Source organism: Altererythrobacter sp. Z27, from assembly GCF_052683155.1.
Genome location: NZ_JBQYMC010000001.1, coordinates 1,386,564 through 1,498,904 on the forward strand (window position 1 = coordinate 1,386,564; position 112,341 = coordinate 1,498,904).

Below are 112,341 nucleotides of genomic sequence, written 5' to 3' on the forward strand. Positions count from 1 at the left end.
GCCGACGCCGCCCTCAACCCCGTCCGCATCCTCGTACTTGTAACCCGAGATCGAGCCGTACTGGGTGTTGTAGAAGTCGACCTGCTCGTCGAACCCGGAGACATTCCCTTCACCATCGACCGTAGCGACATTGCCGTCGAGATCGACCGTGATGTCGGTCAGGTTGTAGCTACCGTTTGGCAGCGTCTCGCGCACAGAGTAATCGCCAGGAAGGAGCCCTTCGAAGCTGTAATAGCCGGTCTCGTCAGTATAGTCGGTCTCAATGACGATGCCGTCGCCATCGAGGAGCTCGATCTTGACGCCTTCCCATGCAGTCCGGCCCTCGGTAGTACCCAGCAGGCCGTCGGGATCCTCGTATTTGTAGCCGTCGATCCGACCGAACTTGACGTTACCGAAATTCATCTGGTCGGCTTCGCCAAAGGTGCCACTCACAAGATCGGGGCTTAGCGTGTCGACGCCTTTTATCTTTACGATGTGCGGCAGATCATCGGCGGTAAAGCTGTATTCCAGCAGTTCGGCGTCGAGCACGCCGTCACCATCGTAAGTGTTGAACCATTCGCTCGCATCGTACACTTCGGTGATCGTCAGCGTGTAGCTGTCCGCCCCGGGCAGGAAGATCGTATATTTCCCGGTTGAATCGGTTGTTGTCGTGCCAATGATCGTGTCAGTGACATCGGGATCATTGCCTTTCCCTTCGATCGTGTAGGTCAGTTCATAGTCGAACCGGAAACCGCCGAGCGCCACTTCGTTCTCGTCCCAAACGCCGTCAGCATCGAGGTCGGCCCATTTGTAGCCATAGATGGGAGCGCCGGTTGCAGCCTTCGACACCGACCATTCCTCAAATCCGTCGTTCGAAGTGTAATTGCCCCAGAGGTACGCCGCGTCACCACCAACAATGAAATCGCCCCCGTCGCTCGCATCAAGCGTGCCAGTGGTGCCAAATTCGGAATAGAGCACGACATAGGTTGTGGCCGGATTTGCTCCATTGAATTCGGCGACTGCTACATAGAAGAACATATCCGAACGGCCGCTGCCGGCTTCGTTCGAATAATCGAGCAGGATCGTGTTGTCGGTATCGTCAGCGCCGTCCAGGTCCGCGTCATCGAGATCGTAAACGAGCGTTGCCGGGCTGGAGAACGAGCCGATTTCGCCTGTAATGTTGGGATCGCTGGTGGAGTAGAGCTTGAGTTCGTTGAGTGAAAGCAGCGGATTGCTGTTGGTCTGGTTGATGTCGAGCCGGAATTCATAATACTCCACACCATCGATAATGACGATCGGCACTTCGTTCAGCAGGAGCGAGTGGGTGAAGGAGTCAGAACTGTTCTCGTCGTAAACGAGGACACCGTCGGTGTTGTATCCCTCTTCGTCGCCAGTCGCCTGGACGCGGACGAATGCCTGGATCACGCCGGTGCCAGACGTACTATCCGGCTGAGAAGCGAAGAACAGCGCGCCGTTGATTTCGGCTTCGTCACCCAACTTTTTGGTCAGGTCATAATAGTCGCCAGTGCCATCAGTATAGACTGCTTCCGTCATCTTCAGACTCCCCGGCGCATCCAAGATCTACGCCCAAACAACTGCCAATCGCCCGCAATGCAGAGCATTCGAGCTAATTCGTAAGCACTAGTTTTTCCGAGCAGGCGTACGGACAGGATGCGGAGTCAAACCAAGCGCGAAAGCTGTATCTGGACATGGTCAGGCGTTCGCCCGATCACCGTCTAAGGACTGCTCGCAACCCTGTTTTCTTCAGCTCCGAACGCCGGAAATGAGGAATCCTAGGATTCCTTTTAATTCCAGCGACTCGGGCTGTGGATAAGTATGGTTACCCGTTGAACCTGAAGAGTCAACGCTACCAAAGAGCTACATAATTTCAGTGATTTATATGGAATCACTCGGGACAGGTCAGCCGAGTCCCGCATAGAGTTAGCGCGCTGCAGCTAACGCAGTTCCATCGCCCCGACAGTTCAGCGGCAGATCGTCGGCGTGGTCGGGCTACCCGATATCGAATAGCAGCGGGCCCGCCTGGCCGGAATAGATCGCATCCACGTCCGCAGCCCTACTCGTCAACACGGCGCGTTGGTTGATATAGCCCTTGTCGGTGATCTCACCCGCGTCGAGCGATGGCGGTGTCGTCAGCACGACCAAGCGCCCTACCCTGCGCGAGCTGCCGCCTGCTGATCGGTTGAAGGCAGCCAGTCGTTCGGCCACCGCCTCTCCAAGTTTGACGATACCTTCGGGGCCGAAATCGCCCATGAATTTCTGCGCGGCTTGCGGGCTCGGCCAAGCCATCACACCGATGAAGGGCTTGTCCTGCCCGGTGATCACGCAATCGTGAAGCAGCGGGCTGCAGGCGGCGACGATCTCCGGTCGCAGCGTCCCGACCGAAACCCAGGTTCCGCTCGACAGCTTGAAATCCTCGGTTACGCGCCCGTCGAACACCAGTCCCTTGTCCGGATCCTGCGGATCGACGAAGCGCGCCGCATCGCCGAGGCTGTAGAAACCTTCCTCATCGAAGGCTTCTGCGTTCTTCTGCGGCTCGTCGACATATCCCGGCGTGACCGAGGGGCCTTTCACCCGAACTTCCAGCTTCTCGCCATTGGGCACGAGCTTGAGCGTGGTTCCGGGCAGCGGCAGCCCGATCAGGCCGACGCGCTCGGCCTCCCAATGGACCACTGTGATCCCCTGCGTCTCGGTTGCACCATACATGGTCGTGATCGGGATTCGCTTGCCCGTTTCGGCGATGGCGAGCGCCTGCAGCCGGTCGTAGAGATCGTCAGACAAGGTTGCGCCGCCATATCCCAGTGAAACGACCTTCTTGAAGAAGGATGCACGGAGCCGTTCGTCGGCCTCCATCGCATCGGCCAGCATGGCAAAGGCGATCGGTGCCGACCCGAAAACCGTCGGCGAGACTTCGTAGAGGTTCTTGATCGTCGTCTCGAACATGCCGGGCACCGGCTTGCCTTCATCGAGATAGCCCGTTCCGCCGGCCCACAGCATCCCGTTGAAGAAGATGTTGCCGCCGCTGATGTGGCTCCACGGCATCCATTCGAGCGTGACCGGCGGCTCGCGCGCATCGCGCGGTTCGAGCGCCAACCCCTCGGTCCCGGCGATCACCGTGGTCATCATCCGGTGAGTCTGCGGCACACATTTGGGAAGGCCGGTGGAGCCCGAAGTGAAGAGGTATTTGCCCACCGTGTCGGGTGTGATCGCGGCGAAGCGCGCCTCCAGCGATTCCCCCGGCCCGGTTTCGAGCAAGCTCGAAAAGCTCATCGCACCCTCGGGCATGCCGTCGCAGGTGATGACCCTCAGTTCCGGGTCTGCCGCGCGCAGCTTGGCGATTGCTGGCGCATGAGACTGGCCTTCCTTCGCGAAGACGACCTTCGCGCCGATCTTGCCAAAACAGTGCAGCAGCTTCTCATGGTCTTGCGACATCAGGGAATAGGCCGCGCTCACCGGCGCAATGGGAACGCCCGCCGTATAGCAGCCGAGCATCAGCAAGGCATGGTCGAGCGAATTGCTCGAAATCACCATCACCGCATCGTCGCTGCCCAGGCCCTGGTCGACCAGCCACTGGCCGATCGAATCCGCTGCGCGCCGCGCATCGCCATAAGTAACGCCGGTCCACGGGCCGTGGCCCGGTTCGCGCTGGAGCAGCCACAGGCGATCGGGATGTCGCTCGCTGCGATCGCGCAGTATCGCCGCCATGTTCGAAGGGACATCGGCCGGCGGGTGCTTCGAACGGACGAGGACGCAGCCATCGTCCCGCCATTCTACCTCGGTCGCGGGGCCCTTTTGCGGAAGCGGGCTGAAAGGTGGCTGCGCTGTATCGGTCATGATTCTCTCCCGGCACCGAGAGTGCCGTCACGGTGCCGGGAAATGCAAGTCATTGTCAGAAGCGGAAGCGCACGCTCGCGCCGAAGCTTGAACTGCGGCCCGGGAAGCGAACGGCAGTGTTGGCGTTGGTGGCCGCCGACGCCCAGTAATAGGTATCGGTGATGTTGCGCCCCCACAGCGATGCTTCCCAGCCTCCGTCGAGATCGTAAACCGCGAGGCTGGCGTTGAGAATGCCGTAATCCTTGATCGCGAGCGGAGCGAACTGTTCGATCGTGCTCGAGGTCGAGCCCTGGTAGCGGCCATTAAGTATAGCGCGGATGCCCAGCGTTTCAGTGACCGGCGTATCGTAGGTTGCCGCTGCAGCCGCCGAGAACTTCGGGCTGTAGGGGAAGGCGAGGCCGTCAAAGTCGAATGGCTGGCCCGCTGCGTTGATGCCGATGTAATTCTTGATCTCGGTCTTGAGCCAGGTCGCCGCGAGCGTGAAGGTCAGCTCGTCGGTGGCTCGCCACGCAAGATCGCCGTCGATCCCGTAAGCACGCGATTCCGGTATGTTATCGAGCCGCAGCAGGGTCGTGTAGATCGGGTCGGCGAAATAGACCGCCAACTGCTTGTCGGTGTAATCGTAATAGAAGCCCGCGACGTTGAGGTTGAGGCGGCGATTGGCCAGAGCGAGCTTGGTGCCGATTTCATAGGCGGTGAGCTCTTCCTGCTTGGCCGGGCGGTTCTGCGTCGCGATGTTTGCAGCGTTGACCGGGGTCGAGCCTGACTTGTAGCCGCGCGAGACCGAGGCATAGACCAGCGTGTCGTCATTCGGCTCCCAGGTCAACGCGCCGCGCCAGGCGACATTGTCTTCCTTGAGCGTCGAAGTCACCGCGCCAAAGGTCAGCGCGTCCACGTCGAAGGTGTTGCACTGGTTTGCGGTGATCGGAGTGGTGAACTCCCCATAGACCAGGAAGAAGAACGCCCGGTTGAACAGGTTGACGTTGGGCTCCATCGAGCCGTTGTAGTCGCGCGAACAGCCGACATAATCCTGCCTGTCTTCGGTGTAGCGGATTCCGGTGGTCAGTTTCAGTTCGGGCGAGAGTTCCCAGTCGGCATTGGCGAAGATGCTCCACGTTTCGACGTCGAAATCGGCGGTATCGCGATAGGTCCTGAACGCCTGCAAAACGTCGGTCACGGTGTAACCGGGCGAATTAAAGGGCGAATTCAGCAGGTCTTCCATAAGGATCAGCGCGCGCACCGCGCCGACATTGGCGTTCTCGCCAAGCAGCGTCTGGTTGGTGTCGGTGACCTTGTCATTGGCGTAATAGCCGCCGACCACGAATTCGGCCGGGCCGGCCGTGCCCTGCAATCGGACTTCCTGCGAGAAGGATTCGACCTTGCCGACAGCCCATTGGCTCAGGATTTCATAGGGCGCGCCGCTCCAGTCATATGCCGCGTCGCGCGTCACCTTGTTGTAGCCGGTCAGCGAGATGAAGCTGAGGTCGGGGGTCAGGTCATACTGCAACAAGCCTCGCAGGCCGATGAAGTCGCTATCTTCCTGGTTCGGATTGTCGATTCCGGTGCCGCGCCCGATATTCGCCGCGCGAAGCGACGTGGGCTGCCAGTCGGCCGAGCTGCTGTCCCACTTCCCTGCATTGGCAGCAACATAGTCCGCCAGCCCGGGGGCGTTGAACAGGCTGAAGACGGTGCCGTTCGCCGGATCGGTGTTGGGGGTGAAGCCGACAGCCTGAGCCGCGAGCGTGTCCGACTTGTTGATCCAGAAACTGCCCGCCAGCTCGATCTTCATGTCGGACGTTGGCTCGGCAGTGATCGTCAGGCGGCCGCCATAGCGATGGACTTCGCCCAATTCGTCATCGCGCGAAACGCTTTTCTGCCATCCGTCCCAGCTGTCTTCGGTGCGCCACGCGATGCGTGCAGCAACCGCTTCGCCGATCGGCAGGTTTATGTACCCTTCGGAATTGAGCGTGCTCTCGGTGCCCGCTTCGACCGAAAGGCTGCCGCCAAGTTCGCCGAACTTGGGCTTGGCGGTGATGAAATTGACCAGTCCACCAGTGGTGTTGCGGCCATAGAGCGTGCCCTGCGGCCCCTTGAGCACTTCGACGCGCTCGAGGTCGTAAACCGGCCCGCTGTTCATGAAGGGATAGGCGAGCGCGACTTCGTCCTGATAGGTGCCGACAGTCGAAGTTGCGGACAGGTTGATCGTATTGAAGCCGATCCCGCGCAGCGTGTAAATTGGGATGCCCTGATAACCGCGCGAAACGTTGAGGCTGGGGACGACGACCTGCAGGTCTTCGGTTGAATTGACCTTGAGGTTGGCAAGCTGTTCGCCGGTGAATGCCTGGATCGCGAGGCCGACGTCATTGATCGCTTCCGCGCGACGGTTGGCAGTCACGATGATCGTATTCGACGTTTCCGCAGAGTTTTCGTCCTCCGCTGCATCCTGCGCCATCGCCGGCGCGGCCATGCCGAGGGTTGCGATGCTTGCTCCAACAAAAAGTGCGGTGCGCGACAGAATTGGCTTCGTCATTTCCTCTCCCCTGACGGCGCACTGGACACGCCGTTATCATTGCTGATAAATTATCAGACCTGATAGAACTTGCAAGGCATGTTTTGCGGGTTAGAGCTAGAACTGCACAAAAGGAGAGGGGTGGCAGGTGCGGACAGCCCATCGGGAAGACAAAGGCGTGATCCGCGAAGCGTTGCTGGATGCGACGAGCGCGCTGATGCGCGAACTCGACACGATCGATGTCGGGATTCTCGACATTGCCGCCCGGGCAAACGTCAACCACGGGATGATCCGGTATTATTTCGGCAGCAAGGAAGGGATGCTGCTGGCCCTGCTCGATCGCGATGTCGGTGTGCGCATCCGGCAGCTGGAAGCGCTGCACCGGTTGCGGATTTCGCCGACCGAGCGGATGCGGCTCCACCTCAACGGCATCCTCGATACCTACTACCAGATCCCGTATCTGAACCGGCTCATCCAGGCGATGGTGCGCGACGCATCGGCAGAACGCGTCTATCATATCGCGGAAGAACTGCTGAAGCCGATTGCAAGCGCCCAGCACCGGATCATCGAGGAAGGCATCGCCACGGGCGAGTTCCGCAAGGTCGACCCCAAGCTGTTCTACTTCAACACGATCGGCGCAGCCGACGGGCTCTATTCCAACCGATTCACGCTTTCGGCCGTGTTTGGGGGTATCCCGAATGCGGACGATGCACTCCACGAACGTTACAAGGCACAGACGGTAGACACGCTGCTGGCCGGCTTGCTGGCATAATTATCAGACTTGATAAATAACTCGCTCCGGGTCTAGAGGATCGCCATGGATCTTGAACTCGACGAACAACAGAGACTCCTGAAACAGGCGGCCGACCGCTTCCTGGAAAAGCGCCTGCCGTTCGAGCGGCGCTCGGCGCAGAAAGGCGTCGACTTCCTCGATTTTTGGCGCGAACTGGATGGCGAGCTCGGTATTGCAGGAGCCGGCCAGTCATCGGAGGTCGGGGGCTTCGATGGCGGCGCTGAAGCGGAGATGATCGTCGCGGGAAGCCTCGGCGGCGCGTTGGCGGTGACGCCCTATGTCGATTGCCTGGTCATTTCGGCCAATCTGTTGGCAGCGCTCGGCGAACAGGAACTGGTCGCTGAACTGGTCGCGGGCCGTAAACTGGCTGTTACCGCCATCGAAGAAGCGCAGACCCGCGGCGATATCCGCGCGATCGCAGCTTCTGCCGAAACCATTGAAGGCCGATGGCGGCTGAGCGGAACAAAACTGACGGTCAATTTTGCTGGCGATGCCGACCAGGTACTGGTTCCGGCCAAGTTAGCCGATAGCGAGCTTGCGATCTTTGCTCTCACTCGCGATGCACTTGCCGGACGTTTGCACCAATACGCGCTGATCGACGAGACACCGTCTGCGGATATCGTGCTCAACGGGCTCGAACTCCCGGACGACGCCTTGCTCGCGCGCGGTGCAGCGGCAGAAGCGGCGCTAAGCACCGCGATCCTGCGCGGCACGGCTGCACTCTGTGCAGAGGGCGCAGCGGTGGCGGAAGTGATGCTGGCCGATACCGTTTCCTATTCGAAGGACCGCGTGCAGTTCGGAGTTGCGCTCGCCTCCTTCCAGGCACTGCAGCACCGCATGGTCGACATGTTCCTCAAATCGCAGGAACTGGCTGCCGCTTCGCTGCTCGCCACATTGAAGGTCACCGATCCGGCAGCGGTTGCAGCGGCCAAGGCGACGGTTTCCGAAGGACTGCGCATGATCGGGCAGGAAGCGGTCCAGTTGCACGGCGCCATGGGACTGACCGAGGAATTGCGGGTCGGCCATTACTTCAAGCGCGCGACCGCCCTCGAAGGCCGACTGGGCAATGCCGACCACCACACGGCGCGCTATCGCCAACTGAGAGTGACTGACTAGCCTGTTCCCCAGCCATCAAAGGCCGAGCACATGCTTTGCCAGGATGTTGCGCTGGATTTCGTTCGAACCGGCATAGATCGACCCGGCCCGCTCGTTGAGATAGCGCAACGGCGCCTTGGCGTGCCAGCGTCCGCCGGAAACATAACCGTCTGCCGGCGCTTCATAACTCGGCACTTCCGCCCCCGGGCGGGTGGCGTGGGGCTGGAAAACCGAGCCTGACGGACCGGCCGCCTCAAGTGCGATCTCGGTAAGGTGCTGGGCCAGTTCGGTCCCCAAGATCTTCATCAGCGAAGACATCGCGCCGACGCTCTTCCCTTTCCCCGCTGCGGAGAGCAGCTTCAGCTCCATTACTTCGAGTACGTCGATCCGGATCATTGCGCGCGCGAGTTTCTGCGCGAATATCGGATCGTCGAGCAGCGTGCCCTGCCCCTTCGGAAACCTTGCCGCTTGCTCGCGGATGCCCTGCGCGCGCACCTTGAGCCCGGCCGAATAGGCCGAGCCGCCCCGCTCGAATTCGAGCAGGTATTTCGCTACTTGCCAGCCGCGATCGACCTCGCCGATGACATTGGCGCGCGAGACGCGGACATCTTCGAAAAAGACCTGGTTCTGAACCGTTTCGCCCGAAAGCATGGTGAGCGGGCGAACGGTCACTCCGCCCTGATCCATCGGCACGAGTATGAAAGTGATCCCTTCTTGCTTGCGCCCTTCGTTGTTTGTCCGAACGAGGCAGAAGATCCAGTTCGCTTCCTGCGCGTGCGTGGTCCAAATCTTCGAGCCGTTGAGTATGAAATCATCCCCATCGGGCACGGCACTCATCTGAAGGGCGGCGAGGTCCGAACCGGCATTGGGTTCCGAATAGCCCTGGCAGAAGAAGACTTCGCCGCTAAGGATGCCCGGCAGGAAATAGGCCTTCTGTTCGGGCGTGCCGAAAGCGGCGATCACATGCGCCACCATGTGGATGCCCATCGGCGAAAGCGATGGTGCACCCGCCTTCGCGAGCTCGCTCGTGAAAATGTAATGCTGCGCGGCGCTCCAGTTCCGCCCCCCATGCTCCTCTGGCCAATGCGGCGCGGCCAGGCCAAGCGCGTTCAGCTTCGCCTGCCATTCCATCGATGCCTCATGGTCGGGATAGACGCTGGTGGCATTGCGCCCCGCATCAATGATATCCTCGCTCAATTCAGCCGAGAGCATTGCGCGAATCTCTGCGGCAAAAGCTTCTTCGTCGAGTGACCAGTCGAGGTTCATATCAATCCTGTTTGCGGCGCGTTATCAAGTCTGATAACAGACCCGCCAGCAAGGTCAAATCGCAATAGCCAGGGCACATTATGAATCAGCAGGTTTCGATCGAAGGCAGCCCCTCGGGCAAGTCGTACCAGAAAAGCTCCACCCCCGCTCAGATCGATTTTACCAAGCCCGCGGGAGAGGAAGCCTTTTGCGCGCCCGGCTCGATGCACTGGCGCATCTTCAAGAACAGCATCGCCATGGCCATCGGCGGGATTGCCGCCGTACTGCTCGAATTCGCCGATGCCCGCATCCGCTCCGGCGTGTGGGACCACTCGATCTACCCGGTCGATCCGATCGGTCGCTCGCAGCGCACCGGTATGGCTGCAATGGTGGGCGTCTATGGGCCCAAGAGTGTCGCGCGGCAGGTGATCGGCGGCGTAAACCGCATGCACGCGAAGGTCGCCGGGACGACGCCATCGGGCGAGGCCTACAAGGCACTCGATCCCGAACTGCTCGACTGGGTATCGGCCACGGCGAAATTCGGCTTCGTCACAGCCTACGACCGCTTCGTCACCCGGCTGAGCGAGACGGAGAAGCACGAATATTGGAACAGCGGCGACGAAGTGGCCAAGCTCTATGGCGTAACCGAAAGCCCGCATTCCGAAGCCGAGTTCCTGGTGATGATGGAACGGCTCGTGCCGCGTTTCGAAGCGCATGAAATCAACAGCGAATTCCTCGCCATCGTTGCCTCGGGCAAGGCTCGCCCGCAGATACCAAGCTTCATCCATCGCGCCATCGCGCGCGCCGCGGTCGACATATTACCACTAGTCGTCCGCGAGAAGCTGGGGCTCGGCCGCGAATGGGACCTCTCCTTCACGGACCGGCTGCTGGTCAAATTCGTCGCGAGGCTGGCCGACCGGAAGGTCGACCCGACCTCACCCGCCTACCAGGCCGCGCTGCGGCTCGGCCTGCCGGGCGACACCGCCTGGCGCTGAACGCGCCGCCCTGCGCAAATTGATGCATGGATCAACGCCAGCCGCTTTGCCATTGATCGCTGACGGACCACGCAAGCACATCCGGCTGAAGCGCAGCCCGGGAGGAGAGAAGCCTTGAAGACACGTTTTACCGAACTCTTCGGAGTCGAGCATCCGATCGCCCAGGGCGGAATGATGTGGGTAGGCAAGGCCGAGCTGGTTTCCGCGGTCGCCAATTCCGGTGCGCTGGGCTTCCTCACCGCGCTGACGCAACCGACACCCGAAGCCCTGACCAAGGAAATCGCGCGCTGCCGCGACATGACCGACAAGCCCTTCGGCGTGAACCTCACGATCCTGCCGAGCATCAACCCGCCGCCCTATGCCGAATATCGCCACGCGATCATCGAAAGCGGCGTCAAGATCGTCGAGACCGCCGGTTACAAGCCGCAGGAGCATGTCGATCACTTCAAGCAGCACGGGGTCAAGGTAATCCACAAATGCACCGCGGTGCGCCATGCCGTATCCGCCGAGAAGATGGGCGTCGATGCGATCTCGATCGACGGCTTCGAATGCGCCGGCCATCCGGGCGAGGACGATATCCCCGGCCTGATCCTGATCCCAGCTGCCGCCGACAAGGTCAGCATTCCGATGCTGGCTTCGGGCGGTTTCGGCGACGGGCGCGGCCTCGTCGCGGCGCTGGCGCTTGGCGCGGACGGCATCAACATGGGCACGCGCTTCTGCGCGACCAAGGAAGCGCCGATCCATGAGAACTTCAAGCAGGCCATGGTCGATGCGGACGAACGGCAGACCAAACTGATCTTCCGGACCTTCCGCAATACCGCGCGCGTCGCTGCCAATGCGATCTCAGAGGAAGTGGTCAAGCTGGAACGCGAAGGCAAGCCGTTTGAGGAAGTGGCCCATCTCGTCAAAGGGGGCCGCGGGCTCGAAGGCTACCAGAGCGGCGATACCGATCACGGCATCTGGAGCGCCGGAATGATCCAGGGGCTGATCCATGACGTGCCGAGTGTGCAGGAACTGGTCGAGCGGATCGTGCACGAGGCGGAGGAGATCATCGCCGGGCGGCTGGTAGGGACGCTCCCGAACTGAGCGGTGCGGGCTGGCCGTCAGTGACGGTATCAAGTTGTCCTGTCGAAAGAAGTGGTGCGTAGCCCAGTCCTGAGCGGACCTGTCTCAGTACGATTTTCCCGTTCAAACGGGAATCTAACGGGAATTTTCGCAATTTTGACCTAATTTGGTGGTCGTAGCCTCCGCCAAGCCGCTCAATTCCGCCACTTTCCGAACGATTTCCCGTTTGGCATTCAACGGGAATTCCAAGTGCACAGTACGGGAATTGCTCAAAGCTAGATCGGGAACCACTCGGCTGGTTTCCATATCGGTGTCGCACCATGGAGAGGCGAGCCGAAACCGCAGCTTCCAGGGATTCTCCCAGCTCGTAGTGCTGCGCGAGGGGGCCTCTGATTAGATCAGCCTTACGGCGTGTGAAGCATGGTGGAACAGTGCCTTCATCCGAGTACAGATGAAGGGAAGACTGCCGTGCGGAATGAAGTAATAACCAAATACAAAACAGGAATTGCGATACGCGTTTTGCGTATAGGATCGATACGAAAATTGCGAATCGAGAAAATCGAAAGTTTCAGCATTGTCGCGACCAATTTTATGCTAATAATAGGACGGGTTCATAGACATGGAGTTTCCCAATGGACCCGCTAGCAGTCACCTATGTCAGCCCTGATGCGCTTTTCCCAAATCCGCGCAATGCGCGCACCCACACTGAAAAGCAGATCGGTCAGATCATGGCATCGATCCGCTCGTTTGGCTACAATGTCCCGGTTATTGTCGATGGGCAGCGGACAATCCTTGCAGGCCATGGACGGGTGGAGGCTGCAAGGCGGCTTGGCCTCAGCCAAGTGCCAATTATCGAAATCGGTCACCTGAGCGAGGCAGAGCGGCGTGCCTTCATGCTTGCAGACAACCGTCTCAACGAGCTCAGTAGCTGGGATGAGGAAATCCTTGCTCTGGAGCTGGAGGAGATCGCGCTGAGCGACGCCCCTTTCGAGATCACCGATACAGGATTTGATCTCGAACTGGTCGACCGCCTGGTCGAGGACCGGCACAAGAAGGGCGCTGATGAAGTGTCTCAGGATCTGCCAATCGCCAGGGGCTCAGTCCCGAAGGTGGCGCGGTTAGGAGATCTTTGGCTGATGGGACGCCACCGGCTCTTTGTCGGCAATGCGCTTGAAGAGGAAAGCTATCGCGTCCTGCTCGATCATGAAAAGGCGCAAATGGTGTTCGCGGACGCCCCGTTCAATGTGAAGATCCGAGGCCACGTCTCAGGGCAGCAGGACGCGCGCGAGTTCGTGATGGGTTCAGGAGAGATGGACCGAGATACCTTCAAGGCATTTCTGCGCCGCGCGTTCGATCAGATGGCGAGGTTCAGCGAGGATGGTTCGATCCATTACCAGTGCATGGACTGGCGGGGCCTCAAAGTGCTGCTCGAGGCGGGAGAGGAAGTTTACGACGAGCTCAAGAATATTTGCTGCTGGGTAAAGCATCAGGGCGGAATGGGGTCGCTCTACCGGTCACAGCACGAGATGGTGGCGGTATTCAAGCGCGGGCGCGCGCCTCACATCAACAATGTTGCCCTGGGTAAGCATGGTCGCAACCGGACCAATGTCTGGTCGATTGCCGGCATGAACTCGTTCCAGAAAGACCGTGCGGAAAAGCTCAGCTGGCATCCGACGGTCAAGCCGGTCTCGCTGGTAGCCGATGCGATGCTCGATTGCTCGCGCCGCGGGGGACTGGTGCTCGACCCCTTTGCGGGCTCGGGGACGACAGCAATTGCCGCCGAACGAACGGGACGCAGGGCCGCCCTGATGGAACTCGATCCACTTTATGCCGACGTCATACTCCACCGCTTTGTCTCGGTCACAGGCATCGAGGTCGTAAATGCAGCTACCGGTCAGATTGTTCGCGCTGCTGGACAGGAGGAGTGGGCAGCATGAGCAAGGACTACGAGGTCGGCTATTGCAAGGCGCCGAAGGAGCACCGCTTCAAACCTGGCAACAAGGCCGCAAGCAAGCGCAAGGGGCAGCGCAAGAAGAAGGCGATCTCCATCCCAGAGGTTCTCGAGAGAGCGCTGGCTTCCAAGCGGACAATAAAGCGCGGTGCCCAGCTGATTGAGATGTCCATTGCTGAACTGTTGATCGAACGGATCATCCAGATGGTAGCAACTGGAAGTTCGCGCGATCTCCTGAATGTGGTCGCGCTGATCGAGCGGTTTCTTCCCGATGTGCTCACTACAGAAGATAACCGGCTCGAGATCGTTCATCACCGTGCCGAGGGGTCGAGCGTTCCCCTGCCCAAGCCTGGCCAGTTCGAGCGGCCCGGTCAATGAGGTACGATCTTCCCGAATGGGCGGTCTGGTTCGACATCTATTTCACCGAAGATGCAGAGCGCATTCGGCACCGCGTCTTGTTCGGTGGGCGAGGCGGAGCAAAATCGTGGACGATCGCGCACAAGATTGTTGAACGGGCACGCAGGCAGAAATTGAGGATCCTCTGCACGCGCGAGTTTCAGAACTCGATCCGCGATTCTGCCAAGAAGCTCATCGAAGACTCGATCGCTCGCCTTGGCCTCAGCGACTTCTTCACGATCACCGAAAATGAAATCCGGGGGCGCAACGGTTCTGTAATTTCGTTCCTCGGCCTCAACGGCAAAGAGCAGGCCATCAAGTCACTCGAAGGCTACGACCTTGCCTGGGTTGAAGAGGCTGCCACATTGTCACAGGCCTCCCTCGATGCGCTCATCCCTACGATCCGCAAGGAAGGCTCAGAGATCTGGTGGAGCTATAACCCGCGCTATCCAAGCGATCCGGTGGATCAGTTGTTCCGGGGAGGAAAGCCGCCCCCCGGTTCGATTGTCCTCGAGGTGCAATGGCGCGACAATCCCTGGTTTCCTGAAGTGCTCCGCAGGGACATGGAATATGATCGTGAGCGCGACCCGGAACGTCATGCGCATGTCTGGGAAGGCCATTATGTTATCCGCAGTGAAGCGCAGGTGTTCAGGAACTGGCAGGTCCTTCGCTTCGAAAGTCCCCAAGACGCTCGCTACCGCTTCGGTGCCGACTGGGGGTTTAGCAGGGATCCAACGGTCCTGGTCCGCTGCTTCATTGGACGGCTGGAATCTGAAGGCACGGCGGCGATTGCTGTCCCGGACAGCAAAGGACGTGCTCTCTTTATTGACTTCGAAGCCTATGCGGTTGGCTGTCCGATCGATGCGACGCCTGCCCTGTTTGCAGGTAGCGATCGCCGCACTCCCCCGCGCTGGCCGAACGTGAATGCTTATCCTGGCATAGAGGGGGCCGCGAGAACGAAGATCACCGCCGATAGCGCACGCCCTGAAACGATCGATCACATGAAAAGGCTAGGCTTCGATATCCAGGCTGCGATCAAGGGGCCTGGATCCGTCGAAGACGGAATCGAGTTCCTCCGAAGCTTCGATATCATCGTGCACCCGCGATGCAGGCATCTACAGGAGGAATTGACGCACTACAGCTACAAGGTGGATCGCCAGACAGGGGAGATACTTTCTCAGCTAGCGGACCGGGACAATCACGTGATCGATGCTCTGCGCTACGCGCTCGAGGGCGCACGCAAGGCAGGAAGCGACGGCTTTAAATTTGCGAGCTCAAGAGGGAGGATCACCGCCGAGCGTCTTAAGGGCTTCTTGATCGAACCTACTCGACCGCGGAGCTCCCACGGCAAACGGATCAGCGTGCCCGGCGCCTTGCATCACATGTGGGAGAATTATTGACATCAATCGGCGAAACACTGACCTGACCCGAAGGCGTGGTCTCACAGTTACGTCTGGGTTCCAATAGGCGAGGTCGCCCTTCCGGGGTAGGGGGGCTACTGACGAAGGCTTGAGACACACATCCAGCGGCGGCCCGAAACTGTTAGTACACGCCGCTTCACATGAAGCGGCGTGTACCAAACCCTTCCATTCGATTGGGCGGCTGGCCAACCGGAGGAGGCAGTGGCCAGCCATAAGTTAGATCACATTTCGAAGGAGAGGCGTACGCCGTAGCTGCGAGGGCGGCTCATGGCCCAGTGCGAACCTGCGCTTCCGATGTTACCGCCCACACCATAGAACTTGTTGGTGAGGTTCTGCCCATACAAGCTTACAGCGATCCTCTCATCCATGCTGCGCCAGGTGATGTCTCCACCGAGCAAAACATAACCGTCTTGGGAGATGTTGTTGCCAGGATCGAAATAGACCTTGCTCTGGTAAGAAAGGTTGCCGCTCAGACGGATTTCCCCGTCGAGCGCCGGGAAGGTATAGTCACTCGACGCGCTGATCATCGTTGAAGGTGCCTTGGGCAGGGTATTGCCTGAGAGGTTGGTGATGTTGGCTGCCGCACCTCCCCCGGGAACTGGTACGTATTCCTGCCCTTGGTCGAAGTTGCGATATTCGCCATCGAGCTGGGACAAGGCCAGTGTCACCCCGAAGTTGCGTGTCGGCCTGATCTGAACATCTGCTTCGAAGCCAACAATCTTGGCTGCTGCCGCATTGGTGAGGATCGGCGTGCTCAGCACCGGATCACGAGCAGTGAGTTGCAGGTTGTCGTAGTCTGTATAGTAAGCGGCAAGGTTCAGCCGCAGCCAGTGCGCCGGGTCTGACTTCAGACCTATCTCGTACTGGGTCGCCGTTTCAGGCCGCACGGGCTCGGGATCATCAGCCGGTATCGGCGCGGACGTCGAGGCATATAGGCCGCTCTTGAACGCCGAGGAATAGCGCGCATACAGCTGCAACTCCGGTGTGGCCTGGAACTGGGCTACCAAGCTCGGCGTCAGCTTGTTGAAACGAGCCGATGTTTCCGGGGGAGCCAAGACGCTTGGGTAGATCCTCGTGTACAGGTAAGTTTTCTTTTCAGTCGTGTACCGCAAGCCACCGATTAGCGTAAGCTGATCGGTCATCTCGTAGGTGAGCTGACCATAGATGGCGAGTGAGTCGGTATCCAAGTCGGATTTCACGACTGCGCCGAGGTTCCCGCGTGAAAGAATGTTCAGCTCATCAAAGGCTGCCTTGTCGTTGAAATAGACCCCGCCAATTATCCAGTTAAGCGGACCACCGCTGTCTGACTGCGCGTAAATCTCCTGGTAAAGTGACTCGGACGAGATCGTTCCATTGAAGCCGGCATTCACCAAGGTCGAAGCATCGGAATCGACTTCGAAGTCAAACTTGTTGTCCTGATAACCGGTGATGCTCGTGATCGCGACTGAACCGAGATCGTACCGCAACGTCAGTGATGCCTGGTATTGCGTAAGTGCACCGAGCGATTCCTCGCTCATGGCGGCTTCCCAGTGACGAGTGCCGTAAATGGCACCAGGCGTCTGCTGCGCAATGGTATTACCATGAATCGGCTGGCTGGCTCCGGTGTGATCGGTCGAATTCATGTATCCGAGCGCCAGCGTCGCCGTGAGGTCCCCCATCTCGGCACGTAGCTTCGAGCGGACGGCGAATGACTTCCTGTCGCCGGTCTTGCCACCATTGGCGAGGTCTGTGACGTAGCCATTATCATCGTAGTAGTTCGCCGCGATATCGGCCGCGATCGGGCCCGAGCCACCGCTCAGGTACCCTGCGATATCAACCGTGTCGAAGTTGCCGTAGCTGGCGCGCATCTTGAACTTTGTTTCATCGGTCGGAGTAGCGGTAATGATGTTAATCGCGCCGCCGGTCGCGTTGCGACCATAGAGGATCGACTGTGGTCCCTTGAGCACCTCAATACGTTCGACGTTATTGAAGGTGAAGAGCGCTCCGAACTGGAATGGCTGGTAGACGCCGTCGACAAAGATTGGCGTAACAGATTCGTCTCCTGCGTTTGCTCCACGCGTGCCGATGCCGCGAATTGTCGGCTGCGACACGAAGTTTGATCGCCCGAAGAAGAATCCAGGCGTTACCTTTCCCAGGTCCTCGGTAGTTACGACATTGGCCTTGACGAGAGCATCAGTCGAAAGGGCGGTAATAGCGGCGGGCACTTCCTGCAGGCGCTCTTCGCGGCGCTGCGCGGTCACCACAATGTCCCCGATGCCCTGGTCAACCGCATCGGCTCCCGGTTCAGCAGGCTCGGATTGAGCCAGGGCTACCCCCGGGCACAGGACCAACAGGACCGATCCTGACAAGATTTTACCTAAACTCATCTCTCCCTCCCTATAATTGTGACGATCTTTTTGGCAGGTCATTTTTTGATTTATGTAATTGAATTACATCTGTATTATTCTATCTACTCATTCTGAATTCATTGAAGTCGACTTTGGCCATGTCGCGACGAAACTTGTCGATCGACCAAGGCCAAGTGTTGGGTCGCCCGTTGCGGTCGAGGTAATAGCTGTTGCAGCCGGTCGCCCAGACCGTGCTCGTCATGGCCTGACTCAACTCATCCTCGTATTGCCTGCAGGCCTGTTCGAGCGGCTCGATTGCGACCGCCCCATCGTCAACCACTCGATCAAGTAGCTCGAGGAGGTAGCGCATCTGCATCTCCGCCACAGCGATGACCGAGTAATTGGTGAGCGGGCTGTTTGGCCCAACCAGCATGAAGAAATTCGGCAAACCTGGGATGGCAACTCCCCGATGGGCTACTTCGCCGTCGCTCCAAAGTTCATCCAGACTTGTGCCCCCCTCGACACTGATCCGCATCGGGCGCATGTAGTCATGCATGCGATAACCTGTCGCGTAGACGAGCACGTCGAGTTGATGCAGCGCACCGTCCGAAGTCCGTACTCCTGAGGCCTCGATCCGATTGATCGGCTCAGTGCAAAGCGTTGCGTTTGGACGCTGGATGGCCGGGTAGAAGGTTGACGAGTAAATTTGCCGCTTGCAGCCTGGTTCGTAGTCAGGCGTCAATTTGCGCCGCAATTCAGGGTCAGCGATGGTTTCCAGATTGCGCTGACACGTGCGGACGAGTCTCGGGTAGACCTCCGAGTCCTTCAGTACCCACCTGCCTGCTGTGGCCTCGATCTCATCGGTGAGCATCCGGTACCTGCGGCGGAGTACCCACGGTGCAAGGCGATATAGTGCCCGGCGCCACCAAGGGATCGCGGGGTTCGGTGAAGGAGCGACCCATTGCGCAGTGCGCTGAAATAGTGTCAGCCGTGAAACTTCGTCGACTATTGCCGGAACCAGTTGCGCCGCTGTAGCGCCGGTACCAATGATCCCGACGCGAAGACCCGCCAAGTCCAATCCATCGGGCCAATCGCCCGTATGCAAGGAGAGGCCCGCAAATTCCTCCATCCCTGCGATCTGCGGGTAATTGAGGTGATGCAGCACTCCCGTGGCGGCGAAAACAAAATCGGCATGCGCAACATGCCCGTCTGTCATGGTCAGTTGCCAGCTCTTGCCGTCAAATCGCGCGGTACCAACCTCGCTATTGAAACGAACGAGGTTTCGCAGGCCATATCGTTGTGCCACCTGCTGGAAATAGCTCTGGATCTCAGGTCCGGACGAAAATGTCTGACGCCATGACGGATTGAGGGCGAACGAGAAGCAGTACGATTGCGAGGGCACGTCGCAATGAAGACCAGGATAGCGATTTTCGCGCCATGTTCCGCCAATGTCGTCCTTCTTCTCGAAGATCGAGATCCGGGTGTAGCCAGCTTCACGTAGCTTGATCGCCGCCAACATCCCCGACGCCCCAGCCCCTATGATTGCGATCGGTCGATCGCGCCCAGACGGGGCGGACATGGTAGTTCCGGCTGTCGCAGTCGAAATGCTCATCCCGGCTCAATTAAATTTATATTTAAATTTAGTCAACACCCCGACATCAGCACCTGCCGACGCCTGCTTGCGACCGGCCAAGCCAGTCCGAAGATGGGGTGTTCAGGTGGAAGCGTGAGTGGCGAGGCCGTCCATGATCATGCCAGCCACATCGCGTGCGTACCCTCGTGCCGTCTCTGCATCAATCCGGGCGACTCCGAACACGTTATCGAGCGTCGCCCGGGCGGCGAACAGGTAATGGCATGCACCGGAGGTCGCGAAATAGAAGCTGGCCGGACTGATATCACGAATGTCTCCGGCGGCTTGCGCCTCTGTCAGCAACTGGGCTTGTGCTGCACAGATTGGTCCGATGTAGTCGTTGGCAATGGTTCGAGCCGTTTCTGAGGTCGTGTCGCGCATCAATGCACGCAGAAGCGCGTCCAGATAGGGGAATCGCCAGTATATGAGTACCTGACCGGTAATGTGGCGGCGCAGCTTCTCGACCGCCGACAGGTCCGTCATCGCCACCAGTGCATTGAATTCTCGCACGATCAGCGTCGAGTCGCGGACCGCCAGAGCCATGAGCAGACCTTCTCGGTTGCCAAAATAGTATTTCACAAGCGCGATGTTGACCCCTGCTCTCTCTGCTACCTCTGCAAGCGGCACGTCGATCGTATCCCACTCGGCCATCAGCGCCGCCGCGGAATCCAGTAACTGCTCACCCGTAGTCTCTCGGTTGCCGCGCGCGCGCCGCGCTTTCTTCTTTACCATGGTTTCCCCGTTTTTCTCCTGGACCGAACCATAAGCCAGCTGAAATTAAAAGCCCATTCAATCGGCACGTGGGCAAATCGCCTCACATCCTCTTTGCCGTTGACGCAAGCCTCTACCTCCTCCTCTCCGATTCACGAGATCCGAGAATAGCGGCGTAGTTTTCCATCCTCCTCCACCTTCGCTTGACCCAATGCGACCAGACGATTTGCATACGCCATCGCCTCGCCTGTCAGAAGACTTACGGTGCGGCCATCCACGGGTCGGCGGTACAGCGCGCGCACAAGTTCAGCTGGTGTTCGAGGTATGCTCAGGGCGTCAAATGTACGCTCCAACCTGACCCGATGCCCCTCCTCGATCTCTGAAATCCGGGCATGTGCACCCCGGAACACGTGCCCATGCGAGGGTAATACCAGAACGTCTTCTGGCAGGATTGAGGCCATACGGGAAAGAGAAGCAAACCATTCTCCCAGTGGATCGGAATCCAGATCGTCCAACGAAACAGGGACGATAGCCGCCATGTCGGGTAACAGCTGGTCGCCGGCGATGAGGATGGAGTCCTGTTCATTGTAGAGACTGGCATGTGCTGGAGTGTGCCCTCCGGTTACAATAACCCGCCATTGGCGGCCGCCGAGTAAGACATTGCCCTCCTCCAGCAGTCGAATGCGCTCAGGGAAGCCCTGCAGTGCCTGCCCAAAACGGCCATGGAATGCGCGCTGGGCATCCAGCATTGCATCGTCCCATCCTGCTGCGCGCAACGCATCATTCACGACTTGTGAAGCAGGATCAGCAAGTGACAGTTCGCGTCGGCAAGCGGCAAACTCGAGACCTGTCATGGTTACGTGGCAGTCGCAATGACGGGATAACCATCCTGTGGCGCCGGCATGATCGGGATGATGATGTGTCAGCAGGAGTCGTGCGACGTTTCCTTTCCTGTCGCACTCAGAAAGGACAGCCTGCCACGCATCGATGGTTTCCTTTTCACCCAGCCCGGCATCGACAAACGTGATATCGCTTTCCCGTAATTCCCACAGGTTGATGTGGCCAAGGGGACCTGGAACAGGCATGCGGATCCATCCAATTCCCGGCAGAACTGGAAGGACCTCACCAATGGCAGGCGCTTCCAGCCCGCACTTCCTGATCGCTCGGGCGTCGTACATCCTTTCCCATCCCTTACACCTTCCGGCGAGGTATCCTCGCCTATTGACACAAACTTAAATCTATTTTTAATTTGGACGCAAGATTGAGGGGAGAAGTAGGATGCGGACTGGCCCGCTAGCCGGTATCAGGGTTATGGAAATGGGCCACTTGATCGCAGCGCCGATCGCTGGGCAAATCCTCGCCGACCTTGGCGCAGACGTGATCAAGATAGAACGCCCGGGACGTGGTGATGAGTATCGAAACTATGGTCCTGCATATATTCGTGACATCGACGGCGAGCGCACCGACATGTCTGCCGGGTTCCTCGTCGCGAACACAAACAAGCGTTCCATCGCTCTGGATATTGGATTGCCCGAAGGCCGCAAGCTCGCGCGCAACTTGGCAGCCAAGGCCGATATCTTCATCGAGAACTTCCGTGCCGGAACGCTTGATGCACAAGGCCTCGGTCGTGAAGACCTGAAGGCGATCAACCCTGGTCTTATCTACATATCGATCAGCGGGTTCGGCCGATTTGGTCCTGCCGCTCGTCGGCCCGGTACCGACAGTGCATTTCAGGCCCTGACCGGATTGATGAGCGTGACCGGCGATCCGGACGGACTGCCGCAGAAGGTAGGCACCCCGGTCGTCGACTACGTAACGGCACTATATGCCACGATCGGAGCGCTGGCCGCATTGATCCAGCGGGGCCATGACAAGAAAGGCCAGGCAATTGACCTGTCGCTTCTGGACTGTGCGCTGGCCCTGATGTCGGCGCGAGCCGCCGAGTACTTCACGACAGGCGACGTGCCAATGCGCTTTGGCCATCGGACCACAGGCGCCGCTCCTGCACAGATGTTCCGTTGCCGGGACGGCTTCATCAACGTCCAGGCTGGCTTTGATCACCACTTTCGCTCTCTATGTGAGCGGCTTGGCCTGCCCGAACTGGCCGATGATCCTCGCTATCTCACGCGAGACCAACGAGTAGCCCACGTGGACGAACTTGAAGATCAGCTGCAGCCCGCATTCCTGCAACGCACCGTCGCTGAATGGTATGCGACCCTTCAGGAGGCCCAACTCATCTGTTCGCCTATTCTCGACGTGAGGCAATGCTACGCTGACCCTGACGTGATGGCCACCGGCGCGCGGCGCACAATTCAGCATCCCCTTGCAGGTCCCGTGGACTTCGTCGCCAATCCGCTTCGATTCGAGAAGACGCCAATTGAACGGTATGACTGCGCTCCCGGACTGGGAGAGCATACCGAAGAAATCCTTGCCGATTGGCTTGGCATGAAAGGCGAGACCATAGCCGACCTGCGCATGGAGACAGTATTCGGATGAGTGCAACCCCGCGACTGCTCGAAGGCCTGCGTGTCATTGACATGTCGACCGTCATATTTGGCCCCCATTGCACGCAGCTCCTGGCGGATATGGGTGCAGACGTCATCAAGGTTGAGCCGTCGCAGGGGGACAATTTCCGATATGTGGGCAAACCGGCCAGAACCCGAGGAATGGGTCCTTCACACCTGACCATCAATCGAGGCAAACGATCGGTCAACTGGGATCTGAGGTCAGCCGCAGGACGTAAGGCCCTCGAACAGCTGATCGCCAGCGGCGATATCTTCCTCCACAACATCAGGGCTGACGCGATCAACCGGCTCGAACTTGACTACGACAGTGTTCGTGCAATCCGCCCGGACGTAATCTACGTTCATTGCACTGGCTTTGGACTCGATGGGCCTTACGCAAGCTACCCGGCCTACGATGATGTAATACAAGCGGCCTCGGGTACAGCCTCGCTTCTGCCACGCGTCGATGGCAACCCGCGCCCGCGCTACCTACCTATGGCATTGGCCGACAAGGTTTGTGGCCTGCACGCTGCCTACGCCACGCTTGCCGCTGTCATTCACCGGTTGCGCACCGGAGAGGGTCAGCACGTTGAGATTCCGATGTTCGAGACAATGACCAGCTTCACACTGCTGGAGCATTTGGCCGGTCACACCTTTGACCCGCCGAACGGCCCCATGTGTTACAAGCGCCAGACCAATCCCGAGCGTCAGCCCGCGCCGACCCGGGATGGCTGGATAAGTATTGCGCCATACGTCGACGAGCGCTGGATCGCTTTCTTCGACGTTGCGGGTCATCCCGAGGTACTCGAGGATGCACGACTTAACAGTCCCCGAAACCGCGTTCTGAACGAGGATTATCTCTACGCTCGGCTTAATGCCATTACTCACGAGCGGACCACGGCCGAATGGCTCGAACTCCTCTCCGAAGCCGGCATTCCGGCAATGGAGGTACGTGATGTCGAGGCGATCTTCACCGACCCCCACCTCCAGGCAGTGGGGTTGTTTCGGAAGGCTGAGCATCCGAGCGAAGGCGGCTACATAGACGTAAGACCGCCGGTGCGCTTTTCCGCTCGACCGAGCGAGACCTCGCGACCAGCACCTCGGCTCGGAGAGCACAATGCCGAGGTACTGAGCGAGCTTGGCGTCGGCACGCCGGACAGCGTTTGAACCAGCCTTCAATCCTGGAAGTAGCGTCATGAGCAGCATCAATCCACGTACCCCAGTTATTGTCGGCGTCGCGCAATGCGTTGATCGCGAATCAGATCCTGAGGCAGCAGCCTCACCGCTGGATTTCCTCGAACAGGTCACACGTGGAGCCGCGCGCGACAGTGGTGCGGGCGAGCGACTCCTGCAACACATTGATCGGATCACGGTCATCCGCACTTTCGCCGATTCCGGTGCTTCTGCCTTTCGTCTTCCGGGTTGGAGCTACCCTAACCTCCCCCGCTCACTTGCGGAAAGGATCGGCGCAAAGCCCGCAAAGCTGACCTACCCACACCCAGGCGGCAACACGCCGCAATGGAGCATTAACCTCCTCGCTGACGCCATCGCTGCCGGTGAAGCCGATATCTGCTTGCTGGCAGGCGCTGAGAACATGCGTACCGCAGCCCGTGCTCAGCGCCGTGGCATCGAGCTGAACTGGACCGATGACCCTGGTGGCGACGAGCCCGATACGCCGGGTAGCGCTCCACCCGCCAGCACCAAATCCGAACACAAGCACGGTCTCTCTCTTGCAACCAGCGGCTATGCAATGTTCGAAAACGCGCTCGCTGATCGTTATGGCAGATCGCCCGCCGAGCACCGCGCTGCACTTGGTAGGCTGATGGAGCGTTTCAGCGAGATCGCTGCAGCCAATCCCTTTTCAATCAGTAGTGAAGCCAAGTCTGCACTCCAGATAGCCGAGCCTGGAGAGGACAACAGGTATATCGCCTATCCCTATACCAAGTACCTGTGCTCGAACATGTTCGTCGATCAGGCTGCAGCCGTCCTGCTGATGTCTGAAGCCGCCGCAGACCGATTGGATGTTCCGCGCGAGAAGCGAGTCTATCTGCACGGTTCGGCCGAAACGACCGAGAAATGGTTCCTCAGCGACCGCATTGACTTTTCGACCGCACCATCCGTGGAAATCGGTGCCCGCGCTGCTCTGGAGCAAGCTGGAATCAGTGTCGAGGAACTGACCTTTCTTGACCTGTATTCGTGCTTCGCCTCGCCCGTCGAGATCGCCGCCGATGCGCTTGGAATCGCACACGACGATCCAAGAGGACTGACCGTTACCGGCGGCCTCGTCTGCTTTGGCGGCCCCGGCAATAATTACGTGACCCATGCTGTAGCGTCGATGGTCGAAAAGCTACGCCAGCGGCCCGGCAGCAACGGCTTGATCTTTGGTAACGGTTACTTCCTCACCAAGCATGCCTTTGGAGTTTATTCGACGCGAACACCCGAGCAGCTCTACCGGCGCCGGGAGCCGGCGATAGACCAACACAAGATCGATGATTTGCCCTCGCCCCCGTTCGATGAGACACCCGCTGGCACCGCAGTCATCGAGACCTACACCGTGCTCTTCGAGAAGGGAGCACCCCGCTCGGCACCAGTTTTCGCCAGACTGGAAGGAAGCGGCGCACGCTGTCTCGCGACGATTATCGACCCCGCGTCCCTGGAGGCGATGGTGGACGAGACGGTCATTGGCCGGCGGATCGAGATTTCGGCGGGATCTCCCATTAACACCGCGAAATTCATTTAACCGGAGGCAATGCCATGTCACGGAATGAAGCAGTTCTATTCGAAATCCCGGCGCCTCACGTAGCGCTCATCACAATCAATCGCCCAGATGTACGTAACGCGATCAATGGTGCCGTCGCGCTTGGTCTGAATGAGGCTGTCCGCCGTGTCGACGAGGACAACGACCTGCGCGTGGCCATACTGACCGCATCGGGCGACAAGGCGTTCAGCGCTGGTGCGGACCTGGCAGAAGTTGCGGCGGGACGTGGCCGTGAGCTTTCACTCCCGGGGAGCGGGTTCGCAGGCTTCGTCCAGGCCAAGCGCAACAAACCTTGGATAGCGGCCGTTCGAGGTAATGCACTTGGTGGGGGACTCGAGCTGTGCCTGGCCTGCGATTTCGTGGTCGCTGCGGAAACAGCAGCCTTCGGGCTGCCTGAAGTGAAGCGCGGCCTGTTCGCTGGAGCCGGTGGTGTACTCAGGCTTCCACGCACGGTCCCTCGTCCCCTGGCGCTCGAAATGATTGCCACCGGCGAGCCACTGACAGCAACTCATGCCATGGCCGCAGGGCTGGTAAATCACGTTGTTCCACTCGGCGATGTCAACGAGCTGGCCATGACTATCGCCAACAAGATCGCTGCCAATGCACCGTTGGCCGTTACCGAGAGCCTGCGCATTGCACGCGCCTCCGATGATCTGGACGAAGCCGCACTCTGGGAAATGAACATGGCTGCGGCCAAAGTCATAGGTCGCAGCGAGGATGCCAGGGAAGGACCACGCGCCTTCGTCGAAAAGCGTGCTCCAATCTGGACCGGCAGGTAATGGTCGAATCCGAGGACCATCTGTCTCGCGGACAGCAGCGCTATATCATCGGCCTCCTATGCGTGGTCTACACGCTCAACTTCCTCGACCGCCAGATTATCAATATCCTCGCAGAACCAATCAAGCAGGACCTCAGGCTTCCCGACTGGCAACTGGGCGTCCTAACCGGCTTGGGTTTCGTGCTCTTCTACAGCGTGCTCAGCGTAGTGATCGCCAGGATCTCCGAATATGGCAATCGGCCGAAGATCATCGCCGTCTGCCTCGCAGTATGGAGCGGTTTCACTGCACTCTCGGGATTGGCGCAAAGCTTTGTGCACCTGCTTCTCGCTCGTATTGGGGTAGGGATCGGTGAGGCTGGGTGTGCTCCGCCGGCCCATTCGCTCATCTGCGACATCGTACCCGAGGATCGTCGTGCAAGGGCGCTGGCGACGTTCTCGATGGGAGCTCCGATCGGTTCTCTGCTTGGCCTTGCCATTGGAGGTCTTCTTGCAAGTGCGATGGGCTGGCGAGCGGCTTTCTTCGTGGTTGGCCTACCCGGAATTGCTATTGCGCTGCTCCTGGTCCTCACGCTTCGCGATCCGCGCGCAAAGAATCCGGTAGTCAGGACTGATCGCAGCTCCGATTTCTCTGCCGCGGTACGCGAGCTCAAAGCCAACCGGACTTTTCGGTACACCGTCATCGGCAGCGGATTTGTCAGCATGGTCAGCATAGGCCACGCCGCGTTCTTTGGCTCCTTCTACTTGCGCAATCACGCTGATGGACTGGAGACGTTGGCATCGGGGACCGGACTTGAACCGCTTGCGCTTTTGGGTGTCGCACTTGGACTTACATACGGATTGTCTGCTACTGTCGGAACCTATCTTTCCGGCGTTATTGCAGATCGCGCTGCCCGCGCAGACAGGCGGGGTTACCTTGCAGTTACTGCTGGGGGACCACTCATTGGCGCACCCATCTACGTCGCCGCCATGTTGGTTGATGGGTTCATGCCCTCGATTTTGCTCCTCGGCCTTTCAGCCATTTTCAACAGCTTTTACCTGGCGCCGACCGTGGCGGTAGTGCAGGCCGTGGTTGACCGTTCGATCAGGGCAACCGCTTCTGCAGTCATGCTGCTTGTCGTGAGCCTGATCTCCTTTGGAATAGGCCCTGTTGCCATCGGCATTCTGAGTGACTGGCTGGCTACGTCGTGGGCCCTGGGAGAAGGCGGCGGGATAAGGTGGGCGCAGGTATGGTCCACTGGCGTTCTGATCGTAGGCTTTGCTCTCTACTTTTGCGCCGCACGAACCATGCCAGGCGATCTCAAATGACACTTCAAGAGACCCGTTGGCAAGACGCATGGCGACCGGTCATCGCACTTGTTGGTCAACCGCTGTCGGGGCCTGAACCCGTCCCGGGAGCGGAGCAAATCACAGCCGAAGCCATTCGCCGCTATCTCGAACCCCTCGAATTTGATTGCCCGCTGCATTACGACACCGCCACCGCCCAACAATTCGGCTACCCGCAAGTCATCGCGCCATATACCTCGGTAACAAGCTTCGCACTCGGCGAGCTGTGGCGGCCAGGTGAACCCCTCTTCATTGACGATGGCTACAACTCTCAGCCTGCGAGAACGAATGTTCGACCCTTCGCACCTGAAGGCATGCCACCCGTTACCGGCTATTTCGCGACGGAGGTCGAAATGGACTTCGTTCGCCCGCCCTTTGTGGGCGATCGACTGACCCGTGAAAATCCCGTCCTGCTTTCCTGTGAACCCAAGCAGACGCGTGTCGGGAGAGGCGCATTCCTTACCTTGGAATCGCAGATCGTTGATCAGGACGGCGATCTCGTCGCAACCGTGCGCTCAACGGTCTACTTCTATGAACCGGTAGTGTCGTGATGCAGCGGTACTGGGACGAAGTGGAAGTCGGGGAACATTTGCAGCCGATCGACTTCCCTCTTTCAGTCTATCGACTTGTAGTCGCTGCCGGGGCGAACCGCGACTTCAACTCCATCCATCACAACTCCGAGTTCGCCAAGGCGTCAGGTGCGCCCGAGATGTATGCCAATGCCATGCTGCTGCAAGGCATGTGGGAACGGCTGGTTCGTCAGTTCATCGGAAACAAGGGACAAATCCGAAGCCTGCGAGGGTTCAGGATGAACAGTTTCTGCTGCGCTGGAAGCACAGTAACCGCAAGCGGTGAAGTCACGCGAAAGTGGATTGAGAACGACGATGGCCTCATCGAGATCAGTTTGAGGTCGCATGTAGGTCGCCGGTTGGCCGTTGGTCCCGGCTCGATCATTGCGACCATTCCAAACACCGCAATTGGCCAGCTGCCATGAGCGGAAATGGTGACGATTCGAACGAAGTGAACGCGATCTGCGAGAGTTTCGGACGGTTGCTTGATCGACACTGGAGCGAAACAGATGCCCGCCGGCTGATCGAGGAGCCGGAATTTGTCGCGACAGAGCTGTGGCACAAGCTCGCAGAGGCAGGCTTTGCTGCACTGATGCTACCGCCTCAATTCAGTGGAATCGGGCCAAGCGCTGTCGTGCTCGAGGCAATAATGGAACGAGCTGGCTCCGCACTCCTGCCCGGCCCGTTTCTGTCGAGCGCTATTGCGTCTTCAATTCTCCTCTCTCACGCGGGGGATGGTGAAGCCAACGCGCGTTTGATGCCTGGCCTGGCGAGTGGCGAACGCGTGCTGACCGTGGCCTATACCGGAGACGCAGGTTGCTGGACCGAGAATGGTGTAGAGGTCTCCGGGCGCATAACACGCAATGGGACATGGCAACTTGATGGAGTATCGTCGTTCGTAACCGATCTCGACATGGCAGATACTCTCCTCGTGATTGCTCGTTGCGAAGATGGCCTGGGCATCTTCGAGACGACCATTGATGTGCCAGGCGTCGATATCATGCCAATGCAAGGCTGGGACGCAACTCGCCGTCTTGCAAGGGTGACCTTCAGCGAAGTGCCCGCTTTACGGATTGCGGCTCGTTGTAACGAGGCGTTTGCCCGGTCTCTCGAAATGACGCGAATCGCACTCGCAGCCGAACAGGCCGGAGCTGCCATGTACTGGCTGTTGAAGACGGTCGAATACATGAAGACACGCGTACAGTTCGGCAGGCCCATCGGCAGCTTCCAGGCCTTGAAACACAAGGCGGCTGATCTGCTGCTGGAAGCCGAGTCAGCCATTTCCGCCGCTCGCGCGGCAGCAAACGCAATCGAAACAGACAGTCCAGACCGGGAGATGCTGGTCAATCTCGCGGCATTCAGCTGCGCTGACGCATTTGAACTTGTTGCAGCAGAGGCGATCCAGTTGCACGGCGGCATTGCCTACACCTGGGAGCATTCAGCACACCTGTTCTGGCGACGCGCTCATGCGGGCACTCGGCTGTTCGGCTCCAGCGAATTCCATGGTGCACAGTTCTTGCGCGCGATGGCAAAGGAAATGCCTGTATGATCGACAGCGTCAAGGAGTGGCTCGATGCCAACTGGGACACCGAACGTCGATCTCCAAAGGCAGGTGACATTCGCAGTTGGTATGAGCATGTTTTCCGGGCCGGCTGGGCAGTACCTTCCTGGCCCCGCGAATGGTGGGGTCTGGGACTTGACGCCGAACGATCTGGGGCGATTCGCCGTGCCTTCAAGGAGGTTGGTGCGCCCGGCGCAGGACAGGATCGCACAAACATACCTGCGGCGACAGTGATGGCGTTTGGAAGCGAAGACCTGCGACGATCCGTTGTACCCGGCTTCTTGAGCCATTCCCTTCGACAGTGCCTGCTTTACAGCGAACCGGAAGCGGGATCCGACCTTGCGGCCGTGCGGACCCGCGCTGACCATCGAAGCGAAGGCTATGTCATCCAGGGGCACAAGCTCTGGACCTCCGGGGCGGCACAGGCTGACTTTGGCCTCCTCCTGGCCCGAACAGACTGGTCCAGGCCCAAGCACGCCGGGCTTAGCTACTTCCTTCTGGACATGCACCAGCCCGGAATCGATGTGCGTCCGCTCCGTCAGATTACGGGTGAAAGTCTGTTCAACGAGGTATTCATCGATGGTGCCAGAATACCGGTGAGCCATCGACTCGGCGCCGAGGGCGAAGGATGGAAGATACTCCAGTACGCGCTAACCATCGAGCGCAGGCTCATGGCCGAAGGAGTCGGCGAAAGCCGAAAGGGGGAAACGCGCGCCAGAGGTAATCCTGTGCTGGACGCCGTGCGAGCTGCGGGTAGGCTGGAGGATCCTTTGATTCAGGACGACCTCGCCCGGGTTCTCGCGTGGCGGAAGCTCAACAGCCTCAATGAAAGGCGCGCTCGCGTTGGCAACGCGCCACAACTTGCTGCTTTGGGCAAATTGGCAATGTCGCGCGTGCTTCACCAGGAAGCGCGGCTTCTTCGCAAGCTGCTTGGATCAGCCTCCTTGCTCGATGGCTCCCAGTTTCCCGCCGCATCTCATGCGCATTACCTGGCCGCCAATGCGTATATGACATCGATCGGGGGAGGCACTGATCAGATACAGCGCAACATCATCGCTGAGCGCTTGCTTGAGATGCCTCGCGAGGAAGATGTGAGCCGCGATCGCCCATTTGGATCCGTCAGTGGCGACCAATGAGACGCTTCCTCTGCACATCGGGGAGTAACTCATGAAGAGAGGCACGGCAGCGAGACGGTCGTCCACCGAGGTGCATTCACACCTCACAATCGCGGTTGAAGGATACGAAGCGTCCGTCTCGGCGAGAGTCAATCACTATGCCTACGAGCCGCGCTACGCCTTTCGGCCGCTCGACGATCAACCTGTCCACGAGTTCTCCAGCCGCCTTGTTGTTGCAGGGACGATAGTTTCGGAAGGGAAGTCTGCGACGAATTGCTGCCTCGTCACGCTTTATGGAGACCCGTCACCGGCATTCGATCTCGATGCGCGGCTGGAGGACATCGCGGAACTCGATGATCATGGCAGCCCAAGATACCGGCAGTATCGCGGCAAGGAAGTACCGGTCTACAGGCCGCCGAAGGGGCTTGGCGTGCTCGGCAAGGTGAAAGGGCAGCCAGAGTGGCAAACAAGTCTGTTCGTGAAGCCGGTCCTGGTCGACCGATGGCTGACGCTCCTTTGTTCGTCCCGGGATCTCTTCATGTCGCTGCACGAGTGCAAGACCGGTCGGACCCGCTGGGTCAGGGGTATAGAGCTTGGAACGGTGAACCCCGAGGAGGAATGACCCGGGACGGAACGCGAAGTGATTTTATGCTAAGCGAGGGCGGCAGGAAGTGGGCCGTTAGCCGAGCGGCTGGTTCCAGCTTGGCCGTATGCCAAAGCTGCCGTACGCTCAGAACTGCAAAGTGACACCTGCAGTCAGCGCATGCCTATCGCCGAAGTTCCCGACCAGGCCGCGATAGTTTACGCTGACTTCTGCGGAACCGGACAAGCCAACACCAGCCGACAGATCGAGCACGCCTGCATTTCTGGAACTATTGGCTCCAACGATCTCGAAAGGAAGTCCACCGTCGAATGCCAGATTTGCCGAGCTTTGGTACCCGCTGAAGACATGCTGCCAGGCCAGAGTCCCTGCGAAGCGAAACACACGTTCTCGCGAGGTCGCATAGTGCGCGCCCATCAGGCTTGAGGCAGATGTAGTAGCATGGCCTACGCCCGAAAGTGCTGCATCACCTCCCGTTTCGGTAAAACCATCGGTGTCGAGGTGAACTAATGTGAACCGTGCAAACGGTTCGACTGTCCCACCTGCTGCCGGCATTTCATGGCCGATCTCGGCAAAGGCGTGAAGCGTTTCGCCATTGTACTTGGCAGACAGCAATTCATCGAAAGCGGGAAAGGAAGCTTCCCGCCGGGTGTCGATTGTGCTGTGCGCGTAGCCGACGCCTGCACTCAAGTTTACAGCCCGCGAGCCTAGGGTGAAGTAGCCCATCAAATGGAAGGACTGAACGTCAGCCGTGGAATGCCGCTGCGCGATCTCAACGTCGCTGTCAGTATAGGCCACCGCGAATCCGGCAACGATATTTTCGTCGAGAGCAAACTGCGCGCCGCCCGCAAGCCCAATTATGTCGTTTTCGATTTTCGCCGTGCCTTCAGCTTTGTCGAAACTGCTCCAGCTACCGATCAATTCAGCCCAGAGGGAGGTGCCACTGGTGCTCGGAACCATATGTTCGACAACGGTGTGGCTCACCAGTCGAACGTCTTCAGCCAGGGCCGTGCGCAGCCCGGCATGGATTTCGCCCGAAAGGCCATCGAAGGCCGCGCGCGCCTCGTTTTCGTCGAGTGTGAGGAGAGCCTGGACCACGGGGTTTTCAAAGCTGAATTCCTCGATCGCCCCGGCCACCTGCAACTGGTTGTAGGTCTGGGCAACGTCGCCGAAGGCGGTGCTGTTGCGCAGCAGGGTGAGCGTCACGGCGTTCGGCGTGTAACCGAGGACAGGAGCGAGGAAGGCAAAGTCCGAAGTCGCCCCGGAAAATTCGCCGGTCACGCCGCCGGTTGCGGTCAGGATCGTGTAGGTCGAGGCCGGGGCGTATTCGCCATCCATGCCGACATGGGTGACAGTGCCGCCGTTGAGCGTGGCGGTGCCGGCAACTGCGATCAAGTCGCTGACGCTGCTCGAAGGATCGACCTCGACTGCGAAGACCGAGCCCGCATCAAAGGTGACGTTTCCGGCCACGTTGATTGTGCCGATCGAATTGCCCGGAGCAATCGTGCCGCCTTCGGCAAGCGCGAGCGAACCGATCGAACCGGTGCCGACCAGCGTTCCGTTGCCCGAGACATTCACCACGCCGCCGAGAGAGCCGGCCACGTTGAGCGTGCCGCCGGCAAGGTCAGTGGTACCGGTAAAAACCGAGCTGTCAGCGGTCAGCGAAGTGTAGCCGGCACGATGAAGGATCGTGCCCGTGCCTGAAATCACCGGATCGAAGGCATAATCGGTCGCGGTGTGGTTGAACACGAGCGTACCGGTCCCATCGCCGAAGGTGAGCGTTGGCACATTGATCGTGCCGGGAGCCGCCGCCGCTTCGCCAGCCGCAGCGCCGATATTGACGGCTCCGACACCCGTTTCATACTGTGCCACCACCATCGAGGCTGTCGATACTGAGCCACCGTTGGCCAGGATCAGGCTACCCGTCCCGCCGTCAGCCACGAGCAACTCCTCGGCATTGATCCAGCTTGATCCCGGGCCATCGACCAAGACTTCGCCAACCCCACTGAATCCGGCCCCGATCTTGGCCAATCCAGTGGCCACGGTGCCGCCATTGGTTATTGCCAGACTGGCATTGCCCAGGCTGGCGAAGTCCAACGCGACCTCGCTCGTCCAGATCGACCCAATGCCGTCAACGTTGATTTCGGCCGAAGATCCGGCGGATGATCCGACATAGCCGACACTGTCGCTGACGCTGCCGCCATTGGTGATGGCCAGGCTGCCCCGGCCTTCCAGGCCGACGAAGAGATTTCCGTCCATCGCCCATGCCGACCCGGCGCCATCGACGGTAGCGGTGCCGTCGGATCCTGCGCTATTCCCGAGATAACCAAACAGGCTGTTGACTGTTGCGCCATCGCTGACCGTCAGTTCGCCCGATCCATACAAGCCGACGAACAGAGGGTCGTCGATCTCCAGCTTCGATCCGGTGCCGGCAATCGTGACGGAGCCGAAGCTCTCTTCGCCATAGCCGATGGCGGCTGCAGCGGCCGATGCGCTGCCGCCATTGGCGATAGACAGAGTGCCCCCGTCGTAATCGCCGACGAAAAGCAAGCCGCCGGTCGACAGCGAGGAACCAGCCCCGTCGATGCTGACTGAGCCGGCCGCGCCGGAGCCGATCGTTGTGTCCCAGCTACTGGTAACGGTGCCGCCGTTGGTGATTGCCAGGCTGCCCGAACCCAGCCAGCCAATGTGGAGATGGCTCCTGTTGGTCCAGGCCGAGCCTGCACCGTCCACCGTGACCGTGCCTTCGGAGCCGACGCCAGTCCCGACATAGGCTTGGAGGTCATTGACGGTGCCACCGTTGGCGATCGTCAGGTTGCCGGTGCCCCTGGCGCCAACGAAGAGGTAACCTGGGCCGGTGCCCGTGTCTTCGTCGAAGTCATCGTAGTCGCCCGGCAAATACACCGAACCACCGCCATTGGCGCCGCTCACGACAAGACTCGCCGCGTCGCTCGCAAATTCGGCGATCACGATCTCGTAAGTCGCGAAAACGCTGCCGCCACCGCTGACCTCCAGCGTGCCGCCGTGCAACAATGTCGAACCGGAATAGCCGGCCTGACCGGTGAGGATTGTATCCCCGGCATAGTGTTCAAGCGCGGCTTTGCCGGAGATGTCGGGCGCAAAGATGTAAGCACTGTCCGTATGATTGAACACCAGCGTGCCACTGCCGTTGCCAAAGGTCAGGAGCGGAGCGTCGATCGTGCCTGCACCAGTGGCTGCAGCGCCTACCGCGGCGCCGATATTGATCGTGCCGACCGAACCTGCCTGCTGTGCGACCGCGACCCAGCCCGCCGACACAGTGCCGCCGTTCGCGATGGTCAGGCTGCCCGTTCCGGCTCTCCCGACGGTCAGCTGGCCACTGTTGGCCAAGGTCGAACCCGCGCCGTCGACCAGCACACTGCCGACCGCACCGGCATTGTAGCCAATGAAGCCGCTGAGACTGTTGACGTTACCACCGTTGGTGACCGCGAGGTGGCCAACCCCTGAGTAGCCGACCCGGAGTAGGCCGGCATTCGTCCATTGGGATCCCGCACCGTCTACCGTGACCGTGCCGTCCGATCCGACATGGTAGCCGATTGTCCCGATGTTGTTGGTGACGAGGCCTCCATTGGTGATGGTAAGGCGACCGGTGCCGTAGTGTCCCACATAGGGGCTTTGGCTCAGGGCCCAGGTGGAGCCAATACCATCGACAGTGACCGTGCCGTCAGATCCAGCCCGCAGGCCGATAGTGCCGAATTCGCTATTGACGACCCCGCCATCCGAAATGGCCAGGGTGCCGGTGTTTGTGTCGCCCACATAAATCCCGGTACCAGCATCCCACGGGCTCGGCTGGGTCCCGCTGCCATCGCCCTTGACGGTCTCCACGTCGCCATTGTCGATCACCACTTGCGCCAGCACAGGGAGTGGCAAAGAAAACGCCGCCAATACCGAGCCTGCCAGCAGCAGCCCGGCTGGCCGCTTGTGCCATTTGCGCGCAATGGAATTAGCGAGGCTTTTGGCGGTACCCATGAACGTCTCCGATACGATGAATGGCATGTGTCACTGGCAAGGCGGCAATCTGGCCGCCCGCCCTCAATCCTGCGGCAGGAAGAAGCCGCCACCATCGAGGCTGTCGGGCTTTTGCGCTGGATAGGCTGCCACGACCGCGCCGCGCCCGCCTTCCGAAAGCCGCGTGGCCGCACTGAACAATTGCTCCTCTCGCCGACCCCGCGGCTCCATGCTGCCGATGCGGGCATCGGGCCGCTCGGCGCCCAGATAGATATCGACCGGCATGAAGGTGTCGCCGGGCAGGAACGTATCTCCGGGAAGGAATGTGTCTCCGGGCAGGAACGTATCGCCCGGAAGGCGCGCGCGCATGTCGCGCAGGTCTTCTGCATAGAACGTCGTCGTTCGCATGGCCACTACCCGGCCGGCCTCCAACCGCAGGAAGTAAACCTTTATCCCGCCTTCCGCAGTTTCGCGGTTTGCCGAGAGGAATAGGCTGGTCGCCACGATGCCAAGCAGCTCCTCACCCGATGCATTGACCACGCGATCCTGGTCGGTCAGCAGCGCCAGAGCCGCCGCTTCGCCGCGCAGGGGCATCAAGGGGATTGGCGTGGGTCGCTTTGCGTCCACCGGCGTTGCCAGTGTGCCTGCCAGCATTGCCGCAGCGAGCAGGCTGAACATGGTCTTGCGCATAGTCATCGTTCCTTTCGAAGCTGATGGAAATCAGTTGAGGCGGAGCAGCATCACGCGGCGATTCAGTGCCCGACCTTCGCTGGTGTCGTTGCTGGCGATCGGTTGCTGACTGCCCAAGCCATATGCGACCAGTCGGTCTGCCGAGATGCCTCTCATGGTGATGGCATTGCGTACCGCATTGGCTCGATCCTGCGAGAGTATCTGGTTGGAGGAAGCATTGCCGACACTGTCCGTATGTCCGACAACCTGCAGCTTGAGCTCGGGCCGCTGAGCCATCAGCGCAACCACGAGGCCGATTGCTGCATCCGATTCCGGCTTCAGCGTCGCGCGCCCGGTGTCGAAATAGACTCCTTGCAGATTGACCTGCCCGCTCTGGTCGAGCTCGGCCGCCATGGCCGAAGGATCGACCGAAACCATGCCTGTATCCATCTCGGCGGTTTCGAGAACCTGCACGGAAGTGCGACCGAAATCCCTCTGCCTGTAGGTGAGGATGGAAACATAGGCGACGCCATCGCCATATCGCAGCTTGCCGGTGAAATAGCGCACGTCCTGCCCGTAGCTGACCATGCCGTTGATCTTGGCGGGATTGTCCAGCCACGTTTCACCACCTGACATCTGGTAGTCGATGGCGAAGCCCCGTTCCTTCAGGGCCTGCTCGTAATTCCGGATGATTTCCAGCGTCGAGCGCCCGGGAGGATTGTTGTAGACGATGCTGGTCAGCTTGCCTTCCAGGGTCTGGGTGATGACCTGGCGTGCCTTGTCAACGCCGACAATCCGGCGATAGTCGGTATAAGACTCGAACTGGCGCGTGTTCTGTTTCGAACCGGCATAGGGTGTCACCAGCGGGTGATCGCCTCCCGGATCCACCGACCCGCCTTGGCCTTGGCTCTGCTGCCCGGTGCTCGTCGTTTCACTGCCCTCGCTGCTCGCTGGTGCGCAGTTCACCTCGCCCATCGCGCATCGGGTTGCCTGGGTAACTACCTCGTCGGCCTTGCGCTCAGTCTCGCGTTTCACCGCATTCTGGACCTTGCGCTTGAGCCCCCCGAGGATGTCCTGCGCCTCTGCCGGCACTGCACTGCCAGAAACAAGTCCGGCGAACGCGACCGCCAGCATCGCGTGGCGCGCAATGCTCAAAGCCGAACGCCTGCCTGAATTACCGCCCCGCATCATGGTCCCCCTGCTTCAATGGAAAGCCCTGCTCCCAAATCCCAAACGGGAAAGGGCGATCAAACCCGCCACGCATGAAGGACATTCGGTGGTAAGCAGACGTATCTGGCGGAAACCGGGCCAATCCCACGTTTCCGGAACAGCAGTGAAATTTCGCTGTCTCCCCGAATGCCATGATGGAGAGTGCCTATGCCCCCGATACGTCGAAGCCTGGTTCTCGCGGTCCCCTTTCTGATTGCCGCTTGCGGCGGGGATAGCGAAAGCGACTCAATCCCGAACGACGGCGAGACCGTCGTGACAATGGGATTGGATGATGACGATGATGGGCTCGGTTCGGTCCACCTGCCGCGGCCCACCTGGCTGCCAGCCGATTTCCCGCTCCCTAAGGATGCCAAAATATTCATCACCGTGGCGAAGGAAGATCAGGATCCACCAATTTACATGATACAAGCCAGAACGCGCAGCGACGGTGAAGCTGTTGCAGATGCCATCGTCGCATGGGGTAAATCGCATGGTCTCGACAGCGCGCGCCTTGAGGCGCGCGTGGAAAATGTCCACCTCGCAACCCTGGCCAAGGGCAACGGGCTGGAAAATGCCAACCTTCAGGTCCTCGACCATGAAGACGGCATCCGCCAGATCGTGCTCGCCGTATCCGGCAAGCCCTGGGAGTGATCCTAGGCTAGAGCAGCTTTGCAGCGCCCCGGCAGGGTTCGACATAGCGTGCGGGGGCGGCGTTGCCAGAGGCAATCAGCGCGGCAAGCGCAGGCTGGATATGGTCGGCTGCCTGCGCCTTCCGCCCCATCCCCAAAAGCGCCATCCCCACGCGACAGCGTGCGGTTTCCGTGGCAAAATGCCCATTTGGCAGGGCTTTCTCGAGCAGGGCCAAGGCAGAGCGCGCATCGCGATCGGCATCGGTCCAGCGGCGCTGCGCCAACCGCATTTCCGATCGTGTAAGCGCCGGAAATGCGCGCCGTGGATGGTCCGGTGGCAAATGGGTGCTGAATGCACGTTCGGCCAGCGTCAACATTTCGTCCGCCCGGCCAAAGTCCCCACGCTGCACCAGCGCAGCCCCGAGGTTTTGCGCTACCTCACCGCGCGCCAGGCCATCGCCATGGAGTTCGAGCAGTTGCTGATACTCGTCAATCGCGGCATCGGCCTGTCCCGCAGCCATCAATGCATTGGCGAGGTTGTTGCGATGGGCAAGGGTGGATCGATGATCGGCTCCCAAGACCGCGTCGCTGATCGCCAGAGCCTCCCGGTGATAGGAGATCGCAGCTGCAGGATTTCCTGCATGGTCCTCCAGCCGGCCAAGGTCTGACAGGGGCAGCGCGCGGCGCAGATGGCGTGCGCCAAACAAGGTGTCGACCAAGGTCAGCGCCTTTGCCAATTCGGCACGCGCCGGGTCGAATTCACCCAGTCCGGTGAGTGCGCGGCCTAGCCCGGAGCGGACTTCAAGTTCTGACTTTGGGTCGCCCAAAGTCTCGGCCATCATCAGGGCGCGCTCAAACAACCCGCGCTGCCTCTGCCAGTCGCCCTCGCTGGCCCAAGCCGTCGCAAGGAGAAGGTCGAGCGCGAGCGGGTCGACCGTGCCACCAGCCTCTTCCAGTATCGCAAGCGCGGCTGCAGTGCGGCGATCCGCCTCTTCGGCATCACCGGAATTGGCCAGAATATTGCCAAGGAAGGCTTGCGCAGCTCCTTCACGCAAGGTGCCCCTCTTAGAGCTGCTCTGGATCACTGTGAGTTCTTCTTCAGCTAGCGCGCGCGCCTTATCCTGGTTGCCGGCACGAAGATGCGCTCGCGCAGCCCAGTTGATCAGGTCTGCCAGTAGCACGGGATCGTCGTCGACCGATTGGCGGGCATCGGCTAATGCCTCGTCGAGCATGGCCGCCGCCGCTGCAGGTTCCAGGCCAAGGCTGTCTGCTTCCAGCAGATCGGCCCGCCGGAACAGTTGCAACAGAACGTCCTTACCCCGCCGCTCGCGGTCCGCAGCGGTGACCGCAGCGTTGCGCTCGCGACTGATTGCGGCTGACGAAAGCGCTGTTGTAAGCGTCCAGCCGACAGAGCCGATCACAACCAGAACGGCAAGTGCTGCAGCCAGGCGATTGTGCCGCACAGCCCGCTGGAGGGTCTGCCGGCGACTGTCCGGCAAGGCCATTGTCGCAACATCCGCCACAAGAGCCCGCAAATCGCCCGCCAGCATGGTCATTGAGGCATAGCGATCCTGAGGCTCTCTCGCGATCGCCTTCGCAATGACAGCAGTCAACGCGCGATCCTGATGATCGGACGGGACCAGTTGCCCGGCGATCAGCCCCATTTGATAAATATCGCTGGCAGCTGAGAGAGATCGTCCAGCAGACTGTTCCGGGCTGGCGTAATCCGGGGTGAAGACAAGCGCTGCATGTCCGCCGTCAAGTTCGCCAATTGGCCGCTCTGCCTGAGCTCGCTCATCCAGTGCTTGGGCTATGCCGAAGTCCAACAGACGAAGCTTGCCGCCTGGCGTGACCAATATGTGCTCGGCCTTCAAGTCGCCGTGGACTACCATGCGGGCATGTGCTGCGCTGACGATATCGGCGGCGTCGGCCAGCAATCCAAGTCGCCTCCTGATATCGACGTCGTTCTGTTTGCAGTACTGATCGATCGGCAAACCCTCGACCAGTTCCATCGCTAGCCACGGCGCACCTGTGTCAGTTTCACCGCCATCGATGATCCGCACGATACCGGGATGATCGAGGCTGGCCAAAAGACGGCGTTCACGCAAGAACAATTCGCGCGCCACGGGACCGATAATGCCGTTGCGCAATATCTTGAGCGCCGCGCGTTGTTCATATCGGCCATCGGCCCTGCACACTTCGTAGACTTCTGCCAGGCCACCGCTTCCACGATGGGCGACAACTTTCCACGGCCCGTAGCAACGGCCAATCCGCGGATCGCCTGACTCGCCCTTTCCGTCCTCCCGGAACAACCCGGCCAGAGTGGCCATGCGCTGGCTTTCAAGTCGGGCGAACAGGTCCCTGCTCCGTCCTTCCATGTGCAGCAAGCGAGATAGTTTGACCTGCATTTCCGGACGATCGGCAAACTCGCCCTGCAAACGCGCCTCACGCTCCTCGAACGGAACTTCGATTAGCCTGTCGAGAGCCGCATCCAGTTCGGCCTGGTCCATGAGAGGGATAACCGAATTTGTCATGCTGCGGGTTTTACCGTGCATGCCGCTCTGCTGACTGTTCCGCGCAGAGACCGAGAAGAAACATTGCAGGCCATCGCTGCGGGATAACGAAAACAGGCCAGTTCTCCCGCCACCTGCCGTGCTTACCCTTCCATGATTTCGGCCAAATAGGTGCGAGCGCGCGCCCATTGTCGCTCCACGGTACGCACCGAGCGACCCAGGGCACTGGCGGTTTCCTCGGCCGTCAGACCAGAGAAGAAGCGGCACTCGACCACGCTTTCGAGTTCTGGAAACTGCTCGCCAAGTGCTCTCAGCGCATCGTCGAGTTCCAGGAAGCGACTGTCGATCTCTTCAGAATGGTCGCGCCCTTCGTCAAGCTGCAGATGAACCGCTCCGGCACCGTGTTTCACAGCCAATTTCCGGCGGGCGTGGTCGATCAGTATCTGGCGCATCGCGCGCGCGGCGGTAGCCAGGTAATGCGAGCGATCAAGATAACGCTCAGAATTCGATCGTGAGAGCTTTAGCCAGGCTTCATGCACGATCAGCGTTGTATTGAGCGACGGCTTATTGGACTGCCGCCCCAGCTGGCGGGAGGCGATACGGCGCAAAGTGTCATAGGTTTCCGCGAACAATTCATCGTCCAGGCTCGCCGATGCCCGGTTCGCGTCCTGTGATGAAGCCCCCGCCTCCATGCCCTGCCCCTTATCAGCGACGGGCCAAGCTTATGAGCTTTCAAGATATCTGCAAGCTACAAGCAGCCAGTTATCGCTACTTCGTCATGTCGATGGAAGTGCCGGCTGAAACTAGTTTGACGAGATGACTTGCTGCGCTTCGCTTGCAAATATGCACGCTCGGGTTGTTCGTTTTGGGTCGGAACCAATCCGTGCATTTACGATCGTAGCGAGGACGCACAGTTGGCTCTATCTCGCATGTCCGCAACATGGAAACAACGCCCAATCCCGAGGCTACACCCTGAATTCAAGACGTAAGCCTTCATTCAGCTTCAAGGCCAAATGTTGCGGTAAAAATTGAGGGGTGAGAAATGCGCAAAGTAGTGACTGGCAGTATTACAGGAATGGCATTGGCTTTGGCGGCTTCCGCAGTCGCCCAAGAGACACCAGCGGCGCAGGCAGAAGTCAATGCTGTGATTGAAGAGGCGTTCACGAGGCAATTAGAATCGATTGCCACGCTCAACTGCGCTGATCGTGATCTCGACTGTCTGTCAGAAGAATTGATCGCACGTTATCGTGTCGACCAATGGGCGCGAGAGCAGTTTTCGAGCAATGCGCTATGCGCTGACTTTGTCGACGAACAAGCTGAAATGTGCTTCGGCATGGTGATGGGGGCAACTGTGTTCAGGGTCGACATGCCCAATACAGCGCGCCTGAAAGAGATCATGGATCTGCACGGTTGGCCCGAGCCGCCCTCATTCAGCGAAGATGTTCAGATTGCCGCTTGGTATCTTGCCCAACATGCACAGATAATCGACGAAACGGGCACATCTCAGTGGGATGTTGCGCTCGCCGAAAGCATCTTGCCGGAGGTTCGCGAGGCCGTGGAGGTAAACCAGCTAACACCGTGGCACTATGCCGCGATGTTCGACCGCATTGCTCGCAACAATGGCGAGCCGCAGCGCTACGCGACGCAAATCATGTGTAGCAATGGCCGAGCGGACTTTGGCGAACTGGAAGACGTCCAACGCGTTACTGAGTTCAGGGCAGAGATCGGTATGGATGCATTTGTTCCGTCAGCTTACGACTCCTATTGCGCCAGCAGCAGTGTGCCAGGCGAAGCCTGAGACCGCTTTCCACCCAGCCTCGGACGATAGAGCCATCGTGACCGGCTCGTGAAAGCAGACATTCGGCTCTTGGGCTATTGGAAGCCAACCTCGAAGGTCTGTTATTGGGACGCATTGCCGACATTCCACTCGACTTCCTTTGCTAAGCAAGCATTGGTGCTTGCACTGAACCGCGGCCTTTGAAACTGGCCGCCGCCCCGACGCAGTGCGCTGACCGGGGCCTTGGGTGGTGGGGGCGACTATTGGGTCGCTCCGAACCAGGAGAACCACCCATGCCAAAGACAACGACGACGAAGCAAACGACCAAGACCGACAAGGTTGTCGAACTGCTGAAGCGCTCCAAAGGCGCATCGCTCGAGGAACTCACCAAAGCTACTGGCTGGCTGCCTCACACGACCCGCGCAGCGATGACAGGCCTTCGGAAGAAGGGAAATGCCGTCGAGCGCACAACGATAGATGGCGTGAGCCGCTACTCGATCGCCAAGGGCACCTGACGCGTGGTGAAGCTAAAGGAACGACTGGTCAGCCTCACCCAGATGGGACGGTCAGAACTTCGGAAGGAATGGGAGCGGGTCTGCAAGCAGTCTGCTCCCAACCTGTCGGCCGACCTGCTCCGCCTCGGGATCGCCTATCGACTGCAAGAAAAGGCTCACGGGGGTCTCTCGCGGGCCTCTCTCTTCGAGCTGAACGCGACTGTGTCCGCCCGACCGGCCATCAAGCCCGGCACACGTCTTGTCCGCAGCTGGAATGGCAGGACCATCTCAGTCTTGGTAGATGAAGGCGGGTTTGTGTTCGAGGACAGGAACTATCCGTCGCTTTCGGCCATCGCCCGCGAGGTAACCGGAGCACATTGGTCCGGCCCGCGCTTCTTCGGACTTCGCGAGCAGGCAGCCAATGGCTAGTCAGGGCCAGGTCGAAGCTGGCGTGAAAGTGCGCTGCGCGATCTACACGCGCAAGTCGACCGAGGAAGGGCTTGAACAGGAGTTCAACAGCCTCGATGCTCAGTTCGAAGCCTGCGCTGCCTATGTCATGAGCCAGCGTCACGAGGGATGGGAAATCGTGAAGGAGCGCTACGATGATGGCGGTTTCTCTGGCGGTACAATGGAACGACCGGGCCTCCAGCGATTGCTTGCCGATGTCGCTGCAGGGAAGGTCCAGGTCATCGTTCTTTACAAGATCGATCGGCTGACCCGCAGCCTGTCGGACTTCTCGCGGATCGTCGAAGTCCTGGATGAGGCAAGTGCCAGCTTCGTATCCGTGACGCAGTCGTTCAATACGACGACCAGCATGGGGCGGCTGATGCTCAACGTGCTGTTGTCCTTCGCTCAGTTCGAACGCGAGGTGACCGGTGAACGCATCCGCGACAAGATCGCTGCCTCCAAGAAGAAGGGCATGTGGATGGGCGGTCCTGTGCCACTTGGCTACGAAGTGCAGGATCGCAAACTGGTCATCAACGAACTGGAAGCCGCCACGGCTCGACATATCTTCGAGCGGTACGCGAAACTCGGCACCGGGCAGTTGCTGCTGGAAGAACTGCGCGAACAGGGGATCCGGACCAAGCGGCGCGTCTACCGCGACGGAACTGTTCGGGGAGATATCCCCTTCACACGCGGCTCGCTGTTCCATCTGCTCAAGAACCGCATCTACCGGGGCGAGATGGTGCACAAGGGTAAGTCGCACCCTGGCGATCACGAGGCAATCATTGATGAGGAGCTCTGGGAACGGGTCCAGCTTCGCATTGCCGAGAATACAGTCGAGAGAAAGCTACGCCGAACTTCGAAGGAGACCAGCCTATTGGCCGGAATGATCCGTGATAGGTTTGGACGAAGGATGAGCCCGAGCCACACGGTCCGAAAGGGCAAGCGCTACCGCTACTACGTGACGCACGCAGCGGAGATCGTCGATGAGACACCTGCCTGGCGTTTGCCGGCGCACGACATCGAGAAGAACGTAGTCGGCAAGCTGACAGATTTCCTCTCGGACCAGAGGACAATCCGCAAGTTGGTCGGGACCGATGATGCCGGGAAGCTGGCCGCTGCCATCACGCATTGCAAGCGCGCCGCGGAACAGCTGTGGTCCAGTACCTACCATCGGCGTACCAGGGTTCCTGCACTCGTCGAGAAGGTCGAGGTCGGGAACGATGCGATCAGGATTTCACTGTGCCCTTCCGGCTTCTCGGACCTTGTCGGGATAGAGATCGACCCGCTGCGATTGCCTTCCCTCACTGCTCCGGTATCCCGCATACGCAAGAGCAAGGAAATCAAGCTCGTCATTGGCGACGGATGCGGGGTTGAACGCGACGAGACGCTGGTATCCCTGCTACGCGAAGCGATGGCGATAAGAGAGGAAGTGCTGTCCACACCCGAACTGACCATCGCCGAGATCGCCACATCAAGCGGTCGCTGCCGCAAGCGCATGAGCCGGTTGTTCCGTCTCTCGTGGATTGCGCCTGAGATCATCGATGCGATCCTCGCTGGTCGACAGCCGCCTTCGCTCAGCCCCAGATCGCTTCTTGCGGTGGACCTGCGTTTGGACTGGGCGAACCAGAAAGCAGTTCTCGGATTCTGATCCCACCGAAAACCAGGTGAGGTCTGGAATTCGGCCACCTGAGACAGGGGCCGGAAATCCGGCGTGACTGCCCCAGCTCCAAAGTCTCACGACCTCACCAGTATTGATGCAGGCACCAAAGCCCGCGGAAATGCGGGCTACACAGGCTCCATCATGCAAGCCGGCCGGAAGTCTGGTAATTTCGGGAGTGAGTGGTGCCGCTTACTGGACTCGAACCAGTGGCCCCATCATTACGAATGATGTGCTCTACCAACTGAGCTAAAGCGGCACTCTCGCCTGCGGCCCATAATCGCACCGCGGGCATGCCGCAACGCCATCATGCGCCAAAACGAAGTGGAGGCCCGAGCCGGAATCGAACCGGCGTGCAAGGATTTGCAGTCCTCTGCGTAACCACTCCGCCATCGGGCCTCGCCCCGCCCTCTCGAACGGGGAGCCGGCGCACTAGCGATTCACGATCCCAATGGCAATCGCATTGATACCTTCCGTAACGTCACGCTGGACGAAGGCGTGCAAAAACGACAGGAAACGCGCCATGAGCGTTTCCGCATTGATTGAGCCGATTACCGGAAAACCTGGTATCGTCACCCTCCCCGGCGCAGCCAACTGGATGCAGGGCCGCACGCTGTATGGCGGCGCATCGGCGCTGATCGCCTATACGCAGGCGATTCGCGCCTTCCCGGACCTGCCGCCCCTGCGTGCGGCACAGGTCGGATTTGTTGCCCCGGTCGGCGAAACGGTCGAACTCAGTGCCGAGATCGTTCGACAAGGCCGCAACGTGACCCAGGTCCGCAGCGAGATCCGCTGCGAAGGCCAGGTTACACTGACCACATTACTGCTTTTCGCCGAACCTCGCGAAGCCAATGCCTCGCATCCGGCGGCGGCGCCGGAGGATTTTCCTCCTCCTCCCGAAGAATGCGACGTGATGCCGACCGACAAGGGCCCCGGCTTCATCGCAAACAATTTCGAACTCAGGCGGGCGCAGGATACCACCGGCCCCGGTGCGCCGGTCGTACGCCGCTGGGCAAAGTTGAAGGATGCGGACGAGCTCGATCCCATCAGCGCACTCGTGCTCATGGGCGACGTTCTGCCTCCCGGCGCGATGCGCGCGATGCGACGGCAGGGGCCGATCAGCTCGATCAACTGGAGCTTCAACCTGCTCGATACTGCGCCATTTACCGAAGGCGGCTGGTGGCTGTCGGAGAACGCCAGCCAGCATGCCGATGGCGGTTATTCGTCAGAGCGGCTGCGGCTGTGGAACAGCTCGGGCAAGCAAGTGCTGGACGGCATGCAGTCGGTCGCGATCTTCGGCTGAAGACCGCGCGACCGGCGTCCGACCGGGTCAGACGTCTTCGAACCGCGGCGCGCGCTTTTCCATCCCGGCCATCACCGCCTCGACCTGGTTCTTCGAGCGCATGATGGCGTGCTGTTCGATGCTCTCTTCAAGCAGGATCGCATCGGTGCTGCGCTCGATCATGCCGGCGTGTAGCCGCTTCGCCGCGCGGATCGCATGTGGGTTGCGATTGGCGACCTCGCTGGCGATGGCGGTAGCGCACGCAACCGGATCGTCATCGACATGGGTGGCAAGGCCAAAGCCTTGCGCCTCGGCTCCGGTGAATTCGCGATTGGTGTAGACCAATTCGCGCAGCACATCGTCGCGCACGAGCCCGCGCCACAATGCATAGCCGCCCATGTCGGGCACCAGGCCCCATTTGAGCTCCATGATTGCCATGCGGGTATCGGGATGGACAACGCGGATATCTGCGCCGCTGGCGATTTGCAGGCCGCCCCCGAAGCATACGCCATGCACGGCGGCGATCACCGGAACCGGCAGCTTGCGCCACAACAGTGCCGCCTGCTGCGCACGATTGGCATTGCCATGCGTTCGCTCGGTCAGCTCCGGTTCGTCAGGGCTCGGCTTGCGCGCGAAATTGGACAGGTCGAGCCCGGCGCAGAACGCGCGCCCTTCACCCGCCAGCACGACCACGCGCAGCCCCTTCATGTTGTGAAGCGCGCGCCCGGCCGCGATGATCGCATCGAATTGCGCCTGGTCGAGCGCGTTCATCTTGTCGGCGCGGGTGAAGCGCACCTGCGCCACACCGTCGCTGCCCAATTCGATCGAGATCCGGTCGTTGTCCTGCATAGTTTCCCTGCCTTCTGGATTGCAGATTGAACCGGCAGGTTGGCCGAAGCGGCGGCGCCTGTCCAGCTACTGCTATTGCGAGTCAAGCGGCACACGCCGGAACCTGAAAGCGCCTGGGCCGGGCGGAGCATCCAACAAATATCCCCCGTCCGGATGCGTCACCAGCATGTGCTCAATCCCGAAACTCGCGAGTTTGCTGCGAACGCGCGCGACATGCACCGCAAGGCTGTTGGTCCCGGGTTCCCGCTCAAGCCGCCAAACCTCCGCCAGAAGCTGCTTTCGGCTCAGCCGTTCGCCCGGCGTTTGCGCAAGCCGCCACAGCAGTTCGAACTCGCGCGGATGGAGGCGGAGCCAGCTGTCCTCGACCCTGCCGTCACGATGGAGCAAGTCGAGCGTGACGTCGCCCGCTTCGATGAAGCGCGGGATCATGTCCTCGCCCAGCGGGCATGGGCAGGCAGCTGGGGCAGAACTCACAGCTTGCCCCCCGCCCGCATCGAATAGACCTTCTCTGGGGTCACGATCAGGTGATCGAGCAATTCGATATCAAGCGCACGGCCAACCTCCGCCAACCGGCGCGTTGCCGCGATGTCGCGCTCGCTCGGGTGGCAATCGCCCGAAGGATGATTATGCGCCACGATAATCCCGCGCGCGCCAAGCGAAAGCGCCTTGGCGAAGAGCTCGCGCAGCCTGATTGGCATATGCGCGGCATGCCCCGCCCCCATTCGACAGTCGTCGAGATAACCACGCCCGGCATCGAGGAAGATCGCATGGAATTGTTCCTCATCGGCTCGCTTCGTGGCGAGGATCTGACGCAAATAGGCCATCATGGCGGCCAGTTGCACACGTGCGAAACCGGCATCCCGATCGAGCGGCGCCAGCCCTTGCGCCGCGATCATGGGCGCCGCCCCGGCATGGAAAGGAATGCCTGCCAACCGACGTTCGCGCTCGCCGGTGTCCAGTCACGATATGGGCCTCTCTTGCGGACACGCCTCATATGCATGGCCAGCCCGCCCGCCATCAGGCCAAGCTGGAAATAGGATGGCCCGATCACGAGCGCGGCATAGGCAATGGGGGTGATCTGGTCAGCAATTCCACGCGCCAGATGCGCGCTGAAGGCGATCAGCTGGAACGCCGCAATCCAGAGCGTGTACATCCGGTTTGCCCGCAACGCGACCATAACGAAGCCGAACAGCACGACCAGATCCTGCATCGCGTGATAGGTATCGAATTGGTCGACCTGGAAAATCGGGTTCCACAACAGGTGGTACCCGCGATGGCCAAGCTCGAAGACGGCGAGCCAGATTAACGCGATCGCACGCTCCGGCCCGCCGCCCCATTTGAGGGCGGCGAGACAGATCAGCCAGGCGGCGACGGTCTGTGCTTCACCCCGAAATGCGAGGATGAGGTCTAGCATCGAGCGGGACGAGGCCTAGGCATGGGCGAGCTCGGATGCGCGAAATTCGGCAGTTGCCAATTCCGGCAGCTCAGTCGGAACGTTCTCCTCAGGTCCGGCATGGACCCGCGCAAGCCGGCTCAGCTCATCGTGGACGCGCAGAAGATTGGTCGACATCGCCATCGCCTGTTGCTCGGCCTGGTTCAGGCGAATCAGCGCACGCTGGCCGGTGTCGACCCCGACTTCGGGGTTCAGCCGCGCGGATAGCATGGCCTGTTTGAGCTTTGCGAAAGCGATCATCGATTCGTCGGCCAGCGCTTCGGCCTCACGTATCAGCTTCTTGATGTTGTATGCATCGCTGAGGATACGATCTGACATTGGAAGTCTCCATGCCTGCCGGGCTCAATCGGCAGGCTGATAATAATCCGCGGGGACTTGCGCCTTTCCGTCCATCGCCTCGCTCAGCGTCAAGGCAGTGGTGACCATCAGCACCACCGCGGCCAGAATGCCGAATGCGATCGCAACGATCGCTGCAAGACGGATCAGGACGGCATTTTCGCCGTCGAGCATCCCGGGGACGACACGGGGCTCTGTTGCCATTTGCCAAGGTGAGAGACCACCGAGCGGCATGACGTCGCTCAGAATGATCTCGCCCGGATCGACCCGGGCCGACTTTTCCCTCGCGAAACCTGCGCCGGCGAGCTGACTTTTCCTGTATGCAGATTCGCTGAAGCCTGTGGCGGCTTCAAGTCCGACATCGGACGGCTCTTCCTCGTTCGTACCGTATTCGGCGCGAAAGCACTCGACCAGCTCGTTGAGGCTGTCGACACTATAGAAATCCTTGAGGGCGCGGACATGCTGATTGATCCGGGTTTCAGACACACCCAGATCCTGCGCGATGACCTTGATCGGAACGCGGCGGTCGATTCGTTCCAGTACGGCGAACTGACGCCTGGTCAGCTTCCGCCCGGCAGGGGGGACCATCGGCTACTCCAATATCCTGATGCCACACCCCCCACTAACACAGAAAATCGGCTAAGGCTCCGAAATCAGTATGCTAGTCGATCGTTTTCTGGCCTCTGGGCATCATGCAGCCGTGCTGTTCACTCCCAGGCTGGTAAGGTAGCGGCGGATATTGCGCGCTGCCTGGCGCAAGCGCTGTTCGTTCTCGACCATGGCGATACGCACAAAGCCTTCGCCATTCTCGCCATAGCCAACGCCTGGCGCCACAGCGACCTTCGCTTCGGTCAGCAATTGCTTTGAGAACTCCAGGCTGCCCATATGCGCCAGTGCCGGCGGCAGCGGCGCCCATGCAAACATCGAGGCCGGCGGCGGCGGGATTTCCCAGCCTGCACGTCCGAACGCCTCGACCATCACGTCGCGGCGCTTGTGATACAGCTGGCGGTTGGACTCGACGATGTCCTGCGGCCCGTTGAGCGCGGCGCAGGCCGCCGCCTGGATCGGCGTGAAGGCGCCATAATCGAGATAGCTCTTCACGCGCGTCATCGCCGCGATCAGCTGCTGGTTGCCGACCGCAAAGCCCATGCGCCACCCGGCCATCGAATAGGTCTTCGACATGCTGGTGAATTCGATCGCGACATCCTTCGCACCCTTCACCTGCATGATCGAGGGAGTCGGATTGCCGTCGAAATAGAGCTCCGAATAGGCAAGGTCCGACAGGATCCAGACCTTGTTCGCGCGCGCCCAGGCGACCAGCCGCTCATAGAAAGCCAGGTCAACGACCTCTGCGGTGGGGTTCGATGGATAGTTCACCACCAGCACGCTGGGCCGCGGCACAGTGAAGGCCATCGCCTTCTCCAGGCTGGCGAAATAATTCTCGTCTGGCGTGGTCGGCACCGAACGGATCGTCGCCCCGGCGATGATGAAGCCGAATGTATGGATCGGATATGACGGATTGGGCGCCAGCACCACGTCGCCCGGCGCGGTGATCGCCGTGGCAAGGCTGGCAAGCCCTTCCTTCGAACCCATGGTAACCACCACTTCACGTTCGGGATCGAGTTCGACCCCGAAGCGGCGGGCGTAGTAATTGGCCTGCGCGCGGCGCAGACCGGGGATGCCCTTGGACTGCGAATAGCCATGCGCATCGGGCTTCTGCGCCACTTCGCACAGCTTTTCGATGACGTGCGGCGGCGGCGGCAAGTCAGGATTGCCCATGCCCAGATCGATGATGTCTTCGCCCGCCGCGCGCGCCGCTGCCCGCATCGCATTCACTTCGGCGATGACATAGGGTGGCAGGCGCTTCATGCGGTAAAAGTCGGTATCCATCCGGGTCCTTCCATCGAGCCGCAGCATGATTGCCCGGCCCAGTGCATACGAATCTACGCTAATAGTAGTCGAACTGAAAAGGCATTCTCGCTATACCGCATCGCAGCACAGATAAAGAGGATCGAACCAGCGATGGCCAGCGACGGCAGCGACCAATTGGGCGGCTTGGACGAACCCTTCCGTGCTTTCTTCGACATGCAGGGCGAAGCGATGCGCGAAATGATGGGCCAGTTCCTCCCGGCCAAAGCGCTGGCTGACTGGTCGAAGTCAGGCATCGCCGCCAGCGACGCGCAGGAATTTGCCAAGGTCGCCCGCGAAATCCAGTCGATGTGGTTCGAATTCATGTCCGAACGCACCCAGGCCAAAGGCGACAGCGCCAATCCTTTTGATCCGGCGCAATGGCTCACGCTGGCACAAGGCATGGCAAAGCAGATGCCGCAACCCCCGCTCGAAGCTGCGCAGAAGCTGGCCAGCGACACCATGGCGGTGTGGCAAGGCGTGATGGGGAGCTTCCTTGGCAGCGCGGGCGGCAAGGATGCGGTCGCCGCCGATGCGCTGCCGCGCAAGGACCGGCGCTTTGCCGCCGAGGAATGGCGCGCACATCCGGCCTTTACGTTGCTGCACCAGACCTATCTGATGATGGCCGAATATTTCATCGGGGCGGCGAAGAAGGTCGAAGGCATCGCGCCAGAAAAGCGCAAGCAGCTCGAATTCGCCACCACCGCGCTGGTCGAGGCAATGAGCCCGGACAATTTCATCCTTACCAATCCGGTCGTGCTCAAACGCACGATCGAGACCAAGGGACAGAACCTGCTCAAAGGCATGCGCCACCTGATCAACGACCTCAAGCGCGGGCAATTGACGCATACCAATGCCGAGGCGTTCGAACTGGGCGTCAATCTTGCCGCCACACCCGGCAAGGTGGTGCATGAAACGCCGCTATACCAGCTGGTCCAGTACAGCCCTTCGACCGAGCAGGTGTTCGAAGTGCCGCTGGTCATCTTCCCGCCGTGGATCAACCGCTTCTACATTCTCGACCTCACACCCAAAAAGAGCTTCATCAAATGGGCGGTGGACCAGGGCATCACTGTGTTCGTGGTAAGCTGGAAATCGGCCGATGCGAGCATGAAGGACGTGGTGTGGGACGATTACATCCGCGCCCAGATCGACGCGATCGACACGGTGCGTGCGCGGCTCGATGTGCCGTCAGTCCACGCGATCGGCTATTGCGTGGCCGGAACCACGCTGGCTGCCACGCTGGCGGTGCTGGCGCGGCGCGGTGAGGCCGACAAGGTCAAGAGCGCGACCTTCTTCACCGCGCAGGTCGATTTCGAGAAGGCGGGCGACCTCAAGCATTTCATCGATGACGGGCATCTGGACATGATCAAGAGCCTGTCAGCCGACGGATATCTCGACGGGCGCTATCTTGCCGCGACCTTCAATTCGCTGCGCGGCAAGGACCTGATTTGGAACTATGTCGTCAACAACTACCTGCTCGGCGAAGACTATCCCGCCTTCGACCTGCTGCACTGGAATGGCGACGTCACCAACCTCCCCGCCAAGTGGCACGCGGATTATCTTTGCGACCTCTATCGCGACAACAGACTGGTAGTGCCCGATGCGCTTTCGGCCGACGGCACGCCGATCGACCTGACGCAGGTGAAGACACCGAGCTACGTCCAGGCCGGGCGCGAAGATCACATTGCCCCAGCCGAAAGCGTGTGGCGGATCACCGAGCACTTCAAGGGGCCGCTCACCTTCCTGCTGGCAGGCTCGGGCCATATCGCCGGCGTGGTCAACCCGCCTTCCGCCGGCAAGTACCAGTACTGGACCGGCGACAGCGAGGCCAACTCGCTCGATGAATTCGTCGCCGGAGCCACCGAGCATCCGGGCAGCTGGTGGCCGCATTGGCTGGCATGGCTCGAGGGCCAGGACGCGAAGCGCGTCACCGCAAGCGGCAAACGCAAGCCCGGCGGCAAGGGCGATCACGTGATCGAGGACGCGCCCGGCCGCTACGTGAAGACGCGCTAATTCATTCAAATATCGTCGCTATCCAATTTTTTGTGCAGTGCACAAAAAATCCTTGACTTCGCAGTTGCAATGCCTATTTTGTGCATTGCAACATAAAGCGAGGTTACCATGGCCGACGAAGCCAAAGCGAAAATCGATGCTGCCGCCGAAAAAGCCTATGCCGAAGCGGCTGCAAAGAAGGGTTTGAGCGAGAAGACCGTCGAGAAGCCGGTCGAAGCCGAGGCCCCCAAGGCTCAGCCGGTTGCTGCCAAGACGGTGGCGAAGGCTCCTGCCAAGAAAACCGTCGTGAAGACCGCTGCCCCCAAGAAGGCGCCCAAGAAGGCAATTGCCAAGAAGACCGTCACCAAGAAGGCGGCTCCGAAGAAAATTGCTGCCAAGCCGGCCGCACCGAAGAAAACCGTCAAGGCTGCTGCGAAGACCGCCGCGCCGACCAACCCGTTCATCCAGATTAAGGACAAAGTCATGGCCACTGCCAAGAAAACCGATTTCAGCAAGACCGCCAAGGAATTCCTGGCCGACGCACAGACCCGCGCGAAGACCGCATTCGCCAAGTCGGGCGAACTGGCTTCGGAAGTCAACGAATTCAACAAAGGCAACGTCGAAGCCGTCGTCGCATCGGGCAAGATCTTCTTCGCCGGCATGCAGGACCTCGGCCGCGAACAGGTTGAAGCGACCAAGACCGTCGTCGAAACCGTCACCGAAGATTTCAAGAAGATGGCTGCCGTGAAGTCGCCGACCGAGCTGGTGCAGCTCCAGGGTGAACTCGCTCGCCGCAACTTCGACGCAGCTGTTTCGTTCGGCTCGAAGAACACCGAAGCTCTGGTGAAGCTCTACAACGACGCTTTCGCGCCGATCTCGAGCCGCGTGAGCCTCGCTGCAGAAAAAATCAAGAAGGCTGCCTAAGCCCTTCGGCGCACCCCAAAGTTCTGGCCGGGGACTCTCTCCTCTCCCACCCCGGCAGAATCCAAAGGGCCGGTTGGACGATAGTCCAGCCGGCCCTTCCTTTTGTCGTCATGCTTCGCGTGCTGTTAACCGCGATGCTGCATTAGATGGCACATCCCATCTTGCGATTGAGGCAAGCGATACGATATTGCGCACTCAAATGCTGAACCGCACTTCTCCTTTCCACGTCGTCAAGGCGCACGCCACACCGCTTGCCATTGCCGCAAGCGGCAATGAAGGCGAGCCGGGCAATGAGAACGAAGTCGGTATCGCCACCAAGGCCAAGGCGCGCCCCAAGAAGCCGAGCCAGTACAAGGTGCTGATGCTCAATGACGATTACACCCCGATGGAATTCGTGGTGATGGTGCTGAAGCGTTTCTTCGCGATGGACCTCGAGCAGGCGACCCGGGTGATGCTGCACGTCCACCAGAAGGGCGTCGGGGTTTGCGGCATCTTCCCTTACGAAGTGGCCGAGACCAAGGTGAACCAGGTGATGGACTTCGCCCGGCAGAACCAGCACCCGCTGCAGTGTACGCTGGAAAAGGCCTGATCTTCCAAACGCCGTGTAATCTGTAGCTTGCTGCGCTTCGGGGCATGACCGCGCGAGATTTTCGCGCTAGGGATGCCTCAAGAGGCAATAGCTAGCGAAATTCGGCGACCACGTGCTCAAATTCCTGCCCAGCATAGACCGATACATACTGCGCCTGGTGGTGTTCCCCATGCTCGGCGTGTTTGCGCTGGCGGCATCGCTGTTGCTGCTCGACAAGATGCTGCGGCTGTTCGATTTCGTCGCGGTCGAAGGCGGGCCGGTCTCGGTCGTGTTCAAGATGCTGGGGGCGCTGATCCCCGAATATGCCAGCCTGGCGATCCCGCTCGGCCTGCTGCTCGGCGTGCTATTGGCATTCCGCAAGCTGGCGGTCTCGAGCGAACTCGACGTGCTGCGCGCAGTTGGGCTGGGCTACACGCGGCTGCTGCGGGTGCCTTATCTGATCACGCTTGTGCTGGTGGCGGTGAACGTCGCACTGGTGTTCTACATCCAGCCGATCAGCCGATATTATTACGAGCAGATGGAGTACGAGCTGCGCTCGGGCGCGTTGGGTGCGTCGATCAAGGTCGGCGAATTCACCACGCTGAAAGACCGGATGGCGTTGAGGATCGAGGAGAGCGAGGATGAAGGACGTCGCCTGAAGGGCATCTTTGCCCGCGTTTCCAACACCAAGGGGCAAGTGCTCTCGATCTCCGCGCGCGAAGGCGCGTTTCTCGCTACCAGCGACAGCCCCGACACGATCATCCTGCGCCTGACCGACGGCACGATCGTGCAGGATACGGGCGGCAATACGCCGCGAGTGCTCAGTTTCACCCGCCACGACCTGCCGATCGACCTGCCGCGCATCGAGGAATTCCGCAAACGCGGCGATGCAGAGCGCGAGTACATCCTGCCCGAGCTGCTCCGGATCGGATGGAGCGACAAGGAGCCGGAGACAAAGCGCGACGCGAGCCAGGCCAGTTTCAATTTCCGCCTTGTCGAGGTTGTGATGATGCTGCTGATGCCGCTGCTGGCGGTTTCGCTCGCGGTGCCGCCAAAGCGATCGACCAGCGCGCTGGGCGTGTTCGTCTCGATCGTGATGGTGGTCTCGTACCACAAGGTTAACCAGTATGGTGAGGACATCGCCGCGCTAGGCAGGGTCGATCCGATCATCGCGCTATGGGGGCCCTTCGTGCTCTTCGCGATCCTGATCCTGTGGATGTATCATCGCGTGGCCAATGTACCCGGCGGCCAGGCTATCGGCGCGCTCGAAACCGCTTCGGCCAAGCTGGGCAAGCGGCTGCGCAAATTGTTCAAGCGGCGCCAGTCGCGCCAGGTCGCCGCGCTCGAAGCGGCACCGGCGGAATAGGGCGCGAATCACATGCAGCTTGATTTCTTCCCTTCACGCACACTCACCTTCTACCTCGCGCGGATGTTCATCGTCCGCATTTTCGCGGTGCTGGTGATGCTTGTGCTGGTGCTGATGATGCTCGACCTGCTGGCGACCAGCGGCGAGATCCTGAGCGTGGAAGGCAATGGCCAGGGCGAATTGTGGACCTATGCCCTGTTACGGATCCCGCAGCTGATTGCGCGCTTCCTGCCCTATTCGGTGCTGCTGGCAACGATCATCACGCTGGTCACGCTCAACCAAAACAGCGAAGTGATCGCGATGAAGGCCGCCGGGCTTTCCGCACACCAGGTGCTCGCCCCCTTGCTGCTCACTGCGGCGCTGGTTTCGGTAGTGAGCTTTGGCTTCAACGAGCGGGTCGTGACCCGCGCCACTGCGACGTTGAAAGCGTGGGAAGCAGCCGATTACGGCCCGGTACCGGAACATTCAGAAGTGCGGGCCAATGTCTATCTGACCGACGGAACAAGCGTCCTGACCGCGGCGAGCATGAGCGGGACCGGCAGCAGTATCGCCATGCGCGACGTGACCTGGTATTCGCGAAGCGATAGCGGGATGATCCTGACGCAGGTCCGCGCCGCTCGCGCAAGCTACGCAGCCCCCGGATGGAAGCTCGAGGAAGCCGAGCGCTTCGACGTCGGCACCGCCAAGGCCCAGGAACTTCCGGAAATGGTCGTGGGGCGCGAGCTAACGCCCGACAAGATCGAGCTCGATACGGTCGATCCTGATGCCCAGCCCTTCTGGAAACTGTCAGACTCGATCGCAGCCTATGAAGCGGTGGGCCGCCGCACAGCAGAATTGCGCGCAAAGTGGTGGCACAAGCTGTCAGGCCCGCTTTCGGCCTTCCTCATGCCGCTGTTGGGGGCAGTCGCCGCCTTCGGCCTGGCGCGTTCAGGCCAGCTGTTCCTGCGCGCGATCATCGGCATGGCGCTGGGATTCGCCTATTTCGTGATCGACAATGCCGCGCTCGCGATGGGCAATTTCGGCGGATATCCGCCCTTCCTCGCGGCGTGGGCGCCATTTTTCCTGTTCCTGCTGGTGGGCGAGACAGTGCTCGTCCGAACAGAGGAATAATCAGGCGACCTTTTGCCCCATTGTGCTGCGTGCAATCCGCGCCACCAGAGCCAGCATTCCGGAATGGTTCGCCCCATCATAGGTTGAACTCACACCCAGCGCGGCCTTCAGCCTGCGGTGCGCCTCGGGCAAATCGTGATAGGGCATCGAGGGCATGAGGTGGTGTAGCGCGTGATAGCGCAGGCCCACCGGTGCCCAGATCTCCGCAGCGAGGCCCGGCGGCGGGACATTGACGCTGTCGAGGAACTGCGCGGTCACTGTCATCGGCTCGCCGTCATTCTCCCACAGATGCGCCACCAGCGTGCGCAGCTGGTTGAGAACAGCCGTGAGCGAAACGATCGCCAGTGCGATCAGCAGCGGGCGCCAGCCAATGAATTGCGTGCTGGCGAGCACTGCCCAGGCCCAAATGAACCCGCCCAGTTCCTGCCAGAAGACCCGCTTGGCGAATGCGCCTTCGGGCGGCTTGCGGCGGAATTCGGGATTAATCATCAATGCCGAGGCGCGTTCCCACACCATCCGGCGCAGCGGCGGGATCACCACACCCAGCGGCACCAGGACTGCAAAACGCAGCAACAGCCCGATCGGCGCCAGCAGCGCAATCAGCACGAAGCTGGGCAGGCTCCACGGCTTCATCAGCGCGAGCGGCAGATATTCCGGATCCTCGACAGTGCCATATTGCGTGCGCTTGTGATGGAGCGTGTGCACGCCCTCATACATGAAGCTGGGCACCAGCATGGGGATGCCGACCAGCATGTTCCACGCGGTGCGAAACCCCGGCAGGGCATCGCGGTGGATATGGGTCAGTTCATGAATGAACATCAGTGCGCGGTAGAGCGCCAGCGCAGAAACCAGTCCCAGCGCCACGGCGAGCGCCAAATTGTCGGCCAGGATTGCACCGGCCATCGCGCCGTAGCCGATCGTCACCGACGCCAGCATGTCGGGCCAGTACCAGGCAGCCCGCGCTTCGCCGAGGCCCTTGGTCAGGTCGCGTGCCGCGCGCAGCATATCCTTGTCATCGGCGGAGATGAACTGGGCGCGCGTGGCCGGCGCACCCTGCGTACGCGGCATTGAGTTGGGTTCGAGGGTCTGTTCCATGGTCATGCTTCTGTATCTTGAAAAGGCCTTTACCGCACAAACTGCGGTGAGGACAAACAAGTCCTGTCTAACAGTGTAATCGACTGGCTTGCTTGACTTGGCGCAAAATGCCCGCACTGGGTATAGCGGGATTGAACAGGATGCATCGTGTGAGCGAAGAACGGAATTTAGTGGTCGAGCCGGTCTCGGGCAAGCATGGCCTCGGCGAATTCGTCGATATCGGGCGTGCTTTCGCGGCGCGCGAGCCGCACAATGTGCCTCAATTGCGCAACGAGCAGATCGAACTGGTCGATCCCGGCAAGAACCCCTTCTTCGGCCATGCCCGGGCCCAATTGTTCGTCGCGCGGCGCGGCGGCAAGCCGGTCGGGCGGATTTCCGCGCATATAGACGAACTGGCACTCCAAATGCCGGCCGAACAGGGTTTCGGCCCCGGCGCTGGCATGTTCGGCTATTTCGACGCTGAAGATGAAGCGGCCGCGCATGCGCTGCTGGGCGCTGCCGAATCCTGGCTGCGCAAGGAAGGCATGACCCGCGTGCTCGGCCCGATCTCGATGTCGATCTGGGAAGAGCCAGGGCTGCTTGTGCGCGGGCAGGACCATGCCCCGATGATCATGATGGGCCACCACCCCGTGCATTACCGCGGCTGGATCGAGAGCCATGGCTACACCGCCGCCAAATCGCTGCTGACCTATGATCTCGACGTGTCGAAGGAATTCCCGCCGCTGATCCAGCGCATCGTCAAGTCGGGCGAACGGAACGAACGGATCAAGATCCGCCCGGTCGACAAGAGCCGCTGGGACGAGGAAGTCGCAGTGGTACTCGACATCCTCAACGACGCCTGGTCGAAGAACTGGGGCTTCGTCCCTTTCACGCCCGCAGAAGTCGCCTATGCGGGCAAGAAGCTGCGCCCGATCATATTCGAACCGCTCAACATGGTGGCGGAACTCGATGGCGAGCCGGTCGCCTTCATGCTGACTTTCCCCGACATCAACCAGGTGCTGGCGCGGATCAAAGGCCAACTGTTCCCATTCGGCTGGTTCCACCTGCTGCGCTGGCTGCGCTTCCCCAAGGGAGCGGGCATGCGCGTGCCGCTGATGGGCGTGAAGAAGGAACTGCACAATTCGCGCGTCGCGAGCCAGCTGGCCTTCATGATGATCAGCCAGATCCGCAAGAATGCCGCAGGCACCTATGGCTCGAAACGTGGCGAGATCGGCTGGATCCTCGACGACAATCAGGGGATGGTCGCCATTGCCGATGCGATCGAGAGCAAGATCAACCGCGAATATATCGTGTTCGAAAAGCCGCTGGGCTGAAGCGCTATCCAGCGACCGACAAAAATGGCCTCCGCCCTTGCGGACGGAGGCCGGGGATCGTGTCACCAACCGCTTGGACGGGAGGGGGTCTCGGTGGTGACACACTCCAAATGAGCGACCAAGCCGCCGGTTCCCGGCATTGTGCGATTTTTTTGGGGCACTTGCGGGGCGTGCTTGCTATCGCCCAATGACGGAACCGAAGCCTGCAGCATCCGTTACAGGCAGTGGAACGGACGGGAAGGTATCCGATGTCACTGAGCAGCAAGGTTGCAGCCAACCTGCCCTATTTGCGGCGTTATGCACGCGCGCTGACGGGATCGCAGGCAAGCGGTGACACATTCGTGCGCGCAACGCTCGAAGCTGCGCTGGCCGATCCCGCGCTCAAGGCCAGCCTCGCCGACGGGCGGGTTCCGCTCTACCGCGCCTTCACCCGGTTCTGGTCTGCACAGTCAGCCGATGCCGGATCGGCATCGCCGGAAGCCAAGGGACGCGAAGGCGCCGCACAGGCGACGCTAGGGGCCGTCATGCCGCTGAACCGCCAGGCGCTGTTGCTGACCACGCTTGAGGAATTCAGTCCGGTACATGCAGGGGAAATCCTTGGCATCGACGCTGCCGAAGTTGAGCGGCTGGTTGCCGAAGCGGTCGCCGAAATCGACCGAGAAGCCGCCACCAATGTGCTCATCGTCGAAGACGAGCCGCTCATTTCGATGCAGCTCGAAGACCTTGTCAAATCGCTCGGACATCAGGTGTTCGGCACCGCCGCCACCCGCACGCAGGCGCAGGAAGCTATCGCCAACGCCATGCCCGGGCTGGTGCTGGCCGACATCCAGCTCGCTGATGGTTCGTCCGGCCTGGACGCGGTGGACGATATCCTTTCGATCGGCGATGTGCCGGTGATCTTCATCACCGCCTATCCCGAACGGCTGCTCACCGGCGACCGGCCCGAACCGACTTATCTGGTGACCAAGCCGTTCCAGGAACGCGTCGTGCGGACCGCGATCAGCCAGGCGTTGTTTTTCAAGTCCAACACCGCGAGCGCCTGAGCGCTCCGCCCCGGATCAATCCGACAACCGGGCCAGCCGCTCTCGAATCTGGAAGGCACTGCGCACCCGCATGGGAACCCGCAATGTGCAGCTGACGCCTTCAGGGTCGAAACGCAATTCGACCGGCTGGCGCAATTCATGCGCCACGATCTTCTGGATCAGGTCGGTCCCGAAGCCCGACTTGCGTTCGGGATCGACTTTCGGCCCGCCACGCTCGATCCAGTGCAGCTTTACCAATTCCTCGGCCTCAAGCTCCCACTCGATCGTCACACTGCCGCCGGGCTGGCTCAGCGCGCCATATTTGGCGGCATTGGTAGCCAGTTCGTGGATCGCAAGCCCCAGAGAAAGGGCATCATTCGGGGCCAGCTCGATCGCCGGGCCATCCAGCCGGATGCCGGCGTCCCCGCCAGAATAGGGAGCCAGTTCGGCCTCGATCACCGAGCGTACGGGGGTTGTGCCCCAATCCGACTGGGTCAAAAGGTCATGCGTGGCCGAAAGCGCCCTCACCCGCCCTTCCAGCCCGTCTACGAACTCGTCGAGATTTTCGGTCCGTCGCCGGGTGAGCGAGATGATCGACAGGATGCTGGCCAGCGTGTTCTTGACCCGGTGGTTGAGCTCGCGCGTCAGCGAGTTGCGGATCGAATTCTGCTCTTCGAAGAACTCCAGCGAAGCCTCGTCTTCCAGCGCCTGCCGGGTGAGCAGGCGCGCCAGCATCATCAGCAGGCTGGCCACCGCGAGCCCGAACAGCAAGGTCGCCATCGACAATGGTGACAGTGTTCCCGTTCGCGCGGATTCGATCTCGATCAGGAGCGCACGATTGGCGATGCGAATCTGTTGCTCTATCCGGTTGCCCGATTCCTGCTCGGGCGCATGTTCGGCCAGCAGATTGGCGCGGTCTGCCGGTCCGTCATACAGCCTCACGCCCATCTGCTTGTGCGCCAGCATGTCCATGGCCGAACTGAGGAAATACTGCGCGTCGAAGGGGCTGTAGATGAAGCCCATGAGCTGGCGGGTGCCTGCCCTGCTCTCGAACACCGGCATGAAGATCAGGAAACCGGTCGCATCGTCGCCAGTTGCGTGCGCCAGCACCAGCTTGCCGGTCGCCGTCGGCCGCATCATGCGCGCGGCCTCGTCCATCGCTTCGCGCCGGACCGGATCGGAATAGAGGTCGAACCCAAGCGCGCGGCGATTGCGCTCGGTATCGGGTTTGAGGAATGTGACCGGCACCAGCACATCGCCAGCCGCACCGGCTTCGCTGCGCACTTCGAACGGCCCCATTCGTTCTGCCTGGACGGCGCGCTCGAATTCCGCGAGGTTTTCGCGCCGTACAACTTCCGCCCAGCCGATCCCTTCCGATCCGCGCCGGTCCGCATCGAGCCGCAATTCGCTGGCGAAACGGCGGAACAGAGGCAGCCTGACTTCATCGGCAGTGGCGAACAGCGCCGATCCTGCGCGAAGATAGGCCTCGGTCGCATTGCCGCGGCGATCGAGCGCCGAAGCGATGGATTGCGCGACTTCGCGCATGACCGCACGCTCGCGGCGATCTTCGCCCGCTTCGATCGCGACCACGCTGAGCGCGGTTATCAGGGCAATGGCCAGGAAGATCGCCACTGGCACGCCGCGCGGAAAGCGCACGAGCCAGCGACCGGCTCTCCCCTGCCGCTCCTTTTCGACTCGCGTTTCAGTGCTACCATGCATGGCGATGGGTTCTCTTCCCCCCCTTGGTAGGATGGGAACCAGAGAAGGCAACTATCGTTCCACAAACGCGCTATCCGGGCTAGTGGCTCCGGATGGCGATGGGGGGCAAGGGAAGGCAAGGCGCGGGCAAAGGCATGGCAGCGGAAAAGCATCAGCCGGGCAAGGCGAAGACGCAGGGCGACCGCGCGCCGGCCAAGGGCGAGCACACCAGGCCCGAGTGGGCCGAAGGACTTCGCGCGCTTTACGATTCGGTCGTCGACGAGCCTTTGCCCGACAGTTTCAAGGATTTGCTCGACAGGCTTGATGATCCCACTCCGAATGGAACGTCATAATGTCGGGGAACAAGCGTAGCCCCGCCGAGAAGGCTGATTTCAAGCGCGAGCTGACGGCGGTCATACCGCACTTGCGCGCCTTCGCACGCGGGCTGTGTGGCCGCCCCGACATGGCAGACGATCTGGTGCAGGAAACCATGCTCAAGGCCTGGGCCGCGCAGGACCGGTTCGAGCCGGGCACTTCGATGCGTGCGTGGACCTTCGTGATCCTGCGCAATGCCTATCTCACCGACATGCGGCGCAACCGGTTCCGCGGCGAATATGACGAGACAGTTGCTGAACGGTTATTGGTCGCCCCCGCAGGGCAGGAAGACCCGATCCACCTCGCCGATCTGCAACGCGCGCTGCAAACGCTGCCGCCCGAGCGGCGCGAAGCGCTGCTGTTGGTGGGCGCCGGGGGCTTTTCCTACGAAGAAGCGGCGGCGATCTGCGGCTGCGCCGTCGGCACGATCAAGAGCCGTGTGGGGCGTGCCCGCGCCGCGCTCACGGCGATGCTTGAGGACGGCTCAATCCCCCAGCGTTCCAGCGATGACGCCGATGCGCATCGCGCAATCCTGCAGGAACTGGACGAAGTCGCCGCGCGGCAGGAAGAACCCGCCGGAGACTGATCAGGCGGGATAGGTCCAGACGGTCCCGCGTGCCAGATTCTCGGCAGCGAAAGCCCAGTTGAGCTTCGCGTCGATCACAGCATCGAGATAGGCCGGGCGCTTGTTTTGGTGATCGAGGTAATAGGCGTGTTCCCACACATCGATCGTCAGCAGCGGGTTGAAGCCGCTGTCCACCAGCGTGTCGCCATCATGCGTTTCCTCGATCGATAGCTTGCCGCCTTTCTCCGCCAGCCATACCCAGCCGCTGGCAAAGTGCCCGGCGCCGCGCGCCTTGAGCTGATCCTTGAGCGCGTCGAACGAACCGAAAGCCTCGTCGATCCCCGCCGCCAGATTGCCCGAAGGCACACCGCCCGCCGGGCTGAGCGAATGCCAGTAGAAGCCGTGGTTCCAGCTTTGCGCCGCATTGTTGAACAGCCCCTGGTTCACCCCGCGCGCGTTCGCGATCACCGCTTCGAGCGACTTGTCGGCAAGCTCTGTGCCTTCGATCGCGGCATTGATCTTGTCGATATATGCCTGATGATGCTTGCCGTGGTGAAAACCCAGCGTTTCCGCGGAGATCGCCGGATCGAGCGCAGCCGGATCATATGGCAGGGGGATCAGATTGAAAGCCATGATGATACCCTTTCTTCAACGAATTGAATGAGTTCACTCCCCTTAACGCATAGCGCGCGCTATGGTTGCACGGCTCACCTTGCAAAGATTGCAACCGGTCGTGCGATGGCGGGAACTCAGTCGTGCTGGACGCGATCGACCGCGCTGGTCACCGCTACGTTCATGGTCACATTGCCTAGCGTGCGCATGATGTCGGGCAACATTTCCACGGCCACCAGCAGCGCGAGCGGCTCGATCGGTACGCCCATCGCCAGCGCGATCGGGCCGATCGAAACCACGAAGCTGATCGAACCCGGAAGACTGACCGAACCGACGCTGATGATCAGCGCAACCCCGATCCCCGCCGCCAGCAAGGTGGGGGTGAGTTCGACCCCTGCTAGGTGAGCCACATAGATCGCCACGGCGAGGTTCATCGCCGGGCTGGTGGCGCGGAAAATCGCCACCGCCAGCGGCAGCGCGAATTCGGCTGTGCTCTGTCGCAACCCGAGGCGACCGGAACTGTCGAGCATGGCGGGAAGGCTGGCGAGCGAGCTCTGCGTCGAAAGCGCCACCGCCTGCGCGGGCAGCATGGCCTTGGCGAAACGCCACGGGGTGATCCCGCCAACCAGCCACGCGAGCACATAGGCGCCGAGCAACACGAAGCCGCCCATCGCGCTCACCACCAATATGTAGTGCAGCAACGCGCCGAAGGCCCCGCCTCCGGCTTGAGCCGCTACGCCCAGCCCCAGCGCGAACACGCCAACCGGGGCGAGCCAGAGCACCCAGCCGATGATAATCAGCATGGCATTGGCCAGCGCGTGGAAGAAGCCCAGCAGGCTTGCGCGCTGCCCCTCCGGCAGCTTTGCTATCGCCACCGCCAGCAAGGCAAAGAATATGGTGAACGGCAGCATCGCCGTTTCGGCGGCGGCCGCCACGATGTTGGGCGAAACCAGCGACGCGACGAAATCGGCCAATGACGGCAATTGCTGCGCCTGCTCCGGCGTATGCGCAAGGAATGCCGAAGCCGAGGAAGGAATCGGCGCCAGTTTGAGCAGCAATGGCATCACCGTAGCGGTGATGATCCCGCCCAAAGTCAGCAGCACGAAAACCAGCAGCAGCATGCGCCGGGCGGCGGCACCGGCGCGCGCGGCAGCGGCCATCTGGGCGATCCCGAGCACCAGCAGCGCAGCGACCAGCGGGATGATCGTCATCTGCAAGGCACGTAGCCAAAGCGTACCAATCGGCGCCGTCCATTCGACCACGCTTTCGATCATGGCACCGCCAGAGAGAATGGTCCCCAGCCCCAGCCCGGCCACAAGCCCAGCGAACGTCCATGCGACGGGTAGCTCGATCCGAACCAGTTCGAAGCGGCTTGTCTGTGTGTTGGTCAATTAGTGCCCTTCCTGCCCTTCCCATCACGCGATAACCACGCCACAAGCGGCTGGCAATTGGCCGCACATCAAAGGTAGGGACAGGATCGCAATGGCACGCAAGTTCTTCGGCACTGACGGGATCAGGGGGCGGACCAACGACGGGGTGATGACGGCCGCCACCGCCATGCGCGTGGGGCAGGCCGCAGGCGCGCACTTCATGCGCGGCGACCACCGCCACCGCGTCGTGATCGGCAAGGACACGCGCCTTTCTGGCTACATGATGGAAAACGCGCTGGTGGCGGGCTTCACCAGCGTGGGCATGGACGTGATTCTCACAGGCCCCCTGCCCACGCCTGCGATCGCAATGCTCACGCGCGAGATGCGCGCCGATATGGGCGTGATGATTTCCGCCAGCCACAATCCCTATGAGGACAATGGCATCAAGCTGTTCGGGCCCGACGGGTTCAAGCTTTCGGACGAAGACGAGATCGCGATCGAACGATTGATCGAGCAGGAACCGCAGCTGGCGGAACCCGCGAAGATCGGGCGTGCCCGGCGCGTGGACGATGCCGCTGGGCGTTATATCCACGCGGTCAAGCAATCGGTCGCCTCCGACATCCGCTTCGACCGGCTCAAGGTCGTGATCGACTGCGCCAATGGCGCCGCATACCAGGTTGCTCCCACGGCGATCTGGGAACTGGGCGCGGAAGTCATCCCGATCGGCGTCAGCCCCAACGGGCTCAACATCAATGCCGGCGTCGGCTCGACCGCGATCGAGGCATTGCAGGCCAAGGTCCTCGAAACCGGAGCCGACGTGGGCATCGCGCTCGACGGCGATGCCGACCGGCTGATCGTGGTCGATGAAAAGGGGCAGAAGGTCGATGGCGACCAGCTGATGGCACTCATCGCCACCCGCATGCTCGAAAAGGGCACACTGCAAGGTGGCGGCGTGGTCGCCACGGTGATGTCGAATCTCGGGCTCGAGCGCTATCTCGCCGGGATCGGCTTGACGCTGGAACGGACCAAGGTGGGTGACCGCTATGTGCTCGAACGGATGAAGCAAGGCGGCTTCAACCTGGGCGGGGAGCAATCGGGCCACATGATCCTGCTCGATCATGCCACCACCGGCGACGGCACGATTGCCGCGCTGCGCGTACTGGCGGGGCTGGTACGCTCCGGAAAACCGGCCAGCGAATTGCTGCATCTGTTCGACCCGGTGCCGCAGCTGCTCAAGAATGTGCGCTACGGCGGCGGTGCGCCGCTCGAGAACGCCACCGTCAAGGCGGTGATCGCCGAAGCCGAGGCCGAACTAGCCGGCAAGGGCCGGCTCGTGATCCGGCCTTCGGGCACTGAACCGGTGATCCGCGTGATGGCCGAAGGCGACGATGCGGGCCAAGTCGAAGCCGTGGTCGACCGCATCTGCGCCGCAGTGAAGGAGGCAGGCTGATGCTCGAAATGCGGCCCGATTGCGAACGTTGCGGAGCGGATCTCCCGGCCGAGGCGCCCGGCGCCTTCATCTGCAGCTTCGAATGCACATTCTGCGCCGAATGTGCCGACACCCTCGACGATGCTTGCCCCAATTGCGGCGGCGAGCTGATGGACCGGCCGACCCGGGCAAAGAAGCTGCACGACAAATTCCCGCCCTCGACCGAGCGCAAGCATAAGGGATGAGCATCAAGCCCCCGCCCCGCATCCTCAGCATAGCCGGTTCGGATTCGTCGGGCGGCGCGGGGATCCAGGCTGACCTCAAGACGATCGCCATGCTCGGCGGCTATGGCATGACCGCGATCACCGCGGCGACCGCGCAGAACACGGTTGGCGTGCAGGCGATCACGCCGCTGTCGGGCTCCTTCGTGCGGCAACAGATCGACTCCTGTGTCGAAGACATCGGCGTCGATGCGATCAAGATCGGCATGCTGCACGATCGCGACATCATTGAGCACGTTGCGGCTGCGCTGGACTCTTTGCCGCAGAAGGTTCCCGTCGTGCTCGACCCGGTGATGATCGCCACCTCGGGTGCACCGCTGATCGCGCCCGACGCCATGGCCGCGATCGAAGATCTGCTGTTCGAGCGGGCGACGCTGGTCACTCCGAACCTGCCCGAGCTCGAACACATGGCCGAGCGCGAATTGCGCGACAGCGGATTGATGGAGCGGGCAGCTGGCGAACTTGCTCGAACCTATGGCGTGCACGTTTTGGCCAAGGGCGGGCATACCGACACGCAGCAGGTGATCGACATGCTGGTCGCCCCGGATGGCAAGGCTCTGCAATACAGCCATCGGCGGCTCGACACGCGCCATACCCATGGCACCGGCTGCACCTTGTCAGCCGCGATCGCGACGCTGCTGGGCCATGGCCAGCCGCTCGAACACGCGATCACACTGGCGCGCAGTTTCGTCTATCGCGCGATCGAGGCGGCACCCGGCTTCGGCGCTGGGAGCGGCCCGCTCGGCCACCAGGCCGTGCGGGGCAGCTAGCTCCTGTTCAGCACTTGAGGTTGTAGAATTCGGCGATGTGGCACCATGCCTCTTCCGCCGTTTCGCACCAGTGAAACAGGTCGAGATCGGCGCGGTTGATCGTGCCCGCTTCGACCAGCGCTTCGAAATTGACGACGCTGGTCCAGAATTCCTTGCCGAACAGCAGCACAGGTATCGGCTTCATCTTGCCGGTCTGGATCAGCGTGAGCAGCTCAAGGAATTCGTCGAGCGTGCCGAAGCCGCCGGGGAACACCGCCACCGCACGCGCGCGCAGGAGGAAATGCATCTTGCGCAGAGCGAAATAGTGGAACTGGAAGCTGAGATAGGGTGTGACGTAGGAATTGGGATATTGTTCGTGCGGGAGCGAGATGTTGAGGCCGATCGACTCAGCGCCGGCATCGCTGGCGCCGCGATTGGCGGCTTCCATGATCGAGGGCCCGCCGCCCGAGCAGATCACGAATTGTCGCTTGCCGTCCTCGACGATCGCCAACTCGCTGACGCGGCGGGCGAGGTTGTAGGATTCGGTGTAATATTTCGAATTGGCGGCCAGCCGCTCGGCAATCGGGCGACGCTCTTCATCGGCCTCGGCCACGAGCTTCTCGGCCTGTTCGGGCGAAGGGATGCGGGCTGAGCCGTAGATCACCAGCGTCGAGCCGATACCCGCCTCTTCCAGCAGCATTTCGGGCTTGAGCAGCTCGAGCTGGAAGCGGACCGGCCGTAGCTCGTCACGCAGCAGGAAATCGGTGTCGGCATAGGCCAGGCGGTATGCCGGATGCCGTGTTTGCGGGGTGCCGGGATCCTTGCCTTCAAGGAAGGCAGCTTCCTGCCCGGCGTGGTAGAACTTGTGGTCTACCAGGTCATGTTCTGTGCTTTCTTCGTTCATAATCACAGCATTAGGCGGGGGCGAAGGTTCCGGCAAGCCAACTTCGCATCCCTCCTCAAAAGCGCCATTGCGAGGGCTTCGGGCGCGCCATATGCTGCGCGCAAGGAGAGAAACTTATGGCGGGATTCCCGTCACATCCGGATGACGTGACCGGCGACTGGCTCGCCGAGCGACTGCGCGAAGCAAAGCTGCTGGGGAATGGCCGGATCACGGCGGTACGCTGGGAAGCGATCGGCACCGGCCAGGTGGGCGACAGCGTGCGTTTTCACCTTGAGTATGACGCACCGGATGCGGGCCCGGCAACGCTGGCGGGCAAGTTCCCCGCTGCCGACCCCACCAGCCGCGGAACAGCCGCCATGCTGGGGCTCTATGCCAAGGAAGTGCGCTTCTACCGCGACGTTGCGCCGCAGCTCGAAGTGCGCGTGCCCGCCACCTATGCCGCCGAAGTGAGCGAGGATGGCGGCAGCTTCATCCTGCTGTTCGAAGACCTTGCTCCGCAGCGCGGCGGCAACCAGCTTGAGGGGTGCAGCATAGAAGATGCACGCCACGCCATCGCGCAGGCCGCAGGCATCCATGCCCCGTCGTGGCGCAATCCGGCCATCCTCGAACTCGACTGGCTGCGCCCCGATCCAGCCGCGACGGCGCAGATCCGCACGCTCTATCCGGGCGCACAGGCGCTGTTCCGCGAACGCTATGCCGATACGCTTGAGCCCGAATTCATGGATATCTGCGAGCGGCTGGCCGCGAACGGCACATGGATGGCCCGCTCGCACCCGCAAGTCTCGCTGGTCCATGGCGATTTCCGGCTCGACAACATGCTGTTCGGCATCGGCAATGGCGCCGAACCGATCGCCGTGCTCGACTGGCAGACGCTCGGTGTCGGCCACCCGCTCACCGATATCGGCTATTTCCTCGGCTGCGGGATCGGCGACATCCTGCGTCGCAAGCACGAGACCGAACTGCTCGACCTCTATTGCGACGAGATGACACGGCGCGGTGTGCCGTTGACGCGGGGCGAAATCTGGCGCGATTATGTGCTCGGCGCGCTTCACGGCGTCTCAACCGCAGTGTTCAGCGCCGCTTTCGTCGAGCGCACCCCGCGCGGCGACGCCAATTTCCTGTCGATGGCGCGCGGCGCCTGCGCGCTCGCGCTTGAACACGGCAGCCTGCAATTGCTCGAGGAGGGATAACACCATGACACTGAGCAAGGGTGACGATTTTCCGCTGCACCAGACGGCCGAACCGGTCGCCTATTCGGGCACCGATCGCAATTTCTACGACCGCTATTTCTTCAACGGCTACGCACCCGACGGCAGCGGCTTCTTCGCGCTCGCCTTCGGGGTCTATCCGCATCTCGATGTCGCGGACGCGCATTTCAGCTTCATCCGCGACGGGATCCAGTATTGCCTGCATGCCAGTTGCGAGCTGGGTATGGAACGGATGTCGATGCGCGTGGGGCCGATCTCGATCGAAGTGGTCGAGCCGCTGCAACGGCTGAAGGTCACGATCGAGGAAAGCCATGGCATCGCCGGCGAATTCACCTTCACCGGCAGAGCCTTCCCGATCGAGGAACCGCGCTTCATCCACCGGATCGGGCCGCGCGCCTTCATGGACTATACGCGGATGACCCAGAACGGCCATTTCGAAGGCTGGATCGCGCTCGACGGCGCGCGGCACCAGATGGCGGCGGGTACGATGGGCACGCGCGATCGCAGCTGGGGTGTTCGCCCGATTGGCACGCGCGACATGCAGCCGATGCCCGGCGCGCCGCTTCCCGGCTTCTTCTGGCAATGGACCCCGGTCAATTTCGAGCAGGGCAGCATGTTCTTCCACGTCAACAATGATGTGCATGGCGATGCGTGGAACACACGCGCGGCCTGGGCGCCCGATGGTGCGAGTGCGGCGGGGATTGCCGAAGGCGACGGATCGATGCGCACCCGCCTGACTCAAGGCACACGCTGGCCCAGCGGCGGCACGCTGTCGCTCGCGCTTATGGGCGCGCCCGAGCAGGTGACGTTCGAAATGCTCGGCCGCTTCCAGATGAAGGGACTTGGCTATACTCACCCCGAATGGGGCCACGGGCTGCATCATGGGCCGCTGAGAGTAGCGCGCGAGGATTTCGAGCTGGCTTCGCTCGATCCGCTCGCGCCTGAGAACCTGCATGTGCAGATGATCACGCAAGTGCTGGCTCCCGAAGAGACGGGGATCGGCGTGTTCGAACAGCTGATCATGGGGCCGTTCAGCCCGCTGGGGCTGTCAGGCTTTAACGACGCGCAACGCGATTAGGCCGTTCGGCGGCGGCCCTCAAGGCTAGCTTCTGGATGGTTGGATGCCCCGTGAGGATTCGAACCTCAATTGACGGAGTCAGAGTCCGTAGTCTTACCATTAGACGACGGGGCAATTGCCGGGCGGAGCCGTTGCGGCCCTGCTCAAGCGGTGCGTGCATCTAGTTTCCGCCAGCCTTCAGGTCAAGGCTAACATCCCGTGCGGCTTGCCCCGCGCCCTCCCACGCGCTAACCAGTGCTCAGGTCCCCGTGCGTGAGCAGCGGCGGGAGGAAAGAAAGTATTGAATATGGCGGAATTTTCTCCGCCGGACGGTAACAAGAGGGCTGGCAACAGAAAGGGCGACAAGTCCGGCAAGGTAGCCGATTTTCGCTACAAGCGCCCCGCCAAGCCTAAGGAAAACAGGTCTTCGCGCCATCCGAATGCGCGCGGGAAGCCTTCGTCGCAGCCGCCCAAGAGCGAACGCGCTTCCAAACAAACGAATCGACTGCCAGAACGCCAAAGCGGCGGCAAACCTGCCATGGGCTGGGGTCCGCGCCCGGGCCAATCCTATGCTGCGATCGACCTGGGCACCAACAACTGCCGCCTGCTGATCGCCCGCCCCACGGGCGACAGCTTCACCGTGATCGACGCCTTCAGCCGCGTGGTGAAGCTGGGTGAAGGACTCGCCAAGAGCGGAAAGCTGAGCGACGCGGCGATGGATCGCACGCTCCAGGCGCTGACGATCTGCGCCGAAAAGCTGCGCCGCCGCAACGTCTACCTCGCACGCTCGGTCGCGACAGAGGCCTGCCGCCGCGCCACAAATGGCGAGGAATTCATCGCCCGCGTGCGCGGGGAAACCGGGATCGCGCTCGATATCATCAGCGCAGAGGAAGAGGCGCGGCTGGCAGTGCTCGGTTGCCAAATCCTGCTCGAGCCCGGCACTGGCCCCGCGATCATCTTCGACATTGGCGGCGGCTCGACAGAGCTTGTGCTGCTCGAACAGGGCGGCGGCGTGCCCGAAATGCGCGACTGGCTGAGCGTGCCGTGGGGCGTGGTGTCGCTCACCGATACGGTCGGCCGGGTCGAAGGCGAACCCGCACAACGCGAAGCCCGCTATGCCGAAATGCGCCGGGTTGTGAGCGACAGCTTTTCCGCCTTCGCCAAGCGCGTCGCTCCGTCGGCGCAGCAGGGTGAACTGCGGCTGCTCGGCACCAGCGGCACCGTGACGACGCTGGCCAGCCTCCACCTTGAGCTTCCGCAATATGACCGCAACGCCGTCGACGGCCTGATCGTGCCCGCTCAATCGATGCGCGGCATCACGACGCGGCTGGCCGGGATGTCGCCCGACGAACGCAGCGAACTGCCCTGCATCGGGCGCGACCGTGCCGAGCTGGTGGTGGCCGGTTGCGCGATCCTCGATTCGATTCTCGACATCTGGCCCGCAACCCGGCTGGGGGTGGCCGACCGCGGCATTCGCGAAGGAATTCTGCGCAGCCTGATGGCGCATGAACTCGCGCATCCGCACCCGCTGCACGAGAATCGCCCCGCTTGGCCGGCGCGCGAACCCGAACAGGAGCGAGCGAAATGAGCCGCGCAGGCCGCAATCCCGACAAGCGGGTCAAGAACACGCGCGGGCGCACCGCGTCCTCTACCCGCTGGCTCGAGCGCCAGCTCAATGATCCCTACGTCAAGCAAGCCAAGGCCGAGGGCTATCGCAGCCGTGCGGCCTACAAGCTGATCGAACTCGACGAGCGCTTCGGGCTGATTCGCGGGGCGCAGCGCGTGGTCGATCTCGGCATCGCACCGGGCGGCTGGAGCCAGGTGGTGCGCAAGCTCGCCCCCAAAGCCGCCGTGGTGGGGATCGACCTTCTGCCAACCGATCCGATCGAAGGCGTCACCATCTTCCAGATGGACTTCATGGACGATGCCGCACCCAAGGCGCTCGAAGAAGCTCTGGGCTGCAAGGCTGACCTCGTGCTGTCCGACATGGCGGCGAACACCGTGGGCCACAAACAGACCGACCATCTGCGCACCATGGGGTTGGTCGAAGCGGCGGCGTGGTTTGCGATCGAGAACCTGGCCGAAGGGGGCACCTTCGTAGCCAAAGTGCTGGCCGGCGGCACCGACAGCGACCTGCTGGCGCTACTCAAATCACACTTCAAAACGGTCAAGCACGCCAAGCCGCCCGCGAGTCGCAAGGGCTCATCCGAATGGTATGTCGTGGCGCAAGGCTTCAAGGGCCAGAACAGCTAGCCTGATCGCAGATCCGACGCCGATACACCAAGGGCCGCGCGACCAGGTCGCACGGCCCTCAATTGTCCTTCCGGACCTTTTCAGTGAAGCTTATGCGCCCGCTTCGGCGGCCGGTGCGGCCTCCTCGCCTTCAGCAGCTGCTTCGCCTTCGACAGCGGCGGCTTCTTCAGCCGTAGCCGCTTCAGCCACAACCGGAACCGGACGCGCAGGAGCGCCGCCCATGCTTTCCATGTAGACCATGATCGCGGCGCGATCTTCAGGCTTGTTGAGGCCCGCGAAGCTCATCTTCGTACCATCGGCAAAGGCGCGCGGGTTCGTGAGCCATGCGTCCATGCTTTCCCAATCCCACTGGCCGCCGTGGCCTGAAAGCGCGGGGCTGTAAGCAAAGCCTGCCGCATGCGCACCAATCTTGGTGCCCATCACGGCAAAGAGATTCGGGCCGATGCCGTTTGCGCCGCCCTGAGCGATGGTGTGGCAGGCCGCGCACTTGGCGAACACTTTCTCACCGGCTTCCGGCGTGGCCGCAGCAACAAGCGTGCCGAGATCGGGAGCGGCAGCGCCGCCGCCTGCACCTTCAGCTTCGACGCCTTCGATGACGTAGCCGAGCTGTTCCGGGCGGTCTTCCTTGTCAGCGTGGAAATACTTGCCGCTGAGCACCGAGAGGCCCAGCGCAACGATGCCGGAAAAGAGCACCCAACCGGCGGTTGTATTGAAACGATCGTCCATGGTGTGATGTGATCCGCGAAATGACCTTGAGTTTTCGTTGGCCGCTCTAGTCGGCACCGCGCGGCATAGCAAGACCGATCAGGGCACTATCTGCGGCAAGCTGCGGAAGCAGGCTTGCGGCGGGCGGCGGTGGCGGATAGCAGCACTGGCGATGCACAGTTTCCCCGCACCCGCAATGGCGATGGTCGAGACCATGCGCGAATCGGCCCAGGCCGAACCCGAGCGAGCGATCGCGTTCCAGGGCTCGCCCGGCGCCAACTCGCACCGCGCGGCGATGGAGGCGTGCCCCGATTGCCTGCCCCTGCCGTGCTTCAGCTTCGAAGACGCGCTCGACGCGGTGAAGGGGGGCCGGGCCTCTTGCGCAATCATCCCGATCGAGAACTCGCAGCACGGGCGGGTGGCGGACATCCACTTCCTGCTGCCCGAAAGCGGGCTGAAAATCGTGGGCGAATATTTCATGCCGATCGACCATGCGCTGATGGGCGTGGGCAAGGGCCCCTACGCCGCCGCCTACAGCCACCCGCAGGCGCTCGGCCAGTCGCGCCATTTCCTGCGCCGGCGCAGGATCGTGCCGATGAGCTATGCCGATACGGCGGGCGCCGCCGCCTTCATCGCGGAAAAGGGCGATCCGACGCTGGCGGCAATCTCTCCACCGATCGCGGCCGAACTCTACGGGCTCGAAATCGCCGAAGAGCATGTGCAGGATTCGCCCGACAACATGACGCGTTTCGTGATCTGTGCGCGCGAAGCGGTTGATCCGGCCACGCTCGAGGGCGAGGATGCGATCACCACCTTTGTGTTCGAAGTGAAGAACATCCCCGCCGCGCTTTACAAGGCGATGGGTGGCTTCGCGACCAATGGCGTCAACATGACCAAGCTCGAAAGCTACCAGAAGGGCACGAGCTTCGCGGCGACGATGTTCTATGCCGACATTATCGGCGCACCCGGCGATCCTGCGATCGACCGCGCGCTGGAAGAACTTGCCTTCCACAGCAAGGAACTGACCATTCTGGGCACCTATCGCCAGGCACGCCCGCGCGGCTGAACCCTGCCCTTTCGGGCGGCAAATGGAGAAGCGCCGATGAGGATTACCCGCCGGGCCGCCATCGCCGGCTCGCTTGCGTTTGCGTCAGCCGCCTGTGTGCCGGTCGACACCTCGCCGCGCGGAAGGCTGGCGGCGCGGCTGCGCATCATCGAAGCGGCAGCGGGCGGTACGCTGGGCGTCGCGCTGCTCGATACATCCAGTGGCGAAATGGTCGGCCACAACCGGGCCGAACGCTTCGGCCATTGCTCTTCCTTCAAGCTGACGCTCGCAGCCATGATCCTGTGGCGCGACCAGCAGGGGATCGACGATGCCGACCGGCTGGTACGCTGGAACGAAAGCGATTTGATGTCGGTTTCCCCCTTCACCACACGACGCCTCGAACAGGGCGCAAGCTTGCGCGAACTGGCGAAGGCAACCCAGACCGAAAGCGACAATACCGCTGCCAATGTGCTGCTGCGCGAAACCGGCGGGCCAGCCGCACTGACCGAATTCTGGCGCATGCTAGGCGACAATGTCAGCCGGCTCGACCGCACCGAGCCCGAGCTCAACCAGGTTCCGCCGGGCGAGTTGCGCGACACCACCACGCCCGAAGCGATGGCGCGGACGGTGCAGGCGCTGTGCTTCGGAAGCACGCTGCACGACGAGCCCCGCGCGCTGCTGCGACAATGGATGGTCGAAACCGGCACCGGCGCGCGGCGCGTGCGGTCCGGACTTCCCCAAGGCTGGCTGGCCGGTGACAAGACCGGCACGTCGATCTGGCCCGGCATGGGCAGCCTTTATGTCGACGTCGGCTTTGCGCAGCCTCCCGGCCGGGCGCCGCTCACCTTCGCCACCTATTACCGCGCGCGAGACGTGCACGAAGGAATGGACCCGGCATCCGAACGGGTACTGGCCGAAGTCGGACGGGTGCTGGTGGATTTCGCCGCTGGCTAGCCTCTAATGCTCAGGCGCTGACGAAGGCGCAGCTTCGCCGCCGAAAATCGCCACTTCGTTGACGCCGCTACTGGTCGCGCGGCCGCGATACATGCCCGAGGTGTTGAAGCTGAACAGCGCATCGCCTTCGGGCGTGACGAGGATCACCCCGCCGTCTCCACCCAGCCCAGCCACATCGGCCATCACCGCATCCGCGATCGACTGCGCCCGCCGGGTCGCCTCGGCGCGCCGAGCGGCCACATCCTTGTTCTTCGTCAGCGAGCGCAGCATTCCGCGGATACTGGTGCTTTCGGCTTCCTTGGCCATGCGCAGCTGAGTGCAGATTTCATGCGCCACGCCCACGCGGATGAAGAATTCGCCCCAGCCGGTGGCCGAAACCGCGCAGCTGCGGTTGTCGGCATAGGTGCCCGCGCCGATCACCGGCGCATCGCCGATCCGGCCCCAGCGCTTGCCTGTCATACCGCCGGTCGAAGTGCCTGCCGCAACATTGCCATGCTGGTCGAGCGCCACCGCGCCGACGGTGCCGAATTTGAGATCGACCTCAAGCGCCGAAATCTTGGGATCGGCCTTCATCCGTTCGAGCGCCTTGCGCCGCGGTTCGGTAGCGAACCATTCGGGCGGTGCCGTCTCAAGCCCGCGCTCCTTGGCGAACTCTTCCGCACCTGCCCCGCTCAGGAAAACATGGCGGCCATCCTGCCGCACGGTCTCGGCCAGCAGGATCGGGTTCTTGATCGTCTTGACCCCGGTTACCGCACCCGCGCTGCGATCGCGCCCGTCCATGATCGCCGCGTCGAGTTCGTTCTCGCCTTCCCAGGTAAACACGGCGCCTCGCCCGGCGTTGAAATGTGGATCGTTCTCGAGCAGCACGATAGAGGCCTGGATCGCGTCCATCGCGCTGCCGCCCTGCTTGAGGACATCGGCCCCGGCGTCGAGCGCGCGCAGCAAAGCTGCCTCGTATTCAGCTTCCATTTCAGGCGTCATCTTGTCGCGCTGGAGTGTCCCCGCCCCGCCGTGAATGGCGATCGACCAATCCTGTGCCTGCGATGGATCTGCGGTGAACATGGCGAGTGCGGATAGCAATGCTGCGAGTTTCTTCATGGGCGCGGCATAACACAGCGCGCAGCGAGCGGGAGGGCTTTTTGCGCAGCCTATCGATTTCGCGCCACCGTCGCGCTTAACAAGGACCACCGGCAAGAGTAGACCCGCAACATGATCCTGCGCCCGGCAACCCCAGATGACGTTCCAAACCTTGTCCGGCTGGGCCGCGACAGCTTCAACCACGCCTTCGCGCATCTCTATCGCCCCGAAGACCTCGCCGAATTCCTCGACGAAGTTCATGCGGATGGCGCTGTACTGGAGGAAGTGACCGGCGAGGAATGCCGCCACTGCCTGGCCGAAGTGGAAGGCGAACTGGTTGGCTATTGCAAGATGCGATACCCCAGCTCGTTCGGGGAATATTCGGATGCGCGCAACCCGATCACTCTCAGCCAGCTCTACACCGCGCCCGGGCGCACTGGTGGAGGTATTGGCGCGGCGCTGATGGATTGGGCGATCGGCCACGCCCGTGCGAAGGGTTGCGACGCAATCCAGCTCTCGGTCTATGCCGAGAACTTCGGCGCGCAGCGGTTTTACCAGCGATACGGCTTCGGCAAGATCGCTGACATCACCTTCAAGGTGGGCGACCATATCGACCCTGAATTCCTGTATGAGATGCGTTTGGAAGAGGAGAAGAAAGCATGAGCGGCTTTGGAGCGAAATCGACCACCGACGAAGTACTGGCGGGCCACGACCTTACCGGCATGACGGTGTTCATCACCGGTGGAGCATCCGGCCTTGGCCAGGAAACAGCGCGGGCGATGGCCGCCAAGGGCGCGCATGTGGTCCTCGCCGCGCGCGACCAGTCCAAGCTCGATGCGGCGGCGGCGGAAATCCGCAAGCAGACCGGCAGCGACAAGGTCGACACAATCCAATGCGATCTCGCTTCGCTCGCCAGCGTGCGCGCCTGCGGCAAGGAAGCAAACGAGCGCTTCGACAAGATCGACCTTCTGATCAATAATGCCGGAGTGATGGCGTGCCCGCTGGGCCGGACCGCTGAGGGTTTCGAGCTGCAATTCGGCACCAATCACCTCGGGCATTTCGTGCTGACCAAGTACCTGCTGCCGCTGGTTGAGAATGGCAGCGGCAAGCGGATCGTCAATCTGTCCAGCCGCGCGCACCATATGGACCAGGTGCATTTCGACGATCCGAACTACGCCAGCCGCGATTACGAGAAGTGGCAGAGCTATGGCCAGTCGAAGACCGCGAATGTGCTGTTCACCGTGGCACTCGACAAGCGCCTGAACGGGAAGGGTATCGATGTGTTCGCGGTCCATCCTGGCGGAATCATGACCAATCTGGGCCGCCACCTGACCGAAGAGGATCGCGCGGCGCTGCAGGCGCGCGTGACGCAAGCGGACCAAAGCTTTTCATGGAAAACGGTCGAGCAAGGCGCGGCAACCAGCTGCTGGGCGGCAACCGCGCCCGAGTTGGCCGGCCATGGCGGGGTCTATTGCGAGGATTGCCACGTCGCCGTAGTCGACGACGCGTCTCCTACGGGCGGCGTCCGCTCCTATGCGGTCGACCCGGACAAGGCCGAGCAGCTGTGGACGCTGAGCGAGGAACTGGTGGGCGAGAGTTTCGCGGCCTGAGCCGTTATTCCTTCAGGAAATCGCGCACCAGACCAAGGCAATCCTTCGCTTCGCGCGTCGGCGTGAGCGCCATGAATACGTGCGGCGCGCCGGCATATTCATAGAGCTTCACTTCGCCGCCCGCGGCGCATAGCCGCCGGGTAAAGCTGCGACTGTCGATCACGAAGATGTCGTGCCGCCCGACGAAGATTTGCATCGGTGGAAGCTGCGCCAACTCGCTGTCGGGCGTGAAAAGCGGGCTGCATTCGGGGCTGGCCGGGTCCGTATCGCTTGCCCATGCCTTGCCCAATTCGCGCAGCGCATCGACCTTGAGCATGATGTCATGCGGTTCGACTTCGCGCATCGCATCGTCTGCCATGGTAACGTCGAGCCAGGGCGAAAACAGCACCAGCTTGCCCGGAAGCGGGCTGCCCGCGCGCACCAGCCGCAGCGCCAGCGCCAGCGCCATGTGCCCGCCAGCGCTGTCGCCCGAAAGCACGATGTCGCCGGGCGCCCATTCGCCCGCGACGCGCGCGTAAGCAGCGTCAGCAACGGCATCCTGCGCCTGCTGGGTCGCTTCGGGAGCGACCGGATAGAGCGGCACGGTGACGCTGGCGCCGGTAAAGTCGACCAGCGCAGCCACTAGCGGCCAATGCTCCTTGAACATCGGCAGCACGAAGCCGCCGCCATGGAAATAGATTATGTGCTTCGCGCCCTTCCCCGCCTTGGGATGCAGCGTGATGCACTCAAGCCCGACCGCCTGCCAGCGCTCGACCGTGAAGCGGCGCTCGAAACCTGCGGGCATCGGCGCATCCTGCGGCAGCTTGCGCCCCTCGAGGAATCCTCGCACCGCTCCGGCAGTCTGCGGGAACACGCTGGGCCGCTTCGACACCACCCACGATCCCAACCGGATCAGCCAGCTTGGCTTTGCACTGCGCAATTCGAACACATCTTCTCCGGACATATCTCTTCCCTGTTTTCAGGGATCAACGTCTGCGGGAGGCCGGGGCAAAGTCAAGCTTGCCACTTGTACTAGGAGCGCGTTTGAGGCCCGCCCCTCTTGCCGCAGCGCGTCATTGCCCCGCCGGATCGCGGCGACTATATGCGCGCCATGTCTTCAGTCAGACCCTGGCGCGACATCATGCGTCGCAAGAGCCGTCAGATCATGGTCGGCAATGTGCCCGTGGGCGGCGATGCCCCGATCACCGTGCAGACCATGACCAATACGCCCACCGAGGATGCAGTTGCGACGATCGACCAGATCCGTCGCTGCGAGGAAGCCGGTGCAGACATTATCCGCGTGTCCTGCCCCACCGAGGAATCGACCGCAGCATTCGGCAAGATCACCAAGGCGGCGCGCGTACCGATCGTGGCGGACATCCATTTTCACTACAAGCGCGCGCTCGAAGCCGCAGACGCGGGCGCAGCCTGCCTGCGCATCAACCCCGGCAATATCGGCTCGTCGCAGCGCGTCGCCGAAGTGGTGCGCGCGGCCAAGGCCAATGGCTGCGCGATCCGTATCGGAGTCAACGCCGGCAGCCTCGAAAAGGACCTGCTTGAGAAGTATGGCGAGCCCTGCCCCGACGCATTGATCGAAAGCGCGCTCGACCATATCAAGCTGCTGCAGGATCATGATTTCCATGAATACAAGGTGGCGGTGAAGGCCAGTGACGTGTTCCTGGCAGTCGCCGCCTATCATGGCCTCGCCGACGCGGTCGATTGCCCGCTGCACTTGGGCATTACCGAGGCGGGCGGGCTGATCGGCGGCACGGTCAAGAGCTCGATCGGCATCGGTAGCCTGCTGTGGGCGGGGATCGGCGACACGATCCGCGTCTCGCTTTCGGCCGAGCCAGAGCAGGAAGTGAAGGTCGGCTTCGAAATCCTCAAGGCGCTAGGCCTGCGCACCCGCGGCGTGCGAATCGTCTCCTGCCCCAGCTGTTCGCGGCAGGGCTTCGACGTGATCCGAACGGTCGAGGCACTCGAAAAGCGGCTCGAACACATCAAGACGCCGATGAGCCTTTCAGTGCTCGGCTGCGTCGTCAACGGACCGGGCGAAGCGCGCGAAACCGACATCGGGCTGACCGGCGGCGGCGCGGGCAAGCACATGGTCTATCTCTCGGGCGTGACCGATCACCATGTGCAAAGCGAGGACATGCTCGACCACATCGTGCGGCTGATCGAAGAGAAAGCCGCAGCGATCGAGGCAGGCGAAGCCGTGGCCTTCGATCCGCATGCGGCGAAAGAGGCTGCGGAGTAAATCACCTGCAGCCGCCAATGAAGGAGCAGGAGCGATGGAAAGCAAGTCTGGAACGCCCACCGGCACCGATATCCCGACGGTTGCGAGTTCGTCGCCGGTTGTCCAAAACCGGCAACTGGCACAAGCCAAGGTGTCTGGCACGCGCTCGATCGCGGCAATCGCAACCGGTGCATTCGCGCTTGGCGCGCTTGCGATGGGTGCAGTCGCTATCGGAGCGCTCGCGGTTGGGCGAATGGCGATAGGTCGGCTGCGTATACGCGATGCCCGGATCGACCGCCTAAAGGTTGGCAAGATCGAAACTGACGACTTGTCCAATTCGCGAGCCAAACACTAAGTCACACACCCGATGTTTGCAGCATTTGCACTTTCAATCGCGTTGGCGATGGACGCCTTCGCAGTCGCGCTGACGCAAGGCGCCCGCTTCCGCCACAACTGGCGCAGCGTGGCGACCATCGCGCTGGCCTTCGGCATTTTCCAGGGCGGCATGCCGCTGGCCGGGTGGCTGCTGGGCAGTTTCGCCCTTCCGCTCGTCCAGCAGTGGGACCATTGGATCGCGGGCGGCTTGTTGGCAGCGCTGGGTATCCAGATGATCTGGTTCGCCGATCACGACGGCGAGGGCCCGGCGCAGCTTTCGGGCATGACTTTGCTTGTCGCCTCAATCGCCACCAGCATCGATGCCTTTGCCGCCGGGATCACTCTGCCGACCATGGGAATTCCGCCGCTGGCGACCTGCGCGCTGATCGCTTTCGTCACCGCGGCACTTTCGGCTTGCGCGATCGAACTTGGCCAGCGAGCGGGCGACCGTTTCGGTCGGCATGCCGAGATCGCCGGTGGGGTGATGCTCATCGCTCTGGGTGTGAACATCGTGCTCGAGCACACGACAACCGCTTGAAGCGCCCCGCCCCAGATGGTCGTCAGAAGTAGATGTCTATGTAGTCGGTGAGGTCATCGCACCATTCGAATTCGCGCAGCCGGAAATAGCGCCGCTGCTGCGTGATCGCGAAGTGCCAGCTCTTGTCGGCCTCGCAGACGCGCCCACCATCCGGTGCGTCGATGATGCGGATCTTGCCCTCGAAAGTGAAATAGCCGGTGCCGAGTTCGGTCACGTATCCGTCGAGCATGATTTGCCCCGGACCGTTGGTCGCAAATTGGCTGCCCGTCAGCCGCATCCGGCCGTCAACCATGCGCGCGCTCACAGTGCCGCGGCTATCGTCCCATGAAATCCATTGCAGCGACATGCCCTTGTTCTGCACGAGCCGATTGAGCGTGACACGATCCAGCACTCGCGTCGCTTCAAGCGGCGGCTTCGGGTACCGTGAAGCTTCAATGGACGAGCTCGCCCCAGAGGGTGCGACCATGGCAAAGCCGCCAGCCAGAGCCACTGGAAGCAATACGAGCCTCGTCGAAAATGCGCGCACGAACTTCCTCCTGCAAATTGCCCTGCCAATTCTGGGCGTTCAATAGATTACAGATTAGCTGCTCGGGCCAATCGGCATCAATTCCGGCGACGTAGCAGTACGCGACGGAGAAACTGACCGGGTGCAAGCGACTGCTGATTGGTCTATCGAACGCTTCTATTTAGCGCATCATGGAGAGGGAGCGCGCAGACCATGGCCGATTTCGAGACCGATTACCTGATCGTGGGCGCAGGAGCAGTCGGCCTTGCCTTTGCCGATACGCTGCTCGACGAAGACCCCGATTGCCTCATCACTTTTGTCGATAAACATGCCAGGCCGGGCGGCCATTGGAACGACGCCTATTCCTTCGTCGCGCTGCACCAGCCGAGCGCGACTTATGGCGTCAATTCGATGGCCTTCCCCAGCGAACAGATCGACACGCATGGCCCCAACAGGGGGCTGTTCGCGCTGGCCAGCGGCGCCGAAGTGCTGGCCTATTTCGAGAAGGTGATGAACATGCGGCTGCTGCCGAGCGGTCGCGTCGCCTATCATCACCTGAGCGAATTCTGCGGCCGCGACACAGATGGCGTGGCACGGATGCGAAAGATCCTGTCGGGCGAGGAAAGCTCCATCAGGGTTCGCCGCAAGCTGGTGGATGCGACATTCTACCAAACTTCGGTTCCCTCGACACACACTCGCAATTTCTCGGAAAGCGAAGGGGTGCGGGTCGTCCCTCCGGGCGATCTTCCGGAACTGTGGAAGCGGCCGGATAGCCAGCCCGAACATTATGTGATCCTGGGCGGGGGCAAGACCGCGATGGACACCGCCGTGTGGCTGATCGAAGCGGGCGTCGATCCCGATGCCATCAGCTGGGTCCGCCCGCGCGAAAGCTGGCTGTGGAACCGGCTCTACACCCAGCCGGGCGAGGATTTCATCGAAACGGTCATGCGCTTCCAGGTCGCCATGTTCGATGCCGCCATCGGCGCCGCCGACGGCGACGAGATGATGGAGCTGATGGGCGAAGGCGGATTTTTCCTGCGTATCGACCCCGAGGTACGGCCGGAGATGTGCCACTATGCCACGATCTCGCAGGGCGAGATCGACATATTGCGCCGCATCACGCGTGTGATCCGCAAAGGTCGGGTCAAGTCGATCGAACAAGGCAAGCTGCATTTCGAAGATACGACGGTCGACGTGCCGCAAGGCAGCTTGTTCGTCGATTGCACGGCCCGTGCGGTTCCTTTCATGTCCAGCAAGGATGCTGGCCCCTTGTTCCGCAGCGATCGCATCGTGCTGCAGCCACTCCACACGCCGCTCGTCACCTTCAGCGCAGCGCTCACGGCATTCATCGAAGCCAATTTCGACAGCGACGAGGAAAAGAACGCGCTCGGCGCACCCGGCCCGCTCACCGATACGCCTGCGACCTTTCCGTATGCCCAGATGGTCAACATGATGAACCGCGGCATCTGGGCGCAAAATCCGAAGATTTCGGCCTGGCTGGCGAAATCGCGGCTCGACCTTGCCAGCGGCACGATCGCCCGGCTTATCGCGAGCGGAAGCCCGAAGATCGCAATGCTCCAGCAGGTACGCGACAAGATCGGCGAAGGCATGCCCGCGCTGGTGCGGCTGGGAATGCAGGCAAAGGCGATCCACGAGGCTGCATAAGCCCTATTCACGTGAAGCTAGGAATTGCGTTATAGGCTGTTCGCAGATGAAACGTCGCGAACTGATCAAGACCGGACTGGTCGCCGGGGCCGCACTGGCGATGCCCGCGCGCGCCTTTGCCTTGCCGCAAAAGGGCTCCGCGCGCGATCGCGAGCTGTTCGCCATCGCCAAGCGCGAACTCGACCGCGCCGGCGAAGCGATCTGGAAGCGCGACATCGTCGGCATCGCCGATTTCGGGCTGCATTCGGCCGAGCGCCGGTTCCACTTCGTCAATCTCGATCGCGAGGAAGTGCAGAGCTACCACGTCAGCCACGGCACCGGCTCAGACCCCGAGCATGACGGTTATCTCAAGACCTATTCCAACGTCGAAGGCTCGCTAGCGACCAGCCGCGGCGCCTATGTTACTTGGGAATGGTATGTCGGCCGCTATGGCACTTCGGTGCGGCTGGGCGGGCTCGATCCCACCAATGAAGCCGCTTTCCGCCGCGCGATCGTTATGCACCGCGCGAATTATGCCGAACCCGCGCATATCGAGCGCTACGGGCGGCTGGGCCGTTCGAACGGGTGCTTCGCCATGGGCGAGGAGCAGTTCCGCATCGCGCTGATGAACCTTTCGGGCGGGCGGCTGCTGTTCGCCGACAGCCTGGGGCTGGCCAATGAAGGCGAGAAGCTGGCGGTGAATTCGATCGAACTGCTTCAGCCGGGTCGCCCGCTGGTAAGCCAGCGCTACAATCCAGGCAGTTACTAAGCTCGGCAGTTACCAGGTCTGCCGCGCGCCCTAGGGCGCGTCGCGCAGATCGTCCTCGATCACGATGATCTCTTCATCGGTCGTGCGTGCGCGGTTCTGAACGCGCGGCAAATCGAGGCTCGCCAGCACCGGCCCGTCGCGCTCGTAAATGTCGCTGAAGGTCGCCAGCTCGCCGTCGATGTCGGTCGCCATGGTGAAATAGGTGATATAGACCGGCAGCCGCTTCTGGATCGGTACGAGCGTGTATTTGCCCGAAGTCGCGATCTCGACCGCTTCCTCCTTGCTCGCGCCCCTGCCCAGGATCGCCATCGTGATCGCCAGCTCCAGCGCACGCTCGGTCCGGATGCAGCCATGGCTCAGTGCCCGTTCGTCGGTGGCGAAGAGGTGCCGCGATGGTGTGTCATGCAGGAAGATCGCATGCTCATTGGGCATTTCGAGCTTCATCCGGCCCAGCGAATTGCCCGCCCCCGGCTGTTGCACAACGGTGATCCAGCCGTTGGCGCCCTTGGTAGCCTTGTAGCCATTGGCCTTGGCCCAACCGGGATTGCTTAGCACTTTCTGGCCCAGCCCTTCGCCAACCACGATCGATTGCGGAACGGTCCATGTGGGGTTGAACACCACGCCTTCGACCACTTCGGCAAGCTGCGGGGTCGCGGTGCGGCCCGGCTTGCCCACGATCGTGCGATAGGTGCTGATGATCTTGTCGTTCACCGTCAGCCGCAGCTGGTATTCGGGCACGTTAGTCATCAGATACTGGTTGCCGAGGTCGCGCGCCAGCCAGCGCCAGCGATCCATATTGGCGCGGATCAGCTTGCGCCGGGCCGGATCCTTTGCCTGCGCCAGCGCCTCGCGCAGCCGCGCATAGTCGGGATGGACCGGGTTAAGCGACATCAGCTTCCCGGCAATGTCGCCGCTGGCCAGCGCCTCGCGCATCAGCTCGCCGCTGCGATAGAGATCGCGGTCGGGGTCGATCACGAACCATTGCTTGCGGGCATCCATCGGAGTGCGCCCGTCGCGCAGATCCTCCGCCAGCCACACGAAGGCGCGGCTCGCAGTCTCGTTCAGCGCATCGGACGGCCCCCTGCCGATTTCGGCCAGCAGCGGCTCAAGCTGGTAGTCGGCCGGATCGAGCCCTTCTGCGCCGATGCCACGGATCACCATCGCGAGCGCGGAGGCTTGCTGCGGGCTCCATTGCTGCACCAGCGGCACCACTTCGGCGCCATATTCGCCCTGCACCACCGGGTCGGACACCATGCGCGGGAAGGCTTCTTCCATGCTGCCGGGAACGTCGGCCTGCCGAGCCTGCATCTCGGTGCGCGCGGGAGCTGAATCCTGTCCGGCCTGGGCCAGCAGGTCCTCGGGTGCAGTCTCCTGTGCCGCCAGCGAGCCCGCTGCCAATGCCGCACACGCTGTCGCAAACAACCACTTGCCCGATCGCGAATTCATTCCCTGCCTCAAACCTTTTTGCGCGCTGGTGCGCGCATTGACGATGATGGACGCAATCTTACTGCGTCTGCCCCACTCTATCAATTGCGCCGCCTTTCCCACGGCTGAATCATTTGCACCAGCCGTCGCCAGTGGCCGCACCCGATCTTCACGATTATAGCCGCGGCCATGAGCGACTCCCGCCACTCGATCCGTCCCTTCATCGCCTGCATCGTGGGCGTTGCGCTGTTTTCCGCGATGGACACGGTGATGAAGAGCGCGTCGCTCGCAATCGGCGCCTACAGCGCCTATTTCCTGCGCTGCCTGATCGGCTTCGTGCTGATCGCGCCGGCATGGTGGCTGCGCACGCGCAAATGGCCCGAACGCCACGTGCTCAAAGTGCATGCGCTGCGCGGTGTGGTGGTGGCCTTCATGGGCTGGACCTTCTTCTTCTCGCTCACGCGCCTGCCGCTGGCCGAAGCTATCGCTCTGTCTTTCATCGCCCCGCTGATCGCACTCTACCTGGCGGCAGTGCTGCTGGGCGAGAAGATCGAACGCAAGGCGATTATCGCCGCGCTTCTCGGGTTGGCCGGGGTGATCGTGATCGTGGGCGGCAAGATCGGGCGCGAACACATGAGCGGGGAAGCGACGCTGGGGCTGATCGCGCTACTGCTCTCCGCAGTGCTCTATGCCTGGAACCTCGTACTCCAGCGCCAGCAGGCGCTGCTCGCCAGCCCGACCGAAGTCAGCGCCTTCCAGAACGGCGTGGCGGTGGCGGTGCTGCTGGTGGGCGCCCCGCTGATGCTGCAGATGCCGACGAGCGAACGCGTGTGGTTCGACCTTGTCGCGGGCGCGCTACTGGCAGTGACGGCCGTGATGTTCCTTTCATGGGCATATGCCCGCGCAGAGGCACAGGCGCTGGTACCGCTCGAATACACAGCCTTCCTGTGGGCTGCGCTACTCGGCTGGCTCTATTTCGGCGAGAAGGTCACGCTGTCTACCATTGCCGGGACGGCATTGATCGTGGTTGGATGCCTGATCGCGACCCGCCGCCGCCCGGCGCACGTCGAATCCGCGGCAGTCTGAAGCCCTTGCGATGGCGCTTTGTGCGCGGTTCGGGGGGCTCCCCCCTTGACCTCGCGCGCGCGAGAGCGCAGGTGGCGCGCAAATATCACCTTCAGGCCGAACCGCGCCCTCTCCAATGCGCCGGATTCGCGCCTGCGCTCACGGAAGGACGGAAGAAAGCCCATGACCCAGGTCGGCAAGGACACGCTCGGAGCCCGCGCAACTCTCAACGTCAACGGCAAGGAATATGCCTATTATTCCTTTGCCAAAGCGGCCGAAAAGCTGGGCGACGTCAGCCGCCTGCCGATCTCGATGAAGGTGCTGCTCGAAAACCTGCTGCGCTTTGAAGACGGCGGCTTCACCGTTTCGACCGATGACATCCAGGCGATTGTCGACTGGCAGAAGAACCCCGTCACCGGCAGCGAGATCCAGTACCGCCCGGCGCGCGTGCTGCTGCAGGATTTCACCGGCGTGCCCTGCGTGGTCGACCTTGCCGCCATGCGCGATGCGATCGCCAAGCTTGGCGGCGATACCGCAAAGATCAACCCGCAGGTTCCGGTCAACCTCGTGATCGACCACTCGGTGATGGTCGACGAATTCGGCCACCCCAAGGCCTTCGAAAAGAACGTCGAGCTCGAGTATCAGCGCAACGCCGAGCGTTACGACTTCCTCAAATGGGGCTCGAAGAGCTTCCAGAACTTCTCTGCCGTGCCCCCGGGCACCGGCATCTGCCACCAGGTCAATCTCGAGCATATCGCCAAGGGCATCTGGTCGAGCACCGACCAGCACGGTGCGACTGTCGCCTATCCCGACACCTGCGTCGGCACCGACAGCCATACCACCATGATCAACGGCTTGGGTGTGCTGGGCTGGGGCGTCGGCGGGATCGAAGCCGAAGCCGCGATGCTGGGCCAACCGGTCTCGATGCTGATCCCCGAAGTGGTCGGCTTCAAGCTCACCGGCAAGCTGGCCGAGGGCGTGACCGCAACCGATTTGGTCCTCACTTGCGTGCAGATGCTGCGCGAAGTGGGCGTGGTGGGTCGCTTCGTCGAATTCTACGGCCCGGGCGTGTCGAACCTCAGCCTGGCCGATCGCGCCACAATCGCCAACATGGCGCCGGAATATGGCGCGACTTGCGGCTTCTTCGGCGTCGACGACAAGACGCTCGACTACATGCGCCTGACCGGCCGCGATGAAGCGACGATCGCGCTGGTCGAAGCCTATTCGAAGCAGCAGGGCATGTGGTTCGAGCCGGACAATGTGCCGGTGTTCACCAGCACACTCGAACTCGACATGTCCGCCGTGGTTCCCTCGCTCGCCGGCCCCAAGCGCCCGCAGGACAAGGTGATCCTTCCGCAGGTGGACGAACTGTTCAACACCGACCTTTCGAAGGTCTATGGCAAGTCGGCCCCGGCTCGCGTGCCAGTGGACAGCGAAGGACATGACATTGGCGACGGCGACGTGGTGATCGCCGCGATCACCAGCTGCACCAACACCTCCAACCCCGACGTACTGATCGCCGCCGGCCTCGTCGCCAAGAAGGCGAACGAGCGCGGGCTCAAGCCCAAGCCGTGGGTGAAGACCTCGCTCGCGCCGGGATCGCAAGTGGTCACCGATTATCTCGTCAAGGCGGGCCTGCAGGACCATCTCGACGCGATCGGCTTCGACCTCGTCGGCTATGGCTGCACCACCTGCATCGGCAATTCGGGCCCGCTCGCCCCGCCGATCAGCAAGGCGATCAACGGCAATGACATCGTCGCCGCTTCGGTGCTCTCGGGCAACCGCAACTTCGAAGGCCGCGTCTCGCCCGACGTGCGCGCGAACTTCCTCGCTTCGCCGCCGCTGGTGGTCGCCTATGCGCTCAAGGGTACGGTGACCGAAGACATCACCACCACCCCGATCGGCCAGGACCGGGACGGCAACGACGTGTTCCTGAAGGACATCTGGCCCTCGAACCTCGAAGTGGCCGAACTGCGCGCCAGTTCGATCGATCGCGACATGTTCGAGAAGCGCTATGCAGACGTCTACAAGGGCGACGAGCACTGGCAGGCGATCAAGGTCGAGGCTTCGGACACCTATCAGTGGCGCCCGGGCAGCACCTATGTCGCCAACCCGCCCTATTTCGAAGGCATGGGGATGACCCCCGCGCCGGTGACCGACATCACCGACGCGAAGCCGCTCGCAATCCTGGGCGACAGCGTCACTACCGACCACATCAGCCCGGCCGGTTCGATCAAGGAAGACAGCCCGGCCGGCAGCTACCTGATGGAAAACCAGGTCTCGAAGGCGGACTTCAACTCCTATGGCTCGCGCCGCGGCAACCATGAAGTGATGATGCGCGGCACCTTCGCTAATATCCGCATCAAGAACGAAATGGTTCCCGGCGTGGAAGGCGGTTTCACCACCTACAATGGCGAGACCATGCCGATCTACGACGCGGCGATGAAGCACAAGGCCGACGGCACGCCGCTGGTCGTCATCGGCGGCAAGGAATACGGCACCGGCTCGAGCCGCGACTGGGCCGCCAAGGGCACGATCCTGCTGGGCGTGCGCGCGGTGATCGTCGAGAGCTTCGAACGCATTCACCGTTCGAACCTGGTCGGCATGGGCGTACTCCCGCTGCAGTTCAAGTCAGGCGACACGCGCGAGACGCTGGGCCTCAAGGGTGACGACACTTTCACCATCAAGGGCCTTGGTTCGCTCGAACCGCGCCAGGACGTCGAAGTGGAAGTGACCCGCGCCGACGGCAGCAGCTTCAGCTTCACCGCGCAGTGCCGCATCGATACCGCCAACGAGATGGAATACTACCTCAACGGCGGCATCCTGCAGTACGTGCTGCGCAAGCTGGCTGCGGACTGAGAAAACCGATCCCGGCTCTGCCGATAGCGCGCCGGGCGCGCTGTAGGAAAGCGGATAAAAAAGGGGCGGCATCACAATGCGGTGCCGCCCTTTGACCAGGTTCTGAACCCGCAACGAAGCAGGAGACTGTCGCTTCCTGCGGGACTTGCCTTTGCCTGCTCCGAAGGTCGCGGCGGAGCGGGCCATTCACAAGTGGGTACCGGGCGGCTGCGCCCTAACCCCCCGTCGGAGCTGCAGCCGCCGCGACGATCGGGCCAGGAGCCCTCTCGCTTGCCCATCATCAAACATGCCGGGCCGAGTCGCCTCAATGCCATTAACCATGTTCTGGCGCCCATCCGGCCCGTTGAAGTGCCGAAACTGGCCAACCTGATGCACCGCGTCCCAATCCGGGACCGGCCAGCGCGCAGGCCTTAACGAAAACGCCCTATTTGCCGTCGCCGAACAGCCCGCCCTGCGGCGCCTTGGGAGGGCTCATCTCCAGATGCGCCCAGCCATCATCGTTGAGCACGCGCCCGCGCGCAGTGCGAGCGAGCAGGCCGAGCTGGATCAAATAGGGCTCGATCACTTCCTCGACCGTGTCGCGCGGCTCAGCCAGTCCCGCCGCCAGCGTCTCCACGCCCACCGGCCCGCCCTTGTAGGTGGTGGCGATCATGGTGAGATAGCGCCGGTCCATCGCATCGAGCCCCAGCCGGTCGATCTCGAGCCGGGTCAGCGCATCGTCGGCCAATGCGCGCGTGACGGTGCCCTGCCCCGCGACATGGGCGAAGTCGCGCACGCGGCGCAGCAAGCGCCCCGCGACGCGCGGCGTGCCGCGCGAACGGCGGGCGATCTCGCGCGCGCCCTGCGGATCGATCTGCATGCCCAGCAGCCGCGCTCCGCGCGTCACCACCAGGTCAAGCTCGTCATGGGTGTAGAACGTCAGCCGCACCGGAATGCCGAAGCGGTCGCGCAAAGGCGTGGTGAGCAGGCCCTGCCGGGTCGTCGCGCCGATCAGCGTGAAAGGCGGCAGGTCGATCCGAACGCTGCGCGCCGCGGGGCCCTCGCCAATGATGATGTCCAGCGCGCGGTCCTCCATCGCGGGATAGAGGATTTCTTCCACCACTGGATTGAGGCGGTGGATCTCGTCGATGAACAGCACGTCATGCGGTTCGAGATTGGTGAGCAGCGCGGCCAAATCGCCGGCCTTGGCGATCACCGGCCCGCTGGTGGCGCGAAAGCCCACGCCCAGTTCGCGAGCCACGATCTGCGCCAGCGTGGTTTTGCCCAGCCCGGGCGGGCCGAAGAACAGCGTGTGATCCATCGCTTCGCCGCGCGACTTCGCGCTTTCGATGAACACGCGCAGATTGTCCCGCGCCGCCTCCTGCCCGATGAATTCGGCAAGCGATTTCGGACGCAGCGCCGCATCAGGATCGTCGGCCTGCCGCTCGGGCGAATGGAGGGGAATGGGATCGGTCATCAGAACGGATTGAGCGTATAGCCTTGCTGCTGGAGCAGCGCATGTGCGGTCATGGCGGAAAGCGCCATTTCGACGCCGGGGATCAACTCGCCCGAAGTCACGCCCTGCGCCGTGGCGCTTTGCCCGCAGACGATGAACTGGACGCCGTGGTCGAGCATTTCGCGCACCATCGCGGCATTGGGGTTTTCGCCCGCCTTGCCATGCGCGCTCCAGCCCTCCGCCGAAAGCAGGTCGAGCACCGCCGGGCCATGCACCACCACGGCGATGCGGATATTATCCTCGGGCACGCCTGCAGCCACATGCATGTTGATGAAGCGCGCCGCGCTCTCGAAACCGCGGTTGCGCTGCCCTTCATCGCCGGGCTTGGCGACGTCGAAGGAATGGGCGAACTCGGTATCGGCCGGAACCTGCGCGATCCCCTCTACCGGCGCATGCGGCCCGAAGTCCTTGAACACCGGCCCGGTGGTGAATGCGGACATGTCCTGCGCAGCTGCGGGGGTGGCAAGGAGAAGAAGCGGAAGGAGTAAAAGTCGCTTCATTGGATCTGGCTCCGCTCTGACTGTTTGATGGACCCTGAAACAAGTTCAGGATGACAGGAAGGCAATGAATTCACTGAAATTTCGTCACCCTGAACTTGTTTCAGGGTCCATTTCTCGTCAGGCTCGGTTTGATGCCGTTCGAGCGCTACCCTTGCGTCTACATTCTCGCCAACAAGCCCTATGGGACGCTCTACATTGGCGTCACCAGCGACCTCATCGCGCGACTGTGGCAGCACCGCAATGGCGACATTGAGGGCTTCACCAGCAGATACGACGTCCATCTGCTTGTTCGCTTCGAAGTGTTCGGCGACATGGAGAGCGCAATCGCGCGCGAGAAACAACTCAAGCGATGGCACCGGCAATGGAAGATCAACCTCATCGAAGGCGAGAACCCCGATTGGCATGACCTTGCGGTCGGATTGGGGCTGCCTCCGATTGCCCGGCGCTGAAGGGCAGATGGATCCTGAAACAAGTTCAGGATGACGATTCTGCGTAACCATCACCCCGCCGCCCTTTTCAGCGCCACGCGGATCAATTCGCCTTCGCTTGCGCCTTCGCCCAGTTCGCCGATCGCGCGGGCGACTGCCTGCGTCGCGATCGCAGTCTTGAAGCCGAGGTTCTCGAGCGCACTCACCGCATCGGCGTTGGCGCTGCCAGCCGGCGTAACGGCAAGGCCGGAGACCCCCGCGATGCCCCCGCCGGGCAATGCACCCGCCTTGTCCTTCAACTCGTTGACGATGCGCCCGGCCAGCTTCGGTCCCACTCCCTGCGCGCGCGCCACCATGGCTGCATCGCCACGCCCGCAGGCATCGCGCAATTCGCCCGGCGAAAGCGCCGAAAGGATTGCCAGCCCCACCTTGCTGCCCACTCCCTGAACCTGCGTCAAAAGCCGGAACCAGTCACGCTCGGCCGCGTCGGCAAAGCCCAGCAGGCGCATGTCATTCTCGCTGACCTGCAAATCGGTATAGACGGTGCAGCCTTCGCCCTTCTCGCCCAGCGCGGCGAGCGTCTTGGCCGAACAATGGACCAGATAGCCCACGCCCTGCACGTCGATCACCGCCCAGTCGGTGCCGGTTTCGTCGAGCAGGCCCTTCAGCTTTGCGATCATGTTCTGTTCCTGCATCAGTTGATGCGCGAATGCCAGAGGCACATCGGGGTTATCGTCATTGCAGCGATGCCGGGCGCATCCCGGCGATGCGACACATGCGACACTGTCCAATGAAAGAAAACCGGCCCCTCCGGGCGCCCGAAATCCAATGCAGGAAGGGAGCGGGCAAATTCATCCGCCCCCCATGCCACGAAGCCGCGAAGTAGGAAAACGTTCGGGTTCTCGACAGGCAAGGCAATTGCGCTATGGAAGCGGGCATGAGCTGGAATACATTCGGACGCGTGCTGCGCTTCACCACCTGGGGCGAAAGCCATGGCCCCGCGCTGGGCGCGGTGGTTGACGGGTGCCCGCCGCGCATCGCGCTGAACGAAGCCGACATCCAGCCCTTCCTCGATGCGCGCAAGCCGGGCCAGAACCGCTTCACCACGCAGCGGCAGGAAGCGGACCTGGTGCGTATCCTGTCAGGCACGTTCGAAGGCCAGACCACCGGCACGCCGATCAGCCTGATGATCGAGAACACCGACCAGCGCAGCAAGGACTATTCGGAAATCGCCAAGGCCTATCGCCCGGGCCATGCCGATTACGCCTATGACGCGAAATACGGCATCCGCGACTATCGCGGCGGCGGGCGCAGCAGCGCGCGCGAAACCGCCGCGCGGGTGGCGGCTGGCGCGGTGGCAAGACTGGTCATCCCCGAAGTCAGAATCACCGCCTATGTCTGCGAGATCGGCGGCGACAAGATCGACCGTAATGCGATCGACTATGCCGAAATCGGCAACAACCCCTTCTTCTGCCCCGATGCGGCAGCGGCGAAGCGCTGGGAAGAAATGGTCGATGCGGCGCGCAAGGCCGGTTCCTCGCTCGGCGCGGTGGTCGAGTGCGTGGCCGAAGGCGTCCCCGCAGGCTGGGGAGCGCCGGTCTATGCCAAGCTCGACAGCGACCTTGCCGCCGGGATGATGAGCATCAATGCGGTAAAGGGCGTCGAGATCGGCGACGGGTTCGAAGCCGCCCGCCTGACCGGCGAACAGAATGCCGATCCGATGCGGCCGGGTAACGAGGGCAAGCCGCGCTTCGCCGCCAATCACGCAGGCGGGATCGCGGGCGGGATCTCGACCGGGCAGCCGGTGGTGTGCCGCGTGGCCTTCAAGCCGACCAGCTCGATCCTTACCCCGGTGGATTCGATCACTGCCGATGGAGAAGCGACGCAAGTGCGCACCAAGGGCCGCCACGATCCCTGCGTGGGCATTCGCGGAACCCCGGTGGTGGAAGCGATGATGGCGCTGGTGCTGGCCGATCACAAGCTGCTGCACCGGGCGCAGAATTCCTGATTTCCGGATGCGCCTCCGCGCATCCGTCCTCGCCGCGACTCCTCCACCGGACAAGTCCGGTATCGGGCGGCTGCGGGCGGCCGGTCGGCCTTGCGGGCCTGCGGCCCGAGGCAAAGCGTCCCTCGGGACTTTGACAGGGAATGCTGCGCTACCCGAAGCGCCAAGGCCAACCCACAAAGGGCTTGCATATTGATCGACTGGATCACTCAATCGCGACTTATTGATTTATTCGTTCAAACTCATCGGATGATCTCGTTTAGCCTGGATCAATGCACTGGCTATGAGCGCTGGGTAATCGAAGGGTGCGCGCCGAGTCGCGCGCCTTGATGCTGCTTTAACCCCCGCAAGGAGAGACAATCATGGACGCAAAGACCGGAGACATCAGCGGCAAGTGCCCCTTCACCGGCGCCGGCACGCGCTCGCTGCTTGGTCGCACGAATGACGATTGGTGGCCCAATGCGCTGCCGCTGGGCATCATCAGCGATCGCGGCATTTCGCCGAGCCCGATGGACCCCGATTTCGACTATGCAGCCGCGTTCAAGTCGCTCGACTATGCTGCGGTCAAGGCGGACCTGACCGCGCTGATGACCGACAGCCAGGACTGGTGGCCGGCCGACTATGGTCACTACGGCCCCTTCTTCATCCGCATGGCGTGGCACGCCGCCGGCACCTATCGCGTGCATGACGGCCGCGGCGGTGCAGGCGAAGGCCAGCAGCGTTTCGCTCCGCTCAACTCGTGGCCCGACAACGGCAACCTCGACAAGGCCCGCCGCCTACTGTGGCCGGTCAAGGCCAAGTATGGCGATGCGCTGAGCTGGGCCGACCTGTTCGTGCTCGCGGGCAATGTCGCGATCGAATCCATGGGCGGCCCGACCTTTGGCTTCGGCGGCGGCCGTGCCGACGTTTTCTATCCCGAGAAGGTCTATTGGGGCACGGAAAACGAGTGGGTGAACACCGGTGCGGAAACGCGCAACCAGCCGGAAAAGGGCTGGAACATCGAAGACCCGCTCGCCGCGATCCAGATGGGCCTGATCTACGTCAATCCGGAAGGCCCCGGCGGCAATCCGCACGACATGGAAGGCATGGCGCGCGACATTCGTGACACCTTCGCCCGCATGGCGATGGACGATGAGGAAACTGTCGCCTTGACCGCTGGCGGCCACACCTTCGGCAAGTGCCACGGCAATGGCGATGCCGGTGCGCTCGGCCCCGATCCCGAAGGCGCCTCGATGGCGGCGCAGGGCTTCGGCTGGCACAACCCCAATGCCGACGGCCTGCCTGACAGCGCGATTACCTCGGGCATCGAAGGTCCGTGGACCAACACCCCGTTCGAATGGTCGAAGAACTACTTCCGCCTGCTGTTCAAGTATGACTACGAGCTGGTTCAGTCGCCCGCAGGTGCGAACATGTGGACGCCGATCAACCCCGATCCGGAAGATCTGGCACCCTCTGCCGGGGATCCGAACGTCAAGGTTCCGACCATCATGACCACCGCCGACATGGCGATGAAGATGGACCCGGACTATCGCAAGGTTTCCGAGAAGTTCCTGCACGACCATGAAGCGTTCAAGGACGCCTTCGCCCGCGCATGGTTCAAGCTGACCCACCGCGACATGGGGCCCAAGGCGCGCTACCTCGGCCCGGAAGTCCCGGGCGAAGACCTGATCTGGCAGGATCCGGTTCCGGCCGGAACCAAGCCGTCGGACAGCGATGTGGCGGCGTTCAAGTCTGCCATCCTCGCCAGCGGCCTTTCGGTCAGCGAACTGGTCAAGGCAGCCTGGGCTTCGGCTTCGACCTATCGCCGGACGGACCATCGCGGCGGTGCCAATGGCGCACGCGTCCGCCTGGCTCCACAAAGCGGCTGGGCGGTGAACGATCCGGCCGAACTGGCCAAGGTTCTCGGCAAGATCGACGAGCTGCGCGGCAATCTGTCGATGGCCGACGCGATCGTGCTGGCAGGCGCTGCTGCGGTTGAAAAGGCCGCTGCGGACGCTGGCCACAGCGTAACTGCCACTGTCTCGACCGGTCGCGGCGACGCCACCGAAGCGCAGACCGATGCCGACAGCTTCGAATGGCTCAAGCCGTTTGCCGATGGTTTCCGCAACTATCGTGCCGGCAAGACCAGCGTTTCGACCGAAGACCTGCTGATCGACCGCGCCGACCTGCTCGGCCTGTCGCTCCCCGAAATGACGGTGCTGGTCGGCGGCCTGCGCGTGCTCGGCGCCAATAGCGGCAATACCGATCACGGCGTCTTCACCGATCGCAAGGGCCAACTGACCAACGACTTCTTCGTCAATTTGCTCGACATGTCGACCAAGTGGTCGGCAACCGATGCAGACGAGGAAGAGTTCGTCGGCACTTGCCGCAAGACCGGCGCGAAGAAGTATACTGCAACCCGCGCTGACCTGGTGTTCGGTTCGAACTCCCAGCTGCGCGCGGTGGCCGAGGTCTACGCCCAGAGCGGAAATGCCAAGAAGTTCGTGAACGATTTCGTCAAGGCATGGACCAAGGTGATGGACGCGGACCGCTTCGACCGGGCCTGAGATCGATACCACGGCTGATGCCGTGAGTGCCTGACCCGGAAGGCGCAGTCTTCCACAGTCGCAAAAGATCCCCGGTCGCCCGATCCAATGGGTGGCCGGGGTTTTTTGCCGGGTCAGCTAGCCGCGCAAATTTCCGGCGGCTAAACACGCCTCATGGACCAGCCCATGCCCCCGATCGCCCGCGCCTGTGCCGGTGCCACCGCTTTGCTCGCCCTCTGCGCGATTGCGCTGCAGACGACCATCAATCTCGAACCGGACGGTTCGCCGCTGGCCGCCTTCGCGCTGCTGCTGCGTTACTTCACGATCTGGAGCAATCTGGCCGCCGGACTGATCCTGCTGGGGGTGGCGCTGGGCGGCAAGCCGGGCGAGCGGGTGCTGTTCGCGCTCGCGACCGCGCTTTCGGTGGTGGCGCTCGTCTATCATGCGCTGCTGGCGGCTGACCATCATCCGGTCGGGCTCGACTGGTGGACCAACCTCGCCTTCCACACGATCATCCCGGCAGCCGCCATCGCATGGTGGATCGCCTGGTCGGACCGGGCGCATCTGACCTGGCGCTCGCTCCCGCTCGTTACCCCGGTGCCGGTTGGCTACACCGCCTTCGCGCTGGCCTATGGTGCGGCGAGCGGCTTCTATCCCTATTTCTTCCTCGACCTGCCCACGCTCGGCTGGCCCCAACTGCTGGTCAATCTGGTGGGGCTTGGCCTGTTCTTCATGGCCATGGGCGCACTGCTGCTGGGCCTGCGCCGCCTTACGCCAGCCGCGCGCGCTTGAGCACGAGGTAAAGCGCACCTTCGCCGCCGTGGCGGATATGCGCCTTGCGCACGGCAGAGATCGCTTGCGAATGGCGGCTGGAAGCCAGCCAGTCGAGCAGCTTGGCCCGGATCGCGCCGCGCCGCTCTGCCCGGTCCGCCGGATCGACCGGTCGCGGACGTCCGGCAATCAGCAGCACCACCCGCGCCTCCATCGCGCGCGCCTGGTCCAGCCCGTGCATCAGCCGGTCATAGGCCGTGTCGAGCGTGTAACCGTGCAGGTCGAGCGTATAGTCGGGCTGGATCGTGCCGGCCTTGAACTTGCGGTCCCAATGCGAATCCAGCCCCGGCTGGGGCGGCGGCGGTGTGCGCGCGGCGACATGCGCTTTGGCGGCGGGCATGACCGGCTTTGCCGCCGGGCGGACGAGCTTGGGTTCGGCAGGCTGTTCGGCATGCGCGGGCTTTGCCAGCTTGGGCGGCTTGCGCCCTGGCAGCGGCGTGACGGTCGAGGCCAGCCGCGTCCATGCTTCGGCTTCCTCTGCACTGAGGCCGCGCGGAACGCTCATCGCTGGCCAGTGAGGCGCGCTGCGGCCCCTTTCGGCAGGAACACCAGCGCCGAGCCGCGCGAGCTCATCCCGCCTGCGATATGCTGTGCATCCTCGCCTGCGCCCCAGAATGTGTCGAACCGGTTGGCGCCCTTGATCGCGCCGCCGGTATCCTGCGCGATCCACAGCCCGTCCGCCTCGTCGCGCTCCATGTCGAGCCACACCGGCGCGCCCAGCGGCACGAAGCGCGGATCGGCCGCGACCGAGCTTTCGCGCCGCACCGGCACGCCCAGCGCGCCGAGCGGGCCATCGCCCTTGAGCTCGCGGAAGAAGATCCAGCTGGGGTTCATGCGCATCACCTCGCGCCCCTCTTCGGGATGGTCGCGCAGCCATGCGACGATGCCCTGCATCGAAGTGGGATATTGCCCGGGCTCGGTGCCGAGATGCCCCTGTTCGCGCAGCACGCGGCCGATTGCGACATAGCCATGGCCGTTCTGCCCGGCATAGCCGATGCGGATCACTTCGCCATCGGGCGTGTGCAAGCGGCCCGAACCCTGGATCTGCAGGAAGAAGAACTCGACCGGATCGGCCGCCCAGGCGATCTCGAGCCCGCGGCCCGAGAGCGCGCCCTCCTCGATCTCCGCCCTTGTGTAATAAGGCACATGCGCGCCATCGGCGTCGGTCCGGCCCAGCGGCGGGCGCCCGGTTCGCGCGTCTTCGGGCGTTTCGGCGGGCCACGCTCGCACCAGATCGGCAGGGACGGCATAGACCGGCACTTCGCAGCCCGGCTGGCGGGTGCGGCATCCCGCGATTTCGGGCTCGAAATAGCCCGTGGCAAAGGCGCTGCCTTCGCCCACGCGAACCGCTTCGAATTGCTGCTCGAAGAATTCGCGCGCCTGCCCCGCATCCCAATCGGAAGCGGCATCGCAGGCAGGGCGCCAGTCTTCACGCTGCGTCAGCCCGCTTTCATCCTCACGCGCGAGCAGCTTGGGGCAGGATTCGACGAAACCCGCAAGCGCGCTGCGTGCGTCTTCATGCGCCAGCCCAAGCTCGGCGAGTGCGGGCCCGGGGGAAATGCCCGCCATCACCGCGCTGGTAATTTCGGGCGGGATAGTGGGGGGAGCGGGCGGCGGCACCATCGGCACGCATCCGGCCAGCGCAAGCAAGCCCAAAGCCACCGGCGCGGAGCGGTGTCTGCGCCGGATCATGCCCATTCTCCTGCTGGTGGGGTGCGGAAGGCGATCAGCCTTCGTCGGTCTCGTCGAGCAGCCAGTCGGGCCGCGGCGAAGCGACATCGCGCGAGAAGGTCCAGATGTCGCGGCTTTCGATCGCATCGTCGAGCGAGCCGGCAATCACATTGCCGTCGCTGTCGCGGGTGACCGCTGCAATGTCGGAGATGAACAGCACCGCCACGCGCGCGATGCGCCCGTCGAGCACTGCCGAATGGATGCGGGTTTCCTCGATCCGGATCAGCTTGTTGTCCAGCGTCTGCCCGGCCTGTTCGCGCGCGTCGATCGCTCCGGAGAAGCTGGCGTAAACGTCAGCGTCGCACAATTCCTTCAGCGTCTCGCGGTCGCCCTTCCAGAAGGCTTCGAGCACCATTTCATAGGCACCCTTGGCGCCTTCGAGGAAGCCGATGATGTCGAACCGCGGATCGGCCGCGGCAATCTCGCGCACGCCACGCTCGACAGCAGGCATCAGCCCGTCGAAACGCTGGGGCGCGCGCGCCGGAATGGCAGCCGCCGCCTTGGGAGCCGCGAGCGGGCCGCGCTCATCGTCATTCGCGTCGAAGCGATGCGGAATCGCCTCTTCCTCATGCTCGGCGCGCTGGCCCAGCACGGAATAGAGCCGCAGGCCCAGGAAGGCTGCAATCATGGCGAGAATGACAATTTCGACAATCACTTGATCTATCCAGCCTAGCTGCGGGGATCAGGCACCCCGCCTTCTACATGCCCCCAGCGCCTTAGATAGGTCTTTCAGGGCCGAACCACAACGCCGGATGGACGGATCGGGTTCCTTTTTTCTGCGCGCATGGCTTTGCAGCATCGGTTGCGAGCGAAGTGCTAGAGTGCTAGGCGGCGCGCCAAGCCGCTCACGGGCGGCAGAAACACCGCAATTCCTGAAATCCAAGACGCGAAAGTAACAAGACTATGGCCGAAGAAGGCGACGTCCTGACCAATCTCAACACCAATACCCCCGTTGGCAATGGCGAGGACACGCTGCCGACCGCCGGGATCATCACGCAATATGTGAAAGACCTCTCGGTCGAAAATCCCAACGCGCCCGCCGTGTACCAGTGGAAGGAACAGCCGCAGATCGACCTGCAGTTCAACATCGGCGCGAACAAGGTCAGCGACGAAGTGACCGAAGTCGAGCTGAAGGTGAACGTCACCGCCAAGAGCTCGCAGGGCAATGCCTATCTGATCGAGCTGGTCTATTGCGGGCTGATCGGCCTGCGCAACGTGCCCGAAGACCAGGCGCATGCCTTCCTCTTCGCCGAAGCGCCGCGCCTGCTGTTCCCCTTCGCCCGCGCGGTTGTGGCCGACGCTACTCGCGAAGCCGGATTCCAGCCGCTGATGATCGATCCGATCGACTTCAACGGGCTTTACGTCCAGCAGCTGCAGGCCAAGCGCGAGCAGGAAGCTGCCGCTGCGGCAACTCCCGCTGGCGAGGCCTGAGCGAGACCCAATGACCGGGAGGCTCTGACTTGAGCCTGCTCAAGAACGTCGGGACGATCGGCGGGCTGACCGCCGTGAGCCGGATCTTCGGTTTCCTGCGCGACATCATGCTGGCCCGCGTCCTTGGCGCGGGCGGCGTGGCCGATGCATGGCAGCTCGCCTTCCAACTGCCCAATTTGTTCCGCCGGCTGTTTGCCGAAGGCGCTTTCGCCAGCGCCTTCGTACCACTGTTCAATCGCCACATGACCGAAGGCGAAAGCGAGGCACGGCGCTTCGCCAGCGAAGTGCTGGCGGTGCTGCTGCCGATCCTCGTGGTGTTCGGCGCAGTGATGATGCTGGCAATGCCATGGGTGCTGTGGCTGTTCGCCAATGCCACATTGCGCGCCGATGCCGAGCATTACGCGCTGGCTGTGACCATGGGGCAGATCGCCTTCCCCTATTTGCTGTTCATGAGCCTCGCCACGCTCACCGCGGCAGTGCTCAATTCGCTGTCGCGCTTTGCCGCCGCCGCAGCCGCGCCGATCCTGCTCAACATCTGCCTGCTGGTCGCGTTGTTCTGGGGCGCGCTGCAACCGGGCGGCGAAGCGACCCGTCAATCGACGGGCATGTTCCTTGCGATCGCGGTGTCGGTCAGCGGGCTGCTGCAATTGCTGTGGCTGCGACACTGGATGCGCAAGGCCGGATTCTCGATCCCGCTGGCGCGTCCGCGGCTCACTGCGCGGGTCAAGGAAATGGGCGTGTTGATCGTGCCCGCCGTGTTCGGCGCGGGCGTCTACCAGATCAGCCGCTTCATCGACCTCGCCTTCATCCGCGTCCTGCCCGACGGCAGCCTGACCTATATGGCGATGGCCGACCGCTGGAACCAGCTGCCGCTGGGGATCATCGGCATCGCACTGGGCACCGCGATCCTGCCCGCATTGAGCCGCTTTATCGCGCGCGAGGAAGGCGATGAGGCGCAGCGGCTGCAATCGAACGCGATCGAGCTTTCCATGCTGCTGACCGTACCTGCGGCAGTGGCCCTGTTCGTAACGGGCAGCGCCTTTGTGCGGGTGTTCATGCAGGCGGGCGCATTCACCGCCGAAGATGCGGCTGTCACCGGATCGCTCGTATCGGGGCTGGTCATCGGCCTGCCAGCCTATGTGCTGGTCAAAGTGCTGACCCCCAATTTCTTCGCGCGCAAGGACACGCGCACGCCGGTGATCACCGCTGCGCTCAGCCTGGTGGTGACGGTCGCGCTCAACCTCTATTTCGTGCCGCGCATCGGCGTGATGTCGCTGGCGGTTGCGGGCGCGATTGGCGCCTGGGTCAACACGGCGCTGCTCTATGGCATATTGGCGCGGCGCGGTTTCTTCACCCTCACCGGCCGCGTGGTCGGGCGCATCGCGCGCATCGTGCTTGCCGCCGTGCCGATGGGTGCGGCGCTCTGGGCAGCGATGCTCTATGGCGATCCCTATTTCACCGGCACAACGGCCGAGCGGATGGGATCGATCCTTGCCCTGATCGCGATCGGGCTGGTGAGCTATGCACTCTCAGCCGTGGTTCTGGGAGTGCTCGACAAGTCAACGGTCCAGCGCCTAATGCGCCGCCAAGCATAAACCCATCAGAGATTCTTTCATGCGCGTCGTTTCCGGTATCCAGCCCACTGGCAATCTCCACCTCGGCAATTACCTGGGGGCGATCCGCAATTGGGTGCGGATGCAGGACGAGATGAGTGACGGTAGCGATTGCCTGTTCTTCCTGGCCGACCTTCACGCGATTTCGCAGCCGCATAATCCGGCCGAGCTGGCCTCCGCCACGCTGGAGATGACTGCGGCGCTGGTCGCTTGCGGGATCGACCCAGATCGTTCGATACTGTTCAACCAGGCGCAAGTGCCCGCGCATGCCGAACTGCAATGGCTGCTCAACGGCACCGCGCGGATGGGCTGGCTCAATCGCATGACCCAGTGGAAGGACAAGGCGGGCAAGAACCGCGAAGGGCAGAGCGTTGCGCTGTTCACCTATCCGGTGCTGCAGGCGGCGGATGTGCTGCTCTACCAGGCTACGCATGTGCCGGTGGGCGAAGACCAGAAGCAGCATCTCGAGCTGGCGCGCGACATTGCGCAGAAGTTCAACAACGACTTCTGCAGCGAGGATGCGCCCGTGTTCACTCTGCCCGAGCCGATCGTGCCGCCCGAAGCCGCGCGGATCATGTCGCTGCGCGACGGCAGCGCCAAGATGAGCAAGTCCGACCCGTCGGACATGAGCCGCATCAATTTGTCCGACGATGCCGACGAGATCATGAAGAAGGTCAAGAAGGCCAAGACCGATCCCGAACCGCTGCCGAGCGAAGCGGCGGGGCTCGAAGGGCGGCCCGAGGCGCTCAATCTGGTCGGGATCTATTGCGCGCTGACCGGCAAGAGTACCGACGACGTGCTCGGCGAATTCGGCGGACAGGGCTTCGGCGTATTCAAGCCCGCGCTGGGCGAAGTCCTGGTCGAGACGGTTTCGCCGATCACCGCACGCTTCCGCGAGCTCAAGGCGGACCGCGAAGCGCTCGACGCCATATTGGCGCGCGGCGCCGCACGGGCGCGCGAACTGGGCCTGCCCACGCTCGGCAAAGCCTACAAGGCGCTGGGGCTGGTGCGCGGGTAAGCTGCGCTTTTTGCGGCACTTGCCGCGCGCGCGCATTCAATCCCTATTCAGCACTTCGGCTTTACAAGCGGTGCCATGAGTGACAGCCTGCCGGTGTTCGGTGGGTTCACTGCGCGCCTTGCCGCGCGAATAAGGATGAAGGTGGTATCATGACGATGAGAGAGCCGCTCCGCGCCCGAAACCTCAAGCTGGCATCCGTGCCGCTGCTGCTGGCGGGCCTCGCAGCCTGCGCCTCGCCGGGCTTCAAGGCCGACGTGTCGCGCTTCCAGGCGCAGCTTCCCGACCCGGCGGGCGAAAGCTTTACTGTGGTGGCGGACGATCCGGCGCTGGCGGGCGGGCTCGAATTCGCGCGCTATGCCGATCTGGTCGAAGCGCAGATGGAACGGCTGGGCTACAAGCAGGCCGATGCCGGGCAAGCGAGCCTGCTGGTGCGGTTCGACTATGGCGTCGACAATGGCCGCGAGAAGGTGCGCACCACAGACACCGGCTTCTACGATCCGTTCTGGGATCCGTGGTATCGCGGCTCTTACCGCAGCCGTCTCTACCGCCCGCGCAGCGCTTGGGGCTATGGCTTCTACGATCCGTGGTTCGGCGGCCCCGAAGTGCGCAGCTACACCGTCTACACCAGCGGGATCGAAGTGAAGATCGACCGTGCGGGCACTGGCGAGCGGCTGTTCGAAGGCAAAGCGCAAGCCGTTTCGACCTCGAACCGCCTGCAATATCTCGTGCCCAACCTCGTCGAAGCGATGTTCGTCGACTTCCCCGGCAATTCGGGCGAGACGCTGCGCATCACGATCCGGCCCGAAGAGACGAAGGTCCGCAAGATCGAAAACTGATACGGCGCACAGCCAATTTCCGCACGGCGGAGATGAAAGGGGCGGCACCGCAAGGCTCCGCCCTTCCTGTTTTCAAGGCAGTTGCTATCGAGCCGTGCGAGATCAATCGATCGGCGGCTGCGGGCCCATGACATCCTCATCCCACAAATCAGCGGCCACGATCAGCCGGTTGCGGATCGCATCCGGAAGGTTGGGCACGCGCCCCATTTCGGGATGCCCCGGAATCGGCCCATGCTCGGCCATGGCCTGCTCCAGCGCGCGCCTCGCCGGTTTGATCGCCTGCTTCCTCTTGCCCATTTCAAAGAGAATCATCGCTTCGCCGGCATTGCCGCCGAAACTCTTTTCGAAACGGCGCATCAGCGCGAGCATGGCCTTGCGATCCCAGCCCTTGAGCAGGCCCAATGCACGGCGATACCGGGTCTCGTCACGATAGAGGCCAACGAGGAAGGCATATTGCATCGCCCCATGCGCCATCATGCCGAAGCCGTCCCTGCCCAGCGCGCGATCGAACGCGGCGAACATCTGAGGGATCTGCTGATGCATCAGATGCACCTGCGCCTGGGTCTCGTGATAGGTTCCGGCTTCTTCCGGGTCACCCGCAAGGCATTCCTGCAATAGCGCGATGGCATCTCCCGGATGCTCAGGGGCAATCGCCATTGCCTTGACCCGGCGATAGAACCACTGCTGGTCGCGTGCGCGGGCGATCTTCTTCCGATAAAGCTCCTGCGCCTCATCGTCCCATTCGGGGCCGCGAAACCAGTCGTCAGCCGCGATCGTGGCCTCCTGTCAAAGCTTCTCGTGCCCGCCGGTTGAACCGAATCCGCCCGCGCCGCGCACAGTCTCGTCGAGTTCGTCGACTTCGTTCCATTCGGCCTGCGTCACCGGCGCGAGCACCAGCTGCGCCACACGGTCGCCCCGCGCGATCGCGAAGGGTTCTGCGCCATGGTTGATCAGAATCACCTTCAGCTCGCCGCGATAGTCGCTGTCGATCGTGCCCGGCGTGTTAGGAACGGTGATGCCGTGCTTCAGCGCGAGGCCCGAACGCGGGCGAACCTGGATTTCGTATCCGTGCGGGATCGCCAGCGCGAGGCCGGTCGCCACCGCATGGCGCGCGCCCGGCGCGATCGAGACCGTCTCGGCCGAAACAACGTCCATCCCGGCAGCGCCGCCAGTGGCGTAATGCGGCAAATCCAGCCCGACACCGTTTGGCAGGCGCTTGACCCGCACCCCCACCTTGTCACCCATCGGCTTGCTTCGCCTTCAATGCATCCGCCATCCGCTGGACCAGCGCCATCGCCACTTCTAGCTTGGGCATTTCCTCGAGGCTTTCGACGCCTTCGTCGCTGACGATGTGCACGCGGTTGGTGTCGCCGCCCATCACATTGCCCGATACGTCATTGGCGACGATCCAGTCGGCCGCCTTGCGCTTGCGCTTCTTCTTGGCGTTTTCGATCACATCCTCGGTCTCGGCGGCGAAACCGACCACCAGCGACGGGCGATCGGAAGCCGCGGCGACATTGGTGAGGATGTCCGGATTCTCGGTCAGTACCAGCGCCGGTGGGGCTGAGCCGCGCTTCTTCATCTTCTCGGGCTTGTATTCCTTGGGGCGCCAGTCTGCGACTGCTGCAACCATCACCGCGATATCGGCAGGCAGCCCCTTCTTCACGGCATCGTTCATCTGCTGCGCGCTTTCGACGTCGATCCGTTTGACTCCCTCGGGCGTCTTGAGCGATACCGGGCCGGACACCAGCGTGACCTTGGCCCCCAGCGCGGCTGCAGCTGCAGCGATGGTGAAGCCCTGCTTGCCCGACGAACGATTGGCGATGTAGCGCACCGGGTCGATCGCTTCCCAGGTCGGCCCGGCAGTGACCAGCACATGCTTGCCCTTGAGCGGGCGATGGCCACGCTCGACTGCGAACGCCATGCCGGCCAGCGCGTCTTCCTCGTCCGCCACGACATCCTGCGGCTCGATCGGGGCGTCGCTCTCTTCGCCATCGAAAGGCTCGGGCTCGGCATCGCCCGCACCGGTCTTGACGGTGTGGTTGATCGCTTCGGGATCGGTCGGCGGAGCGGAACTCGCCGCGCCCTTCTTGGCCAGGATCGGGCCCTCGGCAGCGGCAGCGGCCTCTTCGGCGCCCTCGCCCGCTTCAGGCGTTTCCTCGCCTTCTTCTGCCAGCTCGGCCGCTTCTTCCTCTTCAAGGAATTCGGCTTCGATCTCGTCTGCCGAACGCTTGGGGGTGGAGCGCGGGATGATCGAAGCGAGCAATCCGCCCAGCCCGCCGCCCTTGGGTGCGACTTCTGGTTCGAGCGCCTCGTCGGATACCTCTTCCTCTTCCTCGGGCTCTGCAGCCGAAACGCGCGCGGGCTTGGGCTCTGGCAATTCGACTTCGATGCCGAAATGGCCGGCGATCTCCGCCCAGATCACTTCGGGTTCGGGCAAGCGGCCATAGCCGAACTCGCCGCAGGCCATCGCCCCTTCATCGGGATCGAGCACCGTGACGCCGGCCTGTCGCAGCCATGCGAGGTTGCGTTGAGTCGCGTCATGTTCCCACATGCGCACATTCATCGCGGGGACCGCCATCACCGGCTTGTCGGTGGCGAGGATCAGCGTGGTTGCCAGATCGTCTGCGATCCCGGCCGCCATCTTGGCCATCAAATCCGCTGTCGCCGGGCACACCACAACCAGGTCTGCCTCGCGGCTCAGCTGGATATGCCCCATTTCGGCTTCATTCTTGAGGTCCCACAACGTGGTGTGGACTTGGTTCTCGCTCAATGCGGCGAGCGCCATCGGCGTGACGAATTGCTGCCCGCCCGCGGTCAGCACGCAAGTGACATCGCCCCCACCCTTGCGGATGAGGCGGACCAGCTCGCACGACTTGTAGGCGGCGATACCGCCTCCCACCACGAGCAGGATTTTCGGCCCTGCGCCGCTCACGAGCAAAATCCCGTGTCAGCGCGCTGCGACACACACATGATTGCGAAAAGCTCCCCTGGTTCGAACCGCCTTAACGAAGCCTAGCCGCATAGCCAGCCCCAGCCAACCCTGCGTTATAGTGGTTAAGTTTTACCTAGCGCTTTCCTAACATGCGGCTAACAATGTCAGGAAGATTTTGGGGGAGCCACAGATGATCCTGATGCTGCGCGCGCTGCTTTTCGTGGGCGGATTGTTCTTCGTGCTGATGGGAATCGGCTTCCTGCTCGATCCGGTGGGAGCCGGCGCCAATTTCGGGATCAGCCCGCAAGGCACGCTGGGCCTCGCCTCGATCCGCGCCGACATGACCGCATTCTTCATCGTAGCAGGCGGCTGCCTGGTATGGGGCGCCTGGGCGCGCAAGGGCGATCCGCTGCTGGTTTCTGCCGCGCTGATGGGCATCGCGCTGGTCGGGCGTTTCGCAACGCTTGCGATTGACGGGCCGCACGACATGTTCTGGCAGCCGATGGTGGTCGAGGCGGTGACAGCGATTGTGGCGCTGATCTGCAGCCGGGTGCTGCCGCACACTTCGTTCGAGGGCGGGGACTAGGCAGAAGGTAATTTGTTGGTCAGGTAGCGAAAGAATTGCGCAGCGAAGATACCGCATGCGGCGCCATAGCCAACGAAAAACCAGTCGCCATGCGGATCAAAACCGTCGAGCGATGCCATCACCAGCGCGCCCCCGATAGCGCCCACGGCTGTGTAAACCCAGGACCTGGAAGCTGACGGATACCGTCTCGAAATCTGACCTAGCGCCCAGCCCATTACCGTTGTCGGTAACCACGAGATCATCAGAGAAAAGGGTATCGCAAAAAATGAGCCGAAAAGAAGCAAACCAAGATATTCGCCCAAATTTGTAAGAAGCGGCCCATCGGTCAGCTCGCTTGGATCCTTGGCGACCATCGCGGTGCTGAAAAGGAACATACCGAACACGCCGGTCACGATCGCCGTTATGAAGCCGAGCGCTATCGCCTGAAGGATCGAGACCGGGGCACGCGCGCCCGCAACTAGTTCCAAAGCGCCATGCCTCCCAGCGCAAGACCGGCGCCAACCAACGCCGGCAGCAGGTAACTCAACCAGCTACGTCCCTTGCGCGCGGTCGGGCCGACGATCAGCTCTATTTCGGGGAGAGGGGGCGGCTCGGGCGCGCCGCCCTTGGCCGGGAACTGGACTTCCACCCGCCGCAGCAGATCGGGCAGGCGCAGCAGCGTCGAGAAATTCTCCCGGATCGCATCGGCCAACGCGGCTTCCGGCCCCAGCTCGTCGCGCACCCAGCCACGCACATAGGGTGCGGAAGTGTCCCACATATTGATCTGCGGGTTGAGCTGGGTGGCGATGCCTTCGACCATCACCATGGTCTTCTGAAGCAGCAGCAGGTGCGGCTGCGTCTGCATGTCGAAATCGCGCGTGATCGCAAACAGCCCGTCGAGCATCTGGCCCACGCTGAGTTCGCTCACCGGCTTGCCCCGCATCGGTTCGCCCACGGCGCGCAGCGCGGTCGCGAATTCATCGACCGAGTGATAGCTCGGGACATATTTCGCTTCGAAATGGATTTCTGCCACGCGGCGGTAATTGCCGGTGGTCAGGCCGTAGAGGATTTCGGCCAGCCATACACGCGCACGCCGGTCGATCCGCCCCATGATGCCGAAATCGATCGCCACTATAGTCCCGTCGTCTTCGACGAACAGATTGCCCTGGTGCATGTCGGCATGGAAATAACCGCCGCTGATCGCCTGCGTCAGGAATGCCAGCACCAGCCGGTTGGCCAGCGCGGGCAGATCGTGCCCCTTGGCCCTGAGCTCTTCGACCTTGCTGATCTTGATGCCGTCGATCCATTCGATCGTCATCACCCGGCCGTTAGTGCGATCCCAATCGACCGCAGGCACGCGATAACCGGCAAAGCCCTTCATCGCTTCGGCGAGTTCGGAAGCGGAAGCCGCTTCGCGCCGCAAATCGAGCTCGCGATTGGTCCAGCGCTTGAAATTGGCGATGGTCAGCTGCGGGCGCAACCGCCGCGCCTCATCACTGCCGAGCGCCTCGAGATGCGCCGCGGCCCATTCATAGGTGTTGATGTCGCGTGCAAAGCGTTCGCGGATGCCTGGGCGCAGCACCTTCACCGCGACCTGCCGCCCGTCGCTCGTCACCGCGCGATGGACCTGCGCGATCGAGGCCGCGCCGACCGGTTCGGGGTCGATATGCTGGAACAGCTCGCTCAGCGGCTTGTCGAAGGTGGCTGCAATCGACGCCTCGATCTCGCTGAAGGGCACCGGCGGCAGGCTGTCCTGCAAGGTCAAAAGGTTGTTGGCGGCCACTTCGCCCACAAGGTCGGGCCTGGTCGCCAACGTCTGCCCAAGCTTGATCGCGGCAGGGCCGATATCCTTGAACGCCCCGGCATAGTCGGGGATCACAGGCTGGAAGGTGCCGAAGCGCGCGATCCGTGCGAGCCGCTTGACCGCGGCCGGCGTATTGGGATCGCGCTCGATGCCACGCAGCGCTCCGTGCCGCGCCAGCGTGCGGCCCCATTTCAGGAGCCGAAAGATATGCGTGGCGGGACGTGGCACCCTATATCTTCCACCCCGAATGGATGTTCACTGCGCCGCCCAGGATCTTCTCGACGCGCGTGTTCACAAACCCCGCGTCCCTGATCATCCGTTCGAACTCATGCGCCAGTGGGAAGCGGCGGATCGATTCGGCGAGGTAGCGATAGCTCTCTTCATCATCGGCAATCGCCTTGCCCAGCTTGGGCATGATCTGATGTGAGTAGAGATCGTAGATTTCCTTGAAGCCCGGCCAGTCGGTCGTGCCGAATTCCATGCAATAGAAACGCCCGCCAGGTTTCAGCACCCGATGCGCTTCACGCAGCGCCTTGTCGATGTGAGTGACGTTCCGGATGCCGAACACGATCGTGTAGGCATCGAAAGTGTTCGACGGATAGGTCAGCGTTTCCGCATTCTGGCATGACCACGAAAGGCCGTCGATCCCGCGTTCCATCGCGCGCTCTATACCGACGTCGAGCATGTCCTGGTTGATGTCTGCCACCACCACTTCGGCCCCTCGCGCCGCCATGCGGAAGGCGATGTCGCCAGTGCCGCCCGCCATGTCGAGAATCGCCTCATGCGGCTGAGGCTTCACGCGCTTGACGAAGCGGTCCTTCCATAGCCGGTGCATGCCGCCCGACATGGCGTCGTTCATCACGTCATACTTGCGCGCGACGTTGGAAAAGACCGCGCCCACGCGGCGGGTCTTTTCGTCGGGGGCTACGTCTTCATAGCCGAAGGAAACTTTATCGGTCATCGCGGGGCGCCTTAGGATGAATTGCGAGCGCGGCAAAGGGTGTTAAGGGAACATCTTTGTTGCGTATGGCGCCAGTCCGCCAATCGAAAGAAACCATGCCGGAGCTTCCCGAAGTAGAAACAACGGTCCGCGGCCTTGCGCGGTTCCTCGATGGTGCGCGGATCACCCGCGTGGCGCTGAACCGCCCCGATCTGCGCCGCCCGTTCCCGCCGGATCTGGTGCAGGTGCTGACCGGAGCCGAAGTCACCGGCCTGTCGCGGCGCGCCAAATACGGGCTGATCCATACCGACCGCGAGCAGACCATGGTGTTCCACCTGGGCATGAGCGGTCGTTGGCGGATCGACCCCGCAGAACCCGACAAGCACGACCATCTCGTGATCGAAACCGCAGACCATCGGTTTGCACTGTGCGACCCGCGCCGGTTCGGCTCGGTCGACTTGGTGCCGACCAGCGGCCTCGAGACGTGGGCGTCCTTCGCCGCGATGGGCCCCGAACCGCTCGGGCCCGATCTTGGCCCCGCGCAGCTCAATGCCGCGCTCAAGGGGCGCAGCCAAGCGATCAAGCTGTGCCTGCTTGACCAGCGCATCGTGGCCGGGCTCGGCAATATCTATGTGTGCGAGGCGCTGTGGCGCGCGGGCATCCATCCGCGCAAGGCAGGCGGCAAGGTCACAAAGCCGCAGCTCGAGCGGCTGGTGCCCGCAATCCGCGAAGTTCTGGAGCAGTCGATTCGCGATGGCGGCTCGACGCTGCGCGACTTTGCGCAGCCCGACGGCGAGCTGGGCTATTTCGCCACGCGCTTCGACGTCTACGGCCGCGAGGGCGAAGCGTGCCGCCACGCGGATGGAGGCATCATCCGGCGCCTCGCGCAAGGCGGCCGCAGCAGCTGGTTCTGCCCCAACTGCCAGCGCTAGGCGGCAGGGCGAGTTCGGCTTGACGATTCGGGTCTTGGCGACTATGTGCGCCGCTTTCCGGCGGTTCGCTGCCGTTTCCGAGCAACATTAAAGACAGATTTTTCCGGCCGTATCAGGCGGTCGAGAGACAAGGACGAACATGGCCAATACGCCGCAAGCCAAGAAGCGCATCCGCCGCAACAACAACCGCGCCGAAGTGAACGGTGCGCGCATGAGCCGCATACGTACCTTCGTGAAGAAGGTGGAAGCCGCGATCGAAGGTGGCGACAAGGCTACCGCCGCTGAAGCGCTCAAGGCTGCGCAGCCCGAACTGGCTCGCGGCGTGGCACGCGGCGTGCTCCACAAGAACACCGTGGCGCGCAAGATGTCGCGCCTGACCAAGCGAGTCGCAGCACTCTGATTCGCTTTTGGACGGCGTTTCGGCGCCGCTGAATAGCTCAAGGGCCGACCCCAAAAGGGTCCGGCCCTTTTGTTTTGCCCGGCAGGTAAAGCCCGCTTCGCAAGAAACCCTAGGTTTTTCCACGATTCGCATCGCGCGAAGGCCATAAATCGTTTATTTTCAATAATTTGAACGGAAGGCTGCGGGTTTGAGGCGAGTCAACCGAATTATTTCTCTTTTTTTACGGCTAGCCCCCTTGCCTTGCTGTCAAAGGCGTACATAAATCGACTTCACTTGGGGCGGGACAGCCCGGGTTTTTACAAGCTGATGCGATGGGGGAACGCTCGGAACGCCGATTCCGGGCGAAGGCAGAGCTTTGCCATCGTATATGTCGATTACAATGACTCTGGTGTTCAGCCGGAGGTGCTCAGGATTGGTTGGGGAATGGTCCAGAAAAATGACAAGGCACGGGTGGCAAAACGGGCAATCGACGAAGATCTGATGGAAGACGCCGAAGCCGTTAACCTCGCTGCCGATTGGGCCGATATCAGCCAGGGCCTGCGCAAGGATCTGGGGCACCAGCTCCACAGCCAGTGGATCAAGCCGATCCAGCTGGGCATGCTGTGCAAGGAAACCGGCACGCTCGATCTTTACCTGCCGACCGAATTTTCCGCGAATTGGGTGAACGATCGATTCCATGACCGGCTGCAGCTGGCGTGGAAGATCATGCGCAGCGAAGTGCGCAAGGTGAAGATTTCGGTCCATCCGGGTCGCCGCCAGCTGCCCGAGCTGATGCTCGACGGCAGCCGCCGCCCGGCCAATGACGGTTCCGAAACGAGCGCGCTTGCGGTTGCCGCTGGCACGATCGGCGATGCGGGCTTCACCAGCTCGGTCGGGCTCGACCCCTCGCTCACTTTCGGAGCCTTCGTCACCGGCGAAACCAACGTGCTGGCCTGCAACGCGGCGCAGCGCATGTCGGCGACCGAACAGCCGCAATTCTCGCCGCTCTACCTCAAGGCCGCGACCGGCCAGGGCAAGACGCACCTGCTCCACGCGATCGGCCACGCCTATCTCACGGCGCATCCGCGTGCGCGCATCTTCTACTGTTCGGCAGAGCGCTTCATGGTCGAATTCGTCCAGGCGCTCAAAGCCAACCAGATGATCGAGTTCAAGGCGCGGCTGCGCAGCTTCGACCTGCTGTTGGTTGACGATATCCAGTTCATCATCGGCAAGGCCTCCGCGCAGGAAGAACTGCTCTACACGATCGATGCGCTACTGGCCGAAGGCAAGCGGCTGGTGTTCGCCGCG

Annotated in this window: 104 protein-coding genes and 3 tRNA genes (1 of these 107 cut by a window edge); 62 read left to right on the plus strand and 45 right to left on the minus strand. The window is 62.1% G+C overall.

Annotated features, from left to right (window positions below; all coding sequences use genetic code 11):
* The 3 genes from ACUJ47_RS06790 to ACUJ47_RS06800 all read right to left on the minus strand — a co-directional run.
* Positions 1–1,533: SdrD B-like domain-containing protein (locus tag ACUJ47_RS06790; RefSeq protein WP_445537650.1), on the minus strand; the 1,533-nt coding region annotated here is incomplete at its 3' end.
* A gap of 456 nt (positions 1,534–1,989) precedes the next feature.
* A complete protein-coding gene (locus ACUJ47_RS06795; protein ID WP_445537651.1) occupies positions 1,990–3,831 on the minus strand; it encodes an AMP-binding protein in 1,842 nt (613 codons plus the stop codon).
* A 55-nt stretch (positions 3,832–3,886) separates the two neighbouring features.
* Positions 3,887–6,361, minus strand: a complete 2,475-nt coding sequence (locus ACUJ47_RS06800) for a TonB-dependent receptor (protein ID WP_445537652.1) — start codon at positions 6,359–6,361, stop codon at positions 3,887–3,889.
* A 127-nt stretch (positions 6,362–6,488) separates the two neighbouring features.
* On the opposite strand from ACUJ47_RS06800, the gene ACUJ47_RS06805 reads away from it, so the two are divergent.
* The gene (locus tag ACUJ47_RS06805) at positions 6,489–7,112 is read left to right on the plus strand and encodes a TetR family transcriptional regulator (RefSeq protein ID WP_445537653.1); all 624 of its coding nucleotides are present in this window, start codon (positions 6,489–6,491) and stop codon (positions 7,110–7,112) included.
* Between the two features lie 45 nt (positions 7,113–7,157).
* Positions 7,158–8,249: an acyl-CoA dehydrogenase family protein gene (locus ACUJ47_RS06810; RefSeq protein WP_445537654.1), complete on the plus strand. Its 1,092-nt coding sequence runs from the start codon at positions 7,158–7,160 to the stop codon at positions 8,247–8,249.
* 15 nt (positions 8,250–8,264) lie between these two features.
* On the opposite strand, the gene ACUJ47_RS06815 is transcribed toward ACUJ47_RS06810, so the two are convergent.
* Positions 8,265–9,494: an acyl-CoA dehydrogenase family protein gene (locus tag ACUJ47_RS06815; protein WP_445537655.1), complete on the minus strand. Its 1,230-nt coding sequence runs from the start codon at positions 9,492–9,494 to the stop codon at positions 8,265–8,267.
* Positions 9,495–9,574: 80 nt separating this feature from the next.
* Between ACUJ47_RS06815 and ACUJ47_RS06820 the strand changes: the two genes are divergently transcribed.
* From ACUJ47_RS06820 to ACUJ47_RS06840, 5 genes are all read left to right on the plus strand, one after another.
* The gene (locus ACUJ47_RS06820; protein ID WP_445537656.1) at positions 9,575–10,468 is read left to right on the plus strand and encodes an oxygenase MpaB family protein; all 894 of its coding nucleotides are present in this window, start codon (positions 9,575–9,577) and stop codon (positions 10,466–10,468) included.
* A 171-nt stretch (positions 10,469–10,639) separates the two neighbouring features.
* Positions 10,640–11,554 (plus strand): NAD(P)H-dependent flavin oxidoreductase, encoded by a 915-nt coding sequence (locus ACUJ47_RS06825; protein ID WP_445538875.1) that lies wholly within the window; start codon positions 10,640–10,642, stop codon positions 11,552–11,554.
* A 707-nt stretch (positions 11,555–12,261) separates the two neighbouring features.
* Positions 12,262–13,470, plus strand: coding sequence for a site-specific DNA-methyltransferase (locus ACUJ47_RS06830; protein ID WP_445537657.1), 1,209 nt, complete (start codon positions 12,262–12,264; stop codon positions 13,468–13,470).
* Positions 13,467–13,862 carry a DUF5681 domain-containing protein gene (locus ACUJ47_RS06835; RefSeq protein ID WP_445537658.1) on the plus strand — a complete coding sequence of 132 codons (396 nt, stop codon included), beginning with the start codon at positions 13,467–13,469 and terminating at the stop codon, positions 13,860–13,862. The genes ACUJ47_RS06830 and ACUJ47_RS06835 overlap by 4 nt, the downstream gene beginning before the upstream one ends.
* On the plus strand, positions 13,859–15,280 hold the full coding sequence (locus tag ACUJ47_RS06840) for a PBSX family phage terminase large subunit (protein ID WP_445537659.1): 1,422 nt from the start codon (positions 13,859–13,861) through the stop codon (positions 15,278–15,280). The genes ACUJ47_RS06835 and ACUJ47_RS06840 overlap by 4 nt, the downstream gene beginning before the upstream one ends.
* Positions 15,281–15,522: 242 nt before the next feature.
* On the opposite strand, the gene ACUJ47_RS06845 is transcribed toward ACUJ47_RS06840, so the two are convergent.
* The 4 genes from ACUJ47_RS06845 to ACUJ47_RS06860 all read right to left on the minus strand — a co-directional run bounded on the left by ACUJ47_RS06845 (position 15,523) and on the right by ACUJ47_RS06860 (position 21,147).
* On the minus strand, positions 15,523–17,667 hold the full coding sequence (locus ACUJ47_RS06845) for a TonB-dependent receptor (protein WP_445537660.1): 2,145 nt from the start codon (positions 17,665–17,667) through the stop codon (positions 15,523–15,525).
* Positions 17,668–17,746: 79 nt separating this feature from the next.
* The gene (locus ACUJ47_RS06850; RefSeq protein ID WP_445537661.1) at positions 17,747–19,240 is read right to left on the minus strand and encodes a flavin-containing monooxygenase; all 1,494 of its coding nucleotides are present in this window, start codon (positions 19,238–19,240) and stop codon (positions 17,747–17,749) included.
* A gap of 102 nt (positions 19,241–19,342) precedes the next feature.
* Positions 19,343–19,990, minus strand: a complete 648-nt coding sequence (locus ACUJ47_RS06855) for a TetR family transcriptional regulator (protein ID WP_445537662.1) — start codon at positions 19,988–19,990, stop codon at positions 19,343–19,345.
* A 131-nt stretch (positions 19,991–20,121) separates the two neighbouring features.
* Positions 20,122–21,147 (minus strand): MBL fold metallo-hydrolase, encoded by a 1,026-nt coding sequence (locus tag ACUJ47_RS06860; protein ID WP_445537663.1) that lies wholly within the window; start codon positions 21,145–21,147, stop codon positions 20,122–20,124.
* A 100-nt stretch (positions 21,148–21,247) separates the two neighbouring features.
* Here ACUJ47_RS06860 and ACUJ47_RS06865 point away from each other — a divergent pair, with 100 nt between their 5' ends.
* From ACUJ47_RS06865 to ACUJ47_RS06910, 10 genes are read left to right on the plus strand one after another with little or no spacing between them, the layout of a single operon-like run.
* Positions 21,248–22,465 (plus strand): CaiB/BaiF CoA transferase family protein, encoded by a 1,218-nt coding sequence (locus ACUJ47_RS06865; protein WP_445537664.1) that lies wholly within the window; start codon positions 21,248–21,250, stop codon positions 22,463–22,465.
* Entirely contained in the window at positions 22,462–23,640 is a 1,179-nt protein-coding gene (locus ACUJ47_RS06870) for a CaiB/BaiF CoA transferase family protein (RefSeq protein ID WP_445537665.1), read from the plus strand. Before ACUJ47_RS06865 ends, ACUJ47_RS06870 begins: the two co-directional genes overlap by 4 nt.
* A 28-nt stretch (positions 23,641–23,668) precedes the next feature.
* Entirely contained in the window at positions 23,669–25,213 is a 1,545-nt protein-coding gene (locus ACUJ47_RS06875; RefSeq protein ID WP_445537666.1) for an acetyl-CoA acetyltransferase, read from the plus strand.
* A gap of 14 nt (positions 25,214–25,227) precedes the next feature.
* The gene (locus tag ACUJ47_RS06880) at positions 25,228–26,010 is read left to right on the plus strand and encodes an enoyl-CoA hydratase-related protein (RefSeq protein ID WP_445537667.1); all 783 of its coding nucleotides are present in this window, start codon (positions 25,228–25,230) and stop codon (positions 26,008–26,010) included.
* A complete protein-coding gene (locus ACUJ47_RS06885) occupies positions 26,010–27,314 on the plus strand; it encodes a spinster family MFS transporter (RefSeq protein WP_445537668.1) in 1,305 nt (434 codons plus the stop codon). The genes ACUJ47_RS06880 and ACUJ47_RS06885 overlap by 1 nt, the downstream gene beginning before the upstream one ends.
* A complete protein-coding gene (locus ACUJ47_RS06890) occupies positions 27,311–27,883 on the plus strand; it encodes an FAS1-like dehydratase domain-containing protein (RefSeq protein WP_445537669.1) in 573 nt (190 codons plus the stop codon). The genes ACUJ47_RS06885 and ACUJ47_RS06890 overlap by 4 nt, the downstream gene beginning before the upstream one ends.
* Complete coding sequence (locus tag ACUJ47_RS06895; RefSeq protein ID WP_445537670.1) at positions 27,883–28,326, plus strand: hypothetical protein; 444 nt, start codon at positions 27,883–27,885, stop codon at positions 28,324–28,326. Before ACUJ47_RS06890 ends, ACUJ47_RS06895 begins: the two co-directional genes overlap by 1 nt.
* On the plus strand, positions 28,323–29,450 hold the full coding sequence (locus ACUJ47_RS06900) for an acyl-CoA dehydrogenase family protein (RefSeq protein WP_445537671.1): 1,128 nt from the start codon (positions 28,323–28,325) through the stop codon (positions 29,448–29,450). The genes ACUJ47_RS06895 and ACUJ47_RS06900 overlap by 4 nt, the downstream gene beginning before the upstream one ends.
* The gene (locus ACUJ47_RS06905; RefSeq protein ID WP_445537672.1) at positions 29,447–30,598 is read left to right on the plus strand and encodes an acyl-CoA dehydrogenase family protein; all 1,152 of its coding nucleotides are present in this window, start codon (positions 29,447–29,449) and stop codon (positions 30,596–30,598) included. The genes ACUJ47_RS06900 and ACUJ47_RS06905 overlap by 4 nt, the downstream gene beginning before the upstream one ends.
* A gap of 31 nt (positions 30,599–30,629) precedes the next feature.
* Positions 30,630–31,199, plus strand: a complete 570-nt coding sequence (locus ACUJ47_RS06910; RefSeq protein ID WP_445537673.1) for a hypothetical protein — start codon at positions 30,630–30,632, stop codon at positions 31,197–31,199.
* Positions 31,200–31,307: 108 nt separating this feature from the next.
* Here ACUJ47_RS06910 and ACUJ47_RS06915 read toward each other — a convergent pair whose 3' ends face one another.
* The 3 genes from ACUJ47_RS06915 to ACUJ47_RS06925 form a co-directional block, all read right to left on the minus strand.
* A complete protein-coding gene (locus ACUJ47_RS06915) occupies positions 31,308–35,186 on the minus strand; it encodes an autotransporter domain-containing protein (RefSeq protein WP_445537674.1) in 3,879 nt (1,292 codons plus the stop codon).
* A 63-nt stretch (positions 35,187–35,249) separates the two neighbouring features.
* On the minus strand, positions 35,250–35,861 hold the full coding sequence (locus ACUJ47_RS06920; RefSeq protein WP_445537675.1) for a hypothetical protein: 612 nt from the start codon (positions 35,859–35,861) through the stop codon (positions 35,250–35,252).
* A gap of 24 nt (positions 35,862–35,885) precedes the next feature.
* Positions 35,886–36,989, minus strand: a complete 1,104-nt coding sequence (locus tag ACUJ47_RS06925; RefSeq protein ID WP_445537676.1) for an OmpA family protein — start codon at positions 36,987–36,989, stop codon at positions 35,886–35,888.
* Positions 36,990–37,211: 222 nt separating this feature from the next.
* Here ACUJ47_RS06925 and ACUJ47_RS06930 point away from each other — a divergent pair, with 222 nt between their 5' ends.
* Positions 37,212–37,694, plus strand: a complete 483-nt coding sequence (locus ACUJ47_RS06930) for a hypothetical protein (RefSeq protein WP_445537677.1) — start codon at positions 37,212–37,214, stop codon at positions 37,692–37,694.
* Between the two features lie 7 nt (positions 37,695–37,701).
* Here the strand turns inward: ACUJ47_RS06930 and ACUJ47_RS06935 are convergent, their stop codons facing one another.
* Both ACUJ47_RS06935 and ACUJ47_RS06940 read right to left on the minus strand, forming a co-directional pair.
* A complete protein-coding gene (locus ACUJ47_RS06935) occupies positions 37,702–40,227 on the minus strand; it encodes a tetratricopeptide repeat protein (RefSeq protein ID WP_445537678.1) in 2,526 nt (841 codons plus the stop codon).
* Between the two features lie 101 nt (positions 40,228–40,328).
* Positions 40,329–40,877: an ECF-type sigma factor gene (locus ACUJ47_RS06940; RefSeq protein ID WP_445537679.1), complete on the minus strand. Its 549-nt coding sequence runs from the start codon at positions 40,875–40,877 to the stop codon at positions 40,329–40,331.
* A 350-nt stretch (positions 40,878–41,227) separates the two neighbouring features.
* On the opposite strand from ACUJ47_RS06940, the gene ACUJ47_RS06945 reads away from it, so the two are divergent.
* The 4 genes from ACUJ47_RS06945 (at position 41,228) to ACUJ47_RS06960 (ending at position 44,551) form a co-directional block, all read left to right on the plus strand.
* Positions 41,228–41,983, plus strand: coding sequence for a DUF6624 domain-containing protein (locus ACUJ47_RS06945; RefSeq protein ID WP_445537680.1), 756 nt, complete (start codon positions 41,228–41,230; stop codon positions 41,981–41,983).
* A gap of 272 nt (positions 41,984–42,255) precedes the next feature.
* Positions 42,256–42,477, plus strand: coding sequence for a DUF3489 domain-containing protein (locus tag ACUJ47_RS06950; RefSeq protein WP_445537681.1), 222 nt, complete (start codon positions 42,256–42,258; stop codon positions 42,475–42,477).
* 6 nt (positions 42,478–42,483) lie between these two features.
* On the plus strand, positions 42,484–42,885 hold the full coding sequence (locus ACUJ47_RS06955; RefSeq protein ID WP_445537682.1) for a DUF2924 domain-containing protein: 402 nt from the start codon (positions 42,484–42,486) through the stop codon (positions 42,883–42,885).
* Positions 42,878–44,551, plus strand: a complete 1,674-nt coding sequence (locus ACUJ47_RS06960; RefSeq protein WP_445537683.1) for a recombinase family protein — start codon at positions 42,878–42,880, stop codon at positions 44,549–44,551. The genes ACUJ47_RS06955 and ACUJ47_RS06960 overlap by 8 nt, the downstream gene beginning before the upstream one ends.
* A gap of 192 nt (positions 44,552–44,743) precedes the next feature.
* Here the strand turns inward: ACUJ47_RS06960 and ACUJ47_RS06965 are convergent.
* Both ACUJ47_RS06965 and ACUJ47_RS06970 read right to left on the minus strand, forming a co-directional pair.
* A tRNA-Thr gene (locus tag ACUJ47_RS06965) sits at positions 44,744–44,819 on the minus strand.
* Between the two features lie 66 nt (positions 44,820–44,885).
* Positions 44,886–44,959, minus strand: a tRNA-Cys gene (locus tag ACUJ47_RS06970).
* Positions 44,960–45,083: 124 nt separating this feature from the next.
* Here ACUJ47_RS06970 and ACUJ47_RS06975 point away from each other — a divergent pair.
* Positions 45,084–45,863, plus strand: coding sequence for a thioesterase family protein (locus ACUJ47_RS06975; protein WP_445537684.1), 780 nt, complete (start codon positions 45,084–45,086; stop codon positions 45,861–45,863).
* A gap of 27 nt (positions 45,864–45,890) precedes the next feature.
* On the opposite strand, the gene ACUJ47_RS06980 is transcribed toward ACUJ47_RS06975, so the two are convergent.
* The 7 genes from ACUJ47_RS06980 to ACUJ47_RS07010 form a co-directional block, all read right to left on the minus strand.
* Positions 45,891–46,691 (minus strand): crotonase/enoyl-CoA hydratase family protein, encoded by an 801-nt coding sequence (locus ACUJ47_RS06980; protein WP_445537685.1) that lies wholly within the window; start codon positions 46,689–46,691, stop codon positions 45,891–45,893.
* A 72-nt stretch (positions 46,692–46,763) separates the two neighbouring features.
* Positions 46,764–47,165: a winged helix-turn-helix domain-containing protein gene (locus tag ACUJ47_RS06985; RefSeq protein WP_445537686.1), complete on the minus strand. Its 402-nt coding sequence runs from the start codon at positions 47,163–47,165 to the stop codon at positions 46,764–46,766.
* Positions 47,162–47,587 carry a JAB domain-containing protein gene (locus tag ACUJ47_RS06990; protein WP_445537687.1) on the minus strand — a complete coding sequence of 142 codons (426 nt, stop codon included), beginning with the start codon at positions 47,585–47,587 and terminating at the stop codon, positions 47,162–47,164. Before ACUJ47_RS06990 ends, ACUJ47_RS06985 begins: the two co-directional genes overlap by 4 nt.
* Positions 47,584–48,105: a hypothetical protein gene (locus tag ACUJ47_RS06995; protein ID WP_445537688.1), complete on the minus strand. Its 522-nt coding sequence runs from the start codon at positions 48,103–48,105 to the stop codon at positions 47,584–47,586. The genes ACUJ47_RS06990 and ACUJ47_RS06995 overlap by 4 nt, the downstream gene beginning before the upstream one ends.
* 15 nt (positions 48,106–48,120) lie before the next feature.
* On the minus strand, positions 48,121–48,462 hold the full coding sequence (locus ACUJ47_RS07000) for a hypothetical protein (RefSeq protein WP_445537689.1): 342 nt from the start codon (positions 48,460–48,462) through the stop codon (positions 48,121–48,123).
* 24 nt (positions 48,463–48,486) lie between these two features.
* Entirely contained in the window at positions 48,487–49,068 is a 582-nt protein-coding gene (locus tag ACUJ47_RS07005; protein WP_445537690.1) for a hypothetical protein, read from the minus strand.
* A 102-nt stretch (positions 49,069–49,170) separates the two neighbouring features.
* Positions 49,171–50,370 carry an LL-diaminopimelate aminotransferase gene (locus ACUJ47_RS07010; protein WP_445537691.1) on the minus strand — a complete coding sequence of 400 codons (1,200 nt, stop codon included), beginning with the start codon at positions 50,368–50,370 and terminating at the stop codon, positions 49,171–49,173.
* Positions 50,371–50,502: 132 nt separating this feature from the next.
* On the opposite strand from ACUJ47_RS07010, the gene ACUJ47_RS07015 reads away from it, so the two are divergent.
* The 5 genes from ACUJ47_RS07015 to lptG all read left to right on the plus strand — a co-directional run bounded on the left by ACUJ47_RS07015 (position 50,503) and on the right by lptG (position 56,348).
* Positions 50,503–52,401, plus strand: coding sequence for a PHA/PHB synthase family protein (locus tag ACUJ47_RS07015; RefSeq protein ID WP_445537692.1), 1,899 nt, complete (start codon positions 50,503–50,505; stop codon positions 52,399–52,401).
* A gap of 108 nt (positions 52,402–52,509) precedes the next feature.
* A complete protein-coding gene (locus ACUJ47_RS07020; protein ID WP_445537693.1) occupies positions 52,510–53,304 on the plus strand; it encodes a phasin family protein in 795 nt (264 codons plus the stop codon).
* 199 nt (positions 53,305–53,503) lie between these two features.
* A complete protein-coding gene (clpS, locus tag ACUJ47_RS07025) occupies positions 53,504–53,893 on the plus strand; it encodes an ATP-dependent Clp protease adapter ClpS (RefSeq protein ID WP_445537694.1) in 390 nt (129 codons plus the stop codon).
* Positions 53,894–54,005: 112 nt separating this feature from the next.
* The gene (gene lptF / locus ACUJ47_RS07030; RefSeq protein WP_445537695.1) at positions 54,006–55,238 is read left to right on the plus strand and encodes an LPS export ABC transporter permease LptF; all 1,233 of its coding nucleotides are present in this window, start codon (positions 54,006–54,008) and stop codon (positions 55,236–55,238) included.
* Positions 55,239–55,250: 12 nt separating this feature from the next.
* Positions 55,251–56,348: an LPS export ABC transporter permease LptG gene (lptG, locus tag ACUJ47_RS07035; RefSeq protein ID WP_445537696.1), complete on the plus strand. Its 1,098-nt coding sequence runs from the start codon at positions 55,251–55,253 to the stop codon at positions 56,346–56,348.
* Here the strand turns inward: lptG and ACUJ47_RS07040 are convergent, their stop codons facing one another.
* Entirely contained in the window at positions 56,349–57,449 is a 1,101-nt protein-coding gene (locus ACUJ47_RS07040) for a fatty acid desaturase family protein (protein ID WP_445537697.1), read from the minus strand.
* Between the two features lie 134 nt (positions 57,450–57,583).
* On the opposite strand from ACUJ47_RS07040, the gene ACUJ47_RS07045 reads away from it, so the two are divergent.
* Both ACUJ47_RS07045 and ACUJ47_RS07050 read left to right on the plus strand, forming a co-directional pair.
* Entirely contained in the window at positions 57,584–58,756 is a 1,173-nt protein-coding gene (locus tag ACUJ47_RS07045; protein WP_445537698.1) for an N-acetyltransferase, read from the plus strand.
* A gap of 248 nt (positions 58,757–59,004) precedes the next feature.
* Positions 59,005–59,799 (plus strand): response regulator, encoded by a 795-nt coding sequence (locus ACUJ47_RS07050; protein WP_445537699.1) that lies wholly within the window; start codon positions 59,005–59,007, stop codon positions 59,797–59,799.
* Between the two features lie 15 nt (positions 59,800–59,814).
* On the opposite strand, the gene ACUJ47_RS07055 is transcribed toward ACUJ47_RS07050, so the two are convergent.
* Positions 59,815–61,497 (minus strand): CHASE domain-containing protein, encoded by a 1,683-nt coding sequence (locus ACUJ47_RS07055; protein WP_445537700.1) that lies wholly within the window; start codon positions 61,495–61,497, stop codon positions 59,815–59,817.
* A gap of 134 nt (positions 61,498–61,631) precedes the next feature.
* On the opposite strand from ACUJ47_RS07055, the gene ACUJ47_RS07060 reads away from it, so the two are divergent.
* Positions 61,632–61,829, plus strand: a complete 198-nt coding sequence (locus ACUJ47_RS07060; RefSeq protein WP_445537701.1) for a NepR family anti-sigma factor — start codon at positions 61,632–61,634, stop codon at positions 61,827–61,829.
* Entirely contained in the window at positions 61,829–62,437 is a 609-nt protein-coding gene (locus ACUJ47_RS07065; protein ID WP_445537702.1) for a sigma-70 family RNA polymerase sigma factor, read from the plus strand. Before ACUJ47_RS07060 ends, ACUJ47_RS07065 begins: the two co-directional genes overlap by 1 nt.
* Here ACUJ47_RS07065 and ACUJ47_RS07070 read toward each other — a convergent pair whose 3' ends face one another.
* Together ACUJ47_RS07070 and ACUJ47_RS07075 are read right to left on the minus strand one after the other, a co-directional pair.
* On the minus strand, positions 62,438–63,049 hold the full coding sequence (locus ACUJ47_RS07070) for a superoxide dismutase (protein ID WP_445537703.1): 612 nt from the start codon (positions 63,047–63,049) through the stop codon (positions 62,438–62,440).
* Positions 63,050–63,165: 116 nt separating this feature from the next.
* Complete coding sequence (locus ACUJ47_RS07075; RefSeq protein WP_445537704.1) at positions 63,166–64,419, minus strand: dicarboxylate/amino acid:cation symporter; 1,254 nt, start codon at positions 64,417–64,419, stop codon at positions 63,166–63,168.
* 91 nt (positions 64,420–64,510) lie between these two features.
* On the opposite strand from ACUJ47_RS07075, the gene glmM reads away from it, so the two are divergent.
* The 3 genes from glmM to thiD are packed head-to-tail and all read left to right on the plus strand — an operon-like array spanning position 64,511 to position 66,878.
* The gene (gene glmM / locus ACUJ47_RS07080; RefSeq protein ID WP_445537705.1) at positions 64,511–65,848 is read left to right on the plus strand and encodes a phosphoglucosamine mutase; all 1,338 of its coding nucleotides are present in this window, start codon (positions 64,511–64,513) and stop codon (positions 65,846–65,848) included.
* Positions 65,848–66,072, plus strand: a complete 225-nt coding sequence (locus tag ACUJ47_RS07085) for a DUF1272 domain-containing protein (protein WP_445537706.1) — start codon at positions 65,848–65,850, stop codon at positions 66,070–66,072. The genes glmM and ACUJ47_RS07085 overlap by 1 nt, the downstream gene beginning before the upstream one ends.
* Positions 66,069–66,878 carry a bifunctional hydroxymethylpyrimidine kinase/phosphomethylpyrimidine kinase gene (gene thiD / locus ACUJ47_RS07090; RefSeq protein WP_445537707.1) on the plus strand — a complete coding sequence of 270 codons (810 nt, stop codon included), beginning with the start codon at positions 66,069–66,071 and terminating at the stop codon, positions 66,876–66,878. The genes ACUJ47_RS07085 and thiD overlap by 4 nt, the downstream gene beginning before the upstream one ends.
* Before the next feature lie 7 nt (positions 66,879–66,885).
* Here thiD and ACUJ47_RS07095 read toward each other — a convergent pair whose 3' ends face one another.
* On the minus strand, positions 66,886–67,761 hold the full coding sequence (locus ACUJ47_RS07095; RefSeq protein WP_445537708.1) for an LOG family protein: 876 nt from the start codon (positions 67,759–67,761) through the stop codon (positions 66,886–66,888).
* A gap of 116 nt (positions 67,762–67,877) precedes the next feature.
* Here ACUJ47_RS07095 and ACUJ47_RS07100 point away from each other — a divergent pair, with 116 nt between their 5' ends.
* Both ACUJ47_RS07100 and ACUJ47_RS07105 read left to right on the plus strand, forming a co-directional pair.
* Entirely contained in the window at positions 67,878–68,951 is a 1,074-nt protein-coding gene (locus tag ACUJ47_RS07100) for a phosphotransferase family protein (RefSeq protein ID WP_445537709.1), read from the plus strand.
* Positions 68,952–68,955: 4 nt separating this feature from the next.
* Entirely contained in the window at positions 68,956–70,047 is a 1,092-nt protein-coding gene (locus ACUJ47_RS07105; RefSeq protein ID WP_445537710.1) for a hypothetical protein, read from the plus strand.
* A gap of 40 nt (positions 70,048–70,087) precedes the next feature.
* On the opposite strand, the gene ACUJ47_RS07110 is transcribed toward ACUJ47_RS07105, so the two are convergent.
* Positions 70,088–70,161 (minus strand) — tRNA-Gln (locus tag ACUJ47_RS07110).
* 172 nt (positions 70,162–70,333) lie between these two features.
* On the opposite strand from ACUJ47_RS07110, the gene ACUJ47_RS07115 reads away from it, so the two are divergent.
* Positions 70,334–71,614, plus strand: a complete 1,281-nt coding sequence (locus tag ACUJ47_RS07115) for a Ppx/GppA phosphatase family protein (protein WP_445537711.1) — start codon at positions 70,334–70,336, stop codon at positions 71,612–71,614.
* Positions 71,611–72,279, plus strand: coding sequence for an RlmE family RNA methyltransferase (locus ACUJ47_RS07120; protein WP_445537712.1), 669 nt, complete (start codon positions 71,611–71,613; stop codon positions 72,277–72,279). Before ACUJ47_RS07115 ends, ACUJ47_RS07120 begins: the two co-directional genes overlap by 4 nt.
* A gap of 90 nt (positions 72,280–72,369) precedes the next feature.
* Here ACUJ47_RS07120 and ACUJ47_RS07125 read toward each other — a convergent pair whose 3' ends face one another.
* Complete coding sequence (locus tag ACUJ47_RS07125) at positions 72,370–73,005, minus strand: c-type cytochrome (RefSeq protein WP_445537713.1); 636 nt, start codon at positions 73,003–73,005, stop codon at positions 72,370–72,372.
* A 151-nt stretch (positions 73,006–73,156) separates the two neighbouring features.
* Between ACUJ47_RS07125 and ACUJ47_RS07130 the strand changes: the two genes are divergently transcribed.
* Together ACUJ47_RS07130 and bla are read left to right on the plus strand one after the other, a co-directional pair.
* Positions 73,157–74,050 carry a prephenate dehydratase gene (locus tag ACUJ47_RS07130; protein WP_445538876.1) on the plus strand — a complete coding sequence of 298 codons (894 nt, stop codon included), beginning with the start codon at positions 73,157–73,159 and terminating at the stop codon, positions 74,048–74,050.
* Between the two features lie 36 nt (positions 74,051–74,086).
* Entirely contained in the window at positions 74,087–74,983 is an 897-nt protein-coding gene (gene bla, locus ACUJ47_RS07135) for a class A beta-lactamase (RefSeq protein WP_445537714.1), read from the plus strand.
* Between the two features lie 3 nt (positions 74,984–74,986).
* Here the strand turns inward: bla and ACUJ47_RS07140 are convergent, their stop codons facing one another.
* On the minus strand, positions 74,987–76,081 hold the full coding sequence (locus ACUJ47_RS07140; protein WP_445537715.1) for an isoaspartyl peptidase/L-asparaginase family protein: 1,095 nt from the start codon (positions 76,079–76,081) through the stop codon (positions 74,987–74,989).
* A 111-nt stretch (positions 76,082–76,192) separates the two neighbouring features.
* Between ACUJ47_RS07140 and ACUJ47_RS07145 the strand changes: the two genes are divergently transcribed.
* Complete coding sequence (locus ACUJ47_RS07145; protein ID WP_445537716.1) at positions 76,193–76,723, plus strand: GNAT family N-acetyltransferase; 531 nt, start codon at positions 76,193–76,195, stop codon at positions 76,721–76,723.
* Positions 76,720–77,670, plus strand: a complete 951-nt coding sequence (locus ACUJ47_RS07150; protein WP_445537717.1) for an SDR family NAD(P)-dependent oxidoreductase — start codon at positions 76,720–76,722, stop codon at positions 77,668–77,670. The genes ACUJ47_RS07145 and ACUJ47_RS07150 overlap by 4 nt, the downstream gene beginning before the upstream one ends.
* Positions 77,671–77,674: 4 nt before the next feature.
* On the opposite strand, the gene ACUJ47_RS07155 is transcribed toward ACUJ47_RS07150, so the two are convergent.
* Positions 77,675–78,613 carry an alpha/beta hydrolase fold domain-containing protein gene (locus ACUJ47_RS07155; protein WP_445537718.1) on the minus strand — a complete coding sequence of 313 codons (939 nt, stop codon included), beginning with the start codon at positions 78,611–78,613 and terminating at the stop codon, positions 77,675–77,677.
* Positions 78,614–78,760: 147 nt separating this feature from the next.
* Between ACUJ47_RS07155 and ispG the strand changes: the two genes are divergently transcribed.
* The 3 genes from ispG to ACUJ47_RS07170 are packed head-to-tail and all read left to right on the plus strand — an operon-like array spanning position 78,761 to position 80,798.
* Positions 78,761–79,906 (plus strand): flavodoxin-dependent (E)-4-hydroxy-3-methylbut-2-enyl-diphosphate synthase, encoded by a 1,146-nt coding sequence (ispG, locus tag ACUJ47_RS07160; RefSeq protein WP_445537719.1) that lies wholly within the window; start codon positions 78,761–78,763, stop codon positions 79,904–79,906.
* Between the two features lie 34 nt (positions 79,907–79,940).
* Entirely contained in the window at positions 79,941–80,240 is a 300-nt protein-coding gene (locus ACUJ47_RS07165) for a hypothetical protein (protein WP_445537720.1), read from the plus strand.
* 48 nt (positions 80,241–80,288) lie between these two features.
* A complete protein-coding gene (locus ACUJ47_RS07170; RefSeq protein ID WP_445537721.1) occupies positions 80,289–80,798 on the plus strand; it encodes a manganese efflux pump MntP in 510 nt (169 codons plus the stop codon).
* A gap of 22 nt (positions 80,799–80,820) precedes the next feature.
* Here ACUJ47_RS07170 and ACUJ47_RS07175 read toward each other — a convergent pair whose 3' ends face one another.
* On the minus strand, positions 80,821–81,324 hold the full coding sequence (locus tag ACUJ47_RS07175) for a hypothetical protein (RefSeq protein ID WP_445537722.1): 504 nt from the start codon (positions 81,322–81,324) through the stop codon (positions 80,821–80,823).
* A gap of 192 nt (positions 81,325–81,516) precedes the next feature.
* On the opposite strand from ACUJ47_RS07175, the gene ACUJ47_RS07180 reads away from it, so the two are divergent.
* Together ACUJ47_RS07180 and ACUJ47_RS07185 are read left to right on the plus strand one after the other, a co-directional pair.
* A complete protein-coding gene (locus ACUJ47_RS07180) occupies positions 81,517–82,968 on the plus strand; it encodes an NAD(P)-binding protein (RefSeq protein ID WP_445537723.1) in 1,452 nt (483 codons plus the stop codon).
* Between the two features lie 46 nt (positions 82,969–83,014).
* The gene (locus ACUJ47_RS07185) at positions 83,015–83,716 is read left to right on the plus strand and encodes a murein L,D-transpeptidase catalytic domain-containing protein (RefSeq protein WP_445537724.1); all 702 of its coding nucleotides are present in this window, start codon (positions 83,015–83,017) and stop codon (positions 83,714–83,716) included.
* Positions 83,717–83,746: 30 nt separating this feature from the next.
* Here ACUJ47_RS07185 and ACUJ47_RS07190 read toward each other — a convergent pair whose 3' ends face one another.
* Positions 83,747–85,162: a L,D-transpeptidase family protein gene (locus ACUJ47_RS07190; protein ID WP_445537725.1), complete on the minus strand. Its 1,416-nt coding sequence runs from the start codon at positions 85,160–85,162 to the stop codon at positions 83,747–83,749.
* A gap of 168 nt (positions 85,163–85,330) precedes the next feature.
* Between ACUJ47_RS07190 and ACUJ47_RS07195 the strand changes: the two genes are divergently transcribed.
* The gene (locus tag ACUJ47_RS07195) at positions 85,331–86,227 is read left to right on the plus strand and encodes a DMT family transporter (RefSeq protein WP_445537726.1); all 897 of its coding nucleotides are present in this window, start codon (positions 85,331–85,333) and stop codon (positions 86,225–86,227) included.
* A gap of 162 nt (positions 86,228–86,389) precedes the next feature.
* The gene (gene acnA / locus ACUJ47_RS07200) at positions 86,390–89,065 is read left to right on the plus strand and encodes an aconitate hydratase AcnA (RefSeq protein ID WP_445537727.1); all 2,676 of its coding nucleotides are present in this window, start codon (positions 86,390–86,392) and stop codon (positions 89,063–89,065) included.
* A 424-nt stretch (positions 89,066–89,489) separates the two neighbouring features.
* Here acnA and ruvB read toward each other — a convergent pair whose 3' ends face one another.
* Together ruvB and ACUJ47_RS07210 are read right to left on the minus strand one after the other, a co-directional pair.
* Positions 89,490–90,521, minus strand: coding sequence for a Holliday junction branch migration DNA helicase RuvB (ruvB, locus tag ACUJ47_RS07205; RefSeq protein ID WP_445537728.1), 1,032 nt, complete (start codon positions 90,519–90,521; stop codon positions 89,490–89,492).
* Positions 90,521–91,000, minus strand: a complete 480-nt coding sequence (locus tag ACUJ47_RS07210; RefSeq protein WP_445537729.1) for a DsrE family protein — start codon at positions 90,998–91,000, stop codon at positions 90,521–90,523. Before ACUJ47_RS07210 ends, ruvB begins: the two co-directional genes overlap by 1 nt.
* Positions 91,001–91,191: 191 nt before the next feature.
* Here ACUJ47_RS07210 and ACUJ47_RS07215 point away from each other — a divergent pair, with 191 nt between their 5' ends.
* Positions 91,192–91,509: a GIY-YIG nuclease family protein gene (locus tag ACUJ47_RS07215; protein ID WP_445537730.1), complete on the plus strand. Its 318-nt coding sequence runs from the start codon at positions 91,192–91,194 to the stop codon at positions 91,507–91,509.
* 50 nt (positions 91,510–91,559) lie between these two features.
* Here the strand turns inward: ACUJ47_RS07215 and ruvA are convergent, their stop codons facing one another.
* Complete coding sequence (ruvA, locus tag ACUJ47_RS07220) at positions 91,560–92,168, minus strand: Holliday junction branch migration protein RuvA (protein WP_445537731.1); 609 nt, start codon at positions 92,166–92,168, stop codon at positions 91,560–91,562.
* A gap of 257 nt (positions 92,169–92,425) precedes the next feature.
* Here ruvA and aroC point away from each other — a divergent pair, with 257 nt between their 5' ends.
* The 3 genes from aroC to ACUJ47_RS07235 all read left to right on the plus strand — a co-directional run bounded on the left by aroC (position 92,426) and on the right by ACUJ47_RS07235 (position 96,810).
* Positions 92,426–93,496: a chorismate synthase gene (gene aroC, locus ACUJ47_RS07225; protein WP_445537732.1), complete on the plus strand. Its 1,071-nt coding sequence runs from the start codon at positions 92,426–92,428 to the stop codon at positions 93,494–93,496.
* Positions 93,497–93,855: 359 nt separating this feature from the next.
* The gene (katG, locus tag ACUJ47_RS07230) at positions 93,856–96,039 is read left to right on the plus strand and encodes a catalase/peroxidase HPI (RefSeq protein WP_445537733.1); all 2,184 of its coding nucleotides are present in this window, start codon (positions 93,856–93,858) and stop codon (positions 96,037–96,039) included.
* A 153-nt stretch (positions 96,040–96,192) separates the two neighbouring features.
* A complete protein-coding gene (locus ACUJ47_RS07235; protein WP_445537734.1) occupies positions 96,193–96,810 on the plus strand; it encodes a Pr6Pr family membrane protein in 618 nt (205 codons plus the stop codon).
* Here the strand turns inward: ACUJ47_RS07235 and ACUJ47_RS07240 are convergent.
* Genes ACUJ47_RS07240 through ACUJ47_RS07250 form a run of 3 tightly spaced genes read right to left on the minus strand, consistent with a single transcriptional unit; the run spans position 96,788 to position 99,235 of the window.
* The gene (locus tag ACUJ47_RS07240) at positions 96,788–97,354 is read right to left on the minus strand and encodes a Smr/MutS family protein (protein WP_445537735.1); all 567 of its coding nucleotides are present in this window, start codon (positions 97,352–97,354) and stop codon (positions 96,788–96,790) included. The genes ACUJ47_RS07235 and ACUJ47_RS07240 overlap by 23 nt on opposite strands.
* Entirely contained in the window at positions 97,351–98,541 is a 1,191-nt protein-coding gene (gene mltA / locus ACUJ47_RS07245) for a murein transglycosylase A (RefSeq protein WP_445537736.1), read from the minus strand. Before mltA ends, ACUJ47_RS07240 begins: the two co-directional genes overlap by 4 nt.
* 34 nt (positions 98,542–98,575) lie before the next feature.
* Positions 98,576–99,235: a Tim44/TimA family putative adaptor protein gene (locus tag ACUJ47_RS07250; RefSeq protein WP_445537737.1), complete on the minus strand. Its 660-nt coding sequence runs from the start codon at positions 99,233–99,235 to the stop codon at positions 98,576–98,578.
* 248 nt (positions 99,236–99,483) lie between these two features.
* On the opposite strand from ACUJ47_RS07250, the gene secB reads away from it, so the two are divergent.
* From secB to ACUJ47_RS07270, 4 genes are all read left to right on the plus strand, one after another.
* Entirely contained in the window at positions 99,484–100,011 is a 528-nt protein-coding gene (gene secB / locus ACUJ47_RS07255) for a protein-export chaperone SecB (RefSeq protein WP_445537738.1), read from the plus strand.
* Between the two features lie 29 nt (positions 100,012–100,040).
* Positions 100,041–101,606, plus strand: coding sequence for a murein biosynthesis integral membrane protein MurJ (murJ, locus tag ACUJ47_RS07260; protein WP_445537739.1), 1,566 nt, complete (start codon positions 100,041–100,043; stop codon positions 101,604–101,606).
* A gap of 19 nt (positions 101,607–101,625) precedes the next feature.
* On the plus strand, positions 101,626–102,642 hold the full coding sequence (trpS, locus tag ACUJ47_RS07265) for a tryptophan--tRNA ligase (RefSeq protein WP_445537740.1): 1,017 nt from the start codon (positions 101,626–101,628) through the stop codon (positions 102,640–102,642).
* Between the two features lie 149 nt (positions 102,643–102,791).
* Positions 102,792–103,478, plus strand: a complete 687-nt coding sequence (locus ACUJ47_RS07270; RefSeq protein ID WP_445537741.1) for a DUF4136 domain-containing protein — start codon at positions 102,792–102,794, stop codon at positions 103,476–103,478.
* 102 nt (positions 103,479–103,580) lie between these two features.
* On the opposite strand, the gene ACUJ47_RS07275 is transcribed toward ACUJ47_RS07270, so the two are convergent.
* From ACUJ47_RS07275 to ACUJ47_RS07285, 3 genes are all read right to left on the minus strand, one after another.
* Entirely contained in the window at positions 103,581–104,135 is a 555-nt protein-coding gene (locus ACUJ47_RS07275; protein ID WP_445537742.1) for a hypothetical protein, read from the minus strand.
* A 129-nt stretch (positions 104,136–104,264) separates the two neighbouring features.
* Positions 104,265–104,723: a dUTP diphosphatase gene (dut, locus tag ACUJ47_RS07280; RefSeq protein ID WP_445537743.1), complete on the minus strand. Its 459-nt coding sequence runs from the start codon at positions 104,721–104,723 to the stop codon at positions 104,265–104,267.
* On the minus strand, positions 104,716–106,413 hold the full coding sequence (locus tag ACUJ47_RS07285) for a bifunctional phosphopantothenoylcysteine decarboxylase/phosphopantothenate synthase (protein ID WP_445537744.1): 1,698 nt from the start codon (positions 106,411–106,413) through the stop codon (positions 104,716–104,718). Before ACUJ47_RS07285 ends, dut begins: the two co-directional genes overlap by 8 nt.
* Before the next feature lie 190 nt (positions 106,414–106,603).
* Here ACUJ47_RS07285 and ACUJ47_RS07290 point away from each other — a divergent pair, with 190 nt between their 5' ends.
* Positions 106,604–106,999, plus strand: a complete 396-nt coding sequence (locus tag ACUJ47_RS07290) for a DUF4345 family protein (RefSeq protein ID WP_445537745.1) — start codon at positions 106,604–106,606, stop codon at positions 106,997–106,999.
* Here ACUJ47_RS07290 and ACUJ47_RS07295 read toward each other — a convergent pair.
* The 3 genes from ACUJ47_RS07295 to ACUJ47_RS07305 are packed head-to-tail and all read right to left on the minus strand — an operon-like array spanning position 106,996 to position 109,743.
* A complete protein-coding gene (locus tag ACUJ47_RS07295) occupies positions 106,996–107,466 on the minus strand; it encodes a hypothetical protein (protein ID WP_445537746.1) in 471 nt (156 codons plus the stop codon). The genes ACUJ47_RS07290 and ACUJ47_RS07295 overlap by 4 nt on opposite strands.
* Positions 107,457–109,010: a 2-polyprenylphenol 6-hydroxylase gene (gene ubiB, locus ACUJ47_RS07300; protein ID WP_445537747.1), complete on the minus strand. Its 1,554-nt coding sequence runs from the start codon at positions 109,008–109,010 to the stop codon at positions 107,457–107,459. The genes ACUJ47_RS07295 and ubiB overlap by 10 nt, the downstream gene beginning before the upstream one ends.
* 1 nt (position 109,011) lies before the next feature.
* The gene (locus ACUJ47_RS07305) at positions 109,012–109,743 is read right to left on the minus strand and encodes a class I SAM-dependent methyltransferase (protein ID WP_445537748.1); all 732 of its coding nucleotides are present in this window, start codon (positions 109,741–109,743) and stop codon (positions 109,012–109,014) included.
* A 95-nt stretch (positions 109,744–109,838) separates the two neighbouring features.
* On the opposite strand from ACUJ47_RS07305, the gene mutM reads away from it, so the two are divergent.
* The 3 genes from mutM to dnaA all read left to right on the plus strand — a co-directional run.
* Positions 109,839–110,654, plus strand: coding sequence for a bifunctional DNA-formamidopyrimidine glycosylase/DNA-(apurinic or apyrimidinic site) lyase (gene mutM / locus ACUJ47_RS07310; RefSeq protein WP_445537749.1), 816 nt, complete (start codon positions 109,839–109,841; stop codon positions 110,652–110,654).
* A 139-nt stretch (positions 110,655–110,793) separates the two neighbouring features.
* Positions 110,794–111,054, plus strand: coding sequence for a 30S ribosomal protein S20 (rpsT, locus tag ACUJ47_RS07315; protein WP_445537750.1), 261 nt, complete (start codon positions 110,794–110,796; stop codon positions 111,052–111,054).
* Positions 111,055–111,477: 423 nt separating this feature from the next.
* Positions 111,478–112,341 carry the 5' portion of a chromosomal replication initiator protein DnaA gene (dnaA, locus tag ACUJ47_RS07320; protein ID WP_445537751.1) on the plus strand. Its footprint extends 603 nt past the window's final position, so only the first 864 of its 1,467 coding nucleotides appear in the window; the start codon lies at positions 111,478–111,480; its stop codon lies off the right edge, out of view.

Excerpts from the sequence above, each read along its gene's own strand:
- ACUJ47_RS06905 (WP_445537672.1), top strand. The coding sequence starts at position 29,447 with ATGATCGACAGCGTCAAGGAGTGGCTCGATGCCAACTGGGACACCGAA.
- ACUJ47_RS07085 (WP_445537706.1), top strand. The coding sequence starts at position 65,848 with ATGCTCGAAATGCGGCCCGATTGCGAACGTTGCGGAGCGGATCTCCCG.
- bla (WP_445537714.1), top strand. The coding sequence starts at position 74,087 with ATGAGGATTACCCGCCGGGCCGCCATCGCCGGCTCGCTTGCGTTTGCG.
- ACUJ47_RS06960 (WP_445537683.1), top strand. The coding sequence starts at position 42,878 with ATGGCTAGTCAGGGCCAGGTCGAAGCTGGCGTGAAAGTGCGCTGCGCG.
- ACUJ47_RS06935 (WP_445537678.1), bottom strand. The coding sequence starts at position 40,227 with ATGCACGGTAAAACCCGCAGCATGACAAATTCGGTTATCCCTCTCATG.
- clpS (WP_445537694.1), top strand. The coding sequence starts at position 53,504 with ATGCTGAACCGCACTTCTCCTTTCCACGTCGTCAAGGCGCACGCCACA.
- ACUJ47_RS06990 (WP_445537687.1), bottom strand. The coding sequence starts at position 47,587 with ATGATCGCGGCGCAAGGGCTGGCGCCGCTCGATCGGGATGCCGGTTTC.
- ACUJ47_RS06810 (WP_445537654.1), top strand. The coding sequence starts at position 7,158 with ATGGATCTTGAACTCGACGAACAACAGAGACTCCTGAAACAGGCGGCC.
- ACUJ47_RS07055 (WP_445537700.1), bottom strand. The coding sequence starts at position 61,497 with ATGCATGGTAGCACTGAAACGCGAGTCGAAAAGGAGCGGCAGGGGAGA.
- ACUJ47_RS07005 (WP_445537690.1), bottom strand. The coding sequence starts at position 49,068 with ATGGTCCCCCCTGCCGGGCGGAAGCTGACCAGGCGTCAGTTCGCCGTA.
- ACUJ47_RS06855 (WP_445537662.1), bottom strand. The coding sequence starts at position 19,990 with ATGGTAAAGAAGAAAGCGCGGCGCGCGCGCGGCAACCGAGAGACTACG.
- ACUJ47_RS07155 (WP_445537718.1), bottom strand. The coding sequence starts at position 78,613 with ATGTCCGGAGAAGATGTGTTCGAATTGCGCAGTGCAAAGCCAAGCTGG.
- ACUJ47_RS07115 (WP_445537711.1), top strand. The coding sequence starts at position 70,334 with ATGGCGGAATTTTCTCCGCCGGACGGTAACAAGAGGGCTGGCAACAGA.
- ACUJ47_RS07095 (WP_445537708.1), bottom strand. The coding sequence starts at position 67,761 with ATGAACGAAGAAAGCACAGAACATGACCTGGTAGACCACAAGTTCTAC.
- mutM (WP_445537749.1), top strand. The coding sequence starts at position 109,839 with ATGCCGGAGCTTCCCGAAGTAGAAACAACGGTCCGCGGCCTTGCGCGG.
- ACUJ47_RS06910 (WP_445537673.1), top strand. The coding sequence starts at position 30,630 with ATGAAGAGAGGCACGGCAGCGAGACGGTCGTCCACCGAGGTGCATTCA.
- ACUJ47_RS07100 (WP_445537709.1), top strand. The coding sequence starts at position 67,878 with ATGGCGGGATTCCCGTCACATCCGGATGACGTGACCGGCGACTGGCTC.
- ACUJ47_RS07020 (WP_445537693.1), top strand. The coding sequence starts at position 52,510 with ATGGCCGACGAAGCCAAAGCGAAAATCGATGCTGCCGCCGAAAAAGCC.
- ACUJ47_RS07015 (WP_445537692.1), top strand. The coding sequence starts at position 50,503 with ATGGCCAGCGACGGCAGCGACCAATTGGGCGGCTTGGACGAACCCTTC.
- ACUJ47_RS07060 (WP_445537701.1), top strand. The coding sequence starts at position 61,632 with ATGGCAGCGGAAAAGCATCAGCCGGGCAAGGCGAAGACGCAGGGCGAC.
- ruvA (WP_445537731.1), bottom strand. The coding sequence starts at position 92,168 with ATGATCGCAAAGCTGAAGGGCCTGCTCGACGAAACCGGCACCGACTGG.
- ACUJ47_RS06875 (WP_445537666.1), top strand. The coding sequence starts at position 23,669 with ATGAGCAGCATCAATCCACGTACCCCAGTTATTGTCGGCGTCGCGCAA.
- ACUJ47_RS07270 (WP_445537741.1), top strand. The coding sequence starts at position 102,792 with ATGACGATGAGAGAGCCGCTCCGCGCCCGAAACCTCAAGCTGGCATCC.
- ACUJ47_RS07275 (WP_445537742.1), bottom strand. The coding sequence starts at position 104,135 with ATGGCGATTGCCCCTGAGCATCCGGGAGATGCCATCGCGCTATTGCAG.
- ACUJ47_RS07195 (WP_445537726.1), top strand. The coding sequence starts at position 85,331 with ATGAGCGACTCCCGCCACTCGATCCGTCCCTTCATCGCCTGCATCGTG.
- ACUJ47_RS07000 (WP_445537689.1), bottom strand. The coding sequence starts at position 48,462 with ATGTCAGATCGTATCCTCAGCGATGCATACAACATCAAGAAGCTGATA.
- ACUJ47_RS06835 (WP_445537658.1), top strand. The coding sequence starts at position 13,467 with ATGAGCAAGGACTACGAGGTCGGCTATTGCAAGGCGCCGAAGGAGCAC.
- ACUJ47_RS06920 (WP_445537675.1), bottom strand. The coding sequence starts at position 35,861 with ATGACTATGCGCAAGACCATGTTCAGCCTGCTCGCTGCGGCAATGCTG.
- ACUJ47_RS06915 (WP_445537674.1), bottom strand. The coding sequence starts at position 35,186 with ATGGGTACCGCCAAAAGCCTCGCTAATTCCATTGCGCGCAAATGGCAC.
- ACUJ47_RS07305 (WP_445537748.1), bottom strand. The coding sequence starts at position 109,743 with ATGACCGATAAAGTTTCCTTCGGCTATGAAGACGTAGCCCCCGACGAA.
- ACUJ47_RS07235 (WP_445537734.1), top strand. The coding sequence starts at position 96,193 with ATGGACCAGCCCATGCCCCCGATCGCCCGCGCCTGTGCCGGTGCCACC.
- glmM (WP_445537705.1), top strand. The coding sequence starts at position 64,511 with ATGGCACGCAAGTTCTTCGGCACTGACGGGATCAGGGGGCGGACCAAC.
- ACUJ47_RS06895 (WP_445537670.1), top strand. The coding sequence starts at position 27,883 with ATGCAGCGGTACTGGGACGAAGTGGAAGTCGGGGAACATTTGCAGCCG.
- ACUJ47_RS07215 (WP_445537730.1), top strand. The coding sequence starts at position 91,192 with ATGCCGTTCGAGCGCTACCCTTGCGTCTACATTCTCGCCAACAAGCCC.
- ACUJ47_RS07050 (WP_445537699.1), top strand. The coding sequence starts at position 59,005 with ATGTCACTGAGCAGCAAGGTTGCAGCCAACCTGCCCTATTTGCGGCGT.
- ACUJ47_RS07190 (WP_445537725.1), bottom strand. The coding sequence starts at position 85,162 with ATGAATTCGCGATCGGGCAAGTGGTTGTTTGCGACAGCGTGTGCGGCA.
- ACUJ47_RS06995 (WP_445537688.1), bottom strand. The coding sequence starts at position 48,105 with ATGCTAGACCTCATCCTCGCATTTCGGGGTGAAGCACAGACCGTCGCC.
- ACUJ47_RS06870 (WP_445537665.1), top strand. The coding sequence starts at position 22,462 with ATGAGTGCAACCCCGCGACTGCTCGAAGGCCTGCGTGTCATTGACATG.
- ACUJ47_RS06885 (WP_445537668.1), top strand. The coding sequence starts at position 26,010 with ATGGTCGAATCCGAGGACCATCTGTCTCGCGGACAGCAGCGCTATATC.
- ACUJ47_RS06815 (WP_445537655.1), bottom strand. The coding sequence starts at position 9,494 with ATGAACCTCGACTGGTCACTCGACGAAGAAGCTTTTGCCGCAGAGATT.
- ACUJ47_RS06975 (WP_445537684.1), top strand. The coding sequence starts at position 45,084 with ATGAGCGTTTCCGCATTGATTGAGCCGATTACCGGAAAACCTGGTATC.
- aroC (WP_445537732.1), top strand. The coding sequence starts at position 92,426 with ATGAGCTGGAATACATTCGGACGCGTGCTGCGCTTCACCACCTGGGGC.
- ACUJ47_RS07125 (WP_445537713.1), bottom strand. The coding sequence starts at position 73,005 with ATGGACGATCGTTTCAATACAACCGCCGGTTGGGTGCTCTTTTCCGGC.
- ACUJ47_RS07170 (WP_445537721.1), top strand. The coding sequence starts at position 80,289 with ATGGACGCCTTCGCAGTCGCGCTGACGCAAGGCGCCCGCTTCCGCCAC.
- ispG (WP_445537719.1), top strand. The coding sequence starts at position 78,761 with ATGTCTTCAGTCAGACCCTGGCGCGACATCATGCGTCGCAAGAGCCGT.
- ACUJ47_RS07010 (WP_445537691.1), bottom strand. The coding sequence starts at position 50,370 with ATGGATACCGACTTTTACCGCATGAAGCGCCTGCCACCCTATGTCATC.
- ACUJ47_RS06865 (WP_445537664.1), top strand. The coding sequence starts at position 21,248 with ATGCGGACTGGCCCGCTAGCCGGTATCAGGGTTATGGAAATGGGCCAC.
- ACUJ47_RS07145 (WP_445537716.1), top strand. The coding sequence starts at position 76,193 with ATGATCCTGCGCCCGGCAACCCCAGATGACGTTCCAAACCTTGTCCGG.
- ACUJ47_RS07045 (WP_445537698.1), top strand. The coding sequence starts at position 57,584 with ATGCATCGTGTGAGCGAAGAACGGAATTTAGTGGTCGAGCCGGTCTCG.
- secB (WP_445537738.1), top strand. The coding sequence starts at position 99,484 with ATGGCCGAAGAAGGCGACGTCCTGACCAATCTCAACACCAATACCCCC.
- ACUJ47_RS06980 (WP_445537685.1), bottom strand. The coding sequence starts at position 46,691 with ATGCAGGACAACGACCGGATCTCGATCGAATTGGGCAGCGACGGTGTG.
- mltA (WP_445537736.1), bottom strand. The coding sequence starts at position 98,541 with ATGATCCGGCGCAGACACCGCTCCGCGCCGGTGGCTTTGGGCTTGCTT.
- ACUJ47_RS07070 (WP_445537703.1), bottom strand. The coding sequence starts at position 63,049 with ATGGCTTTCAATCTGATCCCCCTGCCATATGATCCGGCTGCGCTCGAT.
- katG (WP_445537733.1), top strand. The coding sequence starts at position 93,856 with ATGGACGCAAAGACCGGAGACATCAGCGGCAAGTGCCCCTTCACCGGC.
- ACUJ47_RS06930 (WP_445537677.1), top strand. The coding sequence starts at position 37,212 with ATGCCCCCGATACGTCGAAGCCTGGTTCTCGCGGTCCCCTTTCTGATT.
- ACUJ47_RS06940 (WP_445537679.1), bottom strand. The coding sequence starts at position 40,877 with ATGGAGGCGGGGGCTTCATCACAGGACGCGAACCGGGCATCGGCGAGC.
- ACUJ47_RS06820 (WP_445537656.1), top strand. The coding sequence starts at position 9,575 with ATGAATCAGCAGGTTTCGATCGAAGGCAGCCCCTCGGGCAAGTCGTAC.
- ACUJ47_RS06825 (WP_445538875.1), top strand. The coding sequence starts at position 10,640 with ATGATGTGGGTAGGCAAGGCCGAGCTGGTTTCCGCGGTCGCCAATTCC.
- rpsT (WP_445537750.1), top strand. The coding sequence starts at position 110,794 with ATGGCCAATACGCCGCAAGCCAAGAAGCGCATCCGCCGCAACAACAAC.
- trpS (WP_445537740.1), top strand. The coding sequence starts at position 101,626 with ATGCGCGTCGTTTCCGGTATCCAGCCCACTGGCAATCTCCACCTCGGC.
- ACUJ47_RS07290 (WP_445537745.1), top strand. The coding sequence starts at position 106,604 with ATGATCCTGATGCTGCGCGCGCTGCTTTTCGTGGGCGGATTGTTCTTC.
- ACUJ47_RS06800 (WP_445537652.1), bottom strand. The coding sequence starts at position 6,361 with ATGACGAAGCCAATTCTGTCGCGCACCGCACTTTTTGTTGGAGCAAGC.
- ACUJ47_RS06945 (WP_445537680.1), top strand. The coding sequence starts at position 41,228 with ATGCGCAAAGTAGTGACTGGCAGTATTACAGGAATGGCATTGGCTTTG.
- thiD (WP_445537707.1), top strand. The coding sequence starts at position 66,069 with ATGAGCATCAAGCCCCCGCCCCGCATCCTCAGCATAGCCGGTTCGGAT.
- ACUJ47_RS06830 (WP_445537657.1), top strand. The coding sequence starts at position 12,262 with ATGGCATCGATCCGCTCGTTTGGCTACAATGTCCCGGTTATTGTCGAT.
- ACUJ47_RS06845 (WP_445537660.1), bottom strand. The coding sequence starts at position 17,667 with ATGAGTTTAGGTAAAATCTTGTCAGGATCGGTCCTGTTGGTCCTGTGC.
- ACUJ47_RS07240 (WP_445537735.1), bottom strand. The coding sequence starts at position 97,354 with ATGAGCGTTCCGCGCGGCCTCAGTGCAGAGGAAGCCGAAGCATGGACG.
- ACUJ47_RS07040 (WP_445537697.1), bottom strand. The coding sequence starts at position 57,449 with ATGACCATGGAACAGACCCTCGAACCCAACTCAATGCCGCGTACGCAG.
- ACUJ47_RS06900 (WP_445537671.1), top strand. The coding sequence starts at position 28,323 with ATGAGCGGAAATGGTGACGATTCGAACGAAGTGAACGCGATCTGCGAG.
- ACUJ47_RS07150 (WP_445537717.1), top strand. The coding sequence starts at position 76,720 with ATGAGCGGCTTTGGAGCGAAATCGACCACCGACGAAGTACTGGCGGGC.
- ACUJ47_RS07140 (WP_445537715.1), bottom strand. The coding sequence starts at position 76,081 with ATGAAGAAACTCGCAGCATTGCTATCCGCACTCGCCATGTTCACCGCA.
- lptG (WP_445537696.1), top strand. The coding sequence starts at position 55,251 with ATGCAGCTTGATTTCTTCCCTTCACGCACACTCACCTTCTACCTCGCG.
- ACUJ47_RS07105 (WP_445537710.1), top strand. The coding sequence starts at position 68,956 with ATGACACTGAGCAAGGGTGACGATTTTCCGCTGCACCAGACGGCCGAA.
- acnA (WP_445537727.1), top strand. The coding sequence starts at position 86,390 with ATGACCCAGGTCGGCAAGGACACGCTCGGAGCCCGCGCAACTCTCAAC.
- ruvB (WP_445537728.1), bottom strand. The coding sequence starts at position 90,521 with ATGACCGATCCCATTCCCCTCCATTCGCCCGAGCGGCAGGCCGACGAT.
- ACUJ47_RS07210 (WP_445537729.1), bottom strand. The coding sequence starts at position 91,000 with ATGTCCGCATTCACCACCGGGCCGGTGTTCAAGGACTTCGGGCCGCAT.
- ACUJ47_RS06950 (WP_445537681.1), top strand. The coding sequence starts at position 42,256 with ATGCCAAAGACAACGACGACGAAGCAAACGACCAAGACCGACAAGGTT.
- ACUJ47_RS06890 (WP_445537669.1), top strand. The coding sequence starts at position 27,311 with ATGACACTTCAAGAGACCCGTTGGCAAGACGCATGGCGACCGGTCATC.
- ACUJ47_RS07180 (WP_445537723.1), top strand. The coding sequence starts at position 81,517 with ATGGCCGATTTCGAGACCGATTACCTGATCGTGGGCGCAGGAGCAGTC.
- ACUJ47_RS06840 (WP_445537659.1), top strand. The coding sequence starts at position 13,859 with ATGAGGTACGATCTTCCCGAATGGGCGGTCTGGTTCGACATCTATTTC.
- ACUJ47_RS06795 (WP_445537651.1), bottom strand. The coding sequence starts at position 3,831 with ATGACCGATACAGCGCAGCCACCTTTCAGCCCGCTTCCGCAAAAGGGC.
- ACUJ47_RS06850 (WP_445537661.1), bottom strand. The coding sequence starts at position 19,240 with ATGAGCATTTCGACTGCGACAGCCGGAACTACCATGTCCGCCCCGTCT.
- ACUJ47_RS07065 (WP_445537702.1), top strand. The coding sequence starts at position 61,829 with ATGTCGGGGAACAAGCGTAGCCCCGCCGAGAAGGCTGATTTCAAGCGC.
- ACUJ47_RS07185 (WP_445537724.1), top strand. The coding sequence starts at position 83,015 with ATGAAACGTCGCGAACTGATCAAGACCGGACTGGTCGCCGGGGCCGCA.
- dut (WP_445537743.1), bottom strand. The coding sequence starts at position 104,723 with ATGGGTGACAAGGTGGGGGTGCGGGTCAAGCGCCTGCCAAACGGTGTC.
- ACUJ47_RS06860 (WP_445537663.1), bottom strand. The coding sequence starts at position 21,147 with ATGTACGACGCCCGAGCGATCAGGAAGTGCGGGCTGGAAGCGCCTGCC.
- ACUJ47_RS07165 (WP_445537720.1), top strand. The coding sequence starts at position 79,941 with ATGGAAAGCAAGTCTGGAACGCCCACCGGCACCGATATCCCGACGGTT.
- ACUJ47_RS07120 (WP_445537712.1), top strand. The coding sequence starts at position 71,611 with ATGAGCCGCGCAGGCCGCAATCCCGACAAGCGGGTCAAGAACACGCGC.
- ACUJ47_RS06880 (WP_445537667.1), top strand. The coding sequence starts at position 25,228 with ATGTCACGGAATGAAGCAGTTCTATTCGAAATCCCGGCGCCTCACGTA.
- ACUJ47_RS07130 (WP_445538876.1), top strand. The coding sequence starts at position 73,157 with ATGCACAGTTTCCCCGCACCCGCAATGGCGATGGTCGAGACCATGCGC.